This window comes from Nonomuraea sp. NPDC049646, assembly GCF_044465525.1.
GTDB lineage: Bacteria > Actinomycetota > Actinomycetes > Streptosporangiales > Streptosporangiaceae > Nonomuraea.
On sequence record NZ_JBITLU010000010.1, the window covers coordinates 110,109 to 220,565 of the forward strand.

Below are 110,457 nucleotides of genomic sequence, written 5' to 3' on the forward strand. Positions count from 1 at the left end.
CAAAGCGGGGAGGTGAGGCGTGCGGCTTCACCTGCTGGCGCTCCTGGCCAAGGAACCGGCCCACGGCTACGAGCTCAAACAGGCCCTTGAACAGACGTTCGGCAGCGCCTACCCCTCCCCGAACATCGGGCAGATATACGTGACGCTCGGCCGGCTGGAGAAGGACGGGCTCGTCAAGGCCGTCGACGTCGAACAGTCCAACCGGCCGAACAAGAAGGTCTACTACCTGACCGCCAAGGGCCGCGACCTGCTCGCCATCTGGGTCGACGAGCCCACCGAGGGGCCTCGGGTGCGCGACGAGTTCTTCATGAAGCTCGTGCTCGCGCCGCTCACCGGCATCGCCGACCGGATGGCGCTGATCAGCCGCCAGCGCCGTCACTACCTGTCGCTCATGGGCGACCTCAACGACCTGCTCTCCCGTACGGCGCCCACCGACCGGGTGGCCCTGCTGCTGATCGAAGGGGCCATGCTGCACCTTCAGGCCGATCTTGACTGGCTGGAGCGATGCCAGGAGGATCTGGCATGAGCTCGGTCCTAAAAACGGTCAATCTGGTCAAAATCTACCAAGATGGCGCAGTGCCGGTGCCGGCCGTGCGCGGGGTGGACCTCCAGGTCGAGCCGGGCGAGTTCGTCGCGGTGATGGGGCCGTCCGGCTCGGGCAAGTCCACGCTCGTGCACATGCTCGGCGGCCTCGACGCGCGCACCAGCGGCGAGATCTGGCTCGACGGGCAGCGGGTCGACACCCTCTCCGAGAGCGCCTGGGCGCTGCTGCGGCGCAAGAAGGTCGGCTTCGTCTTCCAGTTCTTCAACCTGGTCGCCAACATGACCGTCGGCGACAACGTCGAGCTGCCCGCGCTGCTGGCCGGGGCCTCGCCCAAGGTGGCGCGCGAGCGGCGCGAGAGCCTGCTCGGCGCGCTCAACCTGGCCGACCGCGCCGGGGCCTCGCCCGCCCAGCTCTCCGGCGGCGAGCAGCAGCGCGTCGCGCTGGCCAGGGCCCTGGCCAACAAGCCCAGCCTGCTGCTGGCCGACGAGCCCACCGGCAACCTCGACAGCCGCAACACCCGCGACGTGCTGCGCCTGCTCAGCGACGTGCACAAAGAGGGGCAGACGATCGTCATGGTCACCCACGACGCCCGGGTGGCGGGCCTGGCCGACCGGCTGGTGTCGCTGTTCGACGGCGAGATCGTCGACGACGGCCGCATCGCCCGCCGCCGCACCCGCACCGCCGGCGAGGTGATCGACCTCCGATGAGCACCACCCTGGCCGGAAGCCGGTGGATCAAGGCCGACCTGCGGGCCAGGAAGGGCCAGGCGGTGCTCACCGTGCTGGTCGTGGCCGGGATCGTGGCCGCCCTGATCACCGCGGCGACCCTCCTGGAGGACGGCACCAACCCGTGGCGCAGCCTGTCGGCCCAGACCGACGGCGCCCACGTCTGGGTCTACACCGACGACGACCCCGACGTCGCCCTGGGCGGCATCGACGGCGTCACCGGCACCGCCGGCCCCTACCGCTCGGCGCCCGTCACCGTGGCGCAGGAGGGCAAGAAGGAGCCCGCCTCGCTGCGCGCGATGCCCGCCTCGCCGCCCCGGGTGGCCCACCCCGTGCTGGCCGAGGGCAGGTGGCTCGACGGCTCGCAGCCCGACGGCGTGGTCGTCGAGCACTCCTTCGCCAGGTCGCTGGGCCTGGCGATCGGCTCGCCGTTCACCGTCATCGCGCTGAGCGGCGAGCGCCACACGCTGTACGTGCGCGGCATCGCCGACTCCGCCGACCAGGGCTTCTACCCCGAATGGACCCCCGGGCTGGCCTGGGTGCTGCCCGCCACGCTCGACCGCGTCGAGCCCATGCTGGGCCGCAGCGAATGGGTCACCGGGCTGCGCCTGTCCGACCCCGACGCCAGCCAGGTCGTGGCCCAGCGCGTCGTGGTGATGCTGGAGGACAAGCTCCAGCGCGTCTACACCTGGCGCGAGGTCAGGGCCGCGATGGAGCTGGACAACCGGCTGCTCGGCACGCTGCTCGCGCTGTTCGGCGTGGTGGGCATGGTCGCGGCGGCGCTCGCGCTGGCCAACGCCGCCGGCGGCCGGGTGCTCGGCCAGCTCCGCGACCTGGCCACGCTCAAGTCGATGGGCTTCACCGGCGGCCAGGTCGCCCTGCTGCTCCTGGTCGAGCACGGCGCGCTCGGCCTGCTCGGCGTCGGCATCGGCGCGCTGGCCGGCTGGGGGGCGACGGTGGTGGTGCTCGGCACGTACTCGGCCGCGCCGGTGCCGGTGCTGGCCATCGTGGCGGGCACGGCGCTGGTCGTCCTGGGGGCGGTGGGGGTGCCCGCCTGGCGGGGGGCGCGCACGCCGCCGATCCCCGCCGTGCCGGCCTCGCCGCCGCGCGGCCACCTGTCCCGGCTGGCCCGGCTCGGCCTGCTCGTACGCCTGCCGCCCGCCCTGATCCTGGGCACCCGCGACGCCTTCACCAGGCGCGTGCCGGCGTTCCTGACGGCGTTCGGCCTGGCCGTGCCGATGATGATGATCACGATCGGTCTCGGCGTCTGGTCCACCCTCGACAACTTCCTCAGCCACCCCGAACAGGTCGGCCAGCACGCCAGCCTGTACGTCCGTCCCGGCAAGCAGATGGAGTCGGCCGAGGCCCAGCGCATCGCCGAACGCGACCGCGACGTGCGCTCGGTCTATCCGGGCACCGACGTGAACGCCCTGGCCCCGGGCGAGGCCCGGTCGGTCCGGGTGCGGGCGGTCGGCAGCTCGACCGACCCCTACCCGTTCCCCGTCGTGGAGGGCAGGGGCTACGCCGAGCGCGGCGAGGCGGTCGCCGGGCAGGGGCTGCTCGACCTGCTGGGGGTCAGGATCGGCGACCGGGTGCGCCTGACCGTGGGCGGCTCGCCGCTGATCGTCCGGATCGTGGGCCGTACCGTCGAGCCCGACCTGGACGGCGAGGTGCTCTCGGTGGGCCTGGACAGCCTGGCCGCCAAGGACTCCGTGCCGCCCCAGTACTACGCGCTGGCGCTGCGGCCGGGCGCCGACAAGGCGGAGGTGCGCGCCAGGCTGCTGGCCGAGTCGGGGGAGGGCCTCGACGTGCAGGCCGCGGTCAACCCGGCCGACCGGCTGTCGATCATCAGAGTGGTGATCGTGGCGCTGATCGCCGTGCTGGCCCTGATCGGCCTGGCCAACCTGCTCACCGCGAGCGCGATCGGCCTGCGCGACCACGCCTTCGACCTGGCCGTGCTCAAGGCCATGGGGCTGACGCCACGTCAGGTCATGGCCACGCTGGTGACCGGCACCGGCCTGCTGGTCGTGCTCGGCGTCGGCGCCGGCACGGCGGTGGGGGCGTCCGTGGTGGTGGGGCTGATCGACCTGCAGGGGCACACGAGCGGCGTGGGCGCGGGCATCGGCCGCGCGCCCTCGCCGGTGACGCTGGCGGTGGCCGTGCTGACGGCAGTGGGCACGGCCCTCGCGGTGGCGCTCATTCCCGCCCGCCGCGCGGCCCGTGCCCAGGTGCCCGTCACGTCACGCTGATCTGCCCGGGGGCTGTGCTCAGTCCCCGGCCTTCAGCGCGAACCAGTAGAAGCCGTGGCCCGGCAGGGTCAGCAGGTAGGGCAGCTCACCGATCTTCGGGAAGCGCACCCCGCCGCGGGCCTCGACCGGCACCATGCCCTCGAACCTGCGCAGGTCCAGCTCGACCGGCTGCGGGAACTTCGACAGGTTGTTGACGCAGAGCATCACGTCGTCGCGGTCCTCGCGCACGTACGTGAGCACGCACGGGTTGGAGGACCACATTTCGGTGTAGGCGCCGAGGCCGAACACCGGGTGGTTCTTGCGGATCTCCAGCATGCTGCGGGTGAAGTGCAGCAGGGAGCCCGCGTGGCGCTGCTGGGCCTCGACGTTGACCGCCTGGAAGCCGTAGATCGGGTCCATGACGGCCGGCAGGTAGAGGCGGCCCGGGTCGGCCGATGAGAACCCGGCATTGCGGTCGGGGCTCCACTGCATCGGCGTGCGGACCGAGTCGCGGTCCTCCAGCCAGATGTTGTCGCCCATGCCGATCTCGTCGCCGTAGTACATGACCGGCGAGCCCGGCAGCGACAACAACAGCGCCGTGAACAGCTCGATCAGGTCCCGGTTGTTGTCCAGCAGGGGCGCCAGCCGACGCCGGATGCCGAGGTAGGCCCGCATGCGCGGGTCCTTGGCGTACTCCTTGTGCATGTAGTCGCGCTCTTCCTCGGTCACCGTCTCGAGCGTGAGCTCGTCGTGGTTGCGCAGGAAGATGCCCCACTGTGCCGTGTCGGGCAGCTTGGGGGTGCGGGACATGATCTCGGAGATCGGCTCGCGGGTCTCCTTCTTCACCGCCATGTAGATGCGCGGCATCAGCGGGAAGTGGAAGGCCATGTGGCACTCGTCGCCGCCGGTGGTGGGGTCGCCGAAGTACTCCACGACGTCCTCGGGCCAGCCGTTGGCCTCGGCCAGCAGCACCCGGTCGGGGTAGAGCCGGTCGACCTCGGAGCGGATCTTCTTCAGGTACGCGTGCGTCTCGGGCAGCCCGGAGCACGCCGTGCCCTCACGCTCGAACAGGTACGGCACCGCGTCGAGGCGGAAGCCGTCGATCCCCAGGTCGAGCCAGAACCGCAGCACCTCCAGCATGGCCTCCTGCACCGCCGGGTTGTCATAGTTCAGGTCCGGCTGGTGGTGGAAGAAACGGTGCCAGTAGTACTGCTTGCGCACGGGGTCGTACGTCCAGTTGGACTCCTCGGCGCCGATGAAGATGATCGGCGCGTCCGGGTAGCCGGTGGGCTCGTCGGACCAGACGTAGAAGTCCCCGTAGGGCCCCTCCGGGTCGTGCCTGGAGGCCTGGAACCACGGGTGCCTGTCGCTGGTGTGGTTCATGACCAGGTCGGTGATGATCCGCAGGCCCCGCTCGTGCGCGGCCTCGATCAACTGGACGAAGTCCCCCAGGTCACCAAAATCCGGAAGGATCTTCATATAGTCCGAAATGTCATAACCGCCATCGCGCAGCGGAGACTCGTACAGCGGCAGCAGCCAGAGGCAGTCGACGCCGAGCCATTCCAGGTACCCGAGCTTCTCGATGAGACCGCGCAGGTCGCCCGTGCCGTCACCGTTGGAGTCCTTGAACCCCCGGACGAGAACCTCGTAGAACACCGCCCGCTTGTACCATCGCGGATCTTCCGAGACGAAAGCCTCAGAGATCGACTCAGGTGATGGGGATGCGTTGATCATGATGTCGCTCACAGGAAGAGATGTGGGCAGGACGAAGTCACCGGTTACCCCGGCGTTCATAGCTGGTGACCGCGCCGCGTGGAGTCGTCATCCCTGCGAACTCCATGCCCTCGAACGAGACCGGATTTGTGATCTGGTGCCCGTTTGTTGCGGCGCTTACGGGCCGAACACTACCAGCCCGGTGGCTTTCCGGAACCCGCTTCTGCTGTGCGACGTGTAATACCCGCGAGATCCGTATGTAATCGCCCTGTTACCCAGAGTTCACTAAAAAGGTGCGGTGACGTCCGGGAGGTCGTTCTCGAAGTCGTTCAGCCAGAGTCCGAAAAGCACCAGCCCGCGCACCCAGAAGCGGTCGTTCCAGCCGTTGAACCGGGTCAGCGCGTCCGGCCCGCCGGCGATCACCTCGTGCAGCTCGTCGGAGAGCATCGCGGGCACGCGCCGGGCCACGACTTCCAGCATGGCGTGGGACCAGGCCCGCGCCGGCGCGGCCGTGGAGCGCAGGGGCACCCGCTGGAGCGGCTGCTTGACCACGTTCGTGGAGGGCAGCGCGGCCACCCTCGGGTTGGCCGCGTGCAGCACCTCGCGGTAGAAGCGGCCCTTGTCCTTGCGCGCGACGCCGACGCTGAGCGCGGCGTCGAAGAAGGCGGGATGGATGAACGGCGCCGCGAACGACGCCTCCGGCCCCACCAGGTTGACCGCCGAACGCGCGATGCCGCGCACGGTCCTGGTGTGCAGCACCGACAGCGGCAGCTCGGCCCGGTGGCCGTGCAGCATCGAGGTGGCCGCCGCGAACTGCTCGCGCACGGTCTCCTCCATCCACTGCGCGGCCGCCTTGGACAGGAACGGCTGCGCGGGCGCGCCCAGCGACAGCGAGCCCAGCAGCGCCGCCGACCGCTCGGCCTGCGTCCTGGCCTCCAGCGCGGCGCCGCTGACCATGAAGTTCTTCAGCAGCGGGCCGCCGGCCAGGCCGTCGACCAGGATGCGGCCCGAGCCGTGCACCTCCTTGGCGAACGGCGCGTACCAGGCGTGGTGCGGCGTCAGGTACTCCAGCCGGCGGGCCACCTCGGCGGCGTCGGCGGGGTAGGCGGCGGCGTCCTGGGTGACGACCCGGTGCGGGATGCCCAGCTCGCGGGTGATCGCCCTGGCGAAGGCGATGTCGGTGTCGGTGCCGTCGTCGGGGCTGGTGGTCCACGACTCGACGTCGGCGCCGCGGGCCATGGCCACACTGGCCAGCAGGCGCGAGTCGTAGCCGCCGCTGACCGGCACGAGCAGCTTGCGGCCGTCGTAGTCCTCGTAGACGTGGTGCAGCAGCTCCACGATCTCCTCGGGGCTGGTCCACGCCTCGTACGGCTCGGTGCGCAGCCAGCGCGGCAACCGGCGCTCGGTGGCCAGGCGGCCGTGCTCGAACACCAGCGCGCTCGACCCCGGCAGCCGCCTGACCTCCCGGTACGGGGTCGCCTCGCCCAGCGGGAACGTCACCTGGATGATCGAGGCCCAGGCGGCCCAGTCGATCTCGATCGGCACCAGGCTGAGCAGCGGCTGGATCAGCGAGGAGAAGTAGACAGCCTCGCCCTGGCGCACGTAGTAGACGTCGACCAGGCCGAGCGCGCCCGCGTGCAGCGTCACCCGCGCGGCGTCGCCGATCAGTCCGGGCGTCTCGTACGTCTCCGCGACCGTGATCCAGTCCTCGGCGGCGGCGGGCTTGCGCTCACCCCACGAGAACGCGAACGCGCCGCCGGCCCGGTGGTACGGCGGCAGCGGCGCGGAGCTGAACAGCGCGGCCTCGTCCGTCTGGAGCGCGGGCCGCACCTTGGGGCCCGCGGCGGTGAGTTTGCCCAGTATGGAGGTGTCGATCCGGCCGAGAGCGCCGCATACGTAGGGTCGCACGTTGAACTGCACCGGATCTCATCCCTTCGAGACGCTTCCTGCAAAAGAGTATCCTTTGCCGGGCTGAGAGAGCGGAGGTCCGGTTGTCTACCGAGCTGGAAAGCACGCGTCGGGCGTTGCGGGAAGCTGTCGCGCAGGCCGAGCGCGCGGCCGAACTGGCCAGGCTGCTGGACGCCGCGCAGTCCAGGCTGGCGGCCGCCGAGGAGAGCGCCGAGGAGGCCAGGAAGCTGGCCGAGCAGCTGAGCGAGACCGAGGAGCGGCTGGAGGCCGAGCGGGCCGCGGCCGACAGGCTGCGCAAGGAGCTGGCCGAGCAGCGCTTCCAGGCCGAGGTGGCAAACTGGAAGCTGTCCTCGATCAAGGTCGCCCGCTGGAACCGGCTCGGCGACGCCATCAAGAGCGGCAAGAACAACCCGATGCGCCTGGCCAAGGGGCTCAGGGGCGCGGCCAAGCCGGTCAAGCGGCCCAGCGCGCCCAAGCGCCGGCCGGTGGCCGTCCAGGGGGCCAGGGAGGCGCGTCCGGGGGCGTCGTTCCAGGCCACCAGCACCACCAGGACGCTGGGCGGGGCCTCGTTCAAGCTCAAGCCGTACCGGATCCCCACCGGGCCCAACACCCGCCCGCACCTGACCGCCGCCGTCGTCGCCGATCCGCACGTCGAGGCGCTGCTGCGCTACGAGTGGCGTCAGACGACCGGGTTCACGCCGCGCGACTTCGCCCGCGTGCTGCCGCTGGAGGTGCCCCACCTGCTCGTGGTGGAGTCCGTCACGCAGGGGCCGTGGCTGGAGGAGCTGACCGGCGAGCCGGGCGAGGGGCTCAGGGCGCTGCTGGCCTGGTGCGCCGAGCGCGGCATCCGTACCGTCTTCTGGCACACCCAGGGCGACGTGGCCGACTACGCCGCCGCGGCCGAGCTGTTCGAGCACCGCTTCACCACCGACATGACGGTCCCGTGGCCGCGCCTGCACTTCGGCGTGCAGCCCCGGGTGCACAACCCGCTGCCGCTGGCCGGCGGGCGGGTCGACCGGGTGCTCACGCTCGACCAGCTCCTGCCGCCGCACCTGGCCTATCCCGACGTGCTCACCTCCTACCGCTGGCCGGCCGCGGCCGACTGCCCGCCGGGCACGCCGCAGTGGCGGCTGGCCGAGATCGCCGCCTGCGGCACGCCGATCGGCACCGAGCCGGACTCGCGGCGCGCGCACGTGGCGCTGCGCCGGGCCTACGGCACGGGGACGATGACCGAGCGCGTGGACGAGCTGCTGGAGGCCATCGGCCTGCCCAGCGCCCGCGCCACCCTCGACACCTCCGTGCTGCTGCCGATCCTCGACCCGTCGCTCATGGAGCACGCGCTGGCCCAGGTGGCCAGGCAGTCCGGCGTGGCCCAGGTGATCGTCATCGGCCCGCCCGAGGCCGAGCTGCGCGCCCGCGACGTGCTGACCGACGCCGAGGTGCTGTACCGGCGTCCCCACCCGGCCATGAGCGAGGGCGCGATGCTGGCCAAGGGCCTCGACCTGTGCGAGGCCGACCTCGTCGCGGTCATGGACCCGCGCGACGTCTACGGCCCGCACTACCTGTCCGACCTGCGGCGGGCCTTCCTGTTCAGCACGGCCGACATCGTCGGCAAGGCCGCCTTCTACGCCCACCTGCGCAAGCCCCAGGCGACCCTGCTCAAGCAGCCCGAGGCCGAGTACGCCTACCTCCCCGAGATCGCCGGGGCCACCCTGCTCGCCCGCAGGAACGCCCTGCGCGAGGTGGGCTTCGCCGACCTCACCGAGGGCTGGGACGAGGTCATGATGCGCCAGTGCCGCACCGACGGCGTCAAGGTCTTCTCCGCCGACCGGTTCGGCTACGTGCGGGTGCGCGACGAGGACCGCTGGCTGCTCGGCGCGGCGCACCTGGTCGAGTACGGCTCGGCGGAGCCGCACGCGCTGATCTGACGCCTACGCTGAGCCGATGACCGACCTGCTCGCCCAGTCGCTGGCGGAGGTGCTGGGCGAGCCGCCGGCGCCCGAGGGCACGTGGGAGCGGGAGGCCGTCTACGTGTCGGCCGCCGCGCTGCGCCGCCGCGTCCCGCCGGAAGAGCTGGCCGCGCGGGTGCGGGCGGTGGACGGCGTGGCCGAGGCGCACGCGCGGCCGAACGGCTTCCTGCGCATCGTCGTGGACGCGCCGGGACGGCTGGTCGAGTCCCTGGACCCGCCCGTCCTGCCCGACCCCGGCTGGCCCGACTTCCCGCGCACGTGGGACAACCCGGGCTTCGTCGTCCGGTACGCCCACGCCCGCGCCTGCGCGGTGCGGCGGTGGGCCGGGGAGCTGGGGGTGCCGCACAGCGGTTTCCGGCCCGAGCTGCTCGACGGCCCCCACGACCGCCGGGTGCTGCGGGTGCTGGCCGAGCTGCCCGGACGCGCCGTCAGCCGCGACCCCGGCTGGGACGCCTTCTCGGTCCGGCTGGCGCTGGCCTACCACGACGCCCACGAGCACGCCCCCGCCGTCCCGATGGGGGACGAGCCGGTCCGGCCGGTGCACACGGCGCGGTTGCGGCTGGCGGAGGCCGTCCGGGGGGTACTGGTTGGGCCGGAAAGATTGTGATGGATCGTAAAATATCCGGCTAAAGCGCGAAATATCGTGAAAATTTTGCTTGTGGACCTTGATCGCGTCTCGATACGTGGGCAGCGGTCCTGGAAGGGGCGGCGGTTCCGATAGCCTCGATCGGGTGAGCTTCGTCCATCCAGCCGGGGACCGGCACGCCGAGATGCTGCCCCACGAGCGCCCCCCGATGGCGCCCGCCGACCTCAACCGGATCGACCCCGCGATCTGGCCCCGAACGTCGACCCGGACCGACGGCACGCTCACGGTCGGCGGCGTCGACGTGCGCGACCTGGCCCGCGACTTCGGCACGCCGCTCTACGTCCTCGACGAGGCCGACGTGCGCTCACGCATGCGCGACTACGCCACGGCCTTCCAGGGCTCCGAGGTCCACTACGCGGGCAAGGCGTTCCTGTGCAAGGAGATCGTGCGCTGGCTGGCCGACGAGGGCCTCGGGCTCGACGTCGCCAGCGGCGGCGAGCTGGCGGTGGCGCTCAGCGTCGGCTTCCCGCCCGAGCGCATCACCCTCCACGGCAACAACAAGTCCAAGGCCGAGCTGACCCGCGCCCTGGAGTGCGGCGTCGGGCACATCGTGGTCGACTCCTACGAGGAGATCGCCCGCCTGGGCTACCTCGCCGAGCAGCTCGGCAAGCGGCCCAAGGTGATGATCCGGGTGACCACCGGGGTCGAGGCCCACACCCACGAGTTCATCGCCACGGCCCACGACGACCAGAAGTTCGGCCTGTCGCTCAACACCGGCGCCGCCGCCGAGGCCGTGCGCCGCATCCTCGCGCTGCCGCAGCTCGACCTGGTCGGCCTCCACTCCCACATCGGGTCGCAGATCGTCGACACCGCCGGGTTCGAGGTGGCCGCGCGGCGGCTGGCCACGCTGCTGGTGCAGATCAAGGACGAGCACGACGTCGTCCTGCCCGAGCTCGACCTCGGCGGCGGCTACGGCATCGCCTACGTCGAGGGCGACGCGGCCCCCGACATCAAGGAGCTGGCCGACGGCCTGCGCGAGATCGTCACCAAGGTCTGCGCCGACGCCGGCCTGCCGGTGCCGCGCCTGACCGTCGAGCCGGGCCGCACCATCGTCGGTCCGGGCGGCATCACCCTCTACGAGGTCGGCACGGTCAAAGACGTCGAGGGCCTGCGCACGTACGTCAGCGTCGACGGCGGCATGAGCGACAACGTGCGCACCGCCCTCTACGGCGCCGAGTACACCGCCACCCTCGCCAGCCGGTCCAGCGACGCCGCGCCCATGCTCAGCCGCCTGGTCGGCAAGCACTGCGAGAGCGGCGACATCCTCGTGCGCGACTTCCACCTGCCGGCCGACCTGGCGCCCGGCGACCTGGTCGCGGTGGCCGCGACCGGCGCCTACTGCCGTTCGCTGGCCAGCAACTACAACTACCTGCCCAGGCCCGCCGTGGTCGCCGTCGCCGACGGCGCGGCCCGGGTGATCGTGGCGGGCGAGACCGAGGACGACCTGTTGAGGGGGCAGCTGTGAAACCGCTGAAAGTGGCTCTGCTGGGCTGCGGCGTCGTCGGCTCGCAGGTCATCAGGCTCCTGCACGAGCAGGCCGACGACCTGGCCGCGCGCATCGGCGCCCCGCTGGAGCTGGCCGGCGTGGCCGTGCGCAGGCTCGGGCGCAAGCGCGACATCGAGGTCGACCCGGCGCTGCTGACCACCGACGCCGAGTCCCTGGTCACCCGCGACGACATCGACATCGTCGTCGAGGTGATCGGCGGCATCGAGCCGGCCCGCACGCTCATCGTGGCCGCCCTCGAACGCGGCAAGTCGGTCGTCACCGCCAACAAGGCCCTGCTGGCCGAGGACGGCTCGGCCCTGCACGAGGCGGCCCGCCGGGGCGGCGGCGACCTCTACTTCGAGGCCAGCGTCGCCGGCGCGATCCCGCTGCTGCGCCCGCTGCGCGAGTCGCTGGCCGGCGACCACGTCAAGCGCGTGCTCGGCATCGTCAACGGCACCACCAACTACATCCTCGACAAGATGGACAGCACGGGCGCGTCCTTCACCGACGCCCTGGAGGAGGCCCAGACGCTCGGCTACGCCGAGGCCGACCCGACGGCCGACGTCGAGGGCTTCGACGCCGCCGCCAAGGCCGCCATCCTGGCCGGTCTGGCCTTCCACAGCCGCGTCACCGCCGACAAGGTGCACCGCGAGGGCATCACCGAGATCACCGCGACCGACGTCGCCTCCGCCAAGGCCATGGGCTACGTCATCAAGCTGCTGGCCATCTGCCAGCGCTCCGACGACGGCCGTTCGTTCGGCGTGCGGGTGCACCCGGCGATGATCCCGCGCACCCACCCGCTGGCGGGGGTGCGCGAGGCGTACAACGCGGTCTTCGTGGAGGCCGAGTCGGCCGGGCAGCTCATGTTCTACGGCAAGGGCGCCGGCGGCGCGCCGACGGCCTCGGCCGTGCTCGGCGACCTCGTGGCGGTCGGCCGCAACCGGCTGGCCGGCACCCACGGGCCCGAGGAGTCCACCTACGCCGACCTGGCCGTCCACCCGATGGGCGACACGGTCACGCGCTGCCACGTGGCGCTCGACGTGGCCGACAAGCCGGGCGTGCTGGCGCGGGTGGCCGACCTGTTCGCCAAGCACGACGTGTCCATCCAGACCGTCCGCCAGGAGGGGCACGGCGACGACGCGCAGCTCGTCATCGTCAGCCACCGCGCCACCGACGCGGCCCTCACGGCGACCATGGAGGGGCTGCGCGAGCTCGACATCGTCCGCGCGGTCGCCGGCGTGATGCGCGTGGAGGGCGACGACTGACGCCCGCCCCGCCCGGTCAGTGGGCGGGGAAGGCCAGGTCGCGGACGCGGCGCACGGCCCGTTTCAGGACCGTGCGGTCCTGCTGGCGGGCCAGGCGCACCGCCTCGCGCCGCCAGCTCTCGGCCTTCTCCCGCCAGCGGGAGGCGTCCCTGCCGTTCTTGGCGGCCTCCCGGCGGAGCTGGGCGATCTCGGCGCGCAGGGCGGCGACGCGCCTGCGGTGGAGGGTCAGGTCCTTCTCGTGGCGGGCGGCGAGCAGGGCGAGCTCCGCGACCGGCGGCCGGCGCGGCGGGTAGACGTCCGGGCGGCGCCGGAGGCCCCATGAGGCGCCGTCCGCCCATTCCAGGCCGTACAGGGCGTCGATCAGGTCGTCCGGATGGTCGCCGGGGGTGGCGACCAGGGCGGCCCTGGACAGGGCGGCCGTACGGTCGAGACGGGCGGCGACCACGCCCTGCGGGGTCTCGTCCAGGGCCAGGCACAGGCTGCCGAGGTCGTGCTCGTCCAGGTGGGCGATCAGGCGTTCGAGCGTGCCGGGGGAGAGGGTCCAGCCGGGCGGCACGGTCAGCCGGAAGGGGGCCGTCGTGCCCGCGGGCGGCCCCTGAGGCGGTTCGGCGGCCAGCCGGACCCGCGGGTCGTGCTCGAAGGTGGCCTGGAGCAGGCGCAGGTCCAGGTCGGGGTCGCGCAGGGGCGAGCGGCGTCCGGTGGGCAGCGCGGCCCACGGGCCGGTGAGGGTGAGGCGCACGTCGGGGATGGAGGAGGCGAGCAGGGCGTCCGCGGTGGCGCGGGTGTCCTCGTAGCCGCCCGCCGTCACCACCGCCTCCACGTACGGCACCAGCCACTGCCGCCCCGGATCCGTGCGCAGGTACCGCCGGTAGGGAACCCGGTCGGCCACGTAGGGGTCGTTGTACCGCTTCAGCGCGGCGACGTCGCGCATCGCGGTCGGCAGGCCGACGTGCCAGGCCCGCGCCTGCGGCTCGGGGACGAACACCGCCCCCGCCTGGACGAGCCGGTACCCCAGCTCGGTGTCCTCGGCCAGCACCAGCGAGGTGTCCAGGCCGCCGATCGAGCGCAGCAGCGCCGCCGGGTACGACGCCGTCGCCCCCACGTGCACGCGGGCCGCCGTCGCGCCGGACGCCGTACGCAGGCCGTCGTGGTCGTGGATGATCCGCTCGGCCCAGTCGTGCCGGTGCGGTGACAGGGGGAACAGGTCGTCCTCGGCGCCCGCGTCCAGGGCCCGGACGACCTGCTCCGGCGTGGGCGGCTCGCCGCCCGAGGTGAAGTCGATCCAGCCGAGCACCACCACGTACGGGGCCAGGTGGTGCCACCGGAGCTGGGCCTCGACGTGCCGCCGGTGCGGGACCATGTCGGCGTCCAGCACGAGGACGACGTCGCCGGCGGCGGCGTCCAGGCCCGCCTGCACGGCCCAGGCGCGCCCCCAGCCGCCCGGCGGGCTGGAGATCAGCTTGGTGCCGCCCGGGACGAGCTCGGGCAGGCGGATGGGGGTGGCGCTGCCGTCGTCCACCACGATCACGTCGAGCAGGTGCGCCGGGTAGCTCTGCGCGGACAGGGCGGCGAGCGTCAGGTCCAGGGTCTCCTGGCGGTCGTGCGCCGGGATGACGACCGTGACGGCGAGCTCCGGCTCCCAGGCCCCCAGCTCGGGCGGGTCGAGGACGCCGAAGTCGTTGCCGCGGATGCGCGGGACGGTCATGGGCGGCTGCTCCCCTCCAGCTCCATCAGGGCGTTCGGGCGGAACCCGCGCCACTGGCGCCGGTTGCGGCGCAGGAACGTGCCGATCGGCTCCTGCCAGGTGTGGGCGGAGGCCGGGCCGCGGCGCAGGATGTAGCCCAGGCCGTGGGTGCGGTAGATCTGGCCGCCCGCCGCCTGGAGGGCCTCCTGGAACTGGGTGTCCACCGAGCGGCGCAGCGGCCGGAAGCCGCCCACGGCCTGGAACGCCGAACGCTCCACCAGGATCGTGCCGCCCGCCACGAAGCTGGTGATCTGCTCGGTGACCTGGCTGCGGTGCACGGTGACGTCGATCGAGGCCAGGTAGACGAACTCGGGCACCGTGCCGACCACCTGCGCCCCCGAGTAGGCGTGGGCGAGCAGCAGGTCGGCCAGGAAGTCGGGGCCGTACCAGTCGTCGTCGTCCATCTTGAGCAGGAACGAGCCGGAGGCCCTGGCGGCGGCCTCGTTCAGCACCTCGCCGAAGACGGCGGCGGGGTCGGCCTCGTACACGGTCAGCGGGCCGCCGAAGGCGGCCAGGGCGGCGGCGACGTCGGGGTGCTCCCGAGGGACGCCGTGCAGCGCGAGCACCACTTCGAGCTGGGCGTCGCGCTGGCGGGCGATCTGCCGCAGGGCGAACGGCACCATGTCGGCGCGCCGGGTGGCCAGCAGGACGGAGGTGAGCGGGGGAGCGGGGGCGGGCGCGCCGAGCTGCTCCCACCGCGCCGCCACGCCATGGGTGCGCAGGGCGGCCCGGCGCAGCCGGATGCTGTGCTCCTCGCGCCGCAGCTCGTCGGACAGGTCGGGGGCGGCGGGCAGCAGCGCGACCAGCTCGTCCCCGAGAGCGCCCGCCCAGCGCGGCACGGCTCCGGTGACCAGCGGCACCCCGGCGGCGGCCAGACCGGCCAGCACCCGCACGGCCGCCAGCGGGCCGCTGTGCGGGTGCTGCCAGCTCACCTCGACGCCGCGGATCTGCCGGAGCCTGGCCACGTCGGCGTCGGTGACGCCGCCCGACTCGGCGAACGTCGTCACGACCTTGCCGTCGAGCAAGACCGACCAGCGGCCGTCGCGCTCGGCCAGCGCGGCCATGCCCCGGGACGGGGTGGTCACGAAACCCTGGGGGTTCACCAGGCGCTCGTCCACCGGCGGGACCATCGACGGCTCGCCGAGCACGTCGGGATCGGCCAGCGGCGACCCCGCCCCGCCGGGACGCCCGATGCTCTCCCAGCTCGCGGCGACGATCGTGGGCCGCTCGACGGGCGCCTGATCCCCGGCCCAGCCGATCCCGCCGTGCCCGCCCGCCCAGCCGTTCCCGCCCGGCTCGCCGGACCCGCCCGGCGTCAGGGCCGGGGACGCGTCCTGGGCGCGGCCGTCGCCCGGCGGGCGCAGGGCGTCGCCGGACAGGCCGCGCAGGGCGACGTCGCCCAGCGTGCGGAGCACGACGTCGCTGCCCGGGGCGCCGACGCGTTCGGGGACCGGGCCGCTCACCTCGGCGGGCGTGGCGTTCGGGTCGCCGGGACGCCAGTCGGCCGAGCCGATCCCGGCGATGCCGGCGGCGGGCGCGGCGATCACGTCCAGGCGGTGACCGGCGAAGGCGCGGGCGGTGGCGGTGACCGTGCGGCCGGCGGGCGTCGCGGCCGAGAAGCGGGCGTCCACCACCCACACCCGGCTCCTGGGCTGGTAGACCCGCAGGTCCGTCAGCGACCGCCAGCGGTGCGCGGGGGTGGGCGTGGGCACGGGCGCCGGGTGCGAGGCGGGGGTGTCGAGCACGCACACCACCACCCGCCCGGCCAGCGGGAGCAGCTTGTGCAGGGTCGCCACCCTGCGCAGGTCGGCGGGCGTCCTGGCGAGCACGAGGACGTGGTCGGCCGACTCCGGCTCGGCGGGCGGCTCCAGCAGGTCCCGGTCCAGGTCCACGGCTGCGGCGGGCAGCCCGGCGCGGCCCTCGCCGCCCTCGCTGTGACCTGGGAACGTATGGCTCTCGATGCCGGCCAGGAACACCCGGGCGTCCGGCAGGTCGGCCAGCAGCGCGGTGACCGTCCGCCGCTCGGGTGACGGTTGACCGGCGCTCATCCGGCGCTCCGCAGGTGCCGGATCAGGGAGCTCAGCGGCCCGGGGGCGGGGTCCTCCGCTTCCTGCGTGCGGGACAGGCGCTCGACCTCGGCGGAGAGCCGGTCGACCTGGGCCCGCAGCTCCTCGGTCTCCGCCAGCCGCCGGGCCGCCAGGGCGCGCCACTTGGCCGGGTCGCCGCCCAGCGGCGGAGGCTCCGCGGCGGTGCCGAAGCCGTGCTCGCCGCCCTCGACCCACAGCACGCCGAACAGCTCGTCCACCAGGTCGTCCACCAGATCGTCGGCCGGGTTGTCGTCGGCCGGGCCGCAGAAGCGGGCGGCGCGGGCGAAGGCGGCCGTGCGCTCCAATCGGGCGGCCACCACCCCGTCCGCGTCCTCGGCCAGCGCGACGCAGAGCAGGCCGAGCAGGTCCTCGTCGGCCAGCCGCACCAGCCGGGCGAGGGTGTCGGCCCCGAGGACCCATCCGGCGGGCAGCCGCAGCAGGAACGGGGTGGGGGCGGCGCTGACCGGTTCGCTTTCCGCGAACGTGACGCGCGGCTCGTGGGCGTACAGGTTGTGCAGCAGCCGCAGGTCCAGCAGCGGGTCGTCGAGGCTGGACCGGCGCTCGCCGGTCAGCCGGCCCCAGGGGCCGACGACGGTGACGGCGGCGTCGGGCAGCGTGCCGGCCAGCGCCGCGTCCACGCTCGCCCGGGTCTCCTCGTACGTGGTGGCGCTCACCACGACCCGCACGTACGGCACCCGCCAGTGGCGCCGGGGATGGCCGCGCAGCCAGCGCAGGTCCGGCACGAGATCGCCCAGGTACGACCAGTTGTGCCGGTGGACCTCCTTCTCCCGCAGCATCACCGTGGACGGTCCCACGTGCCACGCCCTGGCCTGCGGATCGGGCACGAACACGGCCCCCGCCTGGGCCAGCCGGTAGCCCAGCTCGGTGTCCTCGGCCATGTTGAGCGAGGCGTCCACGCCGCCCGCCGCGCGCAGCAGCTCGGCGCGCACCGACGTGGAGGCCCCCGTGTGCAGCAGGTACGCGCTCGTCCCCGCGTCCTTGAGCATCCGGGTCGACTCCAGGGTCCTGCGCGTGTACTCCGGCTGCGTGCCCTCCTCGCCCGGGGCCGTCACGAACCGGATGTCGCCGATCACCACCACGTGGTCGAGCAGGTGGTGCCAGCGCATGTGCGCCTCAAGGTGGTCGGGGGCCAGGATCATGTCGGAGTCCAGCCAGTGGATCACGTCGCCGGTGGCGGCCAACTGGCCGGTCTGCCGGGCCGCGCCGCGTCCCCAGCCGTCGGTCACCCGTACGACGCGGGCCCCCGGCAGCTCGACCGGCGGCGTGCTGCCGTCGTCGGCGATCACGATCTCGACGAGCCCGGCCGGGTAGGTCTGCGCGGCCAGCGCGGACGCCGTGCGCTCCAGCGCCTCCTGGCAGTCGTAGGCCGGGATGACCACGGACACGCGCAGCTCGGGCGTCCAGTCCCCGATCGCGGGCGGGCGCAGCACCCCGTAGTCGTTGTGCCGGACGCGCGTCATGCCAGGCCCTTGGCCAGCGCGCGAACCTCCTCGCGCAGCTCCTCGACCTCGCGGGCCCTGGTCATGGCGTGCACGCGGTCCTCGCCGAGCGAGGCCAGGATCGCCCCGATGTCGTCGGCCCGCCGCGCAGCCGACTCCTCGACCGCCTGGACCAGCAGCTCCAGCCGGGATTCGAGGTTCTTGACCGCGGTCGTCGCACGGGCTAGCTCGGCCTCGTGCTTCTTCATGCGCAGGTCGATCCGGTGCGCCTTGCCGTCCACACGGCGGACGACGAGCAGCAGCAGGGCGAGGGCGGCCAGCGTGACCGCGAACGCGGCGACGGCCGCCGCCGCGCCGAGGGTGAGCAGGCCGGCCAGGACGAGGAGGGCGAGCACCCCGGCGGCCACGACTGCGAGAAGTGCGGCGGCCGCTGCCAGTCGGCGGGGCGAGAGCATCCGCGCAAACCTTTCATAGTCACGACTAGTCGGGCATAGGAGGATGGGCGGGATATTTGCCACCCTAATAAACCCTGACCACTACCGTGCCATAAGTTCCTGGAGGAAAACTGGGAACCCGGCCTCGGGTCTCATGCCGGCTGCCACCCGAAAGCTGCCTGTCTGTCTACTGACGTGTAAAAACGGGCGTAAGGTAGGCGCCGATCCAGTCCCGTCCGGTCGAGGAGCATCGTCCATGTCCGTCACCCCCTGCGGCTTCACGCGTACGCCGGGCAAGGGGTTCGCCCGGCTGCACTGGGCGGACGGATGGCAGGTGGACGGCGGTCCGCCCGACGTGCCCGCGCTGCGTTCCCGGCGCGGACTGGAGATCGACTGGCCCGCCGCGCCGGTGCCGCTCGACGGCCTGACGGAGCTGGCCGGCGCCGGGATCCCGCTGACCGCCCAGGACGCCCCCGCGTGGGTGCCGGGCGAACTGGCCGCGCTGCTCACCGACCGCGACTGGCTCGCCGAGCCCGCCGACGGCACCGCGCGCTCCCTGGCCGACCTGCGGCGGGAGGAGCACAGCGTACGGCTGCGGCGCCTGGTCCACCGGCCCGCCCGCGCGACGGTCAGCATCGTCATGTCGACCAAGCGGCCCGCCCTGGTCGGCGCGGCGCTGGCGCAGATGGAGCGGCAGCGGGGCGTCGAGGCCGAGGTCCTGCTCGGGCTGCACGGGGTGGCCTTCGAGCAGGTGCGCGCGGCCGTCGAGGCGTGCTCGCTGCCCGTACGGTGGGTCGAGGCGGACCGGACGGTGCCGTTCGGCGAGGTGCTGAACCGGGCCGCCGCCCTGGCCTCGGGCGACTACCTCGCCAAGTGGGACGACGACGACTGGTACGGCCCCGGCCACCTGTCCGACCTCCTCATGGCCCGCTCGTACGCGGGGGCCGACGTGGTGGGCACGACGGCCGAGTTCTTCTACCTGGAGCCGCTGCGCGCCACGATCCGGCGGACGACGTTCGCGAGCGGAGCGGCGTACCCTAGCGAGGTTTGGGCGGATCACGTAGCCGGAGGCACCATTTTGCTCCAAAGCGCGAAATTTCGGGAAATTGGAGGATTTCCCGCTCTCCCGCGTGCGGTCGATCTGGAGTTCCTGAAAGCCGCCCAAAAGATCGGCGCGCGCACCTATCGCACGCACGGCCTCGGCTACGTCCTGCGCAGGGGGCTGACCGAGGAGCACACCTGGCAGCTCCCCCTGGCCCATTTCGTCAGAATCGCCACGAACCAATGGCACGGCTTCCGGCCGAGCCTGCTGATGGAAGCCGCATGAACTACGGCCAGACGCCGCCGGTGCGCGGCAACGACTACCGCGTGCTGCGGCCCGGCGAGGACCTCACCCCGTCGCTCACGGTCAGCGTGATCATCCCGGCCTTCGGCGGCCAGGACAAGCTGGACCTGGTGCTGGCCGCCCTCGCCCGCCAGACCTACCCGGCCGCGCTCACCGAGGTCATCGTCGTGGACAACGGCAGCGTCCCGCCCCTGCGGCTGCCCGACGTCCGTCCCGAGGGCGCCCGCCTGATCGTCTGCGACCGGCCCGGACGCGCCAACGCCCGCAACGCCGGGCTGGCCGAGGCCACCGGCGACGTGATCCACTGGCTGGACTCCGACGTCGTCCTCACCCCGGGCGCGATCGAGGCCCACATGCGCTGGCACCACACGGCCCCCTACCTGGTCGTGACCGGCTACATCAGGTTCACCGGCGCCGAGCTGCCCGCCGAGCTGCCCGCCGACCTGGAGGAGCACTTCGAGCCCGCCGAGCCGCACGCCTGGATCGTCGACCTCGTCGAACGCACCGACGGCCTCACCGCCAACCCCCAGCGGCCCTTCAGCCTGCACGTCGGCGGCGCGACCTCGGTCGGGGCCCGCCTGATCGAGGCCGCCGGCCCCATGGACGACGAGCTGATCCTCGGCCAGGACACCGAGATGGGCTACCGGCTGGGCCAGGCGGGCGCGGTGTTCGTGCCCGAGCCGCGCGCCCGCGCCTACCATCTCGGCCCGACCATGCGCATGCGCGACAAGGAGGCCATCGACCGGGTGAGCCACGCGTTCGTGGCCGACCGCATCCCGGCGTACCGGTGGTTGCGCTCGCATCCGTCCCGGCAGTGGAAGGTCCCGTACGTCACCGCCGTCGTGGACGGCACGGCCGGCTACGACAGCGTGCGCGCGACCGTGGACGCCCTGCTCGCCGGGACCGTTCCCGACCTGTCGGTGCTCCTGCTCGGCCCCTGGGACGAGGTGGGCCGCGAACGCCGCTCCCCGCTCAAGGACCCCGGCCTCGACCTGGCCCTGGTCCACGGGCACTACCTGCACGAAGGGCGGGTGCGCCTGGCCGCGGCCGAGGAACTGGACCCGGCCACGCCCTTCGTGCTGCGCCTGCCGCCCGGCTGGATCCCCGGCGAGGACACCCTCGCCCGCCTGCTCGACCTGGCCCGGGACGAGGGCCTGGGACTGGTCGCCGTGCTGCTGCGGGAGTCGTCGCAGGGCGTCGTGGCGGCCCGCCTGGAACGCTGCTCGGCCTTCGCCAGGGCCCGCATGGTGGCCGCCGACGGGCCCGATGAGCGCGGTGAGCCCGGCGACCTCGACGACGTGGTGGACGCCGTGTCCGGCGTGTCCTGGGTCGAGGGCGAGACCTACGGGTTCACCACGGAGGCGGCGCCGCTGATCGGGCGGCGAGGGGCGTACCGGGCGCGGCTGGAGGCCCAGGCCGAGACCGAGCGGCTGGCGGCGGAGGCCGACCGCCTGCGCGCCCAGGTCGCCAAGTGGAAGGACGAGGCCACCCGGTGGCGCAGGACGGCCGTCGAGCTGCGGCGCGACGTGAGCACGCTGCGCCGCCAGCTCGCCGCGGCGAACCGCGCCCAGCAGAGCCTGCGCACCCTGCTGTCGGCCACGATGAAACGGGCGCTGGGCCGCCGCCTGCGCGGCTGACCGGCGGCCCGCCGGCGGCGGTCAGTTCGGGCGCAGGGCCGACTTCAGCCGCCTGAACAGGGTGTTCTCGGCGGACTCGGCCGGGACCGCGACCGTCGCGGGGATGGTGACCGGCTCCGGCTGCGGCGGCGCGGGCCAGTAGCGGTCCGGCGGCTCGTGCCGTACGCCGTGCGTGGTGTCGATGACCTCGTCGAGGTCGGCGCCTGGACCGGCGAGCAGCAGCGCCCTGCCCAGCGCCGAGGTGCGTTCGAGCCGGGCCGTGCGCCCGTCGGGCAGGTCGACGACGAGCACCCCCGTCAGGTCCTTCTGCACCGACTCGATCATGCGCTCCAGCGTCGCCCGGTGCAGCGGCACGTCCACCGGCCCCCGGTAGCGGAACGGCGTGGGCGCGGGCGTGGGGGCGGCCTCGTCGATGAGCCGGATGCGTTCGTCGTGCGCGAACAGGTCGCGCATGAGCCGCAGCTCGAAGCACGGGTCCGACAGCACCGCGCGCCGCCCGTCGTCGAGCCGGGACCAGGGGCCCACCAGCGTCAGCACGACGTCCTGGAGCTTGCCGTCCAGGGCCGCCGCCACCGCCCGCCGCACCACCGACTCGGAGGTGTCGGTGACGTCCAGCACGATCTCCACGTACGGCACCAGCCACCGCCGGCCCCGGTCCTTGCGCAGGTCCCGGCGGAGCGGGATCCGGTGCGCCAGGTACGGCTCCACCGCCCGCACGGCCCGCTCCCGGTCGCGGTGCTGCGCCGGCAGCCCGAGGTGCACGGCCTGGGCGGCCCGGTCGGGCACGAACACCACGCCGTGCATGGCCAGCCGGTAGGAGAACTCGGTGTCCTCGCCGCGCACCACGGTCGGGTCGAGCCCGCCCACGGCGTCGAAGACCTCGCGGGGGAGGGCGAAGGTCGGCCCGGTGCACACGTGGTACGGGTTGCGGCTGCCGCGCAGCCCGTCGGTCTTGTCGATCGTCGCCTCGGTCGAGCTCGACACGGCCCCGGCCAGGTCGAACACCTCCTCCAGGCGCTCGGCGCGGAAGACCTCCCGCGCGGTGACCGGCGGCGCCTCGACGAACTTCTTCATCCCGATCGTGACCAGGTAGTCGGTCACGTGATGCCAGCGGGCCAGGGCCTCGATGTGCTCGCGGCAGGCGACCATGTCGGCGTCGAGCCGCTGGATGATCTCCCCGTCGGCGGCCTTGGCGCCGGTGTTGACCGCGTTGGAGATGCCCCAGCCGTCGCGTACCGGGACGATCCTGGTGTTGACCGGCCGGATCTCCGGCAGCCGGACGGGCGGCGCGCTCCCGTCGTCGACGACCAGGACCTCCATGAGATGGTCCGGGTACGTCTGCGCGGCCAGCGCGGCCAGCGTCAGGTCGAGTTTGTCCTGCCCGCCGTGCGCCGGTATCACCACGCTCACGGACAGCTCCGGCGACCAGGCCCCGAGCTCCGGCGGCACTACTGGTGAATAGTCGTTCTGCCTCAAAGCAGGACGCGCGTTCATGGTGACCCCCTGCCGAGACCTTATCGGGAGATGCTGAGAATTTCCTGAATAGTGATGCTGTCCAACCTCCTGTCCACCCAGTGGACTCGGCTCCGCGCCCGCGCCGCGCACCCCGTACACTCGGTGGCCAACACCGCAGGTAGGGAGTCATCATGGGCAGGTCGTGGCGTGGCCTCATCGAGGAGTACCGAGAGCGTCTTCCGGTCACCACGAAGACGCCCGTCGTCACGCTCCTCGAAGGCGGCACCCCGCTCGTCCCGGCGCACCGCGTGTCGGCGCTGACGGGATGCGAGGTCTATCTGAAGGTCGAGGGGGCGAACCCGACCGGCAGCTTCAAGGACCGCGGCATGACCATGGCCATCAGCAAGGCGGTCGAAGAGGGCGCCAAGGCGGTCATCTGCGCCTCCACCGGCAACACCTCGGCCTCCGCGGCGGCCTACGCCGTACGCGCGGGGCTGACCTGCGCCGTGCTGGTGCCGAAGGGCAAGATCGCGATGGGCAAGCTGGCGCAGGCGCTCGTCCACGGGGCCACGCTGCTGCAGGTCGAGGGGTCGTTCGACGACTGCCTGGAGATGACCCGCAAGCTGTCCTCCAGCTACCCGATCGCGCTGGTCAACTCGGTCAACCCGTTCCGGCTGCAGGGCCAGAAGACGGCGGCGTTCGAGATCGTCGACGCGCTCGGCGACGCCCCCGACATCCACTGCATCCCGGTGGGCAACGCGGGCAACATCTCGGCCTACTGGATGGGCTACCAGGAGTACGCCGACGACGGCGTCTCGACGAAGCGCCCGCGCATGTTCGGCTTCCAGGCCAGCGGCGCCGCGCCGATCGTCGAGGGCGCCCCGGTGACCCACCCCCACACGATCGCCACCGCCATCCGCATCGGCAACCCGGCGTCCTGGGGCCTGGCCACCGCGGCCCGCGACGAGTCCGGCGGCGTCATCCAGGCGGTGACCGACCGGCAGATCGCGGCGGCGTACAAGCTGCTGGCCCAGGAGGAGGGCGTGTTCGTGGAGCTGGCCTCGGCGGCGAGCGTCGCGGGGCTGCTCCAGGCGCACTCCCAGGGGCTCGTGGAGGCCGGGCAGCGCATCGTCTGCACCGTCACCGGCAACGGCCTGAAGGACCCCGACTGGGCCATCTCGGGCGCGCCCGCCCCGGTGGTCATCCCGATCGACGTGCACGCCGCGGCCGCGGCGCTCAACCTCGCCTGAGAGGTCTACGGGGAGTCAGTGAACGACGAGGGAACCGTGGTGAACCCATGACGACGGTGCGAATCCGCGTGCCTGCCACGTCGGCCAACCTGGGGCCGGGCTTCGACGCGCTCGGCCTGGCGCTCACCCTCTACGACGACGTGGAGGCCACGCTCACCGCCGAGCCCGGCGTGCGCGTGAGCGTGGAGGGCGAGGGCGCCGGCGAGGTCGACCTCGGCGAGGGGCACCTCGTCGTCCGGGCGATGCGCGAGGCGTACGCCCGCATGGGGGCGCCGCAGCCCGCGGGCATCGTCCTGCGCTGCGTCAACCGCATCCCGCACGCCCGCGGCCTGGGCTCGTCCTCGGCCGCGGTCTGCGCCGGCATCCTGGCCGCCCGCGCGCTGAGCGACGGCGGCCTGTCCGACGACGAGGTCTTCGCGCTGGCCACCGAGATGGAGGGCCACCCGGACAACGTCGCTCCGTGCCTGGTGGGGGGCCTGACGGTGGCCTGGACCGACCATGCGGGAGCACCGCGTATGGTGAAGCTGGCCCCCGACGAGAGGGTCCGTCCGGTCGCCGTCGTTCCTTCGACGCGGCTGGCCACGGAGACCGCTCGGGGGCTGTTGCCGAAGGACGTGCCCCACAAGGACGCCTCCTTCAACGCCGGCAGGGCCGCGTTGCTGATCGCCGCGCTGACCTCGCGGCCGGAACCAGAGCTGCTGCTCGCCGCCACCGAAGACCGTCTCCACCAGCCTTATCGCGCGCCTGCCATGCCGGAGAGCGCGCGTCTGGTAGAACGTCTGCGTGCCGTCGGCGTGCCCGCGGTCGTTTCGGGGGCGGGTCCCACGGTTCTTGCGTTTTCGTCACCGGATACGCAGGATTTGATCGCGCCAGAAGTGGGTAATGACTGGCACATCCAGCAAATGGACGTCGACCCGGTTGGTGCGAACGTTCAGTTCCCCGAGACACGCTGATGCCTCTTTAGACCTTCAGGGAATAGCCGTGTGCGCTGGTGATGTTAGGCTGATAGCCGCACCAGATGCCCCCTTGGTGGGTGCGTGCTTGTCAGCCATACATCGCTGCATCATGCTTCACGTCGCGAGGCGTGAGCAGCGCGGCTGTCTCCCCGGAATCCGTTGCCTCCGGTTGGCCCACACCCGGTTGGCCCAACGTGAGGCGGCGACGACGGGGACCTGCGCGTTCGACGCACATCGACATCTGGTTGGCGACAGCAATCTGGGGGGTGTCAGCCACGCGCCACGGTCCTGTGGCGGCCTGGACGAACCCCTCCCCAAGAGTGGCGGCCGTCCGCGACAGCCGAAGATCGCAACGTGCACCCCGACCCGGTCTGTCCCGCCGGGTCGCAAGCACCTCCGGGACGCCCGGCAGAACAAAACCGGCGCCCGACCCCTGGGAAGGACCTTTTAGTTGAGCGACACCACCGAACTCCTCTCCGACGCACCAGGCGCTCAGCCCGCGTCCGGCGACACCCCCACCCGCGCCGCGGCCAAGCCTCGTGCGCGTCGCTCCGGCACCGGCCTGTCCGCCAAGGTGCTGCCCGAGCTGCAGAAGATGGCCGCTGAGCTCGGCATCAGCGGCACCGGGCGCATGCGGAAGAGCCAGCTCATCGCGGCCATCCAGGAGAAGCAGGGTGGCGCCTCCGGAGACGGCGCTCCGGCGGCAGCCGTGGTTGAGGCGGCGCCCGTCCTGACGGAGGCCGCGCCTCCCGTGGCCGAGCGGCCCACCCGTACGCGCAGGGAACGTTCCCGCACCAAGCCCGCCGACGAGGCTGCGCCGCAGGCCGCCGAGCCGGTGGCCGCGGCCCCCGAGCCCGTGGCCGCGCCGGCCGAGCCGGCCGTCGAGCAGCAGGCCCAGGTCGTGGACGCCGGTCAGGCCGACACGCGGGGCGAGCGCGAGAGCCGTCGCGAGCGGCGCAGCCGCGGCGAGCGCCGTGAGCGTGGCGAGCGCAGCGACCGCGGCGAGCGCGGTGAGCGCAGCGACCGCGGTGAGCGTGGCGACCGTGCCGACCGTGCCGACCGCGGTGAGGGCGGCCGTGCCGAGAGCAGCCGCGGCGACCAGCGCGCCACGGACGCCGGCGGCAGGGGCGACCAGCGCGGCGACCAGCGCAGTGACCAGCGTGGCGACCAGCGTGGCGGTGACCAGCGCGGCGGCGACCAGCGCGGTGACCAGCGTGGCGGCGGCGACGACGACGACCGCGGGCGTGGCCGCAGGGGCCGCTTCAGGGAGCGCAACCGCGGCCGCGGCCGTGACCGCTTCGACAGCACCGAGCCCGTCATCGGCGACGACGACGTGCTCATCCCGATCGCCGGCATCCTCGACATCCTCGACAACTACGCGTTCGTCAGGACCAGCGGCTACCTGCCGGGCAGCAACGACGTCTACGTCTCGCTGGCCCAGATCCGCCGCAACGGCCTGCGCAAGGGCGACGTCATCACCGGCGCGGTGCGCCAGCCGCGCGACGGCGAGCGCCGCGAGAAGTTCAACGCCCTGGTCCGCCTCGACACCGTCAACGGCATGGACCCGGAGCAGGCCCGCAACCGGCCCGACTTCAACAAGCTGACGCCGCTCTACCCGCAGGAGCGCCTGCGCCTGGAGACCGAGCACAACATCCTCACCACGCGGATCATCGACCTCGTGTCGCCGATCGGCAAGGGCCAGCGCGGTCTGATCGTCTCGCCGCCCAAGGCCGGCAAGACGATGGTGCTGCAGGCGATCGCCAACGCGATCACCCGCAACAACCCCGAGTGCCACCTGATGGTCGTCCTCGTGGACGAGCGTCCCGAAGAGGTCACCGACATGCAGCGGTCGGTCAAGGGCGAGGTCATCCACTCGACCTTCGACCGTCCGGCCGAAGACCACACCACGGTCGCCGAGCTGGCCATCGAGCGCGCCAAGCGCCTGGTGGAGCTGGGCCACGACGTGGTCGTCCTGCTCGACTCGATCACGCGACTCGGCCGCGCCTACAACCTGGCGGCCCCGGCCTCCGGTCGTATCCTGTCGGGTGGTGTCGACTCCACGGCGCTCTACCCGCCGAAGCGCTTCTTCGGCGCCGCGCGCAACATCGAGAACGGCGGCTCGCTGACGATCCTCGCCACGGCCCTGGTCGAGACCGGGTCCAAGATGGACGAGGTCATCTTCGAGGAGTTCAAGGGCACCGGCAACATGGAGCTCAAGCTCAACCGCTCCCTGGCCGACAAGCGCATCTTCCCCGCGGTCGACGTCGACGCGTCCGGCACGCGCAAGGAAGAGATCCTCATGGCCAAGGAGGAGCTGCAGATCGTCTGGAAGCTGCGGCGGGTGCTGCACGCCCTGGACATGCAGCAGGCTCTGGAACTTCTCCTGGAGAAGATGAAGGAGACCAAGTCCAACGCCGAGTTCCTGCTGCAGGTGCAGAAGACCACGGTGAGCAACGACCGCGACTAGCGGCCACGCGCCTTGAGGGGCGGCGGGGAGGTTCTCCCGCCGCCCCTTTCGCGTGCTCGGGCAGGTCGCGGGGCGGGGTGGGGTTAACCCCACCCGCGGACCGGACGTCTGCTCCATTCACCCCGTCCGCGCCGCCGGGCAGGCTGGGGGCATGCGATCGGTGAGGCTGAAGGACAGGGTGCGGTTCGGGCCGAAGGGGCCGTTAGGGGTGCTGGTGGACCCGATGACCTGGCGGGCGGCTCCGTACCTGCTGGTCAGCGCGGTGTTCGGGATGGCCTGGTTCGTCGTGGTGGCCCTGGCCACGACGGTGGCGGTGCCGCTGGTGGTGGTCTGGGTGGGGCTGCCGCTGACGATGGCGACCGTGCTGATGTGGCGCGGCGGGGCCATGCTGGAGCGGCGGCTGATGGGGGCGGCGTTCGGGGTGCGGATCGCCGACCCGTACCGCGGCAGGCCCGAGGGCGGGCTGCTGTCGCACCTCACCTGGCTGCTGGGCGACAAGGCCACCTGGCAGGACCTCGGCTACCTCCTCATGCTCCTCCCGCTGGGCCTGGTCGAGTCCGCGCTGTCGCTCGCCCTGTGGACGGCGACGGCGACGCTGCTCCTCGCGCCCCTGGCCCGCGTCCTGTACGTCCTGAGCGACGGCCGCACCGGCCTGATCATCGACGACTGGGCGGGCGCGCTGGTCGCGGGTGCGGCGGGCGTGGCGCTGCTCGTCGTGACGGCCTATCTCGTACGGGGCATGGCCTGGCTGCACGGCACCCTGGCCACAGTGCTGCTCGGCGGCAGCGAGGAGGAGCGGCTGCGGGCCAGCCGGGCCAGGGGGATCGACGCGGCCGAGGCCGAACGCCGCAGGATCGAGCGCGACCTGCACGACGGCGCGCAGCAGCGGCTGCTGTCGGTGGCGGTGGACCTCGGACGGGCGCGGGCCAAGTTCGACACCGAGCCGGAGGAGGCCAGGGCGCTGATCGTGCAGGCGCACGCGGGCACCAAGGCGGCCATCGCCGAGCTGCGCGACCTGGCCCGCGGCATCCACCCGGCCATCCTCACCGACCGCGGGCTCGACGCGGCGCTGTCGGGGCTGGCCGCGCGGGCCCCGGTGCACGTGGACGTCTCCGTCGAACTGACCGAACGGCCGCCGGCCGCGGTGGAGAGCATCGCGTACTTCATCGTCGCCGAGGCCCTGGCCAACCTCGCCAAGCACTCGGGCGCGACGGAGGCGTCGGTGGCGGTGTTCGGGGGCGAGCGCGGCGTGGTCGTGGACGTGTGGGACAACGGCATCGGCGGCGCCGTCGTCACCCCGGACGGCGGGCTGTCGGGCCTGGCCGACCGGGCGGCGACCATCGACGGCGTGCTCGTGCTGCACAGCCCCGCCGGGGGGCCGACGATCGTGCGTGCGGAGCTGCCCTGCGAATGGTAGTCATGTGCACATGCGCGTGGTCATCGCCGAGGATTCCGTACTGTTGCGCGAGGGGCTGGCGCGGCTGCTCGCCGACGGCGGTTTCGAGACCGTCGCGGCGGTCTCCGACGGGCCCGCGCTGGTGGCCGCCGTCCGCGAGCACGAGCCCGACCTGGCGATCGTCGACGTGCGCATGCCGCCCACCCACACCGACGAGGGGCTGAAGGCGGCGCTGCGGGTCCGCGAGGCCAGGCCCGACTTCCCGATCCTGGTCCTGTCCCAGTACGTCGAGGAGCGCTACGCGGGCGAGCTGATCGGCAAGGCCGTCGGCTACCTGCTGAAGGAGCGGGTGGCCGACGTGGCCGAGTTCATGGAGGCGGTGCGCGAGGTGGCGGCGGGCGGCACGGTGATCGATCCGGAGGTCGTCGTGCAACTGCTCAGCCGCAGGCGCAGGGGCGCGCCGCTGGACCTGCTCTCCCCCCGGGAGCGCGAGGTCCTGGCCCTGATGGCCGAGGGCCGCTCCAACACCGCGATCGCCTCCAGGCTGGTCGTCACCGAAGGGGCGGTGGAGAAACACGTGTCCGGCATCTTCGCCAAGCTGGCCCTCGGGCCCGCGCCCGAGGACCATCGGCGGGTTCTCGCCGTCCTGACGTATCTGGGTCGCTGATACGGCCTGCACCCGGGGTTGGGGATGCGGGCCGTACCCGCTACCTCACGTCCACGAACTCCTGCGGCGACAGGGAGGTGCGCGTCTTGCTCGTGCCGGGCACCTTGACCTGGAAGTAGCCGTCCTTCTTGGCCTTGAAGGTCTTGCTGTACTTGCCGGTCGAGGTGGCCTTGGCGTACCCCATGAACTTGTACGTCTTGGTGCCCTTGGCCTTGAAGTACACCTCGACGATCTTGTTCTTGTACGCCTTGGTCCCGCGGTAGACCTTGCCGTAGACCTTGAACGCGCGCCCCTTGGCGACCTTGTTCGGGGCCGAGATCGTCACCCGGGTCTTGGCCTTCTTGGACGCGCCGCCGGTCGGGGCGACGACCGAGAAGGACGCCTCGCCCTTGAGCGTCTGGCCGGCGCGGGTGGCGTACACCTCCAGCGTCCAGGCGCCCTCGGTGGTGTCGTCGGTGAAGTACGTGACGCCGCGGTAGTAGCTGTCCGACTCCTTGGCCAGCTCACCGAGGTCGTAGTACTCGCTGGTGGTGTCGCTGACGAGCTTGGCCGAGACCGTGCCCGCGTCCTTCACCGAAGCCTCGACCGTGACCTTGGTGTCCTTGCCCTTGACGAGCTGGACGGGGTCGGGGGTGACGTTCGCGCCGGAGATGCCCTGCTTGCCGGACACCTTGACGGTGAAGGTGCTCGGGCTGCTCCCGCCGCCCGAACGGGCGACGTTGACGGTGAGCTTCCAGTCGCCCGCCGGGTCGTCCTTGGTGATCGTCCACTTGCCGGTGATCGTCTTGTCGGCGGCCGGCGACGGGGTGGCGGTCGGGGTGGAGGTGGGGGTGGAGGTGCTCGGCGTGAAGTCGAACGAGACCGTCTTGGCCGACTTGCCGGGCGGCTCGATGGACCCGGTCACGCCGGTGACGGTGTCCGGGTTCTTGAGCTTGAGCGTGACGGTGGCGTCGACGTCCTTCTCCAGCGGGACGTACGCGCTCGCCGACGCGTCGCCCGTGAAGTCGTCCGCCAGCGCGTACGCCGAGGCCGACGCGCCGGTGGCCGAGAGACCGGCGCCTCCGAGGAGAACGGCGGCCCCCGTGGCGGCCGCGAGGAGCAGCCGCACCCTTCTCTTCATCAGTTGGATGATCCTTTGGCTAAGTCCCATTTGTGGGAAAAGTGATGGTTTGTGCGAGGGAGCCTAGTGTGGCGCGCGTGGCCGCGTCATGAAGATCGCGGGAATGCCCCATGGCCTGGGCAGGTTGCACGATCTGGCACACTGGTAGCTGACCATTTTGCGGTTCCGGTTCACGCCATGCGTGAAGGCGACCCGGCGGCCGCAGCCCGAAAGGACAGCCATGAAGCCCGACATCCACCCCGATTACCACGTGACGCAGGTCTCCTGCTCCTGCGGCAACACGTTCACCACCCGCAGCACCGCGAAGAACGGCGTCATCCACGCCGACGTGTGCTCGGCCTGCCACCCGTTCTACACGGGCAAGCAGAAGATCCTCGACACCGGCGGCCGGGTGGCTCGCTTCGAGAAGCGCTTCGGCAAGAAGGCCACGGGCAAGTAGCTTCACCGACGCCGACCCGGCCGCACCACGTGCGCCGGGTCGGCGTTGTTGGTGAAACGGCATTCAAACCACTGAAGGACCCACGGTGAACCTCGACGAGTTGCTCAAGGAGTATTCCGAGCTGGAGCTGCAGCTTGCCGACCCCGCCGTGCACGCCGACCAGAACAAGGCCCGCACACTCGGCCGGCGCTACAGCCAGCTCACCCCGATCGTCACCACCTACCGCGAGCTCGACACGGCCCGCGAGGACCTGACGGCGGCCAAGGAACTGGCCGGCGAGGACGAGGGGTTCGCGGCCGAGGCGGCCGAGATCGAGGAGCGCATCCCGCAGCTTGAGGAGAAGCTCAAGCACCTGCTCATCCCGCGCGACCCCAACGATGACAAAGACATCATCATGGAGATCAAGGCGGGCGAGGGCGGCGAGGAGTCCGCGCTGTTCGCCGGCGACCTGCTGCGGATGTACCTGCGCTACGCCGAGCGCCTCGGCTGGAAGACCGAGATCATCGACACCCAGCCCTCCGACCTCGGCGGCTACAAAGACGTCACGGTCGGCATCAAGGCCAAGGGCGACGAGGGCGTGTGGTCCAGGCTCAAGTTCGAGGGCGGCGTCCACCGCGTGCAGCGGGTGCCCGTCACCGAGTCCCAGGGCCGCATCCACACCAGCGCCGCGGGCGTGCTGGTCTACCCGGAGGCGGAGGAGGTCGACGTCCAGATCGACCCCAACGACCTGCGCATCGACGTCTACCGCTCCAGCGGTCCCGGTGGCCAGAGCGTCAACACGACCGACTCGGCCGTGCGCATCACCCACCTGCCCACGGGCGTGGTCGTCTCCTGCCAGAACGAGAAGAGCCAGCTCCAGAACAAGGAGTCGGCGATGCGCATCCTGCGTGCCCGGCTGCTGGCCGTGGCCCAGGAGCAGGCCGACGCCGCGGCGCAGGCCGAGCGCAAGTCGCAGGTGCGCACGGTCGACCGTTCCGAGCGCATCCGCACGTACAACTTTCCCGAGAACCGGATTTCCGACCACCGCGTAGGCTTCAAGGCGTATAACCTCGACCAGGTTCTCGACGGCGAGCTCAACGCCGTCACCCAGGCACTCATCGACGCCGAGATGGCGGAGAAGCTCGCACAACACTCATGACATTTCTGCTGGACGAGATCGCTCTCGCCACCGCCCGGCTCGCCGAGGCAGGTGTGCCTTCGCCGCGCACCGACGCGGAGGAGATCGCGGCGTTCGTCCACGGCGTGCGCAGGAGCGAGCTCCACACGGTCAAGGACTCCGACTTCGACGCGCTGTTCTGGGAGGGCATCGCCCGGCGCGAGGCGCGTGAGCCGCTGCAGCACATCACCGGCCACGCCTACTTCCGCTACCTGGAGCTCGCGGTCGGCCCCGGCGTGTTCGTGCCGCGGCCGGAGACCGAGGTCATGGCCGGGTGGGCGATCGAGACCCTGCGCGCCATGGACGTGACGGCGCCGCTCGTCGTCGACCTCGGCACCGGCTCGGGGGCCATCGCGCTGTCGATCGCCCAGGAGGTCGCGCTCGCCGAGGTGCACGCCGTCGAGGTCGACCCCGCGGCCTACACCTGGGCCAAGCGCAACATCTCCGAGCTGGGCCAGGGGCGTACGCACCTGCACCCGGAAGACCTCGCCGAAGCCCTTCCCGAGCTCAACGGCAAGGTCGACCTGGTGATCTCCAACCCGCCGTACATCCCGCCCGGCGCCATCCCGCGCGACCCCGAGGTCCGCGACTACGACCCCTCAAGGGCCCTGTACGGCTCGGGCGACGACGGCCTCGGCGAGGTGCGCGCGGTCGAACGCACCGCCCGCCGCCTGCTGCGCCCCGGCGGCTGGGTGGCCGTCGAACACGCCGACGAGCAGGGCAGGGCCGTCTATCTGACCTTCCCGGAGGACAACGGCTGGCGCGACGTCCGCCTGCGCCAGGACCTCACCCGAAGGGACCGCTTCGTCACGGCCAGACTCGGCCAGGACTAGGATGCACGCCGTGGGAAGACGCTTTGACTGCTCCGACCTCGACCAGCGCGCCGAGGGCCTGATCGAGGCCGCCACCGCCGTGCGCCGCGGCGAGCTGGTCGTGCTGCCGACCGACACCGTCTACGGCATCGGCGCCGACGCGTTCATGCCGCCGGCCGTCACCGCGCTGCTCGACGCCAAGGGCCGCGGCCGTGACATGCCGCCGCCCGTGCTCGTGGGCACCGTCAGAGCCGCCACAGCGCTCGTGGACGACCTCGGGCCCTACGGGCAGGATCTCATCGACGCCTTCTGGCCCGGGCCGCTCACGCTGGTCTGCAGGGCCAACAGGGCCCTTTCCTGGGACCTGGGCGACACCAAGGGCACGGTCGCCGTCCGCATGCCGCTCCACCCGGTCGCCCTCGACCTGCTCAAGGAGACCGGCCCGATGGCCGTCTCCAGCGCCAACCGCTCCGGCGCCCCCGCGGCGACGACGGCGGAGGAGGCCGAGGAGCAGCTCGGCGACTCGGTCGCGGTCTACCTCGACGGCGGCAAGACCACCGACAACACGCCCTCGACCATCCTCGACCTCACCACCGCGGTGCCCCGGATGCTGCGCCGCGGCGCGATCCCCGTCGAGAAGCTGCGCGGCATCATCGGCTACGTCGCCACCGACGACTGACGTATACCGTCTTTGCATCCCGGCTGCGGCGACGCCACGGCCGCGATTACCGTGAGTCCCGGAACGGCGACACGTCCGGGAGTGGCCCATGGGCAAGTTCGACGGCATGGATCCGCAGCTGGTCCGTGACCTGCTGACCGAGGTCAAGCACGCGTCCTCGGCGCTGCGCACGGCCGAGGACCAGGTCAGGGCGGCGCTGAGCCGTGCCGGGCTGTCCGCGCGGAGCACCCACCGTCCGGTCCAGGTGGCCGACTCCGCCGATCACATGGTCAAGGACGTCAACGCGCGGCTGGCCGTACTGGAGAAGCGCGCCGACGGGAAGCTGGGCGACACGTCGAAGACGGGCGGCGGCGGCACGGCCGACGAGCCCAAGGAGTCGCCGGGCAGCCGCGACGACAAGTACGGCAACCCGCGCGCCGACGTCCCGCCCAAGCACAGCGACCCCGCGCACCCCGCCGACCCGAAGCCCACCCACCCCTCCACCCCGAAGGACCACGACCCCAAGCCCACCGACCCACCCCCGAAAACCCCCGACACCAAGCCCACGGACCCACCCGCCCCGAAACACCCCGACCCCAAGCCGACGGACCCGCCCGCGTCGAAGGACCACGACCCCAAGCCGACGGACCCGCCGACGCCGAAGGAACCCGACGGCAAGACCGGCGACGAAGGCGTCCGGGCCGACCGGGACGGGAAGGCGTGCGACGGCGCCGACAAGGACACCGGGACCAGCGGGAACGACACCAGGACCGACGAACGGACCGGCGACCGCACAGACGGCCGGAACGGCGACGCCTCGGCAGCCGACGACCCCAAGGCTCCCGACCAGGACAGCAGACGCGACCGGGGAGCGGAGGCCGACACCGGCACGACCGACGTCCCCGCGAAGGACCAGCCGGACGACCCGCACAAGCCCCAGGTCGTGGTGGTCGACGGCGTGAAGGTCCTCCAGGTCCCCATCGACCCGCCCACGGCCGAACAACTGGAATCCCTGCTCAAGAACGTCGACAGCGTGCAGCCCGCCGACATGCCGACCGTGCACGCCGACGGCGCCGCGGCGACGGCGGGCGGAGGCGAAGGGCTGTCGGTGCCGACAGGAGAGGGCGGCACCGACCCCTCGACACCCTCCTCAGACACCACCGGCCACCCGTACGGCACGTCGGAAGGCACGGGCGCCCACTACGGCACCGCAGGCGACACGACCTCCCACAACGGCACCCAAGGCGATGCGGCCACCCACTCCGGCACCACCGGAGACACCTACCGCGGCACCACTGGGGACCAAGGCGCCCACCAGGGCATCCCAAGGGACGCGGGCACCGCCCACGACACCCACGCCGACGGCACCTCCTCCACCCCAACCCGCCCTGACGCCACCACAGGCACCCAGCCCATCGGCGACACCGGCCGGGCCGACGGCGCACATGGCCACACGGACACCGGCACAGGCCGCACCGACGGCTCAGGTGGCGGCGCGAACACCGACAACGGCCGCTCCGACGGCGGCACGAACAGCGATAGCGCCCGCTCCGACGACGGCACCAGGGACGCGGGCCGCACTGACGGCACCGCCTGCGCCGACGACAAGGCCACGAACGACAGCCGCACCGACGCGGGCACCGCCCACGGCAGCCGTGATGCCGGCAGCGGCACCCACGGTGGTCGTGCCGATGGTGGTCGCGCCGACGCGGGAACCGGTGGTGGCGCGGCGGACGCTGGTCGTGGTGACGGCGGTGCCGTGAACGGTGGTCGTGACGTCGGTGGTGGGTACGGCGATGGCGGACGTGCCGATGTGGGCGCGGGTAACGGGCGCGCCGATGTGGGCACCGGTGGTGGTGCGGCGGATGCTGGGCGGGCTGATGGCGGGGCGGCAGACGCTGGGCGGACCGGTGCAGACAGTGGTGGGGCGGCGGACGCCGGGCGCGGCGGGGTAGACGCTGGTGGGGCTGGGCGGGGTGATGGCTCTGCTGGGGTGCGGATTCCGCCTACGGCGCCTGGGGGAGGGGCGGCTGTATCGGATGGAGGGGACGTATCGGCTGATGGTGGGGATGCCGGACGGCATGGCGCGACTGCCTATGGCGCTGGGGGGCATGGCGCGGCGGCCTTCGGGGGCGGGGGGCACGGTGCCGGGAGTCATGGTGGGGGTGGGGTGCAGGGCTTGGACGGCGGGGGCGTCGGTGCGAAGTGGGTGAGTGAGGGGGACGGGGTTGTGGCCGTGGACGTGTCCGCGGCCGGACCGGAGGCGATCAGGACGTTGATCGACAACGTCCGCGACATCCAGCCGCTCGACATGCCGTCCGTGGACGTCCCGCCCGGTGAGTACGGCGAACAGGGCGAGTGGGCGCTCCGGGACATCAGGCCGGACGGTCCATCGGGTGAGGTCGATCCAGGGACGTCGGGAAGGAGCGTGTGATGTACGTCGACCCGCCCGCCCCCAGGCCCAGGAGCAGGGACGAGATGCCGCCCGTCACCGCCGCGGGCCCGCTGGACAACCAGCCGCTGGCCTACGAGTTCAACCCCGACTACGAACGTCTCGTCACCGCCTGGAACACCGTCATGCCCATGCTGGAGAAGCTCAGCACGGCCCTGGACAAGGCGTACGCGCTGGCCAAGAGCCCGCAGACCTGGGACGCGCCGGTCGGCGACCGATATGTGCAGGACATCCGGGAATGGCGGTCGAAGCTGGCCCTCTACCGTCACGCCGTGCTCACCGCGATCAGCGACCAGGCCGACGACACCCCGAGGTGGATCCCCAGCCAGACCGGCGCACCGCACGCCTTCCCCTGACCGCCGCCTTCCCCTGCCCTCCCACCCTCCGCCGGCCCCTCGCGGTCCCTGTGCTCCGGTCTCCGCATGTGGAAGCCCTCATGCACGCTGACGGTCACAGACCTCCTCGCGGGTGAACGTCCTCATGCCCGCTGACGGTCACGGCCTCCCTCGCAGGACCGGTTATCTGGGCAAAACGGACATGCGGTCGTACAGTGGAGGAATGGGTGGGGAGCCGTACTACGGGCCCGACTTCGGGCGGTTGCGGCGGCAGGATCCGGAGCTGGCGCAGGTGCTGCTCGACGAGCTCGACCGCGAACGCGCCGGCATCCAGCTGATCGCCGGCGAGAACTTCACCTCCCCCGCGGTCATGGCCGCCCTGGGCTCCACCCTCACCAACAAGTACGCCGAGGGCTACCCCGGCAGGCGCTACTACGGTGGCTGCGAGGTCGTCGACCGGGCCGAACGGCTGGCGGTGGAGCGGGCGCGCAGGCTGTTCGGGGCCGAGCACGCCAACGTCCAGCCGCATTCCGGCGCCAGTGCCAACCTGGCCGCCTACGCCGCCCTGCTCCAGCCCGGCGACACCATGCTCGCCATGGCGCTCCCGCACGGCGGCCACCTCACGCACGGCTCGAAGGTGAACTTCTCGGGACGATGGTTCGACGTCGCCTCCTACGGCGTGCGGCGCGACACCGAGCTCATCGACTACGACGAGGTGCGGGACCTGGCGCTGCGACGCCGTCCCAAGGTCATCGTGTGCGGCGCGACGGCGTACCCGAGGCTGATCGACTTCTCGGTCTTCCGCGGCATCGCCGACGAGGTGGGCGCGTGGTTGCTGGCCGACGTGGCGCACCCGATCGGGCTGATGGCGGGCGGGGCGATCCCGTCGGCGGTGCCGTACGCGGACGTCGTGACGATGACCACCCACAAGGTGCTGCGCGGGCCGCGCGGCGGCGCGATCCTGTGCACGGAGGAGCTGGCCGCCAGGATCGACCGGGCGGTGTTCCCGTTCGTGCAGGGCGGGCCGCTGATGCACGCGGTGGCGGCCAAGGCGGTGGCGTTCGGGGAGGCGCTGCGGCCGGAGTTCGCCGAGTACGCGGGCCGCGTCGTCGCCAACGCCCGCACGCTGGCCGGCGCGCTGGACGCGACGGGCATGCGTCCGGTCACCGGCGGCACCGACACCCACCTGGCCCTGGTCGACCTGCGTGAGCTGGGCGTCTCGGGCGCGGAGGCAGAACGGCGCTGCGCGGCCGCCGGCCTCACGCTCAACCGCAACGTCATCCCGTACGATCCGGAGCCTGCGGCCGTCACCTCCGGGATCCGGGTGGGCACGGCGTGCGTGACCACGCAGGGCATGGGCCCGCGCGAGATGGAGGAGGTGGGAAGTCTGCTGTCGATGTCCGTGCGCGATCCGGCGGTCGCGCCCGAGGTCAGGGAAAGAGTGGCGGCGCTTCTCGCCATCCATCGGCCATATCTCAGCGAATATTAAGCTGGTCTGTGTCGGTTTCCGGTCACAGCTGGCCGGAGCATCCGGGAAACTAGGTCCGTGCGCGAATACCTGTTCATGGCGCTCATCTCGGCAGCGGTGACGTACCTGCTGGTGCCGCTGGTGCGCCGCTTCGCCATCCGCATCGGCGCCATGCCCGAGGTTCGCGAGCGCGACGTGCACACCACGCCGACGCCGAGGCTCGGCGGCCTGGCCATGTACGGCGGCCTGGTGGTCGGCCTGCTGGTCGCCAGCCAGCTGAAACACACCGGCGAGGCGCTGTCGCAGTACGACGGCAGAGCCGTCACCGCGCTGATCGTCGCCGGCGGCCTGATCACGCTCACCGGCTTCCTCGACGACTGGTGGGGCATGGACGCCTTCATCAAGCTCGGCGGGCAGATCGCGGCGGCGGGCGTGCTGGTCTACTTCGACCTGCGGCTGCTCTACATCCCGCTGCCGAAGGACTGGGGCGGTTCCACCAGCCTCGACTACACGCTGAGCACGATCATCACCATCATGATCGTGGTGGTCACCATCAACGCCGTGAACTTCGTCGACGGGCTCGACGGGCTCGCGGCCGGCATCGTGTGCATCGCCGCGATGGCCACGTGGGCGTACTCGATCCTGCTGGCCCAGAGCATGAGCGTGGGCAACATCACCACGACGGCGGCCATCGCGGCCGTCCTCATCGGCACGTGCCTGGGCTTCCTGCCGCACAACTTCCATCCGGCCAAGATCTTCATGGGCGACACCGGGGCGATGCTGATCGGGCTGGTGCTCGCCTCCTCGATCGTCACGGTGACGCCGCTCGACCCGGCCGCCATCGAGGACATGAACAAGGTCCCGGTGCTGCTGCCGCTGATGCTGCCGGCGGCGGTGCTGGTCCTGCCGCTGATCGACCTGATCACCGCCGTGGTCCGGCGCACGTCCCACGGCATGTCGCCGTTCGCGCCCGACCGCGGCCACCTGCACCACCGCCTGCTGGACATCGGCCACTCGCACCGCCGCTCGGTGCTGATCATGTATGCCTGGGCGTTCCTGTTCGCCTTCGGCCTGGTGGCGATGTCCCGCGAGGGCGTGCCGGTGCTGCTGTTCGTCGTGGTCATCGTGCTGGCGCTGGCGGTGCTCGTCCTGATGGCGGCGCCGCGGTGGCGGGGGAGGGGCGGCGCGCACGCCGCCACGCGCAACAAGCAGCCCGACGACGACGGCCCGCCCACCGGCCCGATGCCGCCGATCGGCCCGGACACCGAGGTCAGGCGGCAGATGCCGCCGCAGGGCGGCCCTTCGGCGCAGGAACGCGCGAGCGCAGAGGGCAAACCGGTCATTCCTGCATTTCCGAGTCGTCCGTGATCGGGAACTAGAAACGGCAGGTAAAAGCGGTCTTCCGTGAGCTTGTGATATCTTTCACGAGCAGGGACCTCCAGACGCACATGTTCTGGAGGTAGCAAACGCTCGCTTGACAACATGCTGATGGAGCACCGATGCAGGCCAACGACGTGCGCGTACTCAAGAGCGCCGCTGTTCCGACCTTCGCGGTCGGGGTGGTCGCGGTCATCGTGGCGTTCCTTCTCGCAGGCGGCAAGGGAGCGCTCGGCGCGGCCCTCGGCACCTTGCTCGTCGGGGTTTTCTTCAGCATCAGCGTGGTAGCGGTCTCCTATGCCGCCCGCGTCTCCCCGCAGATGATGGCGATCGCGGCCATGGTCAGCTACCTCGTCAAGGTCATCGCCATCATGGCGGTGCTCGCCGCCTTCCGTGAGACCACCGCCTGGAACACCCAGGCCTTCGCGTGGTCCGTGGTCGTGTGCACGCTCGTGTGGACCGGATTCGAGGTCCGCGCGTTCATGAAGACCAAGATGCTCTACGTCGACCCCGATGCCTCCGTCCCCGGAAAGGGCGACTCATGAGGCAGGTAAAGGGATGGGGTCCGATATGACTAGTCCTCCACTCGCCTGCTATCGTCGGGGCCGCGATGAGCGCACAGGAACGCCGGCCGGAACACGACGGTCGCGACTTCTCCGATGCCATGTGGTCAGTCCCCAGCTATCTGCTCGCCGGGATGGCGGTCTATGGCGGTCTCGGGTGGTTGCTGGACCGGTGGCTCGACATGTCCGCGTTCTTCCCCATAGGCGTGGTCCTTGGGGTCGTGCTCGGCGGCTACGCGGTCTACCGGAAGTTCGGTCGCTAACCCGACGCAGCGATCGCCTCGCTGAGGAAACCCTTGTGATCCACTACGACGTTGAAGGGAACGCCGCGTGATTGCGCTGACGGTCCTCGCCCCCGAAGACAACTTCCGGGCGCCATCGCCCGATGAGCTGTTCAATTCGTTCACGCCGATCATCCCTGGGGTGAGCTGGTTCACCAAGCCGGTGCTGCTGGCGATGCTGAGCGCGCTCGTGGTGATCGCGGTGTGCTGGGTGGCTTTCGCCAAGCCGAAGCTCGTGCCGAGGGGCACCCAGAACGTCGTCGAGTACGGCTACATGTTCGTCCGTGACCAGATCGCCCGGCCGTTCCTCGGCAAGGACGCCGATCGGTGGATGGGCCTGCTGGTCACGCTCTTCTTCCTGGTCCTGTTCTGGAACATCCTCGGCGTGATCCCGCTCGCGCAGTTCCCGGTCGCCTCGCACATCGCGTTCCCGGCCGTCCTCGCGCTCTCGATCTACGTGATCAAGATCTACCTGGGCGTCAAGCACCAGGGCGGCATCGGCTACTTCAAGAACATGATGTTCCCGCCCGGCCTGCCGAAGCCCATCTACTTCCTTCTGGCGCCGATCGAGTTCCTCTCGAACATGATCATCGCGCCGTTCACGCACGCGGTCCGACTGTTCGCGAACATGTTCGCCGGTCACATGCTGCTCGCGTTCTTCAGCATGGTCGGCTTCTGGTTCCTGTTCGAGAAGCTGACTCCGATGGGCGCCGGCGTCGGCGTCCTGGGTGTGATCATGACGATCATCCTGACCGGGTTCGAGATGTTCATCCAGTTCCTGCAGGCCTTCCTGTTCGCGATGCTGGCGTCGATGTACATCGGCGGCGCGCTGCACCCGGATCACTGAGAACCACATACCGGAATATCCATGACCGGTGGGACTCCCTTCACCGGCCGTCCAGTAAAGGAAATAGCAATGAGCGTTCTCGCTGAGGTCTCCGGCAACGTCACCGCCATCGGTTACGGTCTCGCCGCCATCGGCCCCGGCATCGGCGTCGGCATCATCTTCGGTCAGGGCGTGCAGGCCATCGCGCGTCAGCCCGAGGCTTACGGCCTGATCCGCCAGAACATGCTCCTCGGCTTCGTCCTCACCGAGGCCCTTGCCCTGATCGGTCTGGTCGCGCCGTTCATCTTCCAGGCCCTCTAAGACCAGAAGAATCCCTGACGAAAGGCTGCACCCATGATTAAGGCAGCTACGCTCCTCGCGCAGGAGGAGGGTGCGAACCCGCTCCTTCCGCACACGTTCGAGCTCGTCGTCGGTATCTTCTCGTTCCTCGTCGTCCTCCTCGTCGTCGGCAAGATCCTCGTACCGCGTATCCAGAAGACGCTGGCCGAGCGGACCGACGCGATCGAGGGTGGCATCAAGAGGGCCGAGGAGGCCCAGGCCGAGGCGCAGAACCTGCAGCGGCAGTACGCGCAGCAGCTGGAGGAGGCCCGCCGCGAGGCCGGCCGGCTCCGCGAAGAGGCTCGCGAGCAGGCCGCGCAGATCAAGGCGGAGCTCCGCGAGGAGGCGCAGGCCGAGGCCCGTCGTCTCGTCGAGGCCGCGCACGCCCAGATCGAGGCCGACCGCGCCGCCGCGTTCGCGCAGCTCCGCACGGAGATCGGCCGTCTGTCCACCGACCTGGCCGGCCGCATCGTCGGCGAGTCCCTCGAGGACGAGGCCCGCCAGAGCCGGATCGTGGACAGGTTCCTCGACGAGCTCGAGAGCAGCAACGCGCAGGCGGTGCGCTAATGAGAGGTCTGAGCAGGACCTCGTTGGCAGAGGTCGAGGAGCGCTTCAACGCGGTCGCGGGCAGCGCCGACCTCGGCGCGCTCTCCGACGAGTTGTTCGCCGTCGCGGATCTGCTCGACCGCGAGCACGGCCTGCGCCGGGCGCTGTCCGACCCGGCCAGGCCCGCCGAGCAGAAGGCGGGCACCATCCGCGCCCTGCTCGGCGGCAAGGTCTCCGAGGCGGCCATCGCCACGACCGAGGCCGCGGTCTCGGTCCGGTGGTCGCGCGCGGGTGACCTGGCCGACTCGCTCGAACGGCTCGGCGTCGTCGCCGCAGCCGCCGAGGCGGAGGGCCAGTCCAGGCTCGACGACGTGGAGGACGAGCTCTTCCGCTTCAGCCGCATCGTCGCCGCCAACCCCGACCTCCGACGCGCGCTCGCCGACGCGGCCGCGCCCGCGGAGGGCAAGCGGCAGCTGCTGGGCGACCTGCTCGGCGGCAAGGTCGCCCCCACCAGCCAGCGCCTGATCACGCAGCTGGCGGTGCACCCGCGAGGGCGTAGCCTGGAGACGGGCTTGGAGGAGTTCGGTCAGCTCGTGGCCCAGCAGCGCCGGCGCCTGGTGGCGGTCGTGCGCAGCGCGGTCGAGCTGTCCGACGCGCAGAAGCAGCGACTGGCCGACTGGCTGCGCACCTCCTACGGTCGCGACGTGCACCTGAACGTCGAGGTGGACAAGCGAGTGCTCGGTGGGTTCTCGGTCCGCATCGGCGACGAGATCATCGACACCACGATCGTGGGACGAATTGAAGAAGTCCGCCGCCGGTTGGCCGGCTGAGGCGCAGTGAGCGCCGAATGAATAGGGAGACAGAGTAGAGATGGCGGAGCTTACGATCCGGCCGGACGAGATCCGGGACGCGCTTGAGCGCTTCGTCCAGGCGTACGAACCGGAAGGCGCCGCGCGCGAGGAGATCGGGACCGTCGTCGACGCCGGCGACGGCATTGCCCATGTCTCCGGCCTTCCCTCGGCGATGGCGAACGAGCTGCTCGAGTTCGAGGACGGCACGCGCGGCCTGGCCCTGAACCTCGACCCCCGAGAGATCGGCGTCGTGGTCCTGGGCGACTTCAGCAAGATCGAGGAAGGCCAGACGGTCCGCCGGACGGGCGAGGTCCTGTCCGTGCCGGTCGGCGACAACTTCCTCGGCCGTGTGGTCGACCCGCTCGGCAACCCCCTCGACGGCAAGGGCGCGATCGAGTCCGAGAGCCTGCGCGCCCTCGAACTGCAGGCCCCCTCGGTCGTCCAGCGGCAGCCGGTGAAGCAGCCGCTGCAGACCGGCATCAAGGCGATCGACGCCATGACGCCGATCGGCCGCGGCCAGCGCCAGCTGATCATCGGTGACCGTGGCACGGGCAAGACCGCCGTGGCCGTCGACACCATCCTCAACCAGCGTGACAACTGGCTCTCGGGCGACCCCGAGAAGCAGGTGCGCTGCGTCTACGTCGCGGTCGGCCAGAAGGGCTCGACGATCGCCCAGGTGCGCTCCCGCCTCGAAGAGGCCGGCGCCCTGGAGTACACCACGATCGTCGCCGCCCCGGCCTCCGACCCGGCCGGTTACAAGTACATCGCCCCCTACACCGGTTCGGCCATCGGCCAGCACTGGATGTACCAGGGCAAGCACGTCCTCATCATCTTCGACGACCTCACCAAGCAGGCCGACGCCTACCGCGCCGTCTCGCTGCTGCTTCGCCGCCCGCCGGGCCGCGAGGCGTTCCCCGGTGACGTCTTCTACCTCCACTCCCGTCTGCTGGAGCGCTGCGCCAAGCTCTCCGCCGACATGGGCGGCGGCTCGATGACCGGTCTTCCGATCATCGAGACGAAGGGCAACGACGTGTCGGCGTTCATCCCGACCAACGTCATCTCCATCACCGACGGCCAGATCTTCCTGGAGACCGACTACTTCAACGCCGGTATCCGTCCTGCCATCAACGTCGGTATCTCGGTCTCCCGAGTCGGTGGCTCGGCGCAGATCAAGGCGATGCGCAAGGTGGCCGGCACGCTGCGTCTGTCGCTGTCGCAGTACCGCGACCTGGAGGCCTTCGCGGCCTTCGCCTCCGACCTGGACGCGGCCTCCCGCGCCCAGCTGGAGCGCGGTCAGCGCCTGACCGAGCTGCTCATCCAGCCGCAGTACTCGCCGTTCTCCGTGGAGCGGCAGGTCGTGTCGGTGTGGGCGGGCACGACGGGTGAGCTCGACGAGGTTCCGATCGAGGACATCCGCCGCTTCGAGCAGGAGTTCCTCGACTACCTGCAGAGCAGCCACAAGGGCATCTTCGACAGCATCCGCGAGACCAACGAGCTGACCGACGACGCGGTGACCTCCCTCAAGGACGCCGTCACGGAGTTCAAGAAGGGCTTCACCACCTCTTCGGGCGAGCTCCTGGTCAAGGACGAGCCGGTGGCGCCGCTCGAGGCCGACGAGGTCGGCCAGGAGAAGATCAAGAAGGTCGTCCGCCCGGCGACGGAGAAGTAGCTCATGGGTGCCCAGCTAAGGCTGCTGCGGCGGCGGATCAGGTCGGTCAAGTCGACCGCCAAGATCACGCGCGCCCAGGAGCTCATCGCCTCCTCGCGGATCGTGAAGGCGCAGATGCGGATGCAGGCGGCGCTGCCGTACGAGCGTGAGATCACTCGCGCCGTCACGGGCGTCGTCAGCAACGCGGCCAGCGTCGACCATCCGTTGACCGTGGCGAAGGAGAACCCCGCCAAGGCGGGCGTCCTCATCGTCACCAGCGACAGCGGGTTCTGTGGCGGCTTCAACGCCAACGTCCTGCGCGAGGCCGAGGCCCTGCGCGGGCTGCTGGAGAGCCGTGGCCTGACGGTGGTGCCGTTCGTCACCGGCCGGAAGGGTGTCACCTGGCACACCTTCCGCAACCGCACGATGGGCGGCCAGTGGGTCGGCTTCTCCAGGAAGCCGGCCTACGCCGACGCCAAGGAGATCGCGCAGACGCTGATCGACTCCTTCAAGGAAGAGGCGGGGATCGACGAGATCCACATCGTCTCGACCGAGTTCGTCTCGATGCTGACCCAGAACGTCGTGGTCAAGCGCGTGCTGCCGCTGGAGGTCGAGGAGACCGAGGCGACGGCCGGCGAGACGATCCCGCCGTACTTCGAGTTCGAGCCCACCGCGGGCGACGTGCTCGAATCGCTGCTGCCGCGCTATGTGGAGTCCCGCATCTTCACGGCGCTGCTGCAGTCGGCTGCTTCGGAGGAGGCTGCGCGCCGCCGCGCCATGAAGTCCGCCACGGACAACGCCAACGAGCTGATCCGCGTGTTCACCATGCAGATGAACCAGGCTCGCCAGGCCGAGATCACCCAGGAAATCAGCGAGATCGTCGGGGGCGCCAACGCGCTGGCTGACGCCGCAGCGGGGAAAGAGTGAAATGACTGCAGAGGCTGTTGAGACTGTTGAGCCCACGTCGGCCGGTGCCGGTCGTGTGGCCAGCGTCAAGGGGCCCGTCGTCGACGTGGAGTTCCCCGTCGAGGCGATGCCCGAGATCTACAACGCGCTCAACGTCGAGGTGACCCTCGGCGGCGAGACCAAGACCCTGACCATGGAGGTCGCCCAGCACCTGGGTGACAACCTGGTCCGCGCCATCTCCATGCAGCCCACCGACGGCCTGGTCCGCGGTACGGCCGTCACCGACTCCGGCCACCCGATCTCGGTGCCCGTCGGCGACGTCGTCAAGGGTCACGTGTGGAACGCGCTCGGCGAGTCGCTCGACGTGCCGACCGCTTCGCTCCAGGTCACCGAGAAGTGGGGCATCCACCGGCCGTCCCCGCCCTTCGACCAGCTCGAGTCCCGTACCGAGATGCTGGTCACGGGTATCAAGGTCATCGACCTGCTCACCCCGTACGTGCAGGGTGGCAAGATCGGCCTGTTCGGCGGCGCCGGTGTGGGCAAGACGGTTCTCATCCAGGAGATGATCCGCCGTGTCGCCCGCAACTTCGGTGGCACCTCGGTGTTCGCCGGCGTCGGCGAGCGCACCCGTGAGGGCAACGACCTCTGGCTGGAGATGGACGAGGCGGACGTCCTCAAGGACACCGCCCTCGTCTTCGGCCAGATGGACGAGCCGCCGGGCACCCGTCTGCGGGTGGCCCTGTCCGCGCTGACGATGGCGGAGTACTTCCGCGACGTGCAGAAGCAGGACGTGCTGCTGTTCATCGACAACATCTTCCGCTTCACGCAGGCGGGCTCGGAGGTCTCCACCCTCCTCGGCCGCATGCCGTCCGCGGTGGGTTACCAGCCGACGCTGGCCGACGAGATGGGTGTGCTCCAGGAGCGCATCACCTCGACGCGCGGTCACTCGATCACCTCCATGCAGGCGATCTACGTGCCTGCCGACGACATCACCGACCCGGCCCCGCACAACGCGTTCGCGCACCTCGACGCGCAGACCGTTCTGTCCCGGCCGATCTCGGAGAAGGGCATCTACCCCGCGGTGGACCCGCTCGACTCCACCTCCCGGATCCTCGACCCGCAGGTCGTGGGCGAGGAGCACTACCGGGTGGCCCAGGAGACCAAGCGGATCCTGCAGAAGTACCGCGAGCTCCAGGACATCATCGCGATCCTCGGTATCGACGAGCTGTCCGAAGAGGACAAGGTCACCGTGCAGCGGGCCCGTCGCATCGAGCGGTTCCTGTCGCACCCGATGTACGCCGCCGAGGCGTTCACCGGCCAGCCGGGCGAGAACGTCCCGCTGGACGAGACGATCGCCTCCTTCAAGGGCCTGTGCGCCGGCGAGTACGACCACCTGCCCGAGCAGGCGTTCTTCATGGTCGGCGGCATCGACCAGGCCGTGGCCAAGGCCAAGGAACTCGAGCGTCGCTGATCGCCCTACGGTAGTGGCACGGGCATGAGAACCCGTGCCGCTACCTGATCGGAAAGGAACCTGCTGAAGTGGCGAAGCTACGCGTAGGGGTTGTCTCACCCGAGCGTGAGATCTGGTCGGGCGAGGCCGACATGGTGATTGCCAAGACCGTTGACGGCGAGATCGGTATTATGCCGCAACACGCACCCGTGCTCGGCGTCCTGGTCGAGGGCGGCGTGCTGCGCGTCAAGCGGGAAGGTGAGCCCGAGCTCGTCGCGGCCGTTCACGGGGGGTTCATCTCCGTGGCCGATGATGAGGTGTCGGTGCTCGCCGAGGTCGCCGAGCTCGGTTCCGAGGTCGACGTCGCGGCCGCCCGAGACGCTCTCGACCGGGCTCAGGCCTCGATCGAGGCCAACCAGGAGGACGCCGACGCGGCGATCGAGGCCAAGCGGGCCAGGGCCCGGCTGCGCGCGGCGGGCGAAGAGGTTTAATACATACAACGGGATTCAGGGGGCGGCCATGGTGGCGACGGTTTCGGTTTTGTTGTTGCTGCTGGTCGCCCTCGTGGTCCTGCGGGGGGTGACGCTCGCCCGTTCGCGCGGCAGCGTACCCTGCCGGCTGAAAGTGGGCAGCCGAGGGTGGCAGAGCGGGGTGGCCCGCTACGCCGACGGTGAGCTCCACTGGATTCCGCTCATGGGCGTCCGACTGAGGCCGCGCCACGCGATCGCGAGGCGCGGCCTCGTCGTTTCCGCCCGGCGTGAGATCGACGGCGGCCTCTACGCCGTCGACTGCGGCGGCACGACGCGCGGGCTGTCGCTGGCGATGAGCGCCGACGCCCTCACCGGCTTCCTCGCCTGGCTGGAGTCGGCGCCGCCCAGCGCGTACCTCGACGTCGCCTAGCGGGTGCCGCCGGGCTTCCAGAGGATCTCGTTGCCGCCGTGGGCGACCCGGCAGACGATGAAGAGCAGGTCGGACAGCCTGTTGAGGTATTTGGCGGTCAGCGGGTTGACGTCGTCGTGGGCCTGGAGCGCCGCCCATGTGGTGCGCTCGGCCCTGCGTACGGTCACCCGGGCCAGGTGCAGCGCGGCCGTGGCCGGGTCGCCGCCGGGCAGGATGAAGCTGCGCAGCGGCTGGAGCTCGGCGTTGAGCCGGTCGCACTGCTCCTCCAGCCGGTCGATGTAGGACTGCTCCACCCGCAGCGGCGGGAACTCCGGCTCCTCCACCACCGGGGTGGCCAGGTCGGCCCCCACGTCGAACAGCTCGTTCTGGATGCGCACGAGGAGCGCCACGAGGTCGGCGGACAGGGTGCCGTGGGACAGGGCCAGGCCCAGGCAGGCGTTGGCCTCCTCGACGTCGGCGTAGGCGGCCAGCCGGGTGTCGGTCTTGGCCGCGCGGCTCATGTCGCTCAGGTTCGTGGTGCCGTCGTCGCCCGTACGGGTGTAGATGCGGGAGAGGACGACGGGCTTGTCCTTGTCGGCACGCGTCATGAGCCCAGCGTAATGACAAATGTCATCCGAACGGGACGCGCTTTCCATGTCGCGTCCATGATTTCCACGACTACCAGGGCGAACGCCGCCAAAGCCACAATCTACCCATGACGAGAGAGAGGACCTGATGCTCGAGATCAGCGAGCTGCGCAAGCGCTTCGCGGGCGGTCCCGACAACCCCGGTGGCAAGGTCGCCCTGGACGGGATCAGCTTCACGGTACGTCCGGGTGAGATGTACGGCTTCGTGGGCGCGAACGGTGCGGGCAAGACGACGACGATGCGCATCGTCATGGGCGTGCTCCAGGCCGACTCCGGATCGGTGCGCTGGCGGGACCGCGCGCTGGGCTACGACGACCGCACGCGGTTCGGTTACATGCCGGAGGAGCGCGGGCTGTACCAGAAGATGCGGGTCGCCGAGCAGATCGAGTACTTCGGCCGGCTGCACGGGCTCGCCCCGGCGGCGGCGAAGAAGGCCGCCGACGAGCTCATCGAGCGGCTCGGGCTGACCGAGCGCAGGGGCGACGCGGTGCAGACGCTGTCGCTGGGCAACCAGCAGCGCGTGCAGCTCGCCGTGGCGCTGGTGCACGACCCCGAGGCGCTGGTCCTGGACGAGCCGTTCTCCGGGCTCGACCCGCTCGCCGTGGACGCCCTGGCCGGGGCGCTCCAGGAACGCTGCAGGAGCGGCGTGCCGGTGATCTTCTCCAGCCACCAGCTCGACCTGGTGGAGCGGCTGTGCGACTCGGTGGGCATCGTCTCCGGCGGCAGGATGGTCGCGACGGGCACGGTGGCCGAGCTGCGCGCCGCCGAGGGCGACACGTTGCGCGTGGAGGTCCGCGACCCCGCCCCGGGCTGGGCCGACGGCCTGCCGGGCACGGTGACCGTCCACGGCGACCTGCACACCCTGCGGACGACCGAGGGCGACGACCAGGAGATCCTGCGCCGCGCCGTGAAGGCGGGCCGCGTCGAGCACTTCGGGGTCGAGCAGCCGACCCTCACCGAGATCTTCAAGGAGGCCGTGGCGTGAACGGACTGATGCTGGTCGCCCGCCGCGAGATCGTCACGCAGGTGCGCACGAAGACGTTCCTGGTCGGTCTGCTGGTGACCGCGCTGCTGGTGGCGGCCGTCTCCTTCGCGCCGAAGCTCATGGGCGGGAGCGACTCGTACACGCTGGGCACGGTCAACTCCCAGCAGCTCCCGCTGAAGGCCGCCGCGCCGGACGCCGAGTTCGAGTGGCGCTCCTTCCCCGACGAGGCCGCCGCCAAGAAGGCCGTGCTGGCCGGTGACGTGGACGCGGTGCTGGTCGACGGCGACAAGGTGCTCACCGACGGCGAGATCGACAGCAAGCTCGGCGTGCTCATGCAGAGCACCAACCGGGAGATGCGGCTCGGCGCGGCCGGGGTGACGATCCCGCCGCTGCAGATGGTCTCCGTGGGCGTGGACACCCGCTACCAGGCGGCCAAGACCGGCATCGCCGTGGTGCTGGTGCTCGTCCTGTTCATGCTGCTCATGGGCCAGGTCATGATGGTGGCCATGGGCGTGGTGGAGGAGAAGGGCAGCAGGATCGTGGAGATCCTGCTCGCGGCGGTGCGCCCGTGGCAGCTGCTCGGCGGCAAGATCGTCGGGCTGGGCGCGCTCGGGCTGATCAACCTGCTCACCATCCTCGCCGTCGGCCTGGTCGCCACGTCGGTGTCGGGGTTCGCCGCCGACTTCCCGCCGGGCGTGCCGGGGCTGGTGGTGGCCGTCCTGGTCTGGTTCGTGCTCGGGTACGCGTTCTTCGCCACGCTCGCGGCCGCGTTCGCCTCGCTGGTCTCCCGCCAGGAGGAGGTGAGCAGCGTGATGTCGCCGCTGACCATGCTCATCATGGTCACCTACTTCGTGGCCTTCTACGCCACCAACGACCCCACGGGCACGCTGGCCACGGTGATGTCCTACATCCCGCCGTTCTCCTCGATGATCATGCCGGTCCGCATGGCGGCGGCCGACGTGCCGATGTGGCAGGTGGCGGCGTCCATGGCGGCGATGGCGGTGGCCGTGCTGGCGGTGCTGTCGTTCGGGGCCAAGGTCTACGAGCGGGCGGTGCTGCGCACGGGCGCCCGGCTGAAGCTCGGCGACGTGCTGCGCGCCGGCTAGATGGACGCGATCACGCGGGCGCGGCGGCTGGCCCGCCGGATGCTGAACTCGACGCTGGTGATCATGTGGATCTTCCTGGTCGCCTCGACGGTGTTCAGCCTCGGCTCGGGGGCGGCCGGCTGGCCGCGCCTGCTGCTCGCGACGATCGCGGCGCTCGCCTTCACCTGGCTCTACGTGCGAGTCGTCGCCGCGGTCATGGAGCGCCGGTATCCCACGAGGGAGGTCGTGTGGACCGGCGCTCTGGCGTTCCTGTCGTCGGCGCTGGGCGGGGCCGACCCGATGGGCTGGGGGTTCGTGCCCATGGTCTGGCTGTCCGTGGCGGTGATCGGGCTGCCCGCCCGCAGGGCGCTGGCGCTGGGCGCGGCGACGTGCGCGGCCTGCGTCGGGCTCGGCGCGCTGTCCGTGGTGGACGGGACGGGCCTGCTGGCGCTGAGCGGCGACACCTTGCTCGCGTCGCTGCTCGTCATCGCCGCCCTCGACGTCATCTGGGCCACGGCGCTGCCCTGCACCAACAGGATGTGGGCGTGGATCTGGTCGCTGGCCGTGCAGGCCCACGACGGCCGCGAGGCGCACACCAGGCTGGCGCTGGCCGAGGAGCGGCTGCGCTTCGCCAGGGACCTGCACGACCTCGTCGGCCACCAGCTCTCGGCCATCGCCGTCAAGACCGAGCTGGCCGTACGCCTGGCCGACGCCGACGGCAAGGCCGCCAGGGACGAGATGGCGGAGGTGAACGCGCTGACCCGCAAGGCCCTGCGCGAGCTGCGCCAGGCCGTGCGCGGCTACCGCGAACTTGACTTGACCGCTGAGCTGAATAGCGTGAAGGGAGTGCTCGAAGCGGCCGGCGTCCGCTGCGAGGTGCGCCTGCCGCACCGCGAGCTGCCCCACGGCGTCGCGCCGGTGTTCGCGTACGCGGTGCGTGAGGCGGTCACGAACGTGCTGAAGCACAGCGCCGCGACCTTCTGCGACATCACCCTGCGCTTCACCGACCAGGAGGCGGAACTGGCGGTCCGCAACGACGGCGTGGCCCGCAGGCAGGCCGACGACCTGGGCAGCGGGCTGACCGGCATGGGCGAGCGGATGGCCGCCGTGGGCGGGCGCATGACGGCCCGTCCCACCGGCGACGGACAGTTCCTGCTGACGGCTGTCGTGTCACTCCCGATAGATGGGTAGGGGAGGAAGAGCGGGGGTTTCGATCCCGGCGACCACACGCCGTGTGCGTGATTGAGGAGGTGGCATGCGCGTCCGGCGCAATCCACGAGGCCAGACGGTGCGGATCGGCGCCCGGCTCGACGCCGGCACGTCGGCCGGCGTGCGCGAACGGCTGCACGCCGCGCTCGACGCCGGCGAGGGCGACCTCATCCTCGACCTCTCCAAGCTGGAGATGATCGACGCCACCGGGCTCGGGGTGCTGGTCGGAGCGCATCGGCGCGCGATCAGCGTGCAACGCCGCCTCGTTCTTCGGGGGGTGCCCCCGCGGATCATGCGGATCCTGGCGGTGACCCGGCTGAATCGGGTCCTGCACGTCGAGGTTCCCGCGGCCGCGGTGGCCTGAGGTCACATATCGGGCCGGGCGCCGATCAGCCGTCGCCCGTGCCTTTCACGAGCCGAATATAGAGGGAATGTAGATTGCGGCTGGACCTCTATCACGGGCGTGGGCACTCGGAAAGAACGATGAAAGTGATTATTCTGTGACCCCATCACTGCGGGTAATCGGCGGGTCACGACGGACTGAGGCTGCGGATGAAGATGTGCACCGCCACCTCGACCAGATCGTCGATGGCCGGCTGGTGGTCGGCCAGTATCCATTCGATCAGCAGCTCTTGCAGCGCGCCAATTACGCCAAGTGCCACCAGGCGCCGATTCAGCGAGCGGGTCTGCGGGAAATCCGCCGACGCCTCCTCCACGAGCCGGGCGAAGGAGTCCACCGCCCGCTGACGCGAGGCTGTCAGGACGTCACCCGACCTGCGCACCTCCAGGTGCATGATGCGGGCCCGCCGCCAGTCGGCGGCGGCGAACTCGATATAGGCGCGAATCCCCGCCTTGACTCTTCCGTCAAGCGTGCCCGGCGCCTCCTGTAACGCTTTGGCCACAACCGCGAGGCTTTCCTCCACGCACCGCTCGTGCAGCGCCTGGAGCAACTCCTCGCGGCCGCCGAAACATTCGTAGAAGGCCCGGTTGGAGATCCGCGCCTCCGAGCACAATCTTTCGATGGTCGTCGCCGCGAAACCTGGTTTCGCGTATAGCGTGTAGGCGGCCGTCATCAGCCGCTCGCGTCTGTCCGCCAGCCTTTGCTCAGCCGACATTCCCCGGTAAGACCGGTTCACATTCCACCCGTCCAACATGATCGTGGCCCCCAGAGCACACAATTATGGACGGATGATCGGATTTGGGAAAGAGCGCGATGATTATCTTTTACGTCGTCCGTGCAAGAACGTGACAAGCCTGATCAGTCGCTCAAGCTCGTCGGGCCCCCTCCTGAACGAGGTCAGGTTCATGCCGGGCAGGGCGAAGCGCTGCCGGGAGACCGCCTTCGGCCTGGTGAACTCGCGCAGGCCGTCGGCTCCGTGGATGCGGCCGAACCCCGAGTCGCCGACCCCGCCGAACGGCAGCGCGGGCACCCCGGCGAAGGAGATGACCGAGTTGACGGCGGTCATCCCGGTGCGCATCGCCCGCGCCAGCCGCGTCGCCCGGCGGGCGTCCCGCGAGAAGATCGTGCCCGCCAGCCCGTACGCCGAGGCGTTGGCCAGCTCCAGCGCCTCCTGCGCGTCGCGGGTGCGCCGGACGGTGATCGTCGGCCCGAACGTCTCCTCGCGGACGGCCGGGGAGTCCTCGGGCACGTCCGCCACGATGACCGGGTCGATGAACGGCGCCCGTACCGAGCCGGGGCCGCCGATCACCACTTTTCCGGACTTGGTGGCGTCGTCGATGTGCCGCCGGATGATGTCGATCTGGGCGGGCATGGTGATCGGGCCGTAGTCCTGGCCGGCCTTGACCCCGGCGGCCCGCTCCGACAGCTCCCGCATGAACGGCTCGTACACCGCGTCCACCACGTAGACCCGCTCGACGCCCGCGCAGGTCTGGCCCGCGTTCGACATCGCACCCCACAGGCAGGCGTCGGCCGCGGCGGGCAGGTCGGCGTCGGCGTCCACGATGAAGGCGTCCTTGCCGCCGCACTCGGCCACGATGGGCGTCAGGTTCTCCGCGCACGCCGCCATGACCCGCTTGGCGGTGGCGGTCGAGCCGGTGAAGGCCACCTTCCGCACCCGGGGGTCGGCGGCCAGCGCCGCGCCGGTCTCGCCGAGCCCGGTCACCGTCTGCAGCACCGGCTGCTCGGGCACCGACTCGGCGAACAGCTCCGCCAGCCGCACGCCCACGCCCGGGGTGAGCTCGCTGGGCTTGAACACGACCGCGTTGCCGGCGGCCAGCGCGTACGCGATGGACCCCATGGGGGTGAACACCGGGTAGTTCCACGGGCCGATCACGCCGACCACGCCGAGCGGCAGGTATTCCAGGGTGGCGGCCAGGTTGAGGCCCAGCATGCCGGTCGCCACGCGGCGGCGGCCCAGCACCTTGGCGGCGTTGCGGGCCGCCCAGTCGAGGTGCGTGACGGCCAGCACGATCTCCAGCGTGGCGTCGCCCACCGGCTTGCCGGTCTCCTCGTGCACCAGCGCGGCCAGCTCCCGCAGGGCCCGCGTGATGACCGCCTTGTAGTCGAGCAGGCGGCGCCTGCGCTCGCCCGCGGGCAGGGCCGCCCACCACTCCGCGGCCGTCTCGGCCCTGGTCACGGCCTCGCGCACGGCCCGGGCGTCGTTCTTGGGATGACTGCCGACGACCTCGCCGGTAGCCGGGTTCAGTGAGTCGAACGTCAGCGTGGTCATGACGTCACGATAAACCGGTAAGCCGTCGCTTACTAGCGCCGGGGCGGGCGCAGCATCCCCCACACCGGCGGCCCGTCCGGCAGCGTGAACCGCTCGGTGACCGCGAACCCGAACCGCTCGTAGAAGGGCACGTTCGACTCCTTGCTGCTCTCCAGGTAGACGGGCAGGCCGCCGCACCTGGCCAGGCCCGCGCGCAGCAGCGCGCCGCCCACGCCGGTGCCCTGGAGCTCGGGCACGGTGCCGAGCTGGGCCAGGTACCAGTAGGGGCCGGCGGGCTTGTGCCGGGCGAACTCCTCCTCCAGCAGCAAGCCCTGGCGCACCCGGTCGCCCATGGCCGCCACCAGGCCGGGCACGGCCGCCTCCGCCTCGGCCCGGTGGCCCGGCGGGTCCCACAGCGCGACCCCCGCCACGGCGCCGCCCCCGCTGAGCGCCGTATCGGTGAACGCGTGCATGTGACGGGCGATCGTGGCGAACATCCCCGCCGCGCCGCGACCGCCGGGCAGCAGCCAGCCGACCACCGGATCGTCGTGGAAGGCCCTGGCCAGCGCGTCGCCGGCGGCGTCGAAGTCGCCGGACTGCCTGATCTCCACCCGTCAGCCCTCCGCGAACCACGAGCCGTGGAAGCCCGCCGGCACCCGCCTGGGCAGCCGCACCGACGCGACGCCGGACAGGTCGCCGGCGTCCAGCACCAGCAGCTCGGACGACTCCCCGGAGGTGACGATCGACAGCAGCCACCCCTCGTCCTCGCCCGTGGCCCCCTCGGCCGGCACGAACACGGCCTCGCCGGTGGCGCCGCCGGTCTTCCTGACCTGGGCCGAGCCGTCGCGCAGGTCGTACTTGACGACGGCGTCGGCGCCCACCGTGTAGAGGTGGCGGCTGGGCCGGCCGAGCAGGTCCTCGTTGAACGTGGGGAACTCCACGCCGCGGTCGTCCAGCGCCTCCTCCGTGGCCGTGCCGGTGGCCGGGTCGAGGGTCCAGCGGTGCAGGGAGGCGGCGCCGGCGGCGCCCGCGTGCCGGGCCGGGTCGGCGGCGCCGCCGATCTGCTTCCAGACGGCGGACCACGCGCCGGGGGAGTAGCGGGCGGCGTTCAGGACGACGCGCCCCCGCTCGTCCTCCCAGGCGTTGCCGACGTGGAACACGTAGCAGGGGTCGACGTCGAACCAGCGGGTCGGGCCGCCCGTCCGGGGGGTGACGCCGATCCTGGCGCCGTAGTCGTCCTCCCAGGCGTACGGCATGCCGCTGCGGTTCAGGTCGAACACCACCGGCAGGTCCAGCCAGAGCAGGTGGTGCTCGGTGACGGCGAAGTCGTGCATCATCGTCGGCCCCGGCACCTCGATCTCCCTGCTCTCCACCAGCTCGCCGGCGGCCGAGAGCCGGTGGTAGGTGAGGAACGGCGGGAAGTACCCGTAGCCGAAGAAGTGCAGCTCGCCGGTGAGCGGGTCGTGCTTGGGGTGGGCGGTCATCGCGGTGGTCAGCCGCCCGCCGAAGTCGCACGGGCCCACGGTGGCCAGCTCGGGCGTCACCTCGTGCGGCAGGCCGTTCTCCACCAGCGCCAGGATGCGTCCGGCGTGCCGGACGACGTGCGTGTTGGCGGTCACCGCGGCCCGATCGACGCCGGTGTCGGTGACGAACGGCGCGTCGTCGGTGAACTTGCTGGTCCGCACCCAGCGGTTGCGGTACCACTCGGCCCGCCCGTCCCGCAGCCGGACGCCGTGCAGCATGCCGTGCCCGGCGAACCAGTGGCCGGGGTCCTCGCCCGGCCGCGGGTTGGGCCCGTTGCGGAAGTAGCGCCCGGTCAGCTCGGCGGGCAGCGCGCCGGTGACCTCCAGGTCGTGCGCCTCGATCTCGTCGGGGACGGGCGCCAGGTCGCCGCTGAGATACGCGGGAACGTCCATGAACACTCCAATCTCGATAGGTCGAAACTAGAACGTCCATGAGAGACGTGTCAACACTGGAATGTCGGGCCATGGGAAATCCCGGCCCGCTACGAGGCCGGGACGGCTAGAAGAGGGTCGGGTTCTCCGGCTCGATGCCGCGCAGGGCGTCGTAGTCGAGGGTGACGCAGTCGATGCCCCGGTCGGCGGCCAGCACGCGCGCCTGCGGCTTGATCTCCTGCGCCGCGAACACCCCGCGCACCGGCGCGAGCAGCGGATCGCGGTTGAGCAGCTCCAGGTAGCGGGTGAGCTGCTCGACGCCGTCGATCTCGCCGCGCCGCTTGATCTCGATGGCCACCGTCGCGCCCAGCGCGTCGCGGCACAGGATGTCGACCGGACCGATGGCCGTCATGTACTCGCGGCGGATCAGCGAGTAGCCCTCGCCCAGGGTCGTGATGTGCTCGGCCAGCAGCTCCTGGAGGTGGGCCTCCACGCCGTCCTTGATCAAGCCGGGGTCGACGCCCAGCTCGTGGCTGGAGTCGTGGATGATCTCCTCCATCGTCAGGACCAGCTTCTCGCCGGTCTTGCCGTGGGTGACCGTCCAGGTGCCGCCGTCCTCCTTGAGCTTGCACGGCGGGTTCATCCAGTTGAGCGGTTTGAAGGCGCGGTCGTCGGCGTGGATGCTGACGCTCCCGTCCGCCTTGATGAGGACGAGCCTCGGCGCCATCGGCAGATGCGCCGTGAGCCGTCCGATGTAATCCACGCTGCACCGCGCGATGACCAGCCGCATGACGGTCCACCTTAGCGGCTCTGGAAAACTGGTCGCATGGCGTTTGAAACGGTGGGAGTTGTCGGGCTCGGCACGATGGGCGCCGGGATCGCCGAGGTCTTCGCGCGTGCCGGGCTCCGGGTGATCGGCGTCGAGGCCGACGTCGAGGCGCTGGCCAGAGGCCGCGGGCACGTCGAGCGCTCCACGACCAGGGCGGCCGACCGGGGCAAGCTGACGGCCGCGCAGCGGGCCGAGATCCTGGGGCGCATCACGCTGACCACCTCGCGCGAGGACCTGCGCGAGGCCGACCTCGTGATCGAGGCGATCCCCGAGGTGCTCGACCTGAAGATCTCGCTGTTCCGGGACCTCGACCGGATCTGCAAGCCCGGGACGGTGCTGGCCACCAACACCTCCTCGCTGCCGGTCACCGCCGTCGCCGCCGCCACGGGCCGGCCCGGGCGCGTGGTCGGCATGCACTTCTTCAACCCGGCGCCGGTCATGCGGCTGGTCGAGGTGGTGGGCACGGTGGTGACCGCGCCCGGAGTCGTCTCGGAGATCTGCGAGCTGGCCGGGCGGCTGGGCAAGACCGCCGTGCCGGTGGGCGACCGGGCCGGGTTCGTGGTCAACCGGCTGCTGCTGCCGTATCTGAACCACGCCGCCGTCCTGCTGGAGCTGGGCATCGCCACGCGCGACGGCATCGACGACGCGATGCGGCTGGGCGTGGGGCTGCCGATGGGGCCGTTCGCGCTGCTCGACCTGATCGGGCTGGACACCGCGCACGAGGTGATGGAGGTGCTGTTCGACGAGACGCGCGACCGCCGGCACGCGCCCTCGCCGCTGCTGCGCGAGCTGGTCACCGCCGGGAGGCTCGGCCGCAAGAGCGGCCACGGCTTCTACGGGCCGCAGGAGCCGCCCAAGGAGCCGGAGAAGTCCACGGTCATCACGTTCGGCATCGACGGGCCCGACGTCCACGGGCTCGGCGAGCGGTTGCGGGCCTCCGGGTTCGGGCCGTCCGACGCGCCCGACACCGTGCTGCGCTGCACCGACCGTCCGGTGATCGAGCACGCCGTACGCCTGTCCGACCCCAGCAGGATGGTCGGCGTGCACGTCGTCGGCGACAAGGTGGCCGAGCTGGCCGGCACCGCGCTCACCTCGCCCGGGGCCGCCAAGGCGGCGCGCGACCTGATGCGGGTCGCCGGTCTGGTGCCCGTCCCGTGCAAGGACCGGGCCGGGTTCGTGGCCGACGCGCTGCTGTTCCCCTACCTCAACGACGCCGTCCGCATGTACGACGCCGGCTACGCCTCCATCGCCGACATCGACGCCGCCATGCGGCTGGGCTGCGGCTATCCGGCCGGCCCGTTCGAGATGCTGGGCTACCTCGGCCTGGCCAGGGTCCGCGACGGCCTCAGGGCCCTCTACGCCGAGTACCGCGAGCCCGCCTTCGCCCCCGCCCCCCTGCTCGACCAGCTCGTCACGGCCGGTGTGGGCGAGTTCCCCCGCTCATGAGCCCCCGCCGCGCCCGCCGGAGGGACGACTCCCGCCCTCTCGGCCTTCCCACCGGCAACGACAAGGTGGAGGAATGGCCGGACGGCGACTGGAAGGTGCGCATGCTCACGGGCGCGTCCTCGACCAAGACCTACCGCTGCCCCGGCTGCGACCAGGAGATCCTGGGCGGCAGGCCGCACCTGGTCGCCTGGCCCGACTGGCCGGGCGGCGACGAGGAGCGCCGCCACTGGCACCCGGCCTGCTGGCGCAAGAGACTCGACCGCGGCCCCGGCCGCAGCCGCTACTAGGAGGACCCCCGTGGAGATTCGCGCGGCCACCGTGCTGCCCGCCAGGCGTGAACCGATCGAGCTGCAGACGGCCGACGGCCTGACCCTGGTCGGCGAGCTGGCCCAGCCCCTCGACCGGCCGCCCGTGGCGACGCTGGTGACCCTGCACCCGCTGCCCACCCACGGCGGGTTCATGGACAGCCACGTCTACAAGAAGGCCGCCAACCGGCTGCCCGCGCTCGCCGACCTCGCCGTGCTGCGCTTCAACACCCGCGGCACCAGCTCCGAACGCGGCACCTCCGGGGGCGCCTTCGACGGCGGCGAGGGCGAGCGGTTCGACGTGGCGGCGGCGCTGGAGTACGCAGAGTTCAACGACCTGCCGCGGGTGTGGGTGGTGGGCTGGTCCTTCGGCACCGAGCTGACCCTGAAGTGGGCCCACGACCCCCTGGTCGAGGGCGCGATCCTGCTCTCGCCGCCGCTCCACAGGGCCACCGACGACGACCTCGACGCCTGGGCCAGGTTCGGCCGGCCGCTGGTGGCGATGGTGCCCGAGTTCGACGACTACCTGCGTCCGGAGGAGGCCCGGCGGCGCTTCGCCAGGGTGCCGCAGGCCGAGGTCATCGGGGTCGACGGCGCCAAGCACCTGTGGGTGGGCGAGCCGTACGTCCGGATCGTGCTGAACGAGATCGTCCGGCGGGTCAATCCGGCGGCGTACCCGCTGCCGACGGACATCTGACGGTCACCTCCAGCACCCTCATGGTCCGCCCAGCATGCCCAGAGCGGGGTTACAGCGGGGTAACCGCCGTCGTTCCCGGGCGGTAACCGGGGGCGGGGTTCGCTGGGAGCGTCGGACGAAAGCGGAGGAGTCATCATGAAGGGTTCGATCACCGGGCGGGTGGTCCTGGCCGCCCTGGTCTTCGCCGCCGTGACGGGCGGGGCGGCGGCGTCGTACGGGGAGAGCGGGCCGGACGACGGCGGGAAGGCGTTCACCGCCTGCGTGCGCGCGCACGGGCTGCCGGCAGCGCCGCAGGCTCCGGCCGCGCCCGCGGCGCCCGTCCTGTCGTGATCTGGGGCGGTACGGGCATGGCGCGGGCCGGGCAAGCTTTGTAGAATCTTGTTCGGTTCCGAGCGAGGAGGCAGTGTGGGCGCGTTCGACCTGTCCGGCAGGACGGCTCTGGTCACCGGGGCGTCGAAGGGCATCGGGCGGGCCATCGCGCTCGCCTACGCCGCGGCGGGCGCCGACGTCGCCCTGGTCAGCAGGTCGGCCGAGCCCCTGGCCGAGGTGGCCAAGGAGGTCCAGGCGCTCGGCAGGCGGGCCGTCGTGATCCCGGCCGACCTCACCGACCGCGCGGCGGCCGCCGCGGCCGTCGCCGCCTCGATCGACGGGCTCGGGCACCTCGACGTCGTCGTCAACAACGCCGGCGGCTCGAACTTCCTGGTCGAGTTCAAGGACCTGCGCCTGTCCGGCTGGGACAAGCTGATGCGGCTCAACCTCGACTCCGCCATGGCCGTCTGCCATGCCGTCGCGCCCCACCTGCTGGGCCGCGGCTCCGGCTCGGTGATCAACGTGGCCTCGGTGGCGGCGCGCGGCGCGCCGCTGCTCGCCCCGTACGCCGCCGCCAAGGCCGGGCTGGTGGCCCTGACCAAGACGCTGGCGGCCGAGTGGGCGCCGGCGGGCGTCCGGGTCAACGCCCTGTGCCCCGGCTGGACGGCCACCGACCTCAACCGCAACCTGTGGCAGGACGAGGCCGCCGCCGCGGCCACGGTCGCCGGCGTGCCGATGCGGCGCTGGGGCACGCCGGAGGAGATGGCCCAGCCGGCCGTGTTCCTGGCCGGGGAGGCGTCGGCGTACATGACCGGGCAGGTGCTGTTCGTCGACGGCGGGGCCACCGCGATCGGCTGACCCCCCGTGCGCCTGGGGCCTCAGACGGCCCCGGGCTCGCCCGGCGGCTCGAACACGAGGACGACGTACGTCTCGAACGACCGGCCGCCGTTTCCCGCCACGCGGCCGGCGCCCATCCGGGTGGTGCCCGCCCGGACGAGCCGGCCGAAGTCGCCGGTGGCCTCCGCCCGGCTGTCACCGGCCGCCCGGTCGTGCCAGGCGGCGACGGCGTCCCCGGCGGTGGCGTCCCCGGGGTGCCAGAAGAGGCACTCGCCGGTGCCCGCGCGCAGGCCGTCGTGCCCGGCGCTCAGGCCCTCGTGCTCGGAGCGCGAGGCGGCCCTGGACCTGGCGTACCCGACCAGCAGCGGGTCCATCGTGAGCGGGGGCGCGTGGTGCTTGGCCCGGTGGGCGTTGACCTCGTTGAGCGCCTCCTGCAGGAAGGCGTTGTTGGTGGCGTCGGGGAGGGCGGGACGGGTTCCGGCCATCGCTATCACCTCGCCTGGAATTGTGCGTGCCGGCGCCACCGTAGGGCAACGTCCGGAAGCGGTCGGGCTTATCGCGGTATACCGGCATAGGTCAATAAGTGAATGTGTCCGTGAACCGGGCTACCGTGTGGTCCGTGCAGCTCTACACGAGATCGGCCGGGAGCGGACTCCCGGTTGTGCTGCTTCACGCGTTCCCGCTGTCGTCGGCGATGTGGCTGGCCCAGCGCGAAGGGCTGTCGGCCGTCTGCCGGGTCATCACCCCCGACCTGCGCGGGTTCGGCGGCTCCCGGCTGGGCGACGACGAGCCCTCCCTCGACCTGATGGCCGACGACGTCGCCCGGCTGCTCGACGACGAGGGCATCGACCGCGCGGTGGTCGGCGGCTTGTCGATGGGCGGCTACGTGACCATGGCCTTCTGCCGCCGGCACCCCGACCGGGTGCTGGGCGTGGTCCTGGCCGACACCAAGGCCGGCACCGACCCGCCCGCCGCCAGGGACAACCGGGAACGCATCGCCCGCGCCGTGCTGGACGAGGGCAGCGAGGTGCTGGTCACCGAGGTGCTGCCGGCGCTCATCGGGCCCACGACCAAGGAACGCAGGGCCATGGTGTTCGGCCGGGTCAAGGGCCTGGTGCAGTCGGCCCCGCCGGGGGCCGTGGCCTGGGCGCAACGGGCCATGGCCGCGCGTCCCGACTCCTTCGGCACGCTGGGCGAGCTCAAGGTGCCCCTGCTGATCGTCGTGGGGGAGGAGGACGAGCTGTCACCGCCCGCCGACGCCGAGGCCATGGCACGGGCCGCGCCCGACGGCCGGCTGGAGGTCATCCCCAAGGCCGGTCACCTGAGCGCGGTCGAGCAGCCGGAGGCGTTCAACGCGACGGTGACCGAGTTCCTCAGGACCGAGCTTGGCGGGGCAGCACGATCTCCCGGATGATCAGCGCGATGGCCGCCGCCACCGGGATCGCCAGCAACGCCCCGACGATGCCGAGCAGGGCGCCGCCGAACAGCGCGGCGATCACCGTCACGGCGGGCGTCACGTCCACCGAGCGCTTCATCACCCTGGGGTAGATGAAGTAGTTCTCGACCTGCTGGTAGACGACGAAGAAGATGGCGCAGGCGATGCCGGCGGGCAGCGACTGCAGCAGCGCGACCCCGGTGACCAGCACCGCGCCGATCGTGGCGCCCACCAGCGGGATCAGGTCGGTCAGGGCCACCACGAGGGCGAGCGCGAGCGCGTACTGCACCCCGGCGATCGACAGGAAGATCCAGGTCAGCACGCCCGCGATGACCGAGATGAGCACGTTGCCCGCGACGTAGCCGCCGATGCCGGTGAGGATCTGCTCGGTGATGGCCGACGTACGCGGCCGGCGCGAGGCCGGGACGAGCTTGAGCAGGTACTCCTTGATCGTGTGCAGCGAGCCGAGGAAGTACAGCATGAGCACCAGCAGCGTCACCGTGGTGAACACGCCGTTGAGCACCACCAGCCCCGCGCCCATGATGCCGCTGGCCAGCGCGGGCCCGAGCGTGCTGGTCACGAACTGGCGCACCTGCGCCAGCACGTGGTACTCGGCCTCGATCTGGCGGACCGTCGGATGGTTGCTCAGGTCGGTGATGTAGCCGGGCACGGCCGCGATGAACTCCGACAACTGCTGGCTGACCGGCGGCACCACGGCCAGGCCGAACAGCGCGAACGCCACGACCACCCCGGTGAACACGATCGAGATCGCCGGCCGCCTGCCCAGGCCGCGCCGCTGCAACGCCTCGACCGCCGGGTTGAGGCCCACGGCCAGGAACATCGCCACGACGATGAGGATGATCGTGCTGAGCGACTTCTCGATCATCTGCGCGAGCGCGATGGCGGTCAGCACGCCCAGCCCGCCCACCAGCCCGAACAGGAACGGCCCGCGGGCGAACGGCTTGCCCGGAAGCCCGTACGGCGCCGGCTCCTCGGCGGGCCCGGCCTCCTGGGACGACTCGGGCTCCTCGGCCTCCGCGGCGGTCCTGGGCTCGGTTTCTGCGGACACGGGGGCTCCTAGGGGGACGGGAGGTGTCGGTGAAACAGAAAGAGAGCCTAGCGACCCAAGGTCACCAGGCTCTCTCTCCAACCGTTCGCTGCCCCCGTGTGCGGTCTCCGACTAGCCCGCCGTCACTCCTGCCACCACTCCGCGTCGTCCTCGCTCTTGGCCTCGACCTTGGGAGCGGGCGTCGTGGGCGGCGCGACCGGCTCGGCGGCCGGCGCGGCGATGGCCGGCTTGGCCGGGGCCGCGGCGACCGCGGGCTCCGGCTCCAGGCCCGGCAGGGCGGCGCCGCCGAGCAGCTGGCGCAGCTGGGCCAGGTGGCTGGTGATGCTGTCGCGCTGCCTGGTCAGCTCGTCGACCTGGCGCTGCATCGTGGTGCGGGTGCGCTCGGCGTCGTTCTTCGCCTCGGTGACGATCGTCTCGGCGCTGGTCTTGGCCTCCGACATGATCGTCTCGGCGCTCTTGCGGGCGTTGGCGACGAGCTGCTTGGCGTGCAGGTCGGCCTCGCGGCGCGTCTGCTCGGCCTGCTGGGTGGCCTTCGTGGCGCGCGACTCGGCCGTGGCGGCCCGCTGCTCGGCCTCGGCGACCATCTTCTGCGTGTTGGCCTGGGCGGTGGCGTGGCGCTCGGCCTCCTGGCGCTCGGCCTCCTCCCGGCGGGAGGCGAGCTGGATCTCGAACTCGGCCTCGTCCTGGGCCCGCTTGGCCTCCGACTCCTCCAGCACCCGCTGAGCCTGCGCGCGCATCTCGTCGGCCTGCCGCTTGGCGGTGGTCAGCACCTCGTCGCGCTCGCGCTTGGTCGAGGCGCGCAGCTGCGCCACCTCGCGCTCGGTGGTGGTGCGCAGCTTGGCGATCTCGCGCTCGGCGTCGGCCCGCTTCTCGGCCACCTCGTGGTCGGCGGTGGCCCGCAGCTTGGCGGCCTCGCGCTCGGTGGTATTGGTCAGCTCGTCGGCCTCGCGGCGGGCGGTGGAGCGGATCTCCTCGGCGTCCCGCTCGGCGGTGGAGCGCATGTCGTCGCTCTCCCGCGTGGCCTGGGCCCGCTTCTCGGCGGCCTCGGCCTCGGCGGCGGCCCGCAGGTCGGCGGCCTCGACCTTGGCGGCGGCCTTGATCTCGTTGGCCTCGGTCCGGGCGGCCTGCACGAGCTCGGTGGCCTGCTCCTCGGCCAGGCGCAGCAACTGCTCGATGCGGGCGCCGAGACCGGAGTACGTCGGACGCTCCTGCTCCTGCAGCTGGCGCTGGGAGTCGGACAGATCGCGCTGCAGGTTGGTGACCTGCTCCCTGGACTGGCGTAGCTCCAGGTCGAGCTGCTTGAGGTGGTCGTGCACCTGGTGCCGGTCGTAGCCCCTGAGCACGACGTCGAACTCGCGTGCCGGGGCGTCCTCGAAGAAGTTGTTGAGCTGGGCGTCGATGTCGGACTGCATGGAGGCTCGATCCTGGGTTGTCGAGACGGCTACACGGGCCGGACGGGGGGTTCGGGGCAGCCGAGCCAGGAGCCTGTGCCTCGCGGCAGGCTCCCTGTCCGGTGGGAAGCCAGCGTACTCCGCTGGTGCCACCTTCGGGCCCCGTCCAGCTTTCTGCGTGACTAGTTACTTATGAACGATATTTCCGTTTGTTAGCGCGAGGCCGCTTGGACCAACTCGGTGAGCATTCCTCCCACATCTTTGGGGTGCAGGAACGCGATCTGCGACCCCATCGAACCGTGACGCGGACGTTCGTCCAGCACCCTCACGCCCTTCTCGTTGATCTTAGTCATGGCCTCGGCGACGTCGGAAACCCCAAATGCCACATGATGGACACCTTCGCCCCGTTTGGCGAGGAATTTCCCCACCGGCGAGTCGTCGGAAAGCGGTTCCAGGAGCTGGATGTAGGAGCCCCCGCCCTCGCCGTCGGCGATGTGCAGCATCGCCTCCTTGACGCCCTGCGCCTCGTTGACCTCGCGGGCCACGACGGTCAGCTCGAACGTCTCCGAGAAGAACGCGATCTTCTCCTCCAGGTCGTGGCAGGCGATCCCGATGTGGTCGATGCGCATGAACATTGTGTGGCCTACCTCCATAGCGGGCGAGCTCCTACTCGTGGGTATGGTGTCAAAGAACCCCTCGTGAGCACAGGAGGCCGCCGCCAATGTCCAGTTCCGTCATCGTCGCCGGAGCTCGTACCCCCATCGGCAAGTTGCTCGGCGCCCTGTCCGGGCTGTCGGGCGTGGAGCTCGGCGGCATCGCCATCAAGGCCGCCCTGGAACGTGCCGGAGTGGCCCCCGAGGCCGTCGAGTACGTGATCATGGGCCAGGTGCTCCAGGCGGGCGCGGGCCAGATCCCCTCCCGCCAGGCCGCCGTCAAGGCCGGCATCCCGATGACCGTGCCCTCGCTGACCGTCAACAAGGTCTGCCTGTCCGGCCTCGACGCCATCGCCCTGGCCGACCAGCTCATCCGCGCCGGCGAGTTCGACATCGTGGTCGCGGGCGGCATGGAGTCCATGACCAACGCCCCCCACCTGCTGCCGGGGCTGCGCAAGGGCGTCAAGTACGGCGGCTCCGACGTGGTCGACTCCATGGCCCACGACGGCCTGTTCTGCGCCTTCGACCAGTGCGCGATGGGCGAGTCGACCGAGCGGCACAACGCCCGGCTCGGCATCGCCCGCGACGAGCAGGACGCCCTGTCGGCCCGCTCCCACCAGCTCGCCGCCGCCGCCACCAAGAACGGCGTCTTCGAGGAGGAGATCGTCCCGGTCGAGATCCCGCAGCGCCGCGGCGAGCCGGTGGTCGTCCGGGAGGACGAGGGCATCCGCGGCGACACCACCGCCGAGACGCTGGCCAAGCTGCGCCCGGCCTTCGCCACCGACGGCACCATCACCGCCGGTTCGGCCTCGCAGATCTCCGACGGCGCGTGCGCCGTGGTGGTCATGTCGAAGGCCAAGGCCGAGGAGCTCGGGCTGCCGTGGCTGGCGGAGATCGGCCGGCACGGCAACGTGGCCGGGCCCGACGCGTCCCTGCAGTCGCAGCCGGCCAACGCCATCAAGCACGCGCTGTCCAAGCAGGGGCTGACCCCCGACGACCTCGACCTGATCGAGATCAACGAGGCGTTCGCGAGCGTGGTCCTGCAGTCGGCCAAGGAGCTCGGCGTGCCGCTGGACAAGGTGAACGTCAACGGCGGCGGCATCGCGCTCGGGCACCCGATCGGGGCCTCGGGGGCGCGGATCGTGCTGACGCTGGCCTACGAGCTGAAGCGGCGGGGCGGCGGCCTGGGGGCGGCCGGCCTGTGCGGCGGGGGCGGGCAGGGCGACGCGCTGATCATCCGCGTGCCCTGACCCGTCCTGGCCCACCCGATCGCTGTCGTCGGGTGGGCCTGGCTTCTGCCCCCTGATCGCGCGGTCGCCGGTCAGAGCGCGGTCAATGAGCCGCGCCCTTGCCCGTGTGCCGCCCGCCCGCCGGGACCAGCTCGCACACGCCGTCGGTGCACTGGCGCTGCATGCGTCCCATCGAGACGAGCTGCACCAGCGCCATCACCCAGCACGCCGGGCACCCGCGCAGGGCGATCGCCCCGACGACGGCGAGCACCAGGCTGACCGGCCCGGTCCACGGGATCAGCGCGACCGAGGCGATCAGCGCGCCGAAGCCCAGCGCGCCGCGGGCCAGGTGACGGGGGAGCGACGTCCCCGCGGTGGGCTCAGTCATGGAGGGCTCCTTGGGACAGCAGGCCGTGCACGGTCGCACGGGCGCGGTGCAGGCGGGACTTCATCGCCGGGACGCTCAGCCCGAGGGCGTCGGCGACCATGCGGCCGCTGAGCCCCTGGACGTCCCGCATGATGAGCACCCGCCGCTGGTCGGCGGGGAGTGCCGCGATGGCCTCGGCCACCCGCGCGGCCTCCAGCCGTTCGAACATCTCCTCCTCTGCCGACTGCGCGGCGGCCGAGGAGGGCGCCGGCGGCCCGGGGCGCAGCATCAGGCGGGCCCGCCTGATGCACTCGTTGCGGATGATCCGGAACATCCACGAGGCCAGCGCCCCGGACGCGCGCAGAGTGCCGATCTTGCGGTACAGGACGATCAGCGCCTCCTGGGCGGCGTCCTCGGCGTCCTCCGGCGTGGCGCACAGCGTGTGGGCGAAGCGCCGCACGTGCGGGTGGGCGCCCGACACCAGCGCGGCGATCGAGTCGGCGTCGCCGGCCCGGGCCGCGTTGATCAGCTGCTCGTCCGACCATGCGCGCCCGCCGCCGGCCGGCTCCGGCGCCGGGGCGCCGGGCCCGGCCGCCGTGCCGAGGCGCCGGGGGTCAGCCACGTTCCTTGCTCCTTCGCCGCAGGACGACCACGCACGTGCAGATCAGTACGGCCGCAGCCCCGGCCGCGATGGCGATCACCATGACGTTCTCCCATTGTCTCGTTCCGTTGTACGGACATGAGAGGCATCGACCCCCGAAAAGGATTCAGGAGAGGCGGGTGAAGTCGGCCGTCCAGTTGGTCTCCCAGGTCGTCCCGCCGTCGGGGGAGAAGCGCTGCTCCCAGCGGCACGAATCGGCAGCGATGTCCGACCAGACGTAGGCCACCTGGATCGGCCGGCCGTCGTACACGTCGTCGCAGGTGAACAGGCCGACTCCGGTGTCGTCGAAGCGGCCCGTGACGGGCGGCAGCGACATGCCGGTGGCGCTGCCGGCCCAGTAGAGCGACCAGGTGCCGGCCGCCTTGTCGTACAGGCGTAAGGTCACCCCGGCCGAGCCCTCGCCGAAGAAGGTGACCTCGTCGATGTTGCCCGCGCCGTCCAGGACGCTCCAGCACCTGGTGTGGCCGGTGAACTCGTACCATTCGTCGCTGCCGGCCAGCGCCTTGCGCAGCCGCCGCTGCCGTGAGGTCCAGGTGCCGACGAAGAAGTCGAAGCTGTTGTCCATGCCCGGACGGTATGCGCTGATCCCTGACATCTTCCGTCAGTGGCCCGCGGATGCCGTACGAGCCCCCGCGACGTACGGCGTGAACGCGCGACACCCCGGTCCCACCAGGAACGGGACCGGGGTGTCGCTGACGCTGCGCGCGGGCCGGCCAGGAATCCGGCGCCGGGCGCGCCCCCCTAAGGGGGCATCTCAGCCCGGCCGCGAGGGAGGCTGCGGCCGGGCTGCTTGTGGACGGTCATGAAGCCAGGAACTTGGCGAAGACCGAGCGGTGGCGACGCTCGGAACGCTGTCCCTTCAGCGCTTCCCGTACGCGCCGCTGCTCGGCGGCGGCCCGACGGAGTTCGGCGGCGTGGTGCTGCATGACGGTGTACTCGAGTTCGGCGTTCATCCGATGCTCCCGCTGTTCGTGTTCCTTGTTCCCTGCACTCTTAAGACTCCTCCTAAGGCCCCTCCCGCCACATCGGGCGGATGTCCTATCTGCCGGGGTTCGGGCAGGTAGGGAGGTACTTAGGCAGGCGCGCCCATGGACTAAGGACGCCTCGGCATACCTAGGCGGGAACGCGGACGGGCCGCCCCACCCGAGGTGGAGCGGCCCGCGGGGCAGGTAAGGACGCCCGTCAGGGCTCGTCGGCGAACTTCACGCTCACCTTGGAGAACCCGAGCGACCTGAGCATGCCGGTGAGCATCGACCTGGTGTTGGCGTCGGCCCGCGCCCGCAGGTCGCTGGCCACGGCCGCCTCGGTGATCTTCTTCTCCGCCAGCAGGTACAGCTCGCGCTGGTCGCCCGGGGAGCCCGACAGGAAGTCCTGGACGCGGTCGAGCAGGCCGCGCTGCTGGGCGAACACGTACGAGCGGCTGTTGTCCAGGTTGGGCTTCTCCAACTGGGCGCGCGGCAGGCGGACGGTGGCCTCGGTGCGCTCCTTGTTCACGGTCACCGCGCCCGCCCCCATGGCCGAGAAGTCGACGTAGGCGTCGACGCCGCCCGCGCCCACGAACAGCGTGCGGGTGCCCTTGACCGCGTCGGGCAGGAAGTTGGCGTCCTTCTCCAGGTCGACGACGACCTGGAAGGTGCCCGTGGCCGCCTCGAACCGGCTGAGGTCCTTGATGGACTGCAGCAGCACCGGCTGGCTGCGGTCGACGGTCTGCTCTCCGAACGGGTTGAGCCAGGTCCAGGCCAGCCGGCCGCCCACCACGAGCAGGACCGCCAGGACGAGGAACCCCGCCGCATATCGCCACCTGCGCCGCCGCCGGGGAGCCAGGTCCGGCGACGTCGTCTGGGAAGTCGTCATGGGGCATGACTACCCGCTCGGCGATCATCATTGCCAGCCGCGGGGTGACATCTTCGTCCTCAGCCGGTGGTGCCCGCCGTGCCGGGGTCGGGATAGACCGGGTAGACGTGGCTGCTCTCGGGCGTGGCGCCGGTGGGGGGCGTGATGACGGCGGTGGGGGCCGGACCGCCGCCGAAGTGCGTGCTGGACAGGCGGCACGCCTGGAAGTCGCTGTAGAACATGCGCAGCCACTCCCTGCGCTGGTGCTCGTCGAGGCCGGAGAACCAGGACGCGGCGTACTGGTGCTCGGGCAGCGGGCCGCCGGGCAGCGGCTCGCCGCGCAGCCAGGCCATCACGATCTCCCGGTAGCCGTCGGCCGGCGTGCCGGGGCAGCGGGCGGCCAGCGCGTCGATGTACTCGTAGGCCGCCTCCTCGGCGAACCCCGCCGACAGGTCGGGCACGTGGATCGGCGCCAGGCCGTTGGAGGGCTTCAGCGGCTCGTCCAGCGGCCGCTGCTCCACCCGCGTGAACGCGGCCGGCGTGCCGGCCAGGCGCGAGGCGATCTGCGTGAACACCGCGCCCAGCTCGGTCTGCCCGGCCCGCATCCCGGGGTGCAGGCAGACCGTGATCGGCCACTCCTGGCAGGCGTAGGCGATGTCCTCGGCCGCGGCCGGCTTGGGATGGGCCAGCATCCGCGACACGCCCATGCCCGCGGCCAGCACGGCCAGCAGCGCGCACGCAAGCACCAGGGCCTGCCTGGTCACCAGCGCCGCCCAGCCGAGCAGCAGCGCGCAGGTGATGCCGAGCAGCCAGATCGTCTGGTCGAAGAACGGCGCCCCGCCCAGCCCCTGGAACAGGTCGTACGGCTCGCCCGTGCCCGGCACCAGCCGGTCGGCCAGCCCCCGGTCGTCGGCCAGCCAGGAGAAGGCGACGTAGCAGGCCAGCCCCGCGATCGGCGGCGTGAGCGCCTTGGGCACGACCCAGCCGGCCACCCACCCGATCACCGCGTAGAGCGCCAGGCCCGCCATGCCCATGCCCAGGCCGGACAGGCTGAGCCGCCCCGCCTGGTCGGTGAGCACGGTCTTGACCGCCAGCACCAGCACCGTCGCGCCGAACGAGCCCAGCACCACCACCACGATCGCCAGCGGCGCCTTGAGCGCCCGCCACGTCGTGAGCGAGCGCCCGCGCAGGGCGCGCCGCTTGCGCAGCGCCACCCACGCGGCGAACGCCGCCGCCACCGGCCCGGTCATCCGCAGCGAGCCGATGACCGCGGCCAGGATGTTCTCCCACGCGTCGACGCCGGGTATCAGGACGTTCCACGCCGCGACCAGGCCGAGAGCGAGCAGCACCGCCACTGTCACGGCCGCGCTGTGCTTCAGCTCCTCGCGTGTAACGCCCGCGTGCTCACGCACCCTGTATCCCGTTGATGTTCACCAAGCACCCCCCGTGCCCTCGGCAAAGCGGAAGAATGCCAGCCCAGACCCGTCCCCACGGCAGATGGACTTGGCTTCCGCGTCACCTTACGTGAGAGAACCATAACGGAGCGTGATGATTGACGGTCGGATTCTTGGTCAAGCGGTGAAGCCTGTCGCTCCAGGTGGCCCGACGAAACCGGGACGAGAGGCACGCTACCGTAGCGCTGTGTCCCAGCCGAAGCCGCTCAATCTGCCGTTCGATCCCATCGACCGCGCCGCGGAGAGCTGGCGTGCCCGCTTCGGGCCTTCCTCCGCGATGGCCGCGGTCACCTCGATCATGAGAGCGCAGCAGATCCTGCTGTCGCAGCTCGACTCCCTGCTCAAACCCCACGACCTCACCTTCGCCCGCTACGAGGCCCTGGTGCTGCTGACGTTCAGCCACACCGGCTCGCTGCCGCTGTGGAAGATCGGCGAACGGCTCATGGTCCACCCCACCAGCGTCACGAACACGGTGGACAGGCTGGAGAAGTCCGGGTTCGTCTGCCGCCTGCCCAATCCCCGCGACGGCCGCGGCGTGCTGGCCGAGATCACCGCCAAGGGCAGGGAGGTCGTGCGCCGGGCCACCGACGACCTGATGGCCGCCGAGTTCGGCCTCACGATGTACGCCGAGGACGAACTCCGCCAGATCTTCGACCAGCTCCGCACGCTGAGGGTGGCGGCGGGTGACTTCGCGGGCCCGTCCATGCGGCAAGATGAGGAGCATGGCGGACTTCTCTAGGCCCGGGTCGCTCTACGGAGCTGTGGACCTGGGCGCGCGCAAACAGGCACTGGAGGCCCAGGCCCGGCGGGAGGCCGCCGGTCCCCAGGGGGCCACCTCGGCCTCGGTCGTCGACGTGACCGAGGAGACGTTCACGACGGACGTCATCGACCGGTCGATGACCGTGCCGGTGGTGCTCGACCTGTGGTCGCCGAGGGCGCCCGGCAGCGCCCAGCTCAGCCCGGTGCTGGAGAAGGTGATCGGCGACCTGGGCGGCCGGGCCGTGCTGGCCAAGGTCAACGTCGACGCCAGCCCCCAGATCGCGCAGGCGCTGCGGGTGCAGGCCGTGCCGACCGTGCTGGCCATCTTCCAGGGGCAGGCCGTCACCGGCTTCCAGCAGGTGCTGCCCGAGCAGGAGGTGCGCCGCTGGCTCGACGAGCTGATGGGCGCGGTCGAGCAGTTCTACCAGGCCAACCCCGACGCCCGGCCGCCGGCGGCCGAGGAGGGGCCGCAGGCGCCCGACGGGCCGCCCGCCGACCCCGACCTGGTGGCGGCCGAGCAGGCCATCGACGCGGGCGACCTCGACGCGGCCGAGGCGGCCTACCAGCGCCTGCTGGCCCGCGTCCCCGGCGACGAGGACGCCAAGATGGGCCTGGCCGGCGTCGGGCTGATCAAGCGCACCTCCGAGGCCGACCCGGCCGAGGTGCAGCGGCGCGCCCAGGACCCGTCCGACATCGAGGCGCAGCTCCTGGCCGCCGACCTGGAGATGCTCTCCGGCGCGGTCGACGAGGCGTTCGAGCGCGTGGTGGCCGTGGTCAAGCGCACGTCGGGCGACGACCGCGACCGGGCCAGAAAGCACTTGCTCGGCCTTTTCGACGCGTTGCCGTCAGACGACCCATCTTTGGCGAAAGCGCGTAGAGCATTGGCGAGCGCCCTGTTCTAACCTGGGGGTATGCGGGTCGTCACGATCTCCGCGGCCTACGGCACGGCCGGCAGCCTCATCGGCCCGGCCGTCGCCGAACGGCTCGGCGTGCCCTTCGTCGACCGTGCCATCCCCAGCGCCGTGGCCAAGGAGCTCGGCTGCACGCTGGAGGAGGCGCTGGCCCACGACGACCGCGCCGAACACGGCCTCGGCAGGCTGCTGTCGGGCGCCATCCGGCTGCCCACGGTCACCTTCGGCGGCGTGGACATGTACGTCCCGGGCGCGATGCCGCTGCCGCCGGAGGAGTTCGTCCGGCGCACCGAGCGCATGATGAAGGAGATGGCCCTGGCCCAGGGAGGCGTCTTCCTGGGCCGTGCCGGCGCCCTGGTGCTGGCCGACCATCCCGGCGCCCTGCACGTCCGGCTCGACGCGCCGCTGAATCGCCGGGTCCGCCAGACGGCCACGCTGAGCGGCACGAGCGAGCGGGAGGCGCGGGCCGTCATCGAGGACAACGACCGGGCCAGGACGGCCTACGTCCGCCACTTCTACCGGGCGGATCCGGGTGATCCGTGCCACTATCACCTTGTGCTCGACAGCACGACGATTCCCGTCCCCGCGTGTGTCGATCTCATCGTCACCGCAGCGACGGCACTGGGTTGACCTGATGCCCCCTATCCTTGGATGACTTCTTGGTCAGTCCCGAAGGAGCGATTGACGTGGCGACCGTCCCGAGTGTGTCGTACTCCATAACCGTGCGTCTCGAGGTGCCCGCAGGCGGCAAGGCCGTGAGCCAGCTCACCCACGCCGTAGAGTCGGCCGGAGGCGTGGTGACCGCCCTCGACGTCACCAACGCGGGCCACGAGAAGCTCCGCATCGACGTCACCTGCGCCGCGCGCGACACCGACCACGCGCAGGCCATCGTCGACCAGCTGGAGGCGGTCGAGGGCGTCGTCATCCACAAGGTCTCCGACCGCACGTTCCTCATGCACCTCGGCGGCAAGATCGAGATGAAGTCGAAGGTGCCGCTGCGCAACCGCGACGAGCTGTCCATGGCCTACACCCCGGGCGTGGCGCGCGTGTCGATGGCCATCGCCAGGAACAAGGAGGACGCGCGGCGCCTGACGATCAAGCGCAACTCGGTGGCCGTGGTCACCGACGGGTCGGCGGTGCTGGGCCTGGGCAACATCGGGCCGGAGGCCGCGCTGCCGGTCATGGAGGGCAAGGCCGCCCTGTTCAAGCGGTTCGCCGGCATCGACGCCTGGCCCATCTGCCTCGACACCCAGGACGTCGACGAGATCGTCCGCACGGTGCAGCTCATCGCGCCCGGGTTCGGCGGCATCAACCTGGAGGACATCGGCGCGCCGCGCTGCTTCGAGGTCGAGCGCCGGCTGCGCGAGCTGCTGGACATCCCGGTCTTCCACGACGACCAGCACGGCACCGCGATCTGCGTGCTGGCGGCGCTGACCAACGCGCTGCGCGTGGTGAACAAGTCCATCGAGAACGTCAAGATCACGATGGCCGGCGCCGGCGCGGCCGGGAACGCGGTGCTGCGGCTGCTGCTGGCCGCCGGCGCCCGCAACGTGGTCGTCTGCGACTACCTGGGCGCCGTGCACAAGGGCCGCGACGACCTCGACGACTCGCTGCGCTGGATCGCCGAGCACACCAACGCCGACGGCTACGCGGGCGACCTGCGCGGCGCGGTCAAGGACGCCGACGTGTTCGTGGGCGTGTCCGCGCCCGGCATCCTGACCGGCGACGACATCGCGACGATGGCCAAGGACTCCGTGGTGTTCGCGCTGGCCAACCCCGAGCCCGAGGTCTCGCCCGACGACGCGCGCGAGCACGCCGCCGTGGTGGCGACCGGCCGCTCCGACTACCCCAACCAGATCAACAACGTGCTGGCCTTCCCGGGCGTGTTCCGCGGCCTGCTCGACGCGCAGGCCGGCGGGGTGACGCAGGAGATGCTGCTGGCCGCGGCGGGCGCGCTGGCGGCCGTGGTGACCCCGGAGGAGCTGGGCCCCAACTACATCGTGCCGAGCGTCTTCCACCCCGACGTGGCGACGGCGGTGGCCGCCGCGGTCCGCGAGAGCGCCGGCGGCCGGGCCCGCGGCTTCACCGAGGCGTGATCCCGCCCGGGGCCGGTTCCGACCCGGTCCGGCCCCGGCGAGCACCCCACCCGGAGGGCCCACAGAGCGCACCGTCACGGCGGCGCGCCGGTGAAGGGTCAGAGGGCGTGCCCTGGAAGGCCACCAGCCGAAGTACGGCGGGTGGCTGGACCACGCGAAGCCGTAAGGACAGAAAAACGCGAAGGGCCCGCGCGGACGGAACCCCAGAACAGAGGTCCGTGAAGGCGGAGGCTCCTGAGGGCCAGAGGTCCGTGAAGGCGGAGGTCCCGTGAAGGCGGAAGCTCCTGAGGGGCGGAGGTGCCTGAGGGCGGAAGCCCCTGAATGCGGAGGATCTGGAAGGCGCGGAGAGCTGTCTACGTGTGGGTTACGGCGGGGATGAGGCGGTAGCTTTCCTGGAAGACCAGGTTGTGGGCGTCGGCGGCGGCGATGGCGCGCAGGGTGGTGAGCTGGCCCGCCGCGTCCGAGTGGTCGAAGACGTTCAGCGGCCAGTCGCCGACGGTGTTGCCGCGCAGGTGCGGGTGGTGGAAGTCGGCGCCGTAGTGGGCCACGATCGCGATCGGCAGGATGTCCTTGTCGCGCTGCTCCGGCCACGTGAGCGACCACATGGCGTTGAGCCCGCCCTCCTGCGACCTGGTGAGCCCGCTGGCCACCACCTGCCCGGTGCCGAGGAGCAGGTCGGCGTTGAACTCGTCCAGCGTCGCCCGCGCCACCGGGTCGAGCAGCTCGACCGCCGTGGCGAACAGGCGTTCCTTGTCCTCCCGCGCGGTGACGCCGCCGTGGACGCCGTCGCGCAGGTCGGTGAAATGCCTGATCAGGGCCTCGTTCATGGCAGTGCGCATGCCTACCCCCTTCCCCCGGGACGGGGGCGACACCCCGTGCGGCGGCGATCCGCCGCACGGGGACGCGCCGGTCAGGCGGCGAACGGCGCCGGACGCCGGTCGCGGATGCTCAGTTCGTAGATCTTCTCGTAGCCCATGGCCATGCCGAGCGCGTCGAAGTTGCGCTTGACGTGCATGCGGCAGTCGGCCGGGTTCAGGCCGCCCGCGGCCTCGACCGCCTCGGCCAGGTCGGCGGGGTCGTCGCAGACGTAGCCGGTGATGCCGTCCACGAGGACCTCGCCCACGGCGCCGCCGCGCAGCGCGACCACCGGCGTGCCGCTCGCCATGGCCTCGATCATGACCATGCCGAACGCCTCCTCCCGGCGGCTGGGGAAGAGCAGGCAGTGGGCGTCGGCCAGCAGTTCGCGCTTGCGCGGGCCGTCGGCCTCGCCGACATAGACGGCGTCCTCGCCGAGCCGGGGGCGGATGTGGCTGTCGAAGTACTCGTGCTCGGACGGCTCGTTCAGCCGGCCGGCGAGCAGGATGCGCCGGCCGGCCCGCCGGGCGGCGTCGATGGCCAGGTGGGCGCCCTTGCCGGGGCTGAACCGGCCGAGGAAGAGCGCGTAGTCCTCCTTGCGCTCGCGGAAGGGGAAGCTCTTCAGGTCCACGCCGTTGTGCACGGTGCCCAGCCAGTTGAGGTCGGGGGCCTGCATGCGCTGGAACGTCGAGGTGGACACCAGGCCGACGGAGTCGCCGAGCCGGCGGTAGCGCTCGGCCTGCTCGCCCGAGGCCGGGCCGTGCACGGTCGTCACCGTCGGGATGCGGGGGGTCAGGGCGGTCACCGAGCCCGCGGGGGAGTGGTCGTGGACGACGTCCACGTCCAGGTCCGCCGGCCGGACGTCGGGGACCGCCGTCCCAGGGACGGGTTCGTCCAGCGGGTGGGAGGGCGGCTGGGTGTAGGCGGCCAGGACGTGGGGGGAAGTGCCCGACCGGCCCGCGCCGATCAGGGTGACCTGGTGGCCCAGTCTGAGCAGGGACCGGGCGAGGTCGTCCATCATGACCTTGACACCGCCGTACGAGCGGGGCGGGTTCTCGAACCGCGGGGGAGCCACCATCGCGATGTGCAGCCGGGACTTGGCGGACATGACGTCACCTCCATTGGGGCGGCAGAAGAGGGTTCGGCCGGTAGGCGCTCCGACGCCGGCTCTGGGGCCCGGGGGTCCTCGGCGACGGATGCGACATATCGGATTCCCCGTACCGGCCGCCTCGAACCTGTGATCTGCGGTGACGTTCGTCGCAGCCGCGGCGGCGGAGGGCCGCCGCGGCCCGGGTGACGGTCAGGCGAGGAGCTGCTCGATGCGGGTGCGGACGTCGGGCGTGTCGAGCCCCCGCACGGTGAGCGTGGTGCGGCGGCGCACGACGTCGTCGACGGTGGCCGCCCACTCGTGGTCGCGGGCGTAGACGGCCTGGGCCCAGATGTCGGGCCCGTCGGGGTGGATGCGCTCGCCGAGCGAGGGGTCGTCGCGGATGAGCCGGGCCACGTCGAAGGCGATCGTGCCGTAGTGGGTGGCCAGGTTGCGGGCGACCAGCGGGTCCATGCGGGCGCCCGGCTCGCGTTCGGTCCACAGGCGCATGGCGACGGCGTCGGGGCTGGCCAGGCCCGGCAGGGGCACGGCGGGCAGGATGTCGGCCAGGTCGTCGCCGAGCGGCCGGCCCGGCAGGCGGGAGAGGGTCTCCAGGACGTGCCTGCCGATGTGCCGGTAGGTGGTCCACTTGCCGCCCGCGACCGACAGCATGCCGCCGGCGCCCCTGGTCACCACGGTCTCCCGCTTGGCGGCCGACACCTGCCCGGGGCCGCCGGGCAGCACGCGCAGCCCGGCGAAGGCGTAGGTGATGTCCTCGCGGCGGAGCTGGCTGTCGCGCACGGCGTGACCGGCCTCGTCGAGGATCTGGGCGATGTCGGCGTCGGTGGCGCGCACGTCGGCCGGGTCGCCCTCGTACGCCTCGTCGGTGGTGCCGAGCAGCAGGTGGTCCTCCCACGGGATGGCGAAGGAGACCCGGTACTTGTCGATCGGCGTGGTGAGCGCGGCCTTCCACGGGTCGTGGCGGCGCATCACCAGGTGGGCGCCCTTGGAGAGCCTGATGCTCGGCGCGGCGTGCGGGTCCTCCATCCGGCGCAGGTGGTCCACCCACGGGCCGGTGGCGTTGAGGACGAGCCGGGCGTCCACCCCGAACTCGGTGCCGTCGAGGCGGTCGCGCAGCTCGGCCCCCGTCACGTTGCCGGTCACGCTGCCGCCCGACTTGCGCAGCCCGACGACCTCGGCGTGGTTGAGCACGACCGCGCCCGCGTCGACGGCCGCGCGCACGGTCATGACGGCGACGCGGCTGTCGTTCATCTGGTGGTCGCCGTAGACGGCGGCGGCGCGCAGGCCCTCGCTGCGCAGCGCCGGGACGCGGGCCATGGCCTGGTGCGGCGTGATGACCTTGCCCATGCCGTCGCCGAAGACCGACAGCGCGGAGTACAGGAAGACGCCGGCGCCGAGCTTGGCCGCGCCGTGCGGGCCGCCCTTGTAGATCGGCACCAGGAAGTTGAGCGGTTTGACCAGGTGGGGTGCGATGTCGCCGGCCAGGGCGCGGCGTTCGCGGTGGTTCTCGGCGACCAGCTTGACGTTGCCGGTCTGCAGGTAGCGCAGGCCGCCGTGGACCAGCTTGGACGACGCGCTGGAGGTGGCCCCGGCGAAGTCGCCCGCCTCGACCATCGCCACCCGCAGCCCCGCCTGCGCGGCCATCCAGGTGACGGAGGTGCCGAGGATGCCGCCGCCGATCACCAGCAGGTCGTACGTGGCGCGGGAGAGCTCGTGCCGGACCTCGGCCCGGTCGGCGCCGATGGCGATGTTCATGAGGTGCTCCAGTCCTACTGTTCGACCCAGTCGAGGGTGCGGGCCACGGCCTTCTTCCAATTGCGGTACTCCCGCGCGCGGGCCTGTTCGTCGATCTCCGGCCGCCACTCCGACGCCTTGTGCCAGTTGGCGCGCAGGCTGTCGAGGTCGGGCCAGTAGCCGGTGGCCAGGCCGGCGGCGTACGCGGCGCCGAGGGCGGTGGTCTCGGCGACCATCGGCCTGATCACGGGGACGGCCAGCACGTCGGCCAGCGTCTGCATGAGCAGGTTGTCGGCCGTCATGCCGCCGTCGGCGCGCAGCGTGGTCAGGTCGAGGCCGGAGTCGGCGTTCATCGCGTCGACGACCTCGCGGGTCTGCCAGGCGGTGGCCTCCAGGACGGCCCGCGCGATGTGGCCCTTGGTGACGAACCCGGTCAGCCCGGCGATCACGCCGCGGGCGTCGGAGCGCCAGTGGGGCGCGAACAGCCCCGAGAAGGCCGGGACGAAGTAGCAGCCGCCGTTGTCGTCGACGGTCTTGGCCAGCGTCTCGATCTCGGCGGCGCTGGAGATCAGGCCCAGGTTGTCGCGCAGCCACTGCACCAGCGAGCCGGTGACGGCGATCGCGCCCTCCAGCGCGTACGTGGCCGGGCCGTCGCCGATCTGGTAGCCGACGGTGGTCAGCAGGCCGTGCCGGGAGACGACGGGTTCCTGGCCGGTGTTCATCAGCAGGAAGCTGCCCGAGCCGTAGGTGCTCTTGGTCTCGCCGGGCTCGAAGCAGGTCTGGCCGAACAGCGCCGCCTGCTGGTCGCCGAGCGCGGAGGCCACCGGCACGCCGGCCGCGGTGTGGCCGTAGACCTCGGCGGACGGGCGGATCTCCGGCAGCATCGCGCGCGGCACGCCGAGGGCGGCGAGCAGGTCGTCGTCCCAGCTCAGCGTGTGGATGTTCATCAGCATCGTGCGGCTGGCGTTGGTCACGTCGGTCAGGTGGCGGCCGGTCAGGTTCCACAGCAGCCAGCTGTCCATCGTGCCGAACAGCACCTCGCCGCGCCCGGCCCGCTCGTGCAGCCCGTACGCGTCGAGCAGCCAGCGGATCTTCGGCCCGGAGAAGTACGTGGTCAGCGGCAGGCCGGCCTTCTCCTTGAACAGCCCCTCGTGCTCGGCGAGCATGCGGGTGAGCGCGTCGGTGCGGGTGTCCTGCCACACGATCGCCGGGCAGACGGGACGCCCGGTCTCCCGGTCCCACAGGACGGTGGTCTCGCGCTGGTTGGTGATGCCTAGCGCGGCGATGTCGAGCCCCTCGGTGGCCTCGGCCATGACGGTCCGCACCGACTGCCAGATCTCCTCGGCGTCGTGCTCGACCCAGCCGGGCTTGGGGAAGATCTGGCGGTGCTCGCGCTGGGCGACGGTGACGATGTTGCCGGCCTGGTCGAAGACGATGCACCGGCTGGACGTGGTGCCCTGGTCGATGGCTGCGATGTAGTGCGGTCGAGGCACGAGGTTCCTCGCTTGGGAGTTGGGGTTCGACATTGTCGAACGATGTGAGCGATGTTACGTGTTTGCCCCGGTGTTGTTCAACCGGTCATCTGGCCAGATCGCGGGTGATCGCGCGGGCGGCGTCGCGGACGTAGGAGACGTACTCCATGGTCAGGGCGCCGTCGGCGGTCAGCCGTTCGACCGCCCCCCGGATGCCGATGGCGCCCACCACCAGGCCGCGCGGGTCCTTGATAGGGGCGGCGATGGCGACCTCCCCCTCGGTGAGCTCCTCCATCTCGGCCGCCCACCCCCTGGCCCGGACCTGCTCCAGCTCCTCCTCCAGCTTGGCGGCGTCGACCAGCGTCCGGTCGGTGCAGGCCGGCAGCGGCGGGGCCGCGAGCGACTCCCCGTACGGGTCGTAGGCGAGCAGCACCTTGCCGAGCGCGCTGGCGTGCGTCGGCAGGTAGGTGCCGACCTGGAGGGTCTGCATGCTGTCGTCGGGGCGGAACACGTGGTGGATCACCAGCACGTGCCCCTCGTGCAGGGTGCCGATCCAGGCGCTCTCCCTGCTCCGGCCGGCCAGGGCGTCGGCCCAGTTGATCGAGCGGGTGCGCAGCTCGTTGACGTCGAGGTAGCTGCTGCCCAGGTGGAGCAGGGTGGCCCCGAGCCGGTACTTGCCGGTCGCGGCGTCCTGCTCGACGAAGCCGACGCGGACGAGCGTGCGCAGGATGCCGTGGAGCGTGCCCTTGGGCAGGCCCAGCGCCCTGGCCAGCTCCGCCACGCCGAGCTGGCGGGGGCCGGACGCGAGCAGGCGCAGGATCGCGGCCGCCCGTTCCACCGATTGAATCGTCTCTCCCACGGCGGCCACCCTAGCGCAGATCAGTTCGACATTGCCGAACGCTTGCGGGAAATCAGCGCTCCGCCGGCCGTGAGCGCGGCGTTGACGAGCACCGCCACGATCACTCCCTGGAGCACGGTGCCCATCGCGGCCGTGGCCACGGCGCTCATGACCGTGATGCCCATGGTGATGCCCACCTGCTGGGTCATCGTCGCCAGGCCGGTGGCCAGGCCCTGCTCGGAGTCCGGCAGGCCGGACGTGGCCGTCACCATGAACCCGACGATCGCCACCATGTTCCCGACCCCGCCCGCGAACGTGGCCGCCAGCAGCAGCCAGATCCAGCCGGGACCGGCGTCCAGCGACGCCGTCGCGACGGCCTGGAGCCCGAACCCGGCCGCCAGCGCCCGGCCCCTGCCGAGCCGGCCGAGGACCCGGGGCGCGAGCACGCCGCCGAGCACGGTGCCGAGCCCCAGCACCCCGAACGCCGGCCCGGTCGCCAGGGCCGAGTAGCCGAGCACCTTCTGCAGGTAGAGGGTCATGAGGAAGACGAGGGACGTCTCCGTGGCGAAGGCGATCAGCCCGGCCAGGTTGCCCCAGGTCACGTTCGGCCTGGCCAGGATCGAGACGGGCACGAGGGGCGCGGCGGCGCGGCGCTCGACGTACCAGAAGGCGACGAGCAGGGCGGCGCCGCGGCCAGCGCGCCGAGGCCGAGGGGGTCGGCGAAGCCGTGCTCGCCGGCCCTGGTGAGGCCGAAGACCAGCGCGAGCAGGCCGGCGGTCACGCTCACCGCGCGGACAGCGCGAAGCCGAGACCTGAACCGATCACCGGCAGCGCCACGTTCAGAATGGAGAAGTCCACGGCGAGCATGAACTGGAACCCCAGCAGGAGCACCAGAACCAGCCGTTGCCCGGACGTCATGCGATCGGATCGGGGCCGATCGGCGAGTACGGTCATGCCATCCCTCTAATGGGACGAAAGTTCCGTTAAGATGCGGCATGACGATAGCACGAAAGGGGCGTTAATGGAACAAGAGTCCCGTTTGGCGGGGACTGTGCGGCCAGGGGGCCGCACCGCGCGCGTGCGCGCGGCCGTGCTGGAGGCCACTCAGGACGAGCTGGTCGAGCACGGTTTCCATGGGCTGACCATGGACCAGGTGGCGGCCAGGGCCGGCGTGGGCAAGACCACGGTCTACCGGCGCTGGGGCAGCAGGGCCGGGCTGGTGACGGACCTGATGACCGAGCTGGCCGAGCAGTCGTCACCGCACGCCGACACGGGATCCATCGAGGACGACCTGCTGGCCAACGCCGCGGCCGTCGTGGGCGCGGTCACCGACCACCGGCTCGGGGCCACGTTCCAGGCGGTGATCGCGGCGGGCACCTCCGACGCGCAGGCCGTCCAGGCGTTGCGCGCGTTCTACCTGCGGCGCATCGAGGAGTGGGCGAAGGTCGTCGACCTCGCGGTGAAGCGGGGTGAGCTGCCCGAGGGCACCGACGGCATGGAGGTGATCAGGGCGATCTCCGCGCCGCTCTACTACCGCCTGCTGGTCACCAAGGAGCCGGTGGACCTGGCGGTCGCCCGGGACGCGGCGCTGCGCACGCTGGCCGCGGCCCGCGCGGGCGCGTTCGTCCCGCGGGACGCCTGACGCGGCACGACGAGGCCTCACGCGCGGGCGAGATCGCGGGCAGGGGCGCGGGCGGGATCACAGGGGGCCGTCGGGGACCGAACGGGGCCAGACGGAGCCGTACCACCACAGGATCCCGCCCATCACCACGAGCCCGGCCGCCGTGGCCAGCTTGCCCCACAGGTCGGACGGCGGCCCGGTGTACGGCAGGCGGCCGTGCCTGCGCTCCCGCCCCCAGGAGCAGTCGTTGCGCACCCGGGTGGAGTCGATGAGCGTGTCGGGACGGGCGTCGGTGACCGAGAACGCCTCGATCTCGCGGGTGGTGCCCCGGTCGATCCGGACCGTCCTGACCACCTGCTTGCGGGCCGGGATCGAGCCGGTCGCCACGCTCCTCGCGTCCACCCGCAGGTCGAACCGGGCGAGCTGCGGGGTCTGGTTGCGCAGCGTGACCCGTACGGACCCCGAGCCGCATGCGAGCCGGTCGGTCGTCATCGTGAACGGGTCACCCCGGTCGGGCAGCGGCCACGCCTGCGCGGACGACGGAAGCAGCACGGCCGCGCCCACGGGAAGGGCGGCCAGGACGAGGCGTGTACCGATGCGCATGTGCTCCTCCCGAGCCCCGCAAGCGTGATCTTTGCCACAGATCGTGCCCATAAGTGCACAGAAAGTAACATGGCCGAGCCGGGGGAGCGGAAGCCCGTCACACCCATCATGATGGAGGTATGGCGGAAGCGATCTACGTCGGCGGTTTGTTGGTGGCGACGCCGCTTCTTGACGACCCCAACTTCCGGCGTAGCGTCGTGCTCATCCTGGAACACGACCACGACGGCGGCACGCTCGGCGTGGTGCTCAACCGGCCGAGCGACATCTCCGTCACACAGGTGCTGCCGGTCTGGGACCCGCTGGTGACCGGGCCGCCGGTGCTGTTCGAGGGCGGCCCCGTCCAGACCGACAGCGCCCTCGCCCTCGCGGCGGTCCCGAGCGGGGAGGAGCCGCTCGGCTGGCGCAGGCTGCACGCCGGCACCCCGGCCGTCTCTCGCCTGGGCACGGTCGACCTCGACGCGCCCCCGGAGATCCTCCAGGGCGAGATCGCGCAGATGCGGATCTTCGCCGGATACGCCGGCTGGACCTCCGGCCAGTTGGAGAGCGAGATCGCCGAGGGCGCCTGGTACGTCGTCGACTCCGAGGCCGGCGACACCTTCCACGGCGACCCCGGCTCGCTCTGGCGGCACGTGCTGCGGCGCCAGCCGGGCGAGCTGGCCTTCGTGGCGACCTGCCCCGACGACCCCACGATGAACTAGGCCGCCGGGCGGGTGTCCCAGCCGGGCCGCAGCGACGCCTCGGCCAGCGCGACCGCCTCGGAGATGCGCGAGACGATCTCCGGCATGGTGGTCTCCCTGCGCGGGCACTCGAAGCCGATGCGCATGGTGGACATCGCGAACGCCACGATCAGGTACGTCAGCTGATCGTCCTCGGGGGCGACGCCCCTGCGGGCGGCGACGGCCTCGGCCAGCCGCATCTCCGTGACGGCGCCCCGGGCCACCGACTGTCCCACCAGATGTGGATATTTATCGAATAGTTGCCGCAGCTTCAGGAACCTCTCGGTGTCCTCCGGCGTTGACCCCTGCATGTCGTCCACCATGGCCCGCAGGCCGTGCATGAGCGACGTGAACGGGGGCTCGTCCGCGGGACGAGCGGCGAACTCCTCCAGCAGGATCTCCTCGCCGTGGTCGTGGAACCACAGCACGAGATGGTCCTTGCCGGTGAAGTAGCGGAAGAAGGTGCGGGGAGAGACTTCGACGACCCCCGCTATCTGCTCGATCGTGGTGGACTCGTATCCTTGTTCGAGGAACAGGTCGAGCGCCGCGTCGAGGAGCGCGAGGCGCGTCTTCTCCTTCTTGCGTTCCCGTAGACCCACAGCGGACACCCCTTCGCCACCTTTCTGTCACAGTGTGCCAGAAGTCATGCAGCGTCTTTTTAAAATCGTTTGTCATAAGTCATCGCCTGACATACCCTACCTGAGGCTTACGAGACCTATGCCGCAGTTGAGCGGTATGTGACTGAGGGGGACCTTATGGCTAACGCGAAGGCGGTCGTCGAACCGTCGTCGCCCGGCCTCGGTAAGACGGGGACAGGTGGCGGAAACCCGTGGCTGGTGCTGTTGGCGGTCAGCCTCGGCGTCATCATGGTGATGCTGGACGGCACGGTGGTGGGCATCGCCAACCCCGTCATCCAGATGGAGTTGAAGGCGTCGCTGTCCGACCTGCAGTGGGTGACCAGCGGTTACCTGCTCGCGCTGGCGGTGTTCCTGATCACGGCGGGCAAGCTCGGCGACCTGTTCGGGCACAAGCGCGTCTTCCTGATCGGCGTGACCGGCTTCGCTCTGTCCTCGGTCGGCATCGGTCTCAGCCAGGAGCTGGCCGACATCGTGCCCGGCGTGTCGCCGGTCGGCGCGCTGATCGGCCTGCGGGTGCTGCAGGGTCTCTTCGGCGCCCTGCTCCAGCCGGCCGCCCTGGCCCTGCTGCGTGGCGCCTTCCCCGGTGAGAAGCTGAACCAGGCCATGGGGGCCTGGGGTGCGATCATCGGCCTGTCCAGCGCCGCCGGCCCGATCGTGGGCGGCGTGCTGGTGGAGAAGGTGAGCTGGGAGTCGGTCTTCTTCATCAACGCCCCGGTGGGCGTCATCGCGCTGATCATGGGCATTTTCCTGATCAAGGAGAACCGCGTCCAGACGTTCGCCAGGATCGACTGGCTCGGCGTGCTGCTGCTGTCGGGCGCGATGTTCTCGCTGGTCTGGACGATCATCAAGGCCCCCGAGTGGGGCTGGGGCGACTCGACGACGCTGACCTTCATCGGCGCGTTCGTGGTGCTCATCGCCGCGTTCATCTTCTGGCAGAGCAGGGCCAAGCAGCCGCTGGTGCCGCTGTCGCTGTTCAAGAACGCCTCGATCTCGATCGGCACCCTGCTGATGATGATGGTCGCGTTCGCCATGTTCGGCGCGATGTTCTTCCTGGGCTTCTTCTTCCAGGGCGTGCACGGCCTGACCCCGCTGGAGGCCGGTCTGCGCATGTTGCCGATGAGCGCCGGCATGATCGTGGCCTCGCCGCTGGCCGGCATGGCGATCGGCAAGCTCGGCCCGAAGATCACGATGGCCGCCGGTCTGCTGATCACCGCGTGCTCGATGTTCCTCATGTCGCGTCTCAGCATCGACGCCTCGTTCATCGAGAGCGGCCTGCCGTTCGTGCTGCTGGCCTTCGGTCTCTCGCCGGTGTTCGTCGGCGCGACCGAGATCATCGTGGGCAACGCGCCGGTCGAGCTGAGCGGTGTCGCGGGCGGCGTGCAGCAGTCGGCCATGCAGGTCGGCGGCGCGCTCGGCACCGCGATCCTGGGCGCCGTGATGGCCGGCGAGATCGCCGACACCCTGCCCGGCTACCTCGGCCCGGCGGCGCAGGCGATCCCGCCCGCGCAGCTCCCGCTGCTGGAGAAGGCCGCCGCGTTCGGCGCGGCGCCGCCCGGGCTGCCGCAGGTGGTCACGGACGCCGTGCACCACTCGTTCATGGACGGCATGCACCTCGCCTTCCTGGTCAGCACCGGTGTCGCGGTGCTGACGGCCCTGCTGACGCTGTTCGTCAAGGCCGGGCGCAAGAGCGAGGGCGCGCCGGTCCACATGGGCTGACCGCGTCCCGCCGGAACGGCCCCCGCCCAAGAGTGGCGGGGGCCGTTCCGCTGTCCGGGCCCGCGTGTGCGGGGGTGACGGTTGTCCGGGCGCGGTTGTGCGGGGGTGACGGTTGTCCTGGTCCGGTTTATGCGGGGGTGACGGTCAGGACGACGCGGCCCGAGGTCTTGGTGGTGACCGTCAGGATGCGCCTGGCGGCGTTCCACGTGGCGGTGCCGCCGTCCACCCGGGCGCCGTTCGGGAAGCCGCGTTCGGGCAGGTAGATCTCGGTGGGGCCGGTCTCGTTGGCGTCGAAGGTCACCTGGAGGCGGTTCTCGCCGTACGTGACGCTGACCGGGACGCCGCCGATCGCCCTCGGGTACGCCCTGACGTACGCGCCCGGCAACGCGGTGGCCTTCCCCTTGACGTCGTACGGCCCCCACGCGTCGGCGTCCCGCGACCAGTAGGCCATGCCGGTGCCCACCTCGTCGCTCACCCCCTGGACCTTCCGCACCAGGTCGGACGCGCCGGGCCGGGTCATGTCCAGCCCGAACTCGCCCAGCAGGACGGGCGCCCCCATGCGCTCGGCCGTCCGCGCGATGTTGTCGCGCCACCAGCCCAGCGTGCGGTCGGTCCACTCCTTGGAGCCGGCGGCGTAGTCGTCCCCGAGGTCCAGCGGCAGCGGGTAGACGTGCGGGGCGAAGGCGATGCGCGGCGGCCCGCCGCGCGGGTCGTCGAAGCGCGGCAGCGACGACGGCAGCCCCCAGTTGACGCCCACGGCCTGCGGTTCGAGGAAGATCCAGCTGTCCTGGTCGACGGCCCTGATCCGGTCGATGCTCTTGCGGTAGAGGGTGGCCAGGGGGCCGGTCTCGAACGCCGCGCCCTGGACCGAGCCGCCCCACGGCTCGTTCATCAGGTCGTAGCCGAGAACGCCCGGCACGTCCTTGAAGCGGGCCGCGACCGCCGCCCACGCCCCGGCGTAGTGGTCCATCAGCTCGGGGTGCTCGCCGGTGGTGTTCCAGAAGTGGTCGAAGGCCCGGATGACGCCGGGCTCCAGGTAGTACATCTCCCAGGTGAAGTGCTCGGTGGCCACCGGCAGGCCGTCGGTGTGGGTGGCCCAGCCGGGCGCGCCGTTGCCGGCGACGCCGCTGGGGGTGATGCCGTTGCCCCACAGGTCCTGGTGCATGTCGAGCATGACCTGGTAGCCGCGGTCGGAGTACCACCGCACCCGCTCAGCCACCTTGTCCAGATATTTCGTGTCATAGGTGCCGGGGGAGGGCTCGACGGCCCGCCACTGGATGAGGAACCGCACGAAGTTCGTGCCCATGTCACGGTACTCGCGGTCGATGTCGTCCGGGGTCAGCTCGGGCAGGGCGTCGGGGGCGCCCTTGGCGCTGCCCGCCGTGTTGAAGCCGTGCAGGATCAGCGCCCGTCCCCGGTCGTCGGTGACATAGCGGGGCGTGGAGGAGGGAGCGTCCCTGGTCGCGGCGGCGACGGCGCCTCCGGCCAGCAGGACGAGCACGGCTGTCGTCGCGAGCAACCTGGCACGCTTCATCTGATCTCCGCAGATGCCGGGAAATGGGGTCTTCCATCAGAATCATGGACGCGGCTAGCCTGCCGAACATGAGCCTTGTTCGCAATAGCCTGCCGGCGATCGTCGCCTTCTTGATCGTCCTGGGGTTCGGTCTGTTCGGCGCGGCCCTGGTCACGAGGGTCGGCTACCTGGCCGTGCCGTCCGCTGTCGGGGGCCCGTACGCGCTGCCGGGGCTGCGCGTCGTCCCCCTCGGCGAGACGACGTGGCTGCTCACGCTCGCCGACACGGTCCTGGCGCTCGCCCTGGTCGGCGCGGTGGCGGCCACGCGCGGCGGCTTCTGGCGCACCTGGGGCAGGTTCGTGGCCGCCGCGGTCGCGGTGAACCTGCTGCGCGCGGCCCTGCTCGCCACGGTCGCGCAGGCCGGGATCGGCGCCTATCTCGGCTATCTCGGCGGCGGCCTGGCCCTGGGGCTGATCTGGGGAATCGTGCTCGGCTGGCTTCCGGGGCTCGCCGCGCTGCCACGCCGGCGCGCAACGCGGGACCGCTCGCCGGCGGGCATAAACTCGATGGGGTGAGCACGAAGATCCTCCCCGAGCAGGAGACCACGCCGCGCACCTCTCACGGTGACGGCGACCACGAGCGCTTCGCCCACTACGCGGACAAGCACAAGATCACCGAAAGCATGGTGACGGGCACACCGATCCGCGCCCTGTGCGGCAAGGTCTGGGTGCCCAGCCGGGACCCGAAGAAATACCCGGTCTGCCCCGAGTGCAAGGAGATCTACGAAGGTCTCCCGTCGGGCGGCGGGGGCGACGACGAGAAGCAGTGAGTGTTGCTGAAGCCCAATCCCCTCGGGTAAGGCTACGGTCGGTAATCTGACCAGCCCATACCGTCACGGGGGGATTGCATGGCCCGGCGCGCGACCGCCGTCTCGTTGGCATGCCTGCTGGCGGCCGGGCTCGCCCCGCCGCTCCCGCTCGACGCCACGCCGACGTCACGCTGCCCGTCGTCGGCCGCGCGCCTGACCGCGCACCCGGCTGTGCAACCGGCCGTGCACCCGGCCGTGCCCTCGGCCGGGCGTCCGGCCATGCCCCCGGCCGCGGGCCCGACGCGGGGCATGCCGAGGGCGACCGGTCCGCGCTCGCCGCTCCCCGAGGACGTCGCCAAGGTCATGGCCGAGCTGAAGGTCCGGCTGCGCGGGGTGGCCGTGCCCGCACGCATCACCGTGCCGACCCGGGTGGTCGTCCTCACCGACGGCCGCCGCAAGGTCTCCGAGCAGGCGGTCAAGGCCCAGATCGACGTCCTCAACGCCGCCTACGCGGGCCGCAACGGCGGCGTCGACACCGGCGTGCGCTTCAAGCTGGAGTCGGTCTCCGTCAAGGAGAACGCCGGCTGGTTCACCGACCCCGTCGGCGGCGAGAAGGACATGAAGACCCGCCTGCACAAGGGCGGCGCCCAGACGCTCAACCTCTACATCGCCCAGCTCAGCGAGCTCATGCTGGGCTTCGCCAGCTACCCCTACTGGTACGCCGGCGCCCCCGCACTCGACGGCGTCGTGATCGACTGGCGCAGCCTGCCCGGCGGCCCGATGACCAACTACGACAAGGGCTTCACCGGCGTCCACGAGATCGGCCACTGGCTCGGCCTGTTCCACACCTTCGAGAACGGCTGCGACGAGCCCGGCGACGGCATCGCCGACACCGCCCCCGAGGCCCGCGCGACCGAGGGCTGCCCCGAGGGCAAGGACACCTGCCCCCACACCGGCGCCGACCCGATGCGCAACTACATGGACTACACCCACGACCGGTGCATGTCGGAGTTCACCCAGGGCCAGGCCGACCGCATGCACGAGATGTGGACGGTCTACCGACGCAGCGCGGATGCGTAGTTTGGGGCCAATTACGATGTGCAGGTGACAGCACCGAAGGCAATCGACGCTCCCGACACCTCACCCCCGATCCTCGGGCCCCAGTACCGCACCGCCACCTTGGGGATCCTTCTGGTGGTCACGCTGATCGCCTTCGAGGGCATGTCGGTCGGCGTCGTCATGCCGGCGGTCTCGGCGGACCTCGACGCGCTCAACCTCTACGGCATCAGCTTCTCCGCCTTCCTCATCGCCAGCCTGTTCGCCAACGTGGTCGCCGGGCTCTGGTCGGACCGGCGCGGCTACCCGCTGCCGTTCCTCGTCGGGGTGGTGCTGTTCGTCGCCGGGATGGCGCTGGCCGGCGCGGCCGACGCCAAGGAGCTGTTCCTGGTGGCGCGGGCCGTCCAGGGGCTGGGCGCCGGTTCCTCGATCGTGGCGCTGTACGTGATGATCGCGCGGGTCTACCCGGCGGTCGTGCGGCCCAAGGTCTTCGCGGCGCTGTCGGCCGCCTGGGTCGTGCCCTCGATGGTCGGGCCGGCCGTGGCGGGGGCCGTCGCGAACCAGTGGGGCTGGCGGTTCGTCTTCTACGGGATCATCCCGCTGGTGGTGCCCGCGCTGGTGATGCTCGTCCCCGCCCTCCGGATGGCCTCGCCCGGGGAGGCCGATGGGAGCCCGCGCGGGCCGCGTTCGCAGCCGCTGGCGATGACGCTGGCCGCCACCTCCGCCGCCGGCGGCGCGGGCGTGCTGCTGTGGGGCGTGGACGAGCTGCACAAGCAGCCGGTGATCGGCGCGGCGGCCACGCTCGGCGGGCTGGGCTTCCTCGCCTACGGCCTGTACCGGCTGCTGCCGCCGGGCGCGCTGCGGTTCGTGCGCGGGCTGCCCACGACCGTGCTGCTGCGCGGGTTCTTCTCGGCCGCCTTCTTCGGGGTGAACTCCTTCATCCCGCTGGTGCTCACGTCGGTCAAGCTCTTCGACGCCAGGGCCGCCGGGATCGCGCTGACCACGGGCGCGCTCGGCTGGTCGGCGGGCTCGTTCCTGCAGAGCAGGCGGACCGCCGAGCCGCACCGGCGGATCAGGCTCGGGGCGGTGTGCGTCACGGCCGGGATCGTGATCGCGCTGTTCGCGGCGCTGCCCGCGGTGAGCGGCTGGATCGCGGTGCCGGCCTGGATCGCGGCCGGGTTCGGCATGGGCCTCGGCATGACCACGGTCAGCGTCACCGCGCTCAGGCAGTCGCCGGTGAGCGAGCAGGGAGCCAACTCCGCGGCGCTGTCGGTCACCGACATGCTGGGCTCGGCCCTGACCGTGGGCCTGGGCGGCGCGGTGATCAACTTCATCGGGCACGGCCCCGGGCAGATCGCCACCGGATTCGTGGTGATCTCGATCCTCATGGCGCTCATCGGGCTGGCCGCCACGTTCCTGGCCGCCCGCACCCGCTGATCGTGTGATTCTGCCCCTCCCGCCACAACGATCACGGATCGCCAGATCTTCGTCCCGAGGAGTGATAGGACAACGGGACGAGGAGGTGTCATGGAGGATGATCACCGGGTCTGGCCCCCCGCTTCCGGGCCCCGCCACCGCCGCACTCCTCCCCAGGACGCGGACTTCCCGGACGACTCCGACAGCGACGACGGCGACGACGGCAGCGGCGACGAGGAGGCCCCCTGGCCGCCGCGCCGGGGGCGCGACCCGTACGAGCGGCCGGCGTGGAACCCGCGGATCCGCAGGACGGTCCCGTTCGACCCGCCGCCTCCGGCCGGCCGCCCCGCCGCCCCCTCCGACCCGCTGCCCCCCTCGGCCCGCCGCCACGCGACCCCCTCCGAGCCGCTGCCTCCCTCGGCCCGCCTCTACGGCACCCCCGCCGACCCCGGACCGCTGGAACAGGCGCCGCGGCGCGGACGGCGTCCGGCGGGCGTCCTGGTCGCCCTGGTGGCGGCGGCGGGGCTGGTCGCGGGGGCGAACGCGGTGGCGTCCCGGCTCACCGCGCCGCCGCCCCGGCCCGACCGGCTGAGCGACGCCGTGGCCGGCGTGACGCTGCGGCTGCCGCCCGGCTGGAGCGCCGGGACGGTCCCGCCGGTCACCGGCTTCACCTCGGTCGCCAGGGACGGCAACGGCGCGCTGGTCATGGCCAGGCGGGTCGCCGAGCCCGTGCAGAACGTCAAGAAGGCCGCGGGGGAGGCCGCCGAGCTGTACTCCAGGCTGCTGCTCAAGGGCGACAAGGTCACCGTCGTCGACGACCGCGACATCCCGCAGGGACACACCCGGGCCCTGCGCGCCGAGTACCAGGACGTCGTCAACCGGCCCGCGTTCCTGCGCGTGATGCTTCTCACTCGCGCGGGCCGCGCCGTGCTGCTCGTCGGCCTGCTCCAGCCCGAGGCGGCCACCGGCAGACAGGCGCTCGACGCGGTGATGACGAGCTTCAGATAAGCCACATAGCACGTAGGGAAGACCTTGGCCAGAATCCTCGGTGCACGGCACGTCTTGTCGGTGAGCCCGATTACTCTTGGGTCACTGTGAGAGAGCGAAGCACACGAACCCCAGAGGTGATGCGGTGAGCACCTTCGCCGCGTCCCACCTTTCGCCTTCCTATCCAGACCGCGCCGCGTGGGGCACCGCGCCCAAACTGCGCGCCTGGCAGCAGCAGGCGTTCGACCTGTACTTCAGGCGCGAGCCGCGTGACTTCCTCACCGTGGCCACCCCCGGCGCGGGCAAGACGACCTACGCCCTGCGCATCGCCAGCGAGCTGCTGGCCAACGGGGTGATCAGGGCCGTCACCATCGTCACGCCCACCGAGCACCTCAAGCGCCAGTGGGCCGACGCCGCCGCCCGGGTCGGCATCGGCATCGACCCGGAGTTCAAGAACAGCCAGGGCACGACCTCGCGCGACTACACCGGGGTGGCGGTGACCTACGCGCAGGTCGCCATGCACCCCGCGCTCCACCGGGCGCGCACCGAGGCCCGCAAGACGCTGGTCATCTTCGACGAGATCCACCACGCGGGCGACGCCAAGTCGTGGGGCGACGGCGTGCGCGAGGCGTTCGAGCCCGCCACCCGCCGGCTCCAGCTCACCGGCACGCCGTTCAGGTCCGACGACAACCCGATCCCGTTCGTCGGCTACGAGGAGGACGCCGAGGGCGTCAAGCGCAGCGTCTCCGACTACTCCTACGGCTACGGCCCGGCGCTCGACGACGGCGTCGTCCGTCCGGTGATCTTCCTGGCCTACTCCGGCGAGATGAAGTGGCGCACCCGCGCGGGCGACGAGATCGCCGCGACGCTCGGCACCCCGCTCACCAAGGACCAGCTGTCCCAGGCGTGGCGGGCCGCCCTCGATCCCAAGGGCGACTGGATCCGCCAGGTCATGCAGGCCGCCGACCGCCGCCTGACCGAGGTCCGCCGGGGCGTGCCCGACGCGGGCGGCCTGGTGATCGCCACCGACCACGAGACCGCCCGCGCCTACGCCCGCCACCTGCGCAACATCACCGGCGAGGGCGCGACGGTGGTCCTGTCCGACGACCCGGGGGCGTCCAAGAAGATCAAGCAGTTCGCCGCCTCCGAAGACCGGTGGCTGGTGGCCGTCCGCATGGTCTCCGAGGGGGTCGACATCCCGCGCCTGTGCGTGGGCGTCTACGCCACCTCGACCTCCACCCCGCTCTTCTTCGCCCAGGCCGTGGGCCGGTTCGTACGCGCCCGCAAGCGCGGCGAGACCGCCTCGGTCTTCCTCCCCTCGGTGCCCACCCTCATGGGGCTGGCCAACGAGATGGAGGTCGAGCGCGACCACGTCCTCAACAGGAAGCCCCCGGAGGACGGCCTCGACGACAGCCTGCTGGAGCAGGCCAACCGGCAGAAGGACAACCCCGACGTCCTGGGCGACGAGCTGCCGTTCGAGACGATGGAGACCTCCGCCACCTTCGACCGCGTGCTGTTCGACGGCGGCGAGTTCGGCACCGGCGCGGAGATCGGCTCGGCCGAGGAGGAGGACTTCCTCGGCCTGCCCGGCCTCCTGGAGCCCGACCAGGTGGCCACCCTGCTCCGCAAGCGCCAGTCCGACCAGCAGGCCGCCAAGCGCAGGCAGGGCCCGGCCGAGCAGCCCAAGGAGACGCTCGCCCCGCACGAGCAGATCGCCGAGCTCCGGCGCGAGCTCAACGGCCTGGTCGGCGCCTGGAACCACCGCACGGGCCAGCCCCACGGCGTCATCCACGCCGAGCTGCGCCGCACGTGCGGCGGCCCGCCGATCGCGCAGGCCACCGCCGAGCAGATCCAGGAGCGCATCGACGCCATCCGCCGCTGGGCCACCCAGCGGCGTTAGCCGCACCCCCCTTCGCCGGTTCCCCGCGAACCGGCGAAGGGGTCCGGCGGGGGTCCGGCAGGGGACCCTGCACATTTGGACACAGAGCAGTGACCTTCCGTTAGAGAGCCGGCCAGAACGGCAACAACCCTCTTGGCTGTCTTGGGATACCAGAAGGATCTTGCCCATGTCGTCTGAGGCCCCCGGCAGGTCGACGCTCACCGTCGCCTGCGGCCTCTCCCGAAACGCCGTCATCATCCGGCTCGAAGGCGAGCTCGACGTCTACGCGGTCCCGGTCCTGCGCGAGCACATGCAGCGCGTCTGGGAGCTGCCGGCCGAGCCGTTCCTCATCCTCGACCTCGGCGCGGTCGCCTTCTGCGACTCGATGGGCATGAACGAGCTCGTCGAGGTCATGCAGCGGTGCGAGTCGAGGGGCACCAGGCTGCTGCTCGCGGGGGTGCACGGGGTGATGGCGCGGGTGTTGTCGATCACGGGGCTGCGGCACGCGTTCGAGGTGTTCGCCAGGTTCGACGACGCCCTGCGGCTGGCCGTGGCGACCCTCTAGAGGGCTCTAGAGGCCGGCGGGGGCCGGGATCCTCCTCCCGGAGCGGCCGTCCACGGGGACGTAGCGCTCCTTGCCAGGCAGCGGCACGGTCAGCGCGGCCCGGCCGTCCTTGACGCGGACGGGAAGGGTGCGCACCCCCTGATGGTCGCCGCTCAGCGGGCCCTCGTGCACCCACACCAGCAGCCGGCGGCCCTCGGGGCGCGCGATCACCTTGGCCGTCGCGCACTCGCGCGGCGCGGCCGACCACGACAGCACGAGCTGCCGGCCGATCTTGGCCCACTGGGGGATCGGGGTGCGCTCGTCGCAGGCGGGCAGCGCGGGCGCCGGCGGCATGTCGTGGGCCACGACGGCGGGGCCGCGGCCGGAGGGCACGTCGCCCATCGCGACCGTGGCGGCCTCCAGCAGCGCCAGCGTCACGACTGCGCCCACCCGCGCCCCCGGACGGCCCTTGACGAGCACCCAGAGGGCGAGAGGGGCGAGCAGCAGCCAGGCCACGCCCAGGGAGATGGCAAGCATGAGGAACCTCGCACAGGATGAAGAGATATGACTCTACGTACTACTTCGACTGCGGAGAGGTTAGGTCATCCTTGAATATCACATGACCGCAGGGTTGCGCACTGTGTACCGTGCGTGATCACGCCCGGCGGCGGCGCACCCCGGGCCGTCCCGGGGCTGTGGCCGGTCAGCCCGCCTTGGGCGTGCCCTCCAGCGTCACGCCGGCGGCCTCCATCTGGGCCAGGGCCGACTGCGTGGTCGCCGGGGAGACGCCCGCGGTCAGGTCGAGCAGCACGCGCACGGCCAGCCCGTTGGCCGCCGCGTCGAGCGCGGTCGCCCGCACGCAGTGGTCGGTGGCGATGCCCACCACGTCGACCTCGGTCACCCCGCGCTCGCGCAGCCAGTCGGCCAGCGGCGCGCCGTCGCCCGAGGCGCCCTCGAAGCCGCTGTAGGCCGCCGCGTGGGCGCCCTTGCTGAAGACCTCCTCCACCTCCGACACGTCGAAGGAGGGATGGAAGTCGGCGCCGGGGGTGCCGGCCACGCAGTGGGCGGGCCAGGACGTGACGTAGTCGGGGGTGTCCGAGAAGTGGGTGCCGGGGTCGACGTGGTGGTCACGGGTGGCCACGACGTGGTCGTAGCCGTGGTCGCCGAGATGGCGGGTGATCGCGGCGGCCACCTCAGAGCCGCCTGCCACGGCCAGGCTGCCACCCTCGCAGAAGTCGTTCTGCACATCGACGATGATCAACGCGGTGCCCATAAGAGCACGATACGTCAGACGAACTCCGTGGGGATCGCCGCGTACCCCCTCCCGAGGTGCAGCGCCTCCTGGGGGAGCAGCGCGACGGCGGCGGCGTGGCGCTCACGGGCGGCGGACAGGGGCTCCCGGCCGACGACCTCGCCGTCGCGCACCAGCTCGTGCAGCAGGGGGATGCCGCCTTCGGGGACGACGCCGCCGGTCGTGATCAGCTCGGTCTCGACGTGCCCGCCTGCGTCGAGCAGCCGGTACGCCTCCTTGCGCCCGCCGCGCGACGGCTTGCCCACCGACCGCTTGGCCACGGCCTCCAGCCGGCCCGCGCCCGTCTCCCGCGCCACCAGCTTGTACACCAGGGCCGCCGTGGGGACGCCGGACCCGGTCACCAGGGAGGTGCCCACGCCGTAGCCGTCCACCGGGGCGGCGGCGAGCGCGGCGATCGCGTACTCGTCGAGGTCGGAGGTGACCACGATGCGGGTGTCGAAGGCGCCGAGCGAGTCGAGCAGCTCGCGCACCTCCTGCGCGGCGGCGGCCAGGTCGCCGGAGTCGATGCGGACCGCGCCCAGCTTGCTGCCGGCCAGCTCGACCGCAGTGCGCACCGCCTGCTCGACGTCGTAGGTGTCCACCAGCAGCGTCGTGCCCACGCCGAGGGAGGCGATCTGGGCCTCGAACGCGTCCCGTTCGGAGTCGTGCAGCAGGGTGAAGGCGTGCGCGGCCGTGCCCGCCGTGGGGACGCCGTACACGTGGCCGGCCATGAGGTTGGAGGTGGAGGCGAACCCGGCGATGTAGGCGGCGCGGGCGGCGGCGACGGCGGCGTACTCGTGCGTGCGGCGCGAGCCCATCTCGATGAGCGGGCGCTTGCCGGCGGCGTTGGTCATGCGGGAGGCGGCCGAGGCGATGGCGCAGTCGTGGTTGAGTATCGACAGCGTCAGCGTCTCCAGCAGCACGGCCTCGGCGAAGGTGCCCTCGACGATCATGATCGGGGAGGCGGGGAAGTACAGGTCGCCCTCGCGGTAGCCGTAGACGTTCCCGGAAAACCGGTAATCGGCGAGAAACGCCAGAGTCGATTCGTCGACCACCTCCTGCTCGCGGAGAAAGGTGAGTTCTTCGTCACCAAAACGGAAGCGTTCGAGCTCGTCCAGGACGCGTCCGATGCCGGCCACGACCCCGTACCGGCGGCCGCCCGGCAGGTGTCTGGCGAACACCTCGAAGACCGCGCGCCGGTGCGCCGCGCCGCTGCGCAGTGCCGCCTGGAGCATCGTCAGCTCATAGTGATCTGTGAGCAACGCAGTGCTCATGGTCATTCTCACGACTCGAAGACTACGACCCAGATAGGGCAGACTCGGGGATGTGGGTAGCACCGCTCCAATCACCGTCGAGCGTCCGTCATCGGACGTCCGGCCCGATCTGCCATGGGTGACCATCGTCTGGAACGACCCGGTCAACCTCATGTCCTACGTGACCTATGTCTTCCAAACCGTCTTCGGCTACACCAAGGAGAAGGCGGAGAAACTGATGCTGGACGTCCACCACAAGGGCAAGGCGGTCGTGTCCAGTGGCACGCGCGAAGAGATGGAACGCGATGTGCAGATTCTTCACTCCTACGGCCTGTGGGCGACGGTCCAGCCGGATTCGGTCAAGTGAGGCGGCGGCGGTGAGTTCGGGGTTCTCGGCCGGGCGGAACGGCTCGGTCATCGCGCAGTTCGAGGCCGCGGAGGTCTCGCTGCTGCGCTCGCTCGTCTCGATGCTGCTCGGCCTGGTCGCGCCGGGGGAGACCAGCGACGATCCGCTGGAGCGGGCGCTCGGCATCGGGGCGGCCCAGGCGCCCACCGACCCGGTGCTGGCCCGGCTGTTCCCCTCGGCCTACGAGGACGAGCAGGAGGCCTCGGAGTTCCGCCGCTACACCGAGGCCACACTGCGCGACGGCAAGCGCGCCGACGCCCAGACCGTCCTGGACACCGCGCGGCCCGGCGGCGCCGAGCTGACGCCGGAGCAGGCCCAGGCGTGGCTGCGCTCGCTCAACGACGTGCGCCTGACGCTCGGCACCAAGCTCGACGTGACCGAGGAGATCCACGACGAGATCGCCATGATGTCCGAGGACGACCCCCGCTACCCGGCCTACGTCACCTACGACTGGCTGACCTACCTCCAAGACAGCCTGGTCCGCGCCCTCTGGTAGCTTCCGGGCATGCTCACGATCTCGCAGGAACTGGTGGACAAGATCGTCGCGCACGCGCGGGCCGACCATCCCGACGAGGCGTGCGGGGTGATCGCGGGGCGCGACGGCGTGCCCGAGCGATTCGTCCCGATGGAGAACGCCGAGCGTTCGCCCACCTTCTACCGGTTCGACTCCATGGAGCAACTGCGCGTCTGGCGGGAGATGGACGACCGCGACGAGGAGCCCGTCGTGATCTACCACTCCCACACCGCCACCGAGGCGTACCCGTCGCGCACCGACGTGTCCTACGCCTCCGAGCCGCAGGCCCACTACGTCCTGGTCTCGACCAGGGACGAGAACGAGGTCGAGTTCCGCTCCTACCGGATCCTCGACGGAGTGATCGAGGAGGAAGAGGTAAGATTCCTCCCATGATGGTCCGGCCGGTGCAGAGCTACCTCTTCGCGCACACCCCGGCCGTCGTCGTCTACGACTGTCGCTGATCTGGAATCCGTACCAAGCCATCGGTGTTGCCGCCGATGGGACGACGACCAGATAAGAGGAGAATGACCGCGATGGCCATCGAGGTTCGCATTCCCACCATCCTGCGCACCTACACCGACGGCGCCAAGGCCGTCGACGCCGAGGGCGCCACCCTCGACGAGCTGATCAGCAACCTTGAGTCGCGCCACCCCGGCATCAAGGACCGCCTGGTCGACCAGGGCAGCCTGCGCCGCTTCGTCAACGTCTACCTCAACGACGAAGACGTGCGCTTCCTCGGCGGCCTCGGCACCCCGGTGTCCGACGGCGACACGGTGACTGTGCTGCCCGCCGTCGCCGGCGGGTGACATGCGGTTCGACTCGCTGATCGACTCGGTCGGGCGCACGCCGCTCGTCGGGCTGCCCAGGCTGTCGCCCTCGCCCGAGGTGCGCGTCTGGGCCAAGCTGGAAGACCGCAACCCGACCGGGTCGATCAAGGACCGGCCGGCGCTGTGGATGATCGAGCAGGCCGAGAAGGACGGCCTGCTCACGCCCGGCTGCACGATCCTGGAGCCCACCAGCGGCAACACCGGCATCTCGCTGGCGATGTCGGCCAAGCTCAAGGGCTACCGGCTGATCTGCGTGATGCCGGAGAACACCTCCGAGGAACGCCGCCAGCTCCTGCGCATGTGGGGCGCGGAGATCATCTCCTCGCCCGCCGCGGGCGGCTCCAACGAGGCCGTCCGCGTGGCCAAGGGCCTGGCCGCGGAGAACCCGTCCTGGGTGATGCTCTACCAGTACGGGAACCCGGCCAACTGGCGCTCCCACTACGAGACCACCGGCCCGGAGATCCTGGCCGACCTGCCCACGGTCACCCACTTCGTCGCCGGGCTCGGCACGACGGGCACGCTCATGGGCGTCGGCCGCTTCCTGCGGGAACGGGTGCCCGGCGTGCAGATCGTCGCCGCCGAGCCGCGCTACGGCGAGCTGGTCTACGGCCTGCGCAACGTCGACGAGGGCTTCATCCCCGAGTTGTACGACGAGTCCGTGCTCACCACCCGCTTCTCCGTCGGCTCGGCCGACGCGCTGCGCCGCACCCGCGAGCTGCTGGCCGCCGAGGGCATCTTCGCGGGCGTCTCGACGGGCGCCGCGCTCCACGCCGCGCTGGGCGTGGCCGGGAAGGCCGTCAAGGCGGCCGAGCGGGCCGACGTCGTCTTCGTGGTGGCCGACGGCGGCTGGAAGTACCTGTCCACGGGCGCCTACGACGGCACCCTGGAGGAGGCGGAAGAGCGCCTGGAAGGGCAGCTCTGGGCCTGACGACATGAACAAGGGGGCGGCCGGAACGGCCGCCCCCTTGTTCATGGTCAGTTGAACAACACCCGCAGCGAGAAGTCCGCCTCGGTGGCGCTCTGCTTGCCGCTCAGGCCGACGGCCCGCAGGACCTGCGCGTTGGCCTTCTCGTCGCCCTGCATGCTCTGCAGGTACAGGTGCTCGACCTTGTCGAGGTCCACGAAGAGCGCGAAGGTGGCCTCGCCGGCGTCGGGGATCGCGGTCTGGAACGTCTCGGAGTCGCCCAGGGTGCCTTCCTCGGCCAGCTTCTTGGCGTACTCCTCGCTCGTCGCCGCCGTGAAGACGCCGTCACCGGGCACCTTGGCGAGCTGCGGTGCCGGCTGCCCGCTGGCCGCCAGCGCCTTCTCGATCTTGCCGACCACCGCCTGGGCCTTGGCCGGGTCGGTGACCACGCGGACGCCCGCCTTGATCTGGTCGCCGTCCAGGCCCTGGCTGTCCACGGCGACCGTGAAGTTCTTGCCCAGCACCGTGGCCAGGTCGCCGGGCAGGTCGAGGCCGAACTTGGTCTTGGCCTGGTCGAGGAGCTGCTGGACCTCGGCGCCGCCGCCGGCCGCGGCCGACTTCTGGATCTGGGCCCACTGACTGGTGATCATCTGGTCCAGGCCGGAGACCGACAGGGCGCCGGCGGTGCCGGCGGGCAGCGTGCCCAAGGTGGCGGGCTGGAGGTCGTCCGAGGTCACGCCCTTGGCGCCGCGGACCAGGCCGGCCAGCTCGACGTAGGCGCTGTCGAAGCGCAGCGCGCCGGCGAACCGGGCGTCCTTGATGGGCTCGATGCTCGCGGCCTGCTCGGCGGGGATGGGGGTGAGCTTGGCCAGCGCGCCCATGTCCGCCCAGAACGACAGCACGCCCTGCTCGCCGACGTCGCCCATGTCGTCGTTGAACTCGCTGTTGTCGGCGAGGGTGGCCTCGCCCTTCGCGTACTTGTCGGCCAGCGCCTGGGTCGAGGACAGCAGCGCGTAGTCGTCGCGGAAGGCGATGCCGTACTTGTCGCCGTCCATGAGCTTGGCGATGCCGGCCTTGGCCTGCGCCTGGTCCTTGACCTGCACGGCCACCGCGAAGTCGGGCTCGGGCTTGCCGGAGGGCACGGCGGCGAAGCCGACCCTGCTGCCCAGCCACGGGTCCACGTCCTTGGCGAAGTCGACCTTCTTGTCGCCGCTCTCGTTGACCAGGTTGAACAGGGCCTGGCGGGGGTCCTCGCCGGTGAAGGAGCCCTTGGTGACCGTGAACTTCCTGGCGAGCTGGAACAGCGCCAGCTTCTGGTTCGCGGCCGGGTCGAGGTCGAGGCGGGCGTAGGCGATCGCGTTGGCGGGCAGCACCTCGTTCGGCTGCGTGCCGCCGCCGCCGATCGCGCCCACGGCCCACACCGCGCCGCCGCCGAGCAGCACCACCGCGAGCGCCGCCGCCCCGGCGATCAGCCAGCCCTTGCGGCCGCCCTTCTTCGCCGGCTGGGGCGGGCCGAAGCCCTCGGGGCCCTGCTGCTGCCAACCCTGCTGTCCGTACTGGTCCTGCTGCTGCCAGCCCTGCTGTTGCTGCTGCTGGGCGTAGGGGTCCTGCTGCGGCCAGCTCTGTTGTGGCTGTTGCTGGTGCTGCTGCCAACCCTGCTGCGCCTGGCCGCCGTACGGGGCGCCGTAGGCGGGCTGCTGGCCGTAGGCGGACTGAGGGCTGTAAGCCGGCTGCCCGTACGAAGCTCCCTGCCCCGGCTGCGGGGCCTGCTGACCATAGGGCTGCTGGTACGGCTGCTGCGGTTGGTACGGCTGCTGCTGCTCCTGCGGCTGGTCCCAGCCTCCTCGGTACGCCGTGGTGCGCTCAGGATCCTGGCCAGGTGGGGGATTATTCGCAGACATCACTCAACTCACAATGTGGACTTTTGACCACAGAGAAGGTAGCTGATGTTGCTAGATGGCCGCTTGCAATGTGCTGAAGTCGGGATCAGGCCCGGTTCAGCTCCTTTTTCAGCACATCGAGGTGAACTTCGCCATCCGTCCAGTCCGTCACGCAGGCCCAGGGGACGAACGTGCACCCTGCGTACACCGTCCGCGCCAGCGTCTTGGACAGCCAGGGGGAGCGGCCCTGACGGTCGCGGGTGAGCCCGAGCAGGACGGGCGCCCGCCGTCCCGAGACGACCAGGCCGTAGACCGTCTGGCTCTGCTGGAGCCCGCCCCTGTGCTTGTGGGCGCGGATGTCGACCACGTGACCGACCCAGATCCCGTTGCAGTCCCACACCGACTGACCGATGAGTTCGGTGACAGTTGCCATGATCGAACTGTCCCATCCGGGTGGTGTTTCCGCAGGTAGGCGCGCTGATGTCGGAACGGCGTGGTGCGAACGCCGCAGCCCCGCGTAAAGTGGGGGGACTACTAGAATATAGTTCCGTACGGTGAAGGCAGGGCGGGATGACCAAGTTCGACGAGGCCACACAGGCGATCCGGGTCGACGAGACCACCTATGACGTGTGCCTCGACCCCGGATACTCCATCGGCGGCCCGCTCAACGGCGGCTACCTGATGGCCGTGATCCTGCGCGCCGCCGTGGACGCCTCGCCGTTCGAGCACCCGGTGAGCACCACCTCGCAGTTCCTGCGCTCACCGGTCGCCGGCCCCGCCCAGGTCCGGGTCGAGCCGCTGAAGTCGGGCCGCACGGCCGCCTTCGCCAGGGCCACCCTCGTCCAGGACGGCGTGCCGCAGATCGAGAGCCTGATCACCACCGCCACCCTGGCCGGCGCCGACCCCGCCTACACCGACGCGCCCTCGGTCGTCATGCCGTCCGTCGAGGAGTGCGTCAAGCTGCCCGACCCCAAGCCCGAGAACAACATGACCCTCAACGCCCAGATGGACATGCGCTTCGACCCGCCCACCATCGCCTGGCTGGCCGGCGAGCCGACGGGCAGGCCGGAGTCGCGGGCGTACTTCAGGATGGCCGAGCCGCAGGACGCCGACCCGTACGTGCTGGCCCTGGCCGTGGACGCGCTGCCGCCCGTGGTCTTCTCCGCCGGCGCCCGCGGCTGGGCGCCCACCGTCGAGCTCACCTGGCACCTGCGGGCCCTGCCCGCCCCCGGCTGGCTCACCCTGATCGGGAGCGGCCGCCTCATTTCGGACGGCTGGTTCGACGAGGAGGTCGAGGTCTGGGACTCCGCGGGCCGGCTCGTCGCCCAGTCGCGTCAGCTCGCCCGGGTCGGAAGAGGCTGAGGCGCGCGACACGACAGGCGCGTCTTCGTCAGGTGTGAGCATTCTTACGCGGTGTTGATCGAGCAGGTCGCCTACCCTCTAGAACGTGCCGGACGAGAGTATTGGGATCTTCGACAGCGGGGTGGGCGGCCTGACGGTCGCCCGCGCGATCATCGACCAGCTCCCCCACGAGTCGATCACCTACGTGGCCGACACGGCCCGCCAGCCGTACGGGCCGAAACCTCTCGCGCAGCTGCGCGCCTACGCCCTTGAGGTGATGGACCACCTCGTCGAGCAGGACGTCAAGATGCTCGTCATCGCGTGCAACAGCGCCAGCGCCGCCGTGCTGCGCGACGCCCGCGAACGCTATGACGTGCCGGTCGTCGAGGTGATCCAGCCCGCCACCAGGCGGGCCGTGCGCGCCACCCGCACCGGCCGGGTCGGCGTGATCGCCACCCAGGCCACCATCACGTCGCTGGCCTACCACGACGCCTTCACCGCGGCCCCCGACGTGCAGCTCACCGGCGTGGCCGCGCCCCGGCTGGTGGAGTACGTCGAGCGCGGCGAGACGATGAGCAAGGAGCTCATCGACGTCCTGCGCGACTACCTCGAACCGATCAGGGCGGCCGGCTGCGACACGCTCATCCTCGGCTGCACCCACTACCCGCTGCTCACCGGCGCGATCTCCTACGTCGTCGGCGACGGGGTCACGCTGGTCTCCAGCGCCGACGAGACGGCCAAGGACGTCTACCGGATCCTGCACGACCGCGGCCTGGCGGCGGGAGGCGAGGCCACCCCCCGGCACCGCTTCCGCGCCACCGGCGACTCCCAGCTCTTCGCCCGCCTCGGCAGGCGATTCCTGGGCCCGGAGATCGACGTGGTCGAAGTCGCGCCAGTGGGGGGTACTACCTTGAGCGGGAGGCCCACATGAAGGTGACCATCGTCGGATGCTCGGGCAGCTACCCGGGCCCCGACAGCCCCGCGTCCTGCTATCTCGTCGAGGCCGAGGGGTTCAGGATGCTGCTCGACCTCGGCAACGGGTCGCTCGGCGCGCTCCAGCGCCATATCGGCCTCTACGACGTGGACGCCATCTGCCTGTCCCATCTGCACGCCGACCACTGCCTCGACGTCTGCGGTTACCACGTGGCCCGCACGTACGGGCCCGACGCGCCGTACCCGCCCGTGCCGGTCTACGCGCCCGAGGGGGCGCCGGCCCGGCTCGCGGCCGCGTACGGGATGCCGGACGAGCCCGGCCTGGAGACCGCCTTCGACTTCACGCCGCTGTCGCCCGGCTCGTTCGAGGTGGGGCCGTTCGTCGTCACCGCCGGCCTGGTGAACCATCCGGTCGAGGCGTACGGGTTCCGGGTGGCCAGCGACGACGTGTGCATGGCGTACTCGGGGGACACCGGGGAGTCGGCGGAGCTGGTCAAGCTGGCCGCGGGGGCCGACCTCCTGTTGTGCGAGGCGTCGTTCGTCGAGGGGCCCGATCTGCCGCCCGACCTGCACCTGACCGGCCGTCAGGCGGCCGAGCACGCCGCCAAGGCCAACGCGGGCAAGCTCGTGCTCACCCATCTGGTGCCGTGGAACGACAACGCCAGGGTGCTGCAGGACGCGTCGAGGGGCGGCTACGCCGGGCCGATCGAGCTGGCCCGCAGCGGCGCGGTCTACGACCTGGCCTGAACGTCGTCGAAGTCGCGTAATCGGGGCAGCGGCGAGAACAGCAGCGGCACGAACGACACGACCCGGCCGATCATGAACACCCATAAGGCCGTCCGCACGCCGAACTGCTGGGCGACGATCCCGCCGAGCAGCGCGCCGAGCGGGACCGAGGTCCACGTCAGCGACCGGAACGAGGCGTTGACCCGGCCCAGCAGCTGCTCGGGGACCGTCGTCTGCCGGTAGGTGATCTGGCCCACCGCGGCCAGCGCCGAGCTCCACGACAACGCGATCGAGGTGACGGCGAAGAACGCCACCCGCCAGTCGGCCTGGGTCATCGGCAGCAGCAGGGCGAAGGGGGCCGGCACGGTGAGCGAGAGCCAGGTGATCCTGGCCGTGCCGACCTTCCTGGCCAGCAGCGCGCCGAGCAGGCCCGCGGCCACGCCGCCGAACCCGCCGGACATGAGCAGCACGCCGATGAGACCGGGCGCCAGGCCCACCTCCTCGGCCAGGAACAACACCGACAGGCCGAGCACCGCGCCGACCGTCAGGTTCGCCATCACCGAGGACGCGGCGAACATGCGCAGCAGGCGGTCGCGCCACACGTAGCGCAGGCCCACGCCGATGCCGCGCAGCAACGGCTCGGGCTCGCCCGCCGCCGGCGGCTTGTCCGGGGTCTTGATGGCGCTGAGGAACAGCGCCGACGTCAGCGAGCCCAGCGCGGTGGCGAGCATCGTGAACGGCGCCCCGACGAGCTGCACCAGCAGGCCGCCGACGCCCGGCCCGGCCAGGAAGCCGCCGGAGCGCACCACTTCCAGCTTGGAGTTGCCGTCGCCGAGCTGCCGCGCGCTCACCAGGCTGGGCAGGTACGTCTGGTCCGCGACGTCGTTGAAGACCTGCGCCACACCCACCAGGAAGGCGACCGCGAACATCATCCCGATCGACAGCACGCCCAGGTACGCCGCCAGCGGAATGCTCGCCAGCAGCACGAACCTGGCCAGGTCGGTGACCATCATCACGCGGCGCCGGCGCATCCGGTCGACCCACACCCCCGCGGGCAGGCCGAGCACGAGGAACGCGGCGGTCTGCAGCGCGGACAGCAGAGCCACCTGGGCCGGCTGCGCGTGCAGCGTGACGACCGCCACCAGCGGGAGGGCCACGCGCGAGATATTCGCTCCCAGTTCGTTCCCCACGTGCGACGTCAGGAACCGGAGGAAGTCAGGGTTTCGCAACACCCCCGTTGTCATTGCGTAAGGATCCATGTGTCGGACACATTTGGTCAAGAGTGTCGTGCCACGGAGATAGGGTGATCTGCATGTCCCGACAGGATGGCCGCAACCCCGACCAGCTACGCCCCATCACCATCACCCGGCAGTGGCTGGCGCATGCCGAGGGTTCGGTCCTCGTCGAGTTCGGCGGCACGAGGGTGCTCTGCGCGGCGTCGGTGCAGGACAGCGTGCCGCGCTGGCGCAGGGGCAGCGGGCAGGGCTGGGTCACGGCCGAATACGCGATGCTGCCGCGGGCGACCAATACCCGTAATGACCGGGAATCGGTCCGCGGCAAAATCGGCGGGCGCACGCACGAGATTTCCCGGTTGATCGGAAGATCACTTCGCGCGTGCGTCGATTACAAGGCGCTGGGCGAAAACTCCATTCTGCTCGACTGCGACGTTCTGCAGGCCGACGGCGGCACCAGGACCGCCGCGATCACCGGCGCCTACGTCGCGCTCGCCGACGCCGTCGCCTGGATGAAGGCGCGCAAGATGTGCCCCGGAGACCCGCTGATCGGCTCGGTCGCGGCCGTCTCCGTCGGGGTCGTCGGCTCGGTCCCCATGCTCGACCTGTGCTACACCGAAGACGTCGCGGCCGAGACCGACATGAACGTCGTGATGACCGGCGAGGGCGCCTTCGTCGAGGTCCAGGGCACCGCCGAGGGCGTGCCCTTCGACCGCGCGGCCCTCGACCAGCTGCTCGACCTGGCCGCCGCCGGGTGCGAGGAGCTCACCCTGATCCAGCAGGAGGCGCTGGGCGCATGAAGATCGTGCTCGCCACCCGCAACCCGGGCAAGATCGCGGAGCTGCGGCGCATCCTCACCGGGTTCGAGATCGTCGGCCTGGAGGAGTTCCCCGAGATCGGCGAGGTCGCCGAGACCGGCGTCACCTTCGAGGAGAACGCGCTGCTCAAGGCGCACGCCGTCGCCAACGGCTCCGGGCTGCCGGCCGTGGCCGACGACTCAGGGCTCTGCGTCGACGTGCTCAACGGCATGCCCGGCGTCTTCTCGGCCCGCTGGTCCGGCCGCCACGGCGACGACCAGGCCAACCTCGACCTGCTGCTGGCCCAGCTCTCCGACGTGCCCGCCGAGAAGCTGTCGGCGCACTTCGCCTGCGCCGCCGCGCTCGCGCTGCCGTCCGGGGAGCACCGGGTGGTGGAGGGCACGCTGCCCGGCCACCTGATCACCACCCCGCGGGGCACCAACGGCTTCGGCTACGACCCGATCCTGGTGCCGCTCGGCCACGATCGCACCACCGCCGAGCTGTCGCCCGACGAGAAGGACGCCATCAGCCATCGGGGCCGCGCCTTCCGCGCGCTGGCGCCGATCGTGCGCGACATCGTCGGCTCGTAACCACCGCGTAAGAACCTGCTGACCTCGGGCGACGTAACGTCGTACCGTGCAGAAGAACGAGACAGTACCCGCGCGGGGGCCCGCCGGGGTGCCCGCGTGGGCCGGTGCCGTGGCGGGGCTCACGGCGGGCGCGCTGGCGCTGGGGATCGCGCAGCTCGTCGCCGGGCTCATCGGTCCTGAGACCTTTCCGGTGGTGGCGGTGGGGGACGCCGCCGTCGACCTGACGCCGGCGCCGGTGAAGGACTTCGCGATCAACACGTTCGGGGAGAACGACAAGACCGTCCTCGTCGGGGGCGTGCTCGTGGTGCTCGCCGGGATCGCGGCCGTCGTCGGGGTGCTGGCGCGGCGGCGGCTCGCGTACGGGTACGCGGGGCTGGCCCTGTTCGGGGTGGTGGGGGTGGCCGCGGTGCTCACCCGTCCGGGGGCGGGGGCGGCGGACGTGCTGCCCACGGTGGCCGGGGTCCTGTGCGGGGGGCTGACGCTGGGGTGGCTGCTGCGGCGCGCGGGCGGTCGCCGCGGCGCGGTCGCGGTCCCCGGGGTCGGTGGCGGTGCGATCACCGAAGCCGGTGGTGAGCCGGCTGGCGGGGTTGGTGGTGCCGTCCGTGATGCCGGTGGCGAGCAGGATGCCAAGGGCGGCGGTGCGGTTTCCGAGGGTGGTGAGGGGGCTGTGGAGCGGCCTGCCGTGATGCGTCCCGGGGCGGGGGAGCGGGGGTTCGACCGGCGGCGGCTGATCACCGGGGTGGCCGGCGGGATCGTGGTCGCGGGGGCGTCGGCCGCGCTGGGGCGGCAGCTCGGCGGGCGGCGGGAGCTGGCCGCGACGCGGGTGAACCTGGCGCTGCCCAGGCCCGCGACGCCCGCCCGTCCCCTTCCCGCCGGTACGGACTTCCGCATCCCCGGCCTGTCACCCTTCATCACGAAAAATCAGGACTTCTATAGAGTTGATACGGCGCTCGTCGTCCCCCAGGTGGACCCGCGCGCCTGGAGGCTTCGCATCCACGGCATGGTGGACAGACCGGTCGAGATCACCTACGCCGAGCTGCTGAACCTGCCGCTCACCGAGGCCGACATCACCCTGACCTGCGTCTCCAACGAGGTGGGCGGCCCGTACGTCGGCAACGCCCGCTGGCTCGGCGTACGCATGGCCGACCTGCTGCGCCGTGCCGGGCTCCAGCCGGGGGCCGACATGCTGCTGTCCACCTCCGACGACGGCTTCACCTGCGGCACGCCCGTGGACGTCGTGATGGACGGCCGCGACGCCCTCTTCGCCATCGCCATGAACGGCGAGGCGCTCCCGTTCGAGCACGGCTTCCCCGTACGCCAGGTCGTGCCCGGCCTGTACGGGTACGTGTCGGCCACCAAGTGGGTGGTGGACGTGAAGGTGACCCGGTTCGACCAGGACCAGGCGTACTGGACGCCACGCGGGTGGGCCGCCAAGGGGCCGATCAAGACGGAGTCGCGCATCGACGTCCCGAGGAGCGGCGGCTCGCTGAAGGCCGGGCGCACGACCATCGCCGGGGTGGCGTGGGCCCAGCACATCGGGGTGGACGCCGTCGAGGTGCGGGTCGATCGCGGCGAGTGGCGGCAGGCGAGGCTGGCCGCCGTGCCGGGGCCCGACACCTGGCGGCAGTGGGCGCTCGACTGGGACGCCACGCCCGGCGAGCACACGATCGAGGCGCGCGCGACGGACGCGGCGGGTCACACCCAGACCGAACAGCAGGCGCCGCCCGCGCCCGACGGCGCCAGCGGGTGGCCGGCCGTGACGGTCCAGGTGGCCTGATTCGCGGACGTTTGCGCAGGTAAAGGCGTCGTCCACGACGGATAATCTTCCCCACTTCCCCCTCTCGGACGTGACGGCGGCCCTACGATCGGTCGTCCAAGCAGGACAGGAGGCAGGACGTGGTCCGCGAACGCAAATCGAGCGTCCGAGGGGTCCTTCCGGAGGGGCAGTACAACCCGGTGGTGGGCGAGGGGGTCCGGTGGCTCGACTACGAACGCGCCGCCGAGGACGTCCCCGGCGAAGCGCCCGCCACGACCGAGGTCCCCTCCTCCCGTGAGGGCTCGGCCCCCTTAACGCCCGCCGCCTCCAGCGCCCCCGACGAGGAGCCGCCGCCGCCACCCGGCCTCCGTACGCAGGCCCCTGCCCCCTCCCATCCGTCCCCCCGGCCCGCCGCGGCCCCCGCGCCCGGTGTGGCCTCCGCTCTGGACGTGCTCACCGGTCTCGCCACCCGCCCGGCCCCGGCCCGCACCGATTCGCCGTACGGCCTGACGTTCAGCCTGAACACCCTCAACCGCCTCGCCGCCACGCTCCCGGACGGACGGGAGGACGCGCGCTCCGGCTTGCCGGCGGGCGTGCCGGACGGCCCTGCGCCGCCTTCCACCGAGCCGTCCGGCTCCGACGGTGACGCGGCGAGCGGTGAGCCGGCCGGCTCAGAGGCGCCGAACGCCGGGGAGACGCACGTCGGCACGTCCGGCCACGCGGAGGGACGTCCTGACGCGCCCGGCGACCGGGAGCTCCCGGAGGCGGAGGCGTCGCGCACGACGGCTCACGCGGCCCGCGATCCGCACGGAGCCGCACCCGCACCGGCCGCCCCGCGCGACATCGGCCTGAACGGAGCCGCCCCGCAGGCAGGCGTGGTAGGCGGGAGCGCCCTGCGGGAAGCCGCCCCGGAGGCGGAAAGCCTGCGTGCGGTCAGTCCGGACAAGGGGAGCCTGCGCGCGGCCGGGCCGGACAAGGGCGGGCTGCGTGCGGCCGGTCCGGAGGCGGGGGAGTTCCCAGGGGGCGGGAGCGGTGGGCCGGAGAGGCCCGGGGGCGCGGTGACACGGGGTTTCGGGGCGGCGGTCAGCGGGATGCGGCGGCTGGAGTTCGGGGAGAGTGACGGGGCCCGCGGCGCGGACGGACGGCATCCGCTGGAGGCCCGGATCGACCGGGCGAGGAACCGGGCCACCGTCGACTGGTTCGAGGGCGAGCGGCGGCCGCCGAGGCTGGCCGACAGCCGGCCGTACGGGCTGCCCGGCGGGCTGGCACAGCCGGACCCGCAGGTGGAACGGGAGCTGAGGCAGGCGCTGGAGCCCGGCGTCCGGTTCCCCGACCCGCGTGGCACCTGGGTCCGGCTGATCAACGGCGGCGGCCCGGCGGACGACCCGTTCCGGGCCTCCAACGCCGCCGACTGCGCCCTGGCCGTGCTGTCCACCTGGCACGGCGAGCCCGCCACCGCCGCCCCCCGGCTCCCCGAGTACGACGGGATCGGCCGGCCGCTGCTCACCGGCGAGAAGGGCGGCGCGGCCCGGATCGAGCGGTGGACGGGACAGCGGTTCCAGTACGCGGGCCAGGGGCGGCACGCCTACCCCATGATCGCCCGGCGGCTGCTGGAGGCCGGGCACGGCGCGAGCGCGGTCATCGTGGTGCGCTGGCCGGGCGGCGGGTCGCACGTCTGGAACGCGGTCAACTCCGGCAGCGAGGTGATCTGGATCGACGCCCAGCGCGGGCACATGTCGGTCGAGCCGCCGTACGCGACGGTGACGGGGGTGTTCTGCATGATCCTCGACCGGCAGGGGCGGCCGCGATGAACATGGACCAGGCCAGGGCGCTGGCGGAGGAGTACGTCAACGGGACGCGCCCGCCGGACGAGCCGCTGTCGGTGGGCCTGTACGGCTTCCACGACGGGTACGTCGCCTGGATCCGGGAGCTCGACCCCGACGACCCCACCACCCTGCCGGACACGATCGGCGGGGCGTGCATCGTGATCGACAAGGCGTCCGGGGAGGTCGTGGTGCGGCCGCTGCTGGATCCGGAGACCGTCGCCGAGCTATGGCCCGGTCGCACCCCGCGCTGACCGCGTGACGCACCCGGCGGGCCGGGCGCCGCCCCCATGGGACGCCCGACCTGGCGACACGTGCCAGGCCGCACCTCCCGTGGGGGTGCCCGGCCCGGCGGCACGTGTGTGGCCGCGCGGCCTCGGCGTCCCCCACGACACCTGTCCCATGAGGCCGCGCAGCCCC

General features: G+C 71.6%; 112 protein-coding genes. 71 read left to right on the forward strand and 41 right to left on the reverse strand.

Features of this window, described 5'->3' with window-relative positions:
• Positions 1–19: 19 nt before the first annotated feature.
• The 3 genes from ACIBQ8_RS28990 to ACIBQ8_RS29000 are packed head-to-tail and all read left to right on the forward strand — an operon-like array spanning position 20 to position 3,518.
• Positions 20–526: a PadR family transcriptional regulator gene (locus ACIBQ8_RS28990; RefSeq protein ID WP_397169716.1), complete on the forward strand. Its 507-nt coding sequence runs from the start codon at positions 20–22 to the stop codon at positions 524–526.
• Positions 523–1,251, forward strand: a complete 729-nt coding sequence (locus ACIBQ8_RS28995) for an ABC transporter ATP-binding protein (RefSeq protein WP_352349946.1) — start codon at positions 523–525, stop codon at positions 1,249–1,251. Before ACIBQ8_RS28990 ends, ACIBQ8_RS28995 begins: the two co-directional genes overlap by 4 nt.
• A complete protein-coding gene (locus ACIBQ8_RS29000) occupies positions 1,248–3,518 on the forward strand; it encodes an FtsX-like permease family protein (RefSeq protein ID WP_397169714.1) in 2,271 nt (756 codons plus the stop codon). The genes ACIBQ8_RS28995 and ACIBQ8_RS29000 overlap by 4 nt, the downstream gene beginning before the upstream one ends.
• Before the next feature lie 18 nt (positions 3,519–3,536).
• Here the strand turns inward: ACIBQ8_RS29000 and treS are convergent, their stop codons facing one another.
• Both treS and ACIBQ8_RS29010 read right to left on the reverse strand, forming a co-directional pair.
• Positions 3,537–5,231: a maltose alpha-D-glucosyltransferase gene (gene treS, locus ACIBQ8_RS29005; RefSeq protein WP_352349950.1), complete on the reverse strand. Its 1,695-nt coding sequence runs from the start codon at positions 5,229–5,231 to the stop codon at positions 3,537–3,539.
• Between the two features lie 264 nt (positions 5,232–5,495).
• A complete protein-coding gene (locus tag ACIBQ8_RS29010) occupies positions 5,496–7,118 on the reverse strand; it encodes an asparagine synthetase B family protein (RefSeq protein WP_397193447.1) in 1,623 nt (540 codons plus the stop codon).
• Positions 7,119–7,234: 116 nt separating this feature from the next.
• On the opposite strand from ACIBQ8_RS29010, the gene ACIBQ8_RS29015 reads away from it, so the two are divergent.
• From ACIBQ8_RS29015 to ACIBQ8_RS29030, 4 genes are all read left to right on the forward strand, one after another.
• Positions 7,235–9,046 carry a hypothetical protein gene (locus ACIBQ8_RS29015; RefSeq protein ID WP_397169710.1) on the forward strand — a complete coding sequence of 604 codons (1,812 nt, stop codon included), beginning with the start codon at positions 7,235–7,237 and terminating at the stop codon, positions 9,044–9,046.
• A gap of 16 nt (positions 9,047–9,062) precedes the next feature.
• Complete coding sequence (locus ACIBQ8_RS29020) at positions 9,063–9,695, forward strand: anticodon-binding protein (RefSeq protein ID WP_397169708.1); 633 nt, start codon at positions 9,063–9,065, stop codon at positions 9,693–9,695.
• A gap of 163 nt (positions 9,696–9,858) precedes the next feature.
• Positions 9,859–11,199 (forward strand): diaminopimelate decarboxylase, encoded by a 1,341-nt coding sequence (lysA, locus tag ACIBQ8_RS29025; protein WP_397193558.1) that lies wholly within the window; start codon positions 9,859–9,861, stop codon positions 11,197–11,199.
• Positions 11,196–12,485, forward strand: a complete 1,290-nt coding sequence (locus ACIBQ8_RS29030) for a homoserine dehydrogenase (RefSeq protein WP_352320372.1) — start codon at positions 11,196–11,198, stop codon at positions 12,483–12,485. Before lysA ends, ACIBQ8_RS29030 begins: the two co-directional genes overlap by 4 nt.
• A gap of 16 nt (positions 12,486–12,501) precedes the next feature.
• Here ACIBQ8_RS29030 and ACIBQ8_RS29035 read toward each other — a convergent pair whose 3' ends face one another.
• From ACIBQ8_RS29035 to ACIBQ8_RS29050, 4 genes are read right to left on the reverse strand one after another with little or no spacing between them, the layout of a single operon-like run.
• Complete coding sequence (locus tag ACIBQ8_RS29035) at positions 12,502–14,190, reverse strand: glycosyltransferase (protein ID WP_397169706.1); 1,689 nt, start codon at positions 14,188–14,190, stop codon at positions 12,502–12,504.
• Positions 14,187–16,277 carry a glycosyltransferase gene (locus ACIBQ8_RS29040; RefSeq protein ID WP_397193448.1) on the reverse strand — a complete coding sequence of 697 codons (2,091 nt, stop codon included), beginning with the start codon at positions 16,275–16,277 and terminating at the stop codon, positions 14,187–14,189. The genes ACIBQ8_RS29035 and ACIBQ8_RS29040 overlap by 4 nt, the downstream gene beginning before the upstream one ends.
• The gene (locus tag ACIBQ8_RS29045) at positions 16,274–17,797 is read right to left on the reverse strand and encodes a glycosyltransferase (protein WP_397193449.1); all 1,524 of its coding nucleotides are present in this window, start codon (positions 17,795–17,797) and stop codon (positions 16,274–16,276) included. The genes ACIBQ8_RS29040 and ACIBQ8_RS29045 overlap by 4 nt, the downstream gene beginning before the upstream one ends.
• Positions 17,794–18,231 (reverse strand): hypothetical protein, encoded by a 438-nt coding sequence (locus ACIBQ8_RS29050; protein WP_397169702.1) that lies wholly within the window; start codon positions 18,229–18,231, stop codon positions 17,794–17,796. The genes ACIBQ8_RS29045 and ACIBQ8_RS29050 overlap by 4 nt, the downstream gene beginning before the upstream one ends.
• A 235-nt stretch (positions 18,232–18,466) precedes the next feature.
• On the opposite strand from ACIBQ8_RS29050, the gene ACIBQ8_RS29055 reads away from it, so the two are divergent.
• Together ACIBQ8_RS29055 and ACIBQ8_RS29060 are read left to right on the forward strand one after the other, a co-directional pair.
• Positions 18,467–19,537 carry a glycosyltransferase gene (locus ACIBQ8_RS29055; RefSeq protein ID WP_397169700.1) on the forward strand — a complete coding sequence of 357 codons (1,071 nt, stop codon included), beginning with the start codon at positions 18,467–18,469 and terminating at the stop codon, positions 19,535–19,537.
• On the forward strand, positions 19,534–21,192 hold the full coding sequence (locus tag ACIBQ8_RS29060; RefSeq protein WP_397193450.1) for a glycosyltransferase: 1,659 nt from the start codon (positions 19,534–19,536) through the stop codon (positions 21,190–21,192). Before ACIBQ8_RS29055 ends, ACIBQ8_RS29060 begins: the two co-directional genes overlap by 4 nt.
• 21 nt (positions 21,193–21,213) lie before the next feature.
• Here the strand turns inward: ACIBQ8_RS29060 and ACIBQ8_RS29065 are convergent, their stop codons facing one another.
• A complete protein-coding gene (locus ACIBQ8_RS29065) occupies positions 21,214–22,602 on the reverse strand; it encodes a glycosyltransferase (RefSeq protein WP_397193451.1) in 1,389 nt (462 codons plus the stop codon).
• Positions 22,603–22,838: 236 nt separating this feature from the next.
• On the opposite strand from ACIBQ8_RS29065, the gene thrC reads away from it, so the two are divergent.
• The 5 genes from thrC (at position 22,839) to ACIBQ8_RS29090 (ending at position 29,383) form a co-directional block, all read left to right on the forward strand.
• Positions 22,839–23,897 (forward strand): threonine synthase, encoded by a 1,059-nt coding sequence (gene thrC, locus ACIBQ8_RS29070; protein WP_397169695.1) that lies wholly within the window; start codon positions 22,839–22,841, stop codon positions 23,895–23,897.
• A gap of 47 nt (positions 23,898–23,944) precedes the next feature.
• A complete protein-coding gene (thrB, locus tag ACIBQ8_RS29075; protein WP_397193452.1) occupies positions 23,945–24,850 on the forward strand; it encodes a homoserine kinase in 906 nt (301 codons plus the stop codon).
• Positions 24,851–25,304: 454 nt separating this feature from the next.
• Entirely contained in the window at positions 25,305–27,320 is a 2,016-nt protein-coding gene (gene rho, locus ACIBQ8_RS29080) for a transcription termination factor Rho (RefSeq protein ID WP_397193453.1), read from the forward strand.
• A 151-nt stretch (positions 27,321–27,471) separates the two neighbouring features.
• Positions 27,472–28,737, forward strand: coding sequence for a sensor histidine kinase (locus ACIBQ8_RS29085; RefSeq protein ID WP_397193454.1), 1,266 nt, complete (start codon positions 27,472–27,474; stop codon positions 28,735–28,737).
• A gap of 10 nt (positions 28,738–28,747) precedes the next feature.
• Positions 28,748–29,383 carry a response regulator gene (locus ACIBQ8_RS29090; protein ID WP_397169689.1) on the forward strand — a complete coding sequence of 212 codons (636 nt, stop codon included), beginning with the start codon at positions 28,748–28,750 and terminating at the stop codon, positions 29,381–29,383.
• 40 nt (positions 29,384–29,423) lie between these two features.
• Here ACIBQ8_RS29090 and ACIBQ8_RS29095 read toward each other — a convergent pair whose 3' ends face one another.
• Positions 29,424–30,503, reverse strand: a complete 1,080-nt coding sequence (locus ACIBQ8_RS29095; RefSeq protein WP_397169687.1) for a hypothetical protein — start codon at positions 30,501–30,503, stop codon at positions 29,424–29,426.
• Between the two features lie 220 nt (positions 30,504–30,723).
• On the opposite strand from ACIBQ8_RS29095, the gene rpmE reads away from it, so the two are divergent.
• The 19 genes from rpmE to ACIBQ8_RS29190 all read left to right on the forward strand — a co-directional run bounded on the left by rpmE (position 30,724) and on the right by ACIBQ8_RS29190 (position 47,510).
• Positions 30,724–30,942 (forward strand): 50S ribosomal protein L31, encoded by a 219-nt coding sequence (gene rpmE, locus ACIBQ8_RS29100; protein ID WP_352320396.1) that lies wholly within the window; start codon positions 30,724–30,726, stop codon positions 30,940–30,942.
• A gap of 85 nt (positions 30,943–31,027) precedes the next feature.
• The gene (gene prfA, locus ACIBQ8_RS29105) at positions 31,028–32,080 is read left to right on the forward strand and encodes a peptide chain release factor 1 (protein WP_397169685.1); all 1,053 of its coding nucleotides are present in this window, start codon (positions 31,028–31,030) and stop codon (positions 32,078–32,080) included.
• Positions 32,077–32,931, forward strand: coding sequence for a peptide chain release factor N(5)-glutamine methyltransferase (gene prmC, locus ACIBQ8_RS29110; protein ID WP_352320399.1), 855 nt, complete (start codon positions 32,077–32,079; stop codon positions 32,929–32,931). Before prfA ends, prmC begins: the two co-directional genes overlap by 4 nt.
• Position 32,932: 1 nt before the next feature.
• Positions 32,933–33,589 carry an L-threonylcarbamoyladenylate synthase gene (locus tag ACIBQ8_RS29115; protein ID WP_357971048.1) on the forward strand — a complete coding sequence of 219 codons (657 nt, stop codon included), beginning with the start codon at positions 32,933–32,935 and terminating at the stop codon, positions 33,587–33,589.
• An 88-nt stretch (positions 33,590–33,677) separates the two neighbouring features.
• Positions 33,678–36,002, forward strand: coding sequence for a hypothetical protein (locus tag ACIBQ8_RS29120; protein WP_397193455.1), 2,325 nt, complete (start codon positions 33,678–33,680; stop codon positions 36,000–36,002).
• Positions 36,002–36,376: a hypothetical protein gene (locus ACIBQ8_RS29125; RefSeq protein ID WP_352349993.1), complete on the forward strand. Its 375-nt coding sequence runs from the start codon at positions 36,002–36,004 to the stop codon at positions 36,374–36,376. Before ACIBQ8_RS29120 ends, ACIBQ8_RS29125 begins: the two co-directional genes overlap by 1 nt.
• A 202-nt stretch (positions 36,377–36,578) precedes the next feature.
• Positions 36,579–37,844 carry a serine hydroxymethyltransferase gene (glyA, locus tag ACIBQ8_RS29130; protein WP_397193456.1) on the forward strand — a complete coding sequence of 422 codons (1,266 nt, stop codon included), beginning with the start codon at positions 36,579–36,581 and terminating at the stop codon, positions 37,842–37,844.
• Between the two features lie 57 nt (positions 37,845–37,901).
• Complete coding sequence (locus ACIBQ8_RS29135; protein WP_397169682.1) at positions 37,902–39,191, forward strand: glycosyltransferase family 4 protein; 1,290 nt, start codon at positions 37,902–37,904, stop codon at positions 39,189–39,191.
• A 131-nt stretch (positions 39,192–39,322) separates the two neighbouring features.
• Positions 39,323–39,745: a hypothetical protein gene (locus tag ACIBQ8_RS29140; RefSeq protein WP_397169680.1), complete on the forward strand. Its 423-nt coding sequence runs from the start codon at positions 39,323–39,325 to the stop codon at positions 39,743–39,745.
• A gap of 65 nt (positions 39,746–39,810) precedes the next feature.
• The gene (locus ACIBQ8_RS29145) at positions 39,811–40,026 is read left to right on the forward strand and encodes an AtpZ/AtpI family protein (RefSeq protein WP_229824207.1); all 216 of its coding nucleotides are present in this window, start codon (positions 39,811–39,813) and stop codon (positions 40,024–40,026) included.
• Between the two features lie 67 nt (positions 40,027–40,093).
• On the forward strand, positions 40,094–40,891 hold the full coding sequence (gene atpB / locus ACIBQ8_RS29150; RefSeq protein ID WP_397169678.1) for a F0F1 ATP synthase subunit A: 798 nt from the start codon (positions 40,094–40,096) through the stop codon (positions 40,889–40,891).
• 69 nt (positions 40,892–40,960) lie between these two features.
• The gene (gene atpE, locus ACIBQ8_RS29155; RefSeq protein ID WP_397169677.1) at positions 40,961–41,191 is read left to right on the forward strand and encodes an ATP synthase F0 subunit C; all 231 of its coding nucleotides are present in this window, start codon (positions 40,961–40,963) and stop codon (positions 41,189–41,191) included.
• Positions 41,192–41,224: 33 nt separating this feature from the next.
• Positions 41,225–41,776, forward strand: coding sequence for a F0F1 ATP synthase subunit B (locus tag ACIBQ8_RS29160; RefSeq protein WP_357695099.1), 552 nt, complete (start codon positions 41,225–41,227; stop codon positions 41,774–41,776).
• Complete coding sequence (locus ACIBQ8_RS29165) at positions 41,776–42,585, forward strand: F0F1 ATP synthase subunit delta (protein WP_397169675.1); 810 nt, start codon at positions 41,776–41,778, stop codon at positions 42,583–42,585. The genes ACIBQ8_RS29160 and ACIBQ8_RS29165 overlap by 1 nt, the downstream gene beginning before the upstream one ends.
• A 40-nt stretch (positions 42,586–42,625) precedes the next feature.
• Positions 42,626–44,275 carry a F0F1 ATP synthase subunit alpha gene (gene atpA / locus ACIBQ8_RS29170; protein ID WP_397169674.1) on the forward strand — a complete coding sequence of 550 codons (1,650 nt, stop codon included), beginning with the start codon at positions 42,626–42,628 and terminating at the stop codon, positions 44,273–44,275.
• Positions 44,276–44,278: 3 nt separating this feature from the next.
• A complete protein-coding gene (locus tag ACIBQ8_RS29175; RefSeq protein WP_357971057.1) occupies positions 44,279–45,181 on the forward strand; it encodes a F0F1 ATP synthase subunit gamma in 903 nt (300 codons plus the stop codon).
• A 1-nt stretch (position 45,182) separates the two neighbouring features.
• Positions 45,183–46,631 (forward strand): F0F1 ATP synthase subunit beta, encoded by a 1,449-nt coding sequence (gene atpD, locus ACIBQ8_RS29180; RefSeq protein ID WP_397169673.1) that lies wholly within the window; start codon positions 45,183–45,185, stop codon positions 46,629–46,631.
• Between the two features lie 68 nt (positions 46,632–46,699).
• Positions 46,700–47,101, forward strand: coding sequence for a F0F1 ATP synthase subunit epsilon (locus tag ACIBQ8_RS29185; protein ID WP_080042501.1), 402 nt, complete (start codon positions 46,700–46,702; stop codon positions 47,099–47,101).
• A 28-nt stretch (positions 47,102–47,129) separates the two neighbouring features.
• Complete coding sequence (locus tag ACIBQ8_RS29190; RefSeq protein ID WP_358283445.1) at positions 47,130–47,510, forward strand: DUF2550 domain-containing protein; 381 nt, start codon at positions 47,130–47,132, stop codon at positions 47,508–47,510.
• Here ACIBQ8_RS29190 and ACIBQ8_RS29195 read toward each other — a convergent pair.
• On the reverse strand, positions 47,507–48,097 hold the full coding sequence (locus ACIBQ8_RS29195) for a cob(I)yrinic acid a,c-diamide adenosyltransferase (RefSeq protein ID WP_397169671.1): 591 nt from the start codon (positions 48,095–48,097) through the stop codon (positions 47,507–47,509). The genes ACIBQ8_RS29190 and ACIBQ8_RS29195 overlap by 4 nt on opposite strands.
• 127 nt (positions 48,098–48,224) lie before the next feature.
• Here ACIBQ8_RS29195 and ACIBQ8_RS29200 point away from each other — a divergent pair, with 127 nt between their 5' ends.
• From ACIBQ8_RS29200 to ACIBQ8_RS29215, 4 genes are all read left to right on the forward strand, one after another.
• Complete coding sequence (locus tag ACIBQ8_RS29200; RefSeq protein ID WP_397169670.1) at positions 48,225–49,121, forward strand: ABC transporter ATP-binding protein; 897 nt, start codon at positions 48,225–48,227, stop codon at positions 49,119–49,121.
• The gene (locus ACIBQ8_RS29205) at positions 49,118–50,227 is read left to right on the forward strand and encodes an ABC transporter permease (protein WP_397193457.1); all 1,110 of its coding nucleotides are present in this window, start codon (positions 49,118–49,120) and stop codon (positions 50,225–50,227) included. Before ACIBQ8_RS29200 ends, ACIBQ8_RS29205 begins: the two co-directional genes overlap by 4 nt.
• On the forward strand, positions 50,228–51,397 hold the full coding sequence (locus tag ACIBQ8_RS29210; protein ID WP_397193458.1) for a sensor histidine kinase: 1,170 nt from the start codon (positions 50,228–50,230) through the stop codon (positions 51,395–51,397). It begins immediately after the preceding gene.
• A 64-nt stretch (positions 51,398–51,461) separates the two neighbouring features.
• Positions 51,462–51,779 carry an STAS domain-containing protein gene (locus tag ACIBQ8_RS29215; RefSeq protein WP_352324282.1) on the forward strand — a complete coding sequence of 106 codons (318 nt, stop codon included), beginning with the start codon at positions 51,462–51,464 and terminating at the stop codon, positions 51,777–51,779.
• Between the two features lie 166 nt (positions 51,780–51,945).
• Here ACIBQ8_RS29215 and ACIBQ8_RS29220 read toward each other — a convergent pair whose 3' ends face one another.
• The 5 genes from ACIBQ8_RS29220 to nucS form a co-directional block, all read right to left on the reverse strand.
• Complete coding sequence (locus tag ACIBQ8_RS29220; RefSeq protein ID WP_397193459.1) at positions 51,946–52,488, reverse strand: TetR/AcrR family transcriptional regulator; 543 nt, start codon at positions 52,486–52,488, stop codon at positions 51,946–51,948.
• Positions 52,489–52,632: 144 nt separating this feature from the next.
• On the reverse strand, positions 52,633–54,105 hold the full coding sequence (locus ACIBQ8_RS29225) for an aldehyde dehydrogenase family protein (protein ID WP_397193460.1): 1,473 nt from the start codon (positions 54,103–54,105) through the stop codon (positions 52,633–52,635).
• A 32-nt stretch (positions 54,106–54,137) separates the two neighbouring features.
• Entirely contained in the window at positions 54,138–54,695 is a 558-nt protein-coding gene (locus ACIBQ8_RS29230; RefSeq protein ID WP_397193461.1) for a GNAT family N-acetyltransferase, read from the reverse strand.
• Between the two features lie 3 nt (positions 54,696–54,698).
• A complete protein-coding gene (locus ACIBQ8_RS29235; protein WP_397193462.1) occupies positions 54,699–56,000 on the reverse strand; it encodes a carotenoid oxygenase family protein in 1,302 nt (433 codons plus the stop codon).
• Positions 56,001–56,106: 106 nt separating this feature from the next.
• Complete coding sequence (gene nucS / locus ACIBQ8_RS29240; protein ID WP_397169660.1) at positions 56,107–56,769, reverse strand: endonuclease NucS; 663 nt, start codon at positions 56,767–56,769, stop codon at positions 56,107–56,109.
• Between the two features lie 36 nt (positions 56,770–56,805).
• Between nucS and ACIBQ8_RS29245 the strand changes: the two genes are divergently transcribed.
• The 5 genes from ACIBQ8_RS29245 (at position 56,806) to ACIBQ8_RS29265 (ending at position 60,423) form a co-directional block, all read left to right on the forward strand.
• Positions 56,806–58,254, forward strand: a complete 1,449-nt coding sequence (locus tag ACIBQ8_RS29245; protein ID WP_397169658.1) for a 3-hydroxyacyl-CoA dehydrogenase family protein — start codon at positions 56,806–56,808, stop codon at positions 58,252–58,254.
• The gene (locus ACIBQ8_RS29250; protein ID WP_357971071.1) at positions 58,251–58,541 is read left to right on the forward strand and encodes an ATP/GTP-binding protein; all 291 of its coding nucleotides are present in this window, start codon (positions 58,251–58,253) and stop codon (positions 58,539–58,541) included. The genes ACIBQ8_RS29245 and ACIBQ8_RS29250 overlap by 4 nt, the downstream gene beginning before the upstream one ends.
• 10 nt (positions 58,542–58,551) lie before the next feature.
• Positions 58,552–59,256, forward strand: a complete 705-nt coding sequence (locus ACIBQ8_RS29255) for an alpha/beta hydrolase (RefSeq protein ID WP_352324290.1) — start codon at positions 58,552–58,554, stop codon at positions 59,254–59,256.
• 135 nt (positions 59,257–59,391) lie between these two features.
• On the forward strand, positions 59,392–59,586 hold the full coding sequence (locus tag ACIBQ8_RS29260) for a hypothetical protein (RefSeq protein ID WP_397169654.1): 195 nt from the start codon (positions 59,392–59,394) through the stop codon (positions 59,584–59,586).
• A gap of 75 nt (positions 59,587–59,661) precedes the next feature.
• Positions 59,662–60,423: an SDR family NAD(P)-dependent oxidoreductase gene (locus ACIBQ8_RS29265; RefSeq protein ID WP_397169652.1), complete on the forward strand. Its 762-nt coding sequence runs from the start codon at positions 59,662–59,664 to the stop codon at positions 60,421–60,423.
• A gap of 20 nt (positions 60,424–60,443) precedes the next feature.
• Here the strand turns inward: ACIBQ8_RS29265 and ACIBQ8_RS29270 are convergent, their stop codons facing one another.
• Positions 60,444–60,887, reverse strand: a complete 444-nt coding sequence (locus tag ACIBQ8_RS29270) for a CAP domain-containing protein (RefSeq protein ID WP_397169651.1) — start codon at positions 60,885–60,887, stop codon at positions 60,444–60,446.
• A gap of 176 nt (positions 60,888–61,063) precedes the next feature.
• On the opposite strand from ACIBQ8_RS29270, the gene ACIBQ8_RS29275 reads away from it, so the two are divergent.
• On the forward strand, positions 61,064–61,816 hold the full coding sequence (locus ACIBQ8_RS29275; RefSeq protein ID WP_397193463.1) for an alpha/beta fold hydrolase: 753 nt from the start codon (positions 61,064–61,066) through the stop codon (positions 61,814–61,816).
• Here the strand turns inward: ACIBQ8_RS29275 and ACIBQ8_RS29280 are convergent.
• From ACIBQ8_RS29280 to mce, 3 genes are all read right to left on the reverse strand, one after another.
• On the reverse strand, positions 61,776–62,906 hold the full coding sequence (locus ACIBQ8_RS29280) for an AI-2E family transporter (RefSeq protein ID WP_397193464.1): 1,131 nt from the start codon (positions 62,904–62,906) through the stop codon (positions 61,776–61,778). The genes ACIBQ8_RS29275 and ACIBQ8_RS29280 overlap by 41 nt on opposite strands.
• A gap of 122 nt (positions 62,907–63,028) precedes the next feature.
• On the reverse strand, positions 63,029–64,318 hold the full coding sequence (locus ACIBQ8_RS29285) for a DivIVA domain-containing protein (protein WP_352350042.1): 1,290 nt from the start codon (positions 64,316–64,318) through the stop codon (positions 63,029–63,031).
• 191 nt (positions 64,319–64,509) lie between these two features.
• Complete coding sequence (gene mce / locus ACIBQ8_RS29290) at positions 64,510–64,932, reverse strand: methylmalonyl-CoA epimerase (RefSeq protein WP_352350044.1); 423 nt, start codon at positions 64,930–64,932, stop codon at positions 64,510–64,512.
• An 86-nt stretch (positions 64,933–65,018) separates the two neighbouring features.
• Between mce and ACIBQ8_RS29295 the strand changes: the two genes are divergently transcribed.
• Positions 65,019–66,200 (forward strand): acetyl-CoA C-acetyltransferase, encoded by a 1,182-nt coding sequence (locus tag ACIBQ8_RS29295; RefSeq protein ID WP_397193465.1) that lies wholly within the window; start codon positions 65,019–65,021, stop codon positions 66,198–66,200.
• Positions 66,201–66,282: 82 nt separating this feature from the next.
• Here the strand turns inward: ACIBQ8_RS29295 and ACIBQ8_RS29300 are convergent, their stop codons facing one another.
• The 6 genes from ACIBQ8_RS29300 to ACIBQ8_RS29325 all read right to left on the reverse strand — a co-directional run bounded on the left by ACIBQ8_RS29300 (position 66,283) and on the right by ACIBQ8_RS29325 (position 70,452).
• Positions 66,283–66,567 (reverse strand): hypothetical protein, encoded by a 285-nt coding sequence (locus ACIBQ8_RS29300; RefSeq protein WP_397169645.1) that lies wholly within the window; start codon positions 66,565–66,567, stop codon positions 66,283–66,285.
• The gene (locus ACIBQ8_RS29305; RefSeq protein ID WP_397169644.1) at positions 66,560–67,168 is read right to left on the reverse strand and encodes an RNA polymerase sigma factor; all 609 of its coding nucleotides are present in this window, start codon (positions 67,166–67,168) and stop codon (positions 66,560–66,562) included. The genes ACIBQ8_RS29300 and ACIBQ8_RS29305 overlap by 8 nt, the downstream gene beginning before the upstream one ends.
• A gap of 145 nt (positions 67,169–67,313) precedes the next feature.
• A complete protein-coding gene (locus ACIBQ8_RS29310; RefSeq protein WP_397193466.1) occupies positions 67,314–67,772 on the reverse strand; it encodes a hypothetical protein in 459 nt (152 codons plus the stop codon).
• A gap of 235 nt (positions 67,773–68,007) precedes the next feature.
• Positions 68,008–68,160, reverse strand: a complete 153-nt coding sequence (locus tag ACIBQ8_RS29315; protein ID WP_397169640.1) for a hypothetical protein — start codon at positions 68,158–68,160, stop codon at positions 68,008–68,010.
• Positions 68,161–68,389: 229 nt separating this feature from the next.
• Complete coding sequence (locus tag ACIBQ8_RS29320) at positions 68,390–69,061, reverse strand: DUF4230 domain-containing protein (RefSeq protein ID WP_397193467.1); 672 nt, start codon at positions 69,059–69,061, stop codon at positions 68,390–68,392.
• A 59-nt stretch (positions 69,062–69,120) separates the two neighbouring features.
• Positions 69,121–70,452: a hypothetical protein gene (locus ACIBQ8_RS29325; RefSeq protein ID WP_397169637.1), complete on the reverse strand. Its 1,332-nt coding sequence runs from the start codon at positions 70,450–70,452 to the stop codon at positions 69,121–69,123.
• Between the two features lie 229 nt (positions 70,453–70,681).
• Here ACIBQ8_RS29325 and ACIBQ8_RS29330 point away from each other — a divergent pair, with 229 nt between their 5' ends.
• From ACIBQ8_RS29330 to ACIBQ8_RS29345, 4 genes are read left to right on the forward strand one after another with little or no spacing between them, the layout of a single operon-like run.
• Positions 70,682–71,233 carry a MarR family transcriptional regulator gene (locus ACIBQ8_RS29330; RefSeq protein WP_357971087.1) on the forward strand — a complete coding sequence of 184 codons (552 nt, stop codon included), beginning with the start codon at positions 70,682–70,684 and terminating at the stop codon, positions 71,231–71,233.
• Entirely contained in the window at positions 71,217–72,155 is a 939-nt protein-coding gene (locus tag ACIBQ8_RS29335; RefSeq protein ID WP_397169635.1) for a tetratricopeptide repeat protein, read from the forward strand. Before ACIBQ8_RS29330 ends, ACIBQ8_RS29335 begins: the two co-directional genes overlap by 17 nt.
• A gap of 9 nt (positions 72,156–72,164) precedes the next feature.
• Positions 72,165–72,794, forward strand: a complete 630-nt coding sequence (locus ACIBQ8_RS29340) for an AAA family ATPase (protein ID WP_397169633.1) — start codon at positions 72,165–72,167, stop codon at positions 72,792–72,794.
• A gap of 56 nt (positions 72,795–72,850) precedes the next feature.
• The gene (locus ACIBQ8_RS29345) at positions 72,851–74,260 is read left to right on the forward strand and encodes an NAD-dependent malic enzyme (protein ID WP_357971089.1); all 1,410 of its coding nucleotides are present in this window, start codon (positions 72,851–72,853) and stop codon (positions 74,258–74,260) included.
• 353 nt (positions 74,261–74,613) lie between these two features.
• Here ACIBQ8_RS29345 and ACIBQ8_RS29350 read toward each other — a convergent pair whose 3' ends face one another.
• From ACIBQ8_RS29350 to ACIBQ8_RS29385, 8 genes are all read right to left on the reverse strand, one after another.
• The gene (locus ACIBQ8_RS29350; RefSeq protein WP_397169631.1) at positions 74,614–75,099 is read right to left on the reverse strand and encodes a hypothetical protein; all 486 of its coding nucleotides are present in this window, start codon (positions 75,097–75,099) and stop codon (positions 74,614–74,616) included.
• 71 nt (positions 75,100–75,170) lie between these two features.
• Positions 75,171–76,223, reverse strand: coding sequence for a glycosyltransferase family 4 protein (locus tag ACIBQ8_RS29355; RefSeq protein ID WP_397193468.1), 1,053 nt, complete (start codon positions 76,221–76,223; stop codon positions 75,171–75,173).
• Between the two features lie 192 nt (positions 76,224–76,415).
• Positions 76,416–77,978 carry an FAD-dependent oxidoreductase gene (locus tag ACIBQ8_RS29360; RefSeq protein ID WP_397169627.1) on the reverse strand — a complete coding sequence of 521 codons (1,563 nt, stop codon included), beginning with the start codon at positions 77,976–77,978 and terminating at the stop codon, positions 76,416–76,418.
• Between the two features lie 14 nt (positions 77,979–77,992).
• Positions 77,993–79,483, reverse strand: coding sequence for a glycerol kinase GlpK (glpK, locus tag ACIBQ8_RS29365; protein WP_397193469.1), 1,491 nt, complete (start codon positions 79,481–79,483; stop codon positions 77,993–77,995).
• A 52-nt stretch (positions 79,484–79,535) separates the two neighbouring features.
• The gene (locus tag ACIBQ8_RS29370; protein WP_397169624.1) at positions 79,536–80,288 is read right to left on the reverse strand and encodes an IclR family transcriptional regulator; all 753 of its coding nucleotides are present in this window, start codon (positions 80,286–80,288) and stop codon (positions 79,536–79,538) included.
• 20 nt (positions 80,289–80,308) lie between these two features.
• A complete protein-coding gene (locus ACIBQ8_RS29375) occupies positions 80,309–80,947 on the reverse strand; it encodes an MFS transporter (protein ID WP_397193559.1) in 639 nt (212 codons plus the stop codon).
• Positions 80,866–81,054, reverse strand: coding sequence for a hypothetical protein (locus tag ACIBQ8_RS29380; protein ID WP_397193470.1), 189 nt, complete (start codon positions 81,052–81,054; stop codon positions 80,866–80,868). The genes ACIBQ8_RS29375 and ACIBQ8_RS29380 overlap by 82 nt, the downstream gene beginning before the upstream one ends.
• Positions 81,051–81,221: a hypothetical protein gene (locus ACIBQ8_RS29385; RefSeq protein WP_397193471.1), complete on the reverse strand. Its 171-nt coding sequence runs from the start codon at positions 81,219–81,221 to the stop codon at positions 81,051–81,053. Before ACIBQ8_RS29385 ends, ACIBQ8_RS29380 begins: the two co-directional genes overlap by 4 nt.
• Before the next feature lie 67 nt (positions 81,222–81,288).
• On the opposite strand from ACIBQ8_RS29385, the gene ACIBQ8_RS29390 reads away from it, so the two are divergent.
• A complete protein-coding gene (locus ACIBQ8_RS29390; protein WP_397169620.1) occupies positions 81,289–81,909 on the forward strand; it encodes a TetR/AcrR family transcriptional regulator in 621 nt (206 codons plus the stop codon).
• Between the two features lie 57 nt (positions 81,910–81,966).
• On the opposite strand, the gene ACIBQ8_RS29395 is transcribed toward ACIBQ8_RS29390, so the two are convergent.
• Positions 81,967–82,491, reverse strand: coding sequence for a hypothetical protein (locus ACIBQ8_RS29395; protein ID WP_397169618.1), 525 nt, complete (start codon positions 82,489–82,491; stop codon positions 81,967–81,969).
• A 119-nt stretch (positions 82,492–82,610) separates the two neighbouring features.
• Between ACIBQ8_RS29395 and ACIBQ8_RS29400 the strand changes: the two genes are divergently transcribed.
• Positions 82,611–83,189, forward strand: a complete 579-nt coding sequence (locus ACIBQ8_RS29400) for a YqgE/AlgH family protein (protein ID WP_352326141.1) — start codon at positions 82,611–82,613, stop codon at positions 83,187–83,189.
• On the opposite strand, the gene ACIBQ8_RS29405 is transcribed toward ACIBQ8_RS29400, so the two are convergent.
• Entirely contained in the window at positions 83,186–83,815 is a 630-nt protein-coding gene (locus ACIBQ8_RS29405; protein WP_397169616.1) for a TetR/AcrR family transcriptional regulator, read from the reverse strand. The genes ACIBQ8_RS29400 and ACIBQ8_RS29405 overlap by 4 nt on opposite strands.
• Positions 83,816–83,962: 147 nt before the next feature.
• Here ACIBQ8_RS29405 and ACIBQ8_RS29410 point away from each other — a divergent pair, with 147 nt between their 5' ends.
• On the forward strand, positions 83,963–85,561 hold the full coding sequence (locus tag ACIBQ8_RS29410) for an MFS transporter (protein WP_397169614.1): 1,599 nt from the start codon (positions 83,963–83,965) through the stop codon (positions 85,559–85,561).
• Between the two features lie 127 nt (positions 85,562–85,688).
• Here the strand turns inward: ACIBQ8_RS29410 and ACIBQ8_RS29415 are convergent, their stop codons facing one another.
• Complete coding sequence (locus ACIBQ8_RS29415) at positions 85,689–87,095, reverse strand: cellulase family glycosylhydrolase (RefSeq protein WP_397169612.1); 1,407 nt, start codon at positions 87,093–87,095, stop codon at positions 85,689–85,691.
• A 68-nt stretch (positions 87,096–87,163) separates the two neighbouring features.
• Here ACIBQ8_RS29415 and ACIBQ8_RS29420 point away from each other — a divergent pair, with 68 nt between their 5' ends.
• The 7 genes from ACIBQ8_RS29420 to ACIBQ8_RS29450 all read left to right on the forward strand — a co-directional run bounded on the left by ACIBQ8_RS29420 (position 87,164) and on the right by ACIBQ8_RS29450 (position 93,785).
• Positions 87,164–87,649 (forward strand): hypothetical protein, encoded by a 486-nt coding sequence (locus tag ACIBQ8_RS29420; RefSeq protein WP_397169610.1) that lies wholly within the window; start codon positions 87,164–87,166, stop codon positions 87,647–87,649.
• Positions 87,646–87,903: a DUF3039 domain-containing protein gene (locus tag ACIBQ8_RS29425; protein WP_397169608.1), complete on the forward strand. Its 258-nt coding sequence runs from the start codon at positions 87,646–87,648 to the stop codon at positions 87,901–87,903. Before ACIBQ8_RS29420 ends, ACIBQ8_RS29425 begins: the two co-directional genes overlap by 4 nt.
• Positions 87,904–87,981: 78 nt before the next feature.
• Positions 87,982–88,962: a M43 family zinc metalloprotease gene (locus ACIBQ8_RS29430; RefSeq protein ID WP_397169606.1), complete on the forward strand. Its 981-nt coding sequence runs from the start codon at positions 87,982–87,984 to the stop codon at positions 88,960–88,962.
• Positions 88,963–88,986: 24 nt separating this feature from the next.
• The gene (locus ACIBQ8_RS29435) at positions 88,987–90,375 is read left to right on the forward strand and encodes an MFS transporter (protein WP_397169605.1); all 1,389 of its coding nucleotides are present in this window, start codon (positions 88,987–88,989) and stop codon (positions 90,373–90,375) included.
• A gap of 90 nt (positions 90,376–90,465) precedes the next feature.
• Complete coding sequence (locus ACIBQ8_RS29440; protein ID WP_397193472.1) at positions 90,466–91,362, forward strand: hypothetical protein; 897 nt, start codon at positions 90,466–90,468, stop codon at positions 91,360–91,362.
• A 124-nt stretch (positions 91,363–91,486) separates the two neighbouring features.
• A complete protein-coding gene (locus ACIBQ8_RS29445; protein ID WP_397169602.1) occupies positions 91,487–93,241 on the forward strand; it encodes a DEAD/DEAH box helicase in 1,755 nt (584 codons plus the stop codon).
• A gap of 166 nt (positions 93,242–93,407) precedes the next feature.
• Positions 93,408–93,785 (forward strand): STAS domain-containing protein, encoded by a 378-nt coding sequence (locus tag ACIBQ8_RS29450; protein ID WP_397169601.1) that lies wholly within the window; start codon positions 93,408–93,410, stop codon positions 93,783–93,785.
• 6 nt (positions 93,786–93,791) lie between these two features.
• On the opposite strand, the gene ACIBQ8_RS29455 is transcribed toward ACIBQ8_RS29450, so the two are convergent.
• From ACIBQ8_RS29455 to ACIBQ8_RS29465, 3 genes are all read right to left on the reverse strand, one after another.
• Complete coding sequence (locus tag ACIBQ8_RS29455) at positions 93,792–94,301, reverse strand: hypothetical protein (protein WP_397169599.1); 510 nt, start codon at positions 94,299–94,301, stop codon at positions 93,792–93,794.
• A gap of 166 nt (positions 94,302–94,467) precedes the next feature.
• Positions 94,468–95,037, reverse strand: coding sequence for a nicotinamidase (locus ACIBQ8_RS29460; protein ID WP_397193473.1), 570 nt, complete (start codon positions 95,035–95,037; stop codon positions 94,468–94,470).
• Between the two features lie 14 nt (positions 95,038–95,051).
• Positions 95,052–96,335 (reverse strand): nicotinate phosphoribosyltransferase, encoded by a 1,284-nt coding sequence (locus ACIBQ8_RS29465; protein ID WP_397170700.1) that lies wholly within the window; start codon positions 96,333–96,335, stop codon positions 95,052–95,054.
• 46 nt (positions 96,336–96,381) lie between these two features.
• On the opposite strand from ACIBQ8_RS29465, the gene clpS reads away from it, so the two are divergent.
• The 5 genes from clpS to ACIBQ8_RS29490 all read left to right on the forward strand — a co-directional run bounded on the left by clpS (position 96,382) and on the right by ACIBQ8_RS29490 (position 98,983).
• Positions 96,382–96,675 carry an ATP-dependent Clp protease adapter ClpS gene (gene clpS, locus ACIBQ8_RS29470; RefSeq protein ID WP_397169595.1) on the forward strand — a complete coding sequence of 98 codons (294 nt, stop codon included), beginning with the start codon at positions 96,382–96,384 and terminating at the stop codon, positions 96,673–96,675.
• Between the two features lie 10 nt (positions 96,676–96,685).
• Entirely contained in the window at positions 96,686–97,210 is a 525-nt protein-coding gene (locus tag ACIBQ8_RS29475; RefSeq protein ID WP_397169593.1) for a DUF2017 domain-containing protein, read from the forward strand.
• Between the two features lie 9 nt (positions 97,211–97,219).
• On the forward strand, positions 97,220–97,621 hold the full coding sequence (locus tag ACIBQ8_RS29480; RefSeq protein WP_352327704.1) for a M67 family metallopeptidase: 402 nt from the start codon (positions 97,220–97,222) through the stop codon (positions 97,619–97,621).
• Between the two features lie 140 nt (positions 97,622–97,761).
• Complete coding sequence (locus tag ACIBQ8_RS29485) at positions 97,762–98,034, forward strand: MoaD/ThiS family protein (RefSeq protein ID WP_352350116.1); 273 nt, start codon at positions 97,762–97,764, stop codon at positions 98,032–98,034.
• A 1-nt stretch (position 98,035) separates the two neighbouring features.
• Positions 98,036–98,983, forward strand: a complete 948-nt coding sequence (locus ACIBQ8_RS29490; protein ID WP_397193474.1) for a PLP-dependent cysteine synthase family protein — start codon at positions 98,036–98,038, stop codon at positions 98,981–98,983.
• A 47-nt stretch (positions 98,984–99,030) separates the two neighbouring features.
• Here ACIBQ8_RS29490 and ACIBQ8_RS29495 read toward each other — a convergent pair whose 3' ends face one another.
• Positions 99,031–100,860, reverse strand: a complete 1,830-nt coding sequence (locus ACIBQ8_RS29495) for a DUF3352 domain-containing protein (RefSeq protein WP_397193475.1) — start codon at positions 100,858–100,860, stop codon at positions 99,031–99,033.
• An 85-nt stretch (positions 100,861–100,945) separates the two neighbouring features.
• Complete coding sequence (locus ACIBQ8_RS29500) at positions 100,946–101,272, reverse strand: hypothetical protein (protein WP_397169589.1); 327 nt, start codon at positions 101,270–101,272, stop codon at positions 100,946–100,948.
• Between the two features lie 137 nt (positions 101,273–101,409).
• Between ACIBQ8_RS29500 and ACIBQ8_RS29505 the strand changes: the two genes are divergently transcribed.
• The 3 genes from ACIBQ8_RS29505 to ACIBQ8_RS29515 all read left to right on the forward strand — a co-directional run bounded on the left by ACIBQ8_RS29505 (position 101,410) and on the right by ACIBQ8_RS29515 (position 103,860).
• On the forward strand, positions 101,410–102,201 hold the full coding sequence (locus ACIBQ8_RS29505) for a thioesterase family protein (RefSeq protein ID WP_397169588.1): 792 nt from the start codon (positions 101,410–101,412) through the stop codon (positions 102,199–102,201).
• An 85-nt stretch (positions 102,202–102,286) separates the two neighbouring features.
• On the forward strand, positions 102,287–103,111 hold the full coding sequence (gene murI / locus ACIBQ8_RS29510; RefSeq protein ID WP_397193476.1) for a glutamate racemase: 825 nt from the start codon (positions 102,287–102,289) through the stop codon (positions 103,109–103,111).
• The gene (locus tag ACIBQ8_RS29515; protein ID WP_397169585.1) at positions 103,108–103,860 is read left to right on the forward strand and encodes an MBL fold metallo-hydrolase; all 753 of its coding nucleotides are present in this window, start codon (positions 103,108–103,110) and stop codon (positions 103,858–103,860) included. The genes murI and ACIBQ8_RS29515 overlap by 4 nt, the downstream gene beginning before the upstream one ends.
• Here the strand turns inward: ACIBQ8_RS29515 and ACIBQ8_RS29520 are convergent.
• Positions 103,845–105,098, reverse strand: coding sequence for an MFS transporter (locus ACIBQ8_RS29520; RefSeq protein WP_397193477.1), 1,254 nt, complete (start codon positions 105,096–105,098; stop codon positions 103,845–103,847). The genes ACIBQ8_RS29515 and ACIBQ8_RS29520 overlap by 16 nt on opposite strands.
• Positions 105,099–105,151: 53 nt before the next feature.
• Between ACIBQ8_RS29520 and rph the strand changes: the two genes are divergently transcribed.
• From rph to ACIBQ8_RS29545, 5 genes are all read left to right on the forward strand, one after another.
• Entirely contained in the window at positions 105,152–105,871 is a 720-nt protein-coding gene (rph, locus tag ACIBQ8_RS29525) for a ribonuclease PH (protein WP_357995279.1), read from the forward strand.
• Positions 105,868–106,458: an RdgB/HAM1 family non-canonical purine NTP pyrophosphatase gene (gene rdgB, locus ACIBQ8_RS29530; RefSeq protein ID WP_387667897.1), complete on the forward strand. Its 591-nt coding sequence runs from the start codon at positions 105,868–105,870 to the stop codon at positions 106,456–106,458. The genes rph and rdgB overlap by 4 nt, the downstream gene beginning before the upstream one ends.
• A 46-nt stretch (positions 106,459–106,504) precedes the next feature.
• Positions 106,505–108,235, forward strand: coding sequence for a molybdopterin-dependent oxidoreductase (locus ACIBQ8_RS29535; RefSeq protein ID WP_397193478.1), 1,731 nt, complete (start codon positions 106,505–106,507; stop codon positions 108,233–108,235).
• 119 nt (positions 108,236–108,354) lie between these two features.
• On the forward strand, positions 108,355–110,025 hold the full coding sequence (locus tag ACIBQ8_RS29540; RefSeq protein WP_397193479.1) for a toxin glutamine deamidase domain-containing protein: 1,671 nt from the start codon (positions 108,355–108,357) through the stop codon (positions 110,023–110,025).
• Positions 110,022–110,291 carry a hypothetical protein gene (locus tag ACIBQ8_RS29545; RefSeq protein ID WP_352350138.1) on the forward strand — a complete coding sequence of 90 codons (270 nt, stop codon included), beginning with the start codon at positions 110,022–110,024 and terminating at the stop codon, positions 110,289–110,291. Before ACIBQ8_RS29540 ends, ACIBQ8_RS29545 begins: the two co-directional genes overlap by 4 nt.
• Positions 110,292–110,457: the final 166 nt, after the last annotated feature.

Excerpts from the sequence above, each read along its gene's own strand:
- ACIBQ8_RS29545 (WP_352350138.1), top strand. The coding sequence starts at position 110,022 with ATGAACATGGACCAGGCCAGGGCGCTGGCGGAGGAGTACGTCAACGGG.
- ACIBQ8_RS29035 (WP_397169706.1), bottom strand. The coding sequence starts at position 14,190 with ATGACCGTCCCGCGCATCCGCGGCAACGACTTCGGCGTCCTCGACCCG.
- ACIBQ8_RS29360 (WP_397169627.1), bottom strand. The coding sequence starts at position 77,978 with ATGAACATCGCCATCGGCGCCGACCGGGCCGAGGTCCGGCACGAGCTC.
- rdgB (WP_387667897.1), top strand. The coding sequence starts at position 105,868 with ATGAAGATCGTGCTCGCCACCCGCAACCCGGGCAAGATCGCGGAGCTG.
- ACIBQ8_RS29390 (WP_397169620.1), top strand. The coding sequence starts at position 81,289 with ATGGAACAAGAGTCCCGTTTGGCGGGGACTGTGCGGCCAGGGGGCCGC.
- rpmE (WP_352320396.1), top strand. The coding sequence starts at position 30,724 with ATGAAGCCCGACATCCACCCCGATTACCACGTGACGCAGGTCTCCTGC.
- ACIBQ8_RS29285 (WP_352350042.1), bottom strand. The coding sequence starts at position 64,318 with ATGCAGTCCGACATCGACGCCCAGCTCAACAACTTCTTCGAGGACGCC.
- ACIBQ8_RS29415 (WP_397169612.1), bottom strand. The coding sequence starts at position 87,095 with ATGAAGCGTGCCAGGTTGCTCGCGACGACAGCCGTGCTCGTCCTGCTG.
- ACIBQ8_RS29400 (WP_352326141.1), top strand. The coding sequence starts at position 82,611 with ATGGCGGAAGCGATCTACGTCGGCGGTTTGTTGGTGGCGACGCCGCTT.
- ACIBQ8_RS29495 (WP_397193475.1), bottom strand. The coding sequence starts at position 100,860 with ATGTCTGCGAATAATCCCCCACCTGGCCAGGATCCTGAGCGCACCACG.
- atpE (WP_397169677.1), top strand. The coding sequence starts at position 40,961 with ATGAGCGTTCTCGCTGAGGTCTCCGGCAACGTCACCGCCATCGGTTAC.
- glpK (WP_397193469.1), bottom strand. The coding sequence starts at position 79,483 with ATGTCGAACCCCAACTCCCAAGCGAGGAACCTCGTGCCTCGACCGCAC.
- ACIBQ8_RS29215 (WP_352324282.1), top strand. The coding sequence starts at position 51,462 with ATGCGCGTCCGGCGCAATCCACGAGGCCAGACGGTGCGGATCGGCGCC.
- ACIBQ8_RS29200 (WP_397169670.1), top strand. The coding sequence starts at position 48,225 with ATGCTCGAGATCAGCGAGCTGCGCAAGCGCTTCGCGGGCGGTCCCGAC.
- ACIBQ8_RS29355 (WP_397193468.1), bottom strand. The coding sequence starts at position 76,223 with ATGTCCGCCAAGTCCCGGCTGCACATCGCGATGGTGGCTCCCCCGCGG.
- ACIBQ8_RS29115 (WP_357971048.1), top strand. The coding sequence starts at position 32,933 with ATGCACGCCGTGGGAAGACGCTTTGACTGCTCCGACCTCGACCAGCGC.
- ACIBQ8_RS29300 (WP_397169645.1), bottom strand. The coding sequence starts at position 66,567 with ATGACTGAGCCCACCGCGGGGACGTCGCTCCCCCGTCACCTGGCCCGC.
- ACIBQ8_RS29320 (WP_397193467.1), bottom strand. The coding sequence starts at position 69,061 with ATGACGACTTCCCAGACGACGTCGCCGGACCTGGCTCCCCGGCGGCGG.
- ACIBQ8_RS29040 (WP_397193448.1), bottom strand. The coding sequence starts at position 16,277 with ATGAGCGCCGGTCAACCGTCACCCGAGCGGCGGACGGTCACCGCGCTG.
- ACIBQ8_RS29165 (WP_397169675.1), top strand. The coding sequence starts at position 41,776 with ATGAGAGGTCTGAGCAGGACCTCGTTGGCAGAGGTCGAGGAGCGCTTC.
- ACIBQ8_RS29310 (WP_397193466.1), bottom strand. The coding sequence starts at position 67,772 with ATGGACAACAGCTTCGACTTCTTCGTCGGCACCTGGACCTCACGGCAG.
- ACIBQ8_RS29440 (WP_397193472.1), top strand. The coding sequence starts at position 90,466 with ATGGAGGATGATCACCGGGTCTGGCCCCCCGCTTCCGGGCCCCGCCAC.
- ACIBQ8_RS29340 (WP_397169633.1), top strand. The coding sequence starts at position 72,165 with ATGCGGGTCGTCACGATCTCCGCGGCCTACGGCACGGCCGGCAGCCTC.
- ACIBQ8_RS29515 (WP_397169585.1), top strand. The coding sequence starts at position 103,108 with ATGAAGGTGACCATCGTCGGATGCTCGGGCAGCTACCCGGGCCCCGAC.
- ACIBQ8_RS29095 (WP_397169687.1), bottom strand. The coding sequence starts at position 30,503 with ATGAAGAGAAGGGTGCGGCTGCTCCTCGCGGCCGCCACGGGGGCCGCC.
- thrC (WP_397169695.1), top strand. The coding sequence starts at position 22,839 with ATGGGCAGGTCGTGGCGTGGCCTCATCGAGGAGTACCGAGAGCGTCTT.
- treS (WP_352349950.1), bottom strand. The coding sequence starts at position 5,231 with ATGATCAACGCATCCCCATCACCTGAGTCGATCTCTGAGGCTTTCGTC.
- ACIBQ8_RS29145 (WP_229824207.1), top strand. The coding sequence starts at position 39,811 with ATGAGCGCACAGGAACGCCGGCCGGAACACGACGGTCGCGACTTCTCC.
- rph (WP_357995279.1), top strand. The coding sequence starts at position 105,152 with ATGTCCCGACAGGATGGCCGCAACCCCGACCAGCTACGCCCCATCACC.
- ACIBQ8_RS29085 (WP_397193454.1), top strand. The coding sequence starts at position 27,472 with ATGCGATCGGTGAGGCTGAAGGACAGGGTGCGGTTCGGGCCGAAGGGG.
- ACIBQ8_RS29195 (WP_397169671.1), bottom strand. The coding sequence starts at position 48,097 with ATGACGCGTGCCGACAAGGACAAGCCCGTCGTCCTCTCCCGCATCTAC.
- ACIBQ8_RS29430 (WP_397169606.1), top strand. The coding sequence starts at position 87,982 with ATGGCCCGGCGCGCGACCGCCGTCTCGTTGGCATGCCTGCTGGCGGCC.
- ACIBQ8_RS29160 (WP_357695099.1), top strand. The coding sequence starts at position 41,225 with ATGATTAAGGCAGCTACGCTCCTCGCGCAGGAGGAGGGTGCGAACCCG.
- ACIBQ8_RS29450 (WP_397169601.1), top strand. The coding sequence starts at position 93,408 with ATGTCGTCTGAGGCCCCCGGCAGGTCGACGCTCACCGTCGCCTGCGGC.
- ACIBQ8_RS29125 (WP_352349993.1), top strand. The coding sequence starts at position 36,002 with ATGTACGTCGACCCGCCCGCCCCCAGGCCCAGGAGCAGGGACGAGATG.
- ACIBQ8_RS29420 (WP_397169610.1), top strand. The coding sequence starts at position 87,164 with ATGAGCCTTGTTCGCAATAGCCTGCCGGCGATCGTCGCCTTCTTGATC.
- ACIBQ8_RS29465 (WP_397170700.1), bottom strand. The coding sequence starts at position 96,335 with ATGACCATGAGCACTGCGTTGCTCACAGATCACTATGAGCTGACGATG.
- prmC (WP_352320399.1), top strand. The coding sequence starts at position 32,077 with ATGACATTTCTGCTGGACGAGATCGCTCTCGCCACCGCCCGGCTCGCC.
- lysA (WP_397193558.1), top strand. The coding sequence starts at position 9,859 with ATGCTGCCCCACGAGCGCCCCCCGATGGCGCCCGCCGACCTCAACCGG.
- ACIBQ8_RS29055 (WP_397169700.1), top strand. The coding sequence starts at position 18,467 with ATGTCCGTCACCCCCTGCGGCTTCACGCGTACGCCGGGCAAGGGGTTC.
- mce (WP_352350044.1), bottom strand. The coding sequence starts at position 64,932 with ATGTTCATGCGCATCGACCACATCGGGATCGCCTGCCACGACCTGGAG.
- ACIBQ8_RS29045 (WP_397193449.1), bottom strand. The coding sequence starts at position 17,797 with ATGACGCGCGTCCGGCACAACGACTACGGGGTGCTGCGCCCGCCCGCG.
- ACIBQ8_RS28995 (WP_352349946.1), top strand. The coding sequence starts at position 523 with ATGAGCTCGGTCCTAAAAACGGTCAATCTGGTCAAAATCTACCAAGAT.
- ACIBQ8_RS29485 (WP_352350116.1), top strand. The coding sequence starts at position 97,762 with ATGGCCATCGAGGTTCGCATTCCCACCATCCTGCGCACCTACACCGAC.
- ACIBQ8_RS29210 (WP_397193458.1), top strand. The coding sequence starts at position 50,228 with ATGGACGCGATCACGCGGGCGCGGCGGCTGGCCCGCCGGATGCTGAAC.
- ACIBQ8_RS29220 (WP_397193459.1), bottom strand. The coding sequence starts at position 52,488 with ATGACGGCCGCCTACACGCTATACGCGAAACCAGGTTTCGCGGCGACG.
- ACIBQ8_RS29350 (WP_397169631.1), bottom strand. The coding sequence starts at position 75,099 with ATGCGCACTGCCATGAACGAGGCCCTGATCAGGCATTTCACCGACCTG.
- ACIBQ8_RS29500 (WP_397169589.1), bottom strand. The coding sequence starts at position 101,272 with ATGGCAACTGTCACCGAACTCATCGGTCAGTCGGTGTGGGACTGCAAC.
- ACIBQ8_RS29120 (WP_397193455.1), top strand. The coding sequence starts at position 33,678 with ATGGGCAAGTTCGACGGCATGGATCCGCAGCTGGTCCGTGACCTGCTG.
- ACIBQ8_RS29385 (WP_397193471.1), bottom strand. The coding sequence starts at position 81,221 with ATGACCGTACTCGCCGATCGGCCCCGATCCGATCGCATGACGTCCGGG.
- ACIBQ8_RS29490 (WP_397193474.1), top strand. The coding sequence starts at position 98,036 with ATGCGGTTCGACTCGCTGATCGACTCGGTCGGGCGCACGCCGCTCGTC.
- ACIBQ8_RS29480 (WP_352327704.1), top strand. The coding sequence starts at position 97,220 with ATGCTCACGATCTCGCAGGAACTGGTGGACAAGATCGTCGCGCACGCG.
- ACIBQ8_RS29140 (WP_397169680.1), top strand. The coding sequence starts at position 39,323 with ATGCAGGCCAACGACGTGCGCGTACTCAAGAGCGCCGCTGTTCCGACC.
- ACIBQ8_RS29260 (WP_397169654.1), top strand. The coding sequence starts at position 59,392 with ATGAAGGGTTCGATCACCGGGCGGGTGGTCCTGGCCGCCCTGGTCTTC.
- ACIBQ8_RS29455 (WP_397169599.1), bottom strand. The coding sequence starts at position 94,301 with ATGCTTGCCATCTCCCTGGGCGTGGCCTGGCTGCTGCTCGCCCCTCTC.
- atpD (WP_397169673.1), top strand. The coding sequence starts at position 45,183 with ATGACTGCAGAGGCTGTTGAGACTGTTGAGCCCACGTCGGCCGGTGCC.
- ACIBQ8_RS29245 (WP_397169658.1), top strand. The coding sequence starts at position 56,806 with ATGGCGTTTGAAACGGTGGGAGTTGTCGGGCTCGGCACGATGGGCGCC.
- thrB (WP_397193452.1), top strand. The coding sequence starts at position 23,945 with ATGACGACGGTGCGAATCCGCGTGCCTGCCACGTCGGCCAACCTGGGG.
- ACIBQ8_RS29050 (WP_397169702.1), bottom strand. The coding sequence starts at position 18,231 with ATGCTCTCGCCCCGCCGACTGGCAGCGGCCGCCGCACTTCTCGCAGTC.
- glyA (WP_397193456.1), top strand. The coding sequence starts at position 36,579 with ATGGGTGGGGAGCCGTACTACGGGCCCGACTTCGGGCGGTTGCGGCGG.
- ACIBQ8_RS29190 (WP_358283445.1), top strand. The coding sequence starts at position 47,130 with ATGGTGGCGACGGTTTCGGTTTTGTTGTTGCTGCTGGTCGCCCTCGTG.
- ACIBQ8_RS29225 (WP_397193460.1), bottom strand. The coding sequence starts at position 54,105 with ATGACCACGCTGACGTTCGACTCACTGAACCCGGCTACCGGCGAGGTC.
- ACIBQ8_RS29235 (WP_397193462.1), bottom strand. The coding sequence starts at position 56,000 with ATGGACGTTCCCGCGTATCTCAGCGGCGACCTGGCGCCCGTCCCCGAC.
- ACIBQ8_RS29000 (WP_397169714.1), top strand. The coding sequence starts at position 1,248 with ATGAGCACCACCCTGGCCGGAAGCCGGTGGATCAAGGCCGACCTGCGG.
- ACIBQ8_RS29520 (WP_397193477.1), bottom strand. The coding sequence starts at position 105,098 with ATGGATCCTTACGCAATGACAACGGGGGTGTTGCGAAACCCTGACTTC.
- ACIBQ8_RS29505 (WP_397169588.1), top strand. The coding sequence starts at position 101,410 with ATGACCAAGTTCGACGAGGCCACACAGGCGATCCGGGTCGACGAGACC.
- ACIBQ8_RS29460 (WP_397193473.1), bottom strand. The coding sequence starts at position 95,037 with ATGGGCACCGCGTTGATCATCGTCGATGTGCAGAACGACTTCTGCGAG.
- ACIBQ8_RS29295 (WP_397193465.1), top strand. The coding sequence starts at position 65,019 with ATGTCCAGTTCCGTCATCGTCGCCGGAGCTCGTACCCCCATCGGCAAG.
- nucS (WP_397169660.1), bottom strand. The coding sequence starts at position 56,769 with ATGCGGCTGGTCATCGCGCGGTGCAGCGTGGATTACATCGGACGGCTC.
- ACIBQ8_RS29175 (WP_357971057.1), top strand. The coding sequence starts at position 44,279 with ATGGGTGCCCAGCTAAGGCTGCTGCGGCGGCGGATCAGGTCGGTCAAG.
- ACIBQ8_RS29250 (WP_357971071.1), top strand. The coding sequence starts at position 58,251 with ATGAGCCCCCGCCGCGCCCGCCGGAGGGACGACTCCCGCCCTCTCGGC.
- ACIBQ8_RS29060 (WP_397193450.1), top strand. The coding sequence starts at position 19,534 with ATGAACTACGGCCAGACGCCGCCGGTGCGCGGCAACGACTACCGCGTG.
- atpA (WP_397169674.1), top strand. The coding sequence starts at position 42,626 with ATGGCGGAGCTTACGATCCGGCCGGACGAGATCCGGGACGCGCTTGAG.
- ACIBQ8_RS29395 (WP_397169618.1), bottom strand. The coding sequence starts at position 82,491 with ATGCGCATCGGTACACGCCTCGTCCTGGCCGCCCTTCCCGTGGGCGCG.
- ACIBQ8_RS29335 (WP_397169635.1), top strand. The coding sequence starts at position 71,217 with ATGGCGGACTTCTCTAGGCCCGGGTCGCTCTACGGAGCTGTGGACCTG.
- ACIBQ8_RS29090 (WP_397169689.1), top strand. The coding sequence starts at position 28,748 with ATGCGCGTGGTCATCGCCGAGGATTCCGTACTGTTGCGCGAGGGGCTG.
- ACIBQ8_RS29315 (WP_397169640.1), bottom strand. The coding sequence starts at position 68,160 with ATGAACGCCGAACTCGAGTACACCGTCATGCAGCACCACGCCGCCGAA.
- ACIBQ8_RS29020 (WP_397169708.1), top strand. The coding sequence starts at position 9,063 with ATGACCGACCTGCTCGCCCAGTCGCTGGCGGAGGTGCTGGGCGAGCCG.
- ACIBQ8_RS29270 (WP_397169651.1), bottom strand. The coding sequence starts at position 60,887 with ATGGCCGGAACCCGTCCCGCCCTCCCCGACGCCACCAACAACGCCTTC.
- ACIBQ8_RS29410 (WP_397169614.1), top strand. The coding sequence starts at position 83,963 with ATGGCTAACGCGAAGGCGGTCGTCGAACCGTCGTCGCCCGGCCTCGGT.